This is a genomic window from Halobaculum saliterrae, from assembly GCF_009831625.1.
GTDB lineage: Archaea > Halobacteriota > Halobacteria > Halobacteriales > Haloferacaceae > Halobaculum > Halobaculum saliterrae.
The window spans coordinates 108,586-220,343 of record NZ_WUUS01000007.1 but is presented as its reverse complement, the minus strand read 5'-3'; the positions used below and the strand labels follow the sequence as shown (position 1 = coordinate 220,343).

At 70.1% G+C, this 111,758-nt stretch carries 113 protein-coding genes, 1 tRNA gene and 1 pseudogene (2 of these 115 only partly in view); 61 read left to right on the top strand and 54 right to left on the bottom strand.

The features are described 5' to 3' along the window. From GRX01_RS12545 to GRX01_RS12535, 3 genes are all read left to right on the top strand, one after another. A protein-coding gene (locus GRX01_RS12545) for an NAD(P)H-hydrate dehydratase (protein ID WP_159667900.1) crosses the window boundary here: on the top strand, positions 1-1,165 show its 3' portion. 281 nt of this gene lie to the left of the window's left edge; the window shows 1,165 of its 1,446 coding nt (coding positions 282-1,446); its start codon lies beyond the left edge, outside the window; its stop codon occupies positions 1,163-1,165. Between the two features lies 1 nt (position 1,166). Further along, the gene (gene moaC, locus GRX01_RS12540) at positions 1,167-1,706 is read left to right on the top strand and encodes a cyclic pyranopterin monophosphate synthase MoaC (protein WP_159667897.1); all 540 of its coding nucleotides are present in this window, start codon (positions 1,167-1,169) and stop codon (positions 1,704-1,706) included. Positions 1,707-1,781: 75 nt separating this feature from the next. Then, entirely contained in the window at positions 1,782-2,507 is a 726-nt protein-coding gene (locus tag GRX01_RS12535; protein WP_159667894.1) for a ribosome assembly factor SBDS, read from the top strand. Positions 2,508-2,546: 39 nt separating this feature from the next. On the opposite strand, the gene GRX01_RS12530 is transcribed toward GRX01_RS12535, so the two are convergent. Further along, a complete protein-coding gene (locus GRX01_RS12530) occupies positions 2,547-2,888 on the bottom strand; it encodes an FUN14 domain-containing protein (RefSeq protein ID WP_159667891.1) in 342 nt (113 codons plus the stop codon). Between the two features lie 76 nt (positions 2,889-2,964). On the opposite strand from GRX01_RS12530, the gene GRX01_RS12525 reads away from it, so the two are divergent. The 4 genes from GRX01_RS12525 (at position 2,965) to GRX01_RS12515 (ending at position 5,690) form a co-directional block, all read left to right on the top strand. Further along, positions 2,965-3,201: a hypothetical protein gene (locus tag GRX01_RS12525; protein ID WP_159667888.1), complete on the top strand. Its 237-nt coding sequence runs from the start codon at positions 2,965-2,967 to the stop codon at positions 3,199-3,201. Positions 3,202-3,229: 28 nt separating this feature from the next. Continuing rightward, positions 3,230-4,534, top strand: a complete 1,305-nt coding sequence (gene hflX, locus GRX01_RS12520; protein ID WP_321168087.1) for a GTPase HflX — start codon at positions 3,230-3,232, stop codon at positions 4,532-4,534. A 104-nt stretch (positions 4,535-4,638) separates the two neighbouring features. Then, entirely contained in the window at positions 4,639-4,779 is a 141-nt protein-coding gene (locus tag GRX01_RS18895) for a hypothetical protein (RefSeq protein ID WP_201289592.1), read from the top strand. Positions 4,780-4,874: 95 nt separating this feature from the next. Next, on the top strand, positions 4,875-5,690 hold the full coding sequence (locus GRX01_RS12515) for an inositol monophosphatase family protein (RefSeq protein WP_159667886.1): 816 nt from the start codon (positions 4,875-4,877) through the stop codon (positions 5,688-5,690). 64 nt (positions 5,691-5,754) lie between these two features. Here the strand turns inward: GRX01_RS12515 and GRX01_RS12510 are convergent, their stop codons facing one another. The 3 genes from GRX01_RS12510 to GRX01_RS12500 form a co-directional block, all read right to left on the bottom strand. Then, a complete protein-coding gene (locus GRX01_RS12510; protein ID WP_159667883.1) occupies positions 5,755-6,090 on the bottom strand; it encodes a thioredoxin family protein in 336 nt (111 codons plus the stop codon). A 240-nt stretch (positions 6,091-6,330) separates the two neighbouring features. Beyond that, positions 6,331-6,996 (bottom strand): 2,5-diamino-6-(ribosylamino)-4(3H)-pyrimidinone 5'-phosphate reductase, encoded by a 666-nt coding sequence (locus tag GRX01_RS12505; protein ID WP_321168078.1) that lies wholly within the window; start codon positions 6,994-6,996, stop codon positions 6,331-6,333. Between the two features lie 27 nt (positions 6,997-7,023). Next, positions 7,024-7,356 (bottom strand): uS10/mL48 family ribosomal protein, encoded by a 333-nt coding sequence (locus GRX01_RS12500; RefSeq protein ID WP_159667880.1) that lies wholly within the window; start codon positions 7,354-7,356, stop codon positions 7,024-7,026. 255 nt (positions 7,357-7,611) lie between these two features. On the opposite strand from GRX01_RS12500, the gene GRX01_RS12495 reads away from it, so the two are divergent. Beyond that, positions 7,612-8,073 (top strand): bis(5'-nucleosyl)-tetraphosphatase, encoded by a 462-nt coding sequence (locus GRX01_RS12495; RefSeq protein WP_159667877.1) that lies wholly within the window; start codon positions 7,612-7,614, stop codon positions 8,071-8,073. Positions 8,074-8,135: 62 nt separating this feature from the next. Then, positions 8,136-9,122 (top strand): DUF5787 family protein, encoded by a 987-nt coding sequence (locus GRX01_RS12490; RefSeq protein WP_159667874.1) that lies wholly within the window; start codon positions 8,136-8,138, stop codon positions 9,120-9,122. Positions 9,123-9,194: 72 nt separating this feature from the next. Here GRX01_RS12490 and GRX01_RS12485 read toward each other — a convergent pair whose 3' ends face one another. Next, positions 9,195-9,710 (bottom strand): DUF5797 family protein, encoded by a 516-nt coding sequence (locus GRX01_RS12485; RefSeq protein ID WP_159667871.1) that lies wholly within the window; start codon positions 9,708-9,710, stop codon positions 9,195-9,197. A 110-nt stretch (positions 9,711-9,820) separates the two neighbouring features. Here GRX01_RS12485 and GRX01_RS12480 point away from each other — a divergent pair, with 110 nt between their 5' ends. From GRX01_RS12480 to GRX01_RS12465, 4 genes are all read left to right on the top strand, one after another. Next, complete coding sequence (locus tag GRX01_RS12480) at positions 9,821-10,597, top strand: enoyl-CoA hydratase/isomerase family protein (protein WP_321168077.1); 777 nt, start codon at positions 9,821-9,823, stop codon at positions 10,595-10,597. A 790-nt stretch (positions 10,598-11,387) separates the two neighbouring features. Further along, entirely contained in the window at positions 11,388-11,756 is a 369-nt protein-coding gene (locus tag GRX01_RS12475; protein WP_159667865.1) for a hypothetical protein, read from the top strand. 543 nt (positions 11,757-12,299) lie between these two features. Next, positions 12,300-12,554, top strand: a complete 255-nt coding sequence (locus tag GRX01_RS12470; RefSeq protein WP_159667862.1) for a DUF5789 family protein — start codon at positions 12,300-12,302, stop codon at positions 12,552-12,554. 129 nt (positions 12,555-12,683) lie between these two features. Then, entirely contained in the window at positions 12,684-13,010 is a 327-nt protein-coding gene (locus GRX01_RS12465) for a transcription factor S (RefSeq protein WP_159667859.1), read from the top strand. Positions 13,011-13,087: 77 nt separating this feature from the next. Here GRX01_RS12465 and GRX01_RS12460 read toward each other — a convergent pair whose 3' ends face one another. Continuing rightward, entirely contained in the window at positions 13,088-13,678 is a 591-nt protein-coding gene (locus GRX01_RS12460) for a tRNA (cytidine(56)-2'-O)-methyltransferase (protein ID WP_159667856.1), read from the bottom strand. 193 nt (positions 13,679-13,871) lie between these two features. Between GRX01_RS12460 and GRX01_RS12455 the strand changes: the two genes are divergently transcribed. Then, positions 13,872-14,804 carry an SDR family NAD(P)-dependent oxidoreductase gene (locus GRX01_RS12455; RefSeq protein ID WP_159667853.1) on the top strand — a complete coding sequence of 311 codons (933 nt, stop codon included), beginning with the start codon at positions 13,872-13,874 and terminating at the stop codon, positions 14,802-14,804. Between the two features lie 90 nt (positions 14,805-14,894). Next, entirely contained in the window at positions 14,895-15,830 is a 936-nt protein-coding gene (locus tag GRX01_RS12450) for an NAD-dependent epimerase/dehydratase family protein (RefSeq protein ID WP_159667850.1), read from the top strand. Positions 15,831-16,042: 212 nt separating this feature from the next. On the opposite strand, the gene GRX01_RS12445 is transcribed toward GRX01_RS12450, so the two are convergent. Further along, entirely contained in the window at positions 16,043-16,408 is a 366-nt protein-coding gene (locus tag GRX01_RS12445) for a BsuPI-related putative proteinase inhibitor (protein ID WP_159667848.1), read from the bottom strand. Between the two features lie 55 nt (positions 16,409-16,463). Then, positions 16,464-17,666 (bottom strand): S8 family peptidase, encoded by a 1,203-nt coding sequence (locus tag GRX01_RS12440; RefSeq protein ID WP_159667846.1) that lies wholly within the window; start codon positions 17,664-17,666, stop codon positions 16,464-16,466. 200 nt (positions 17,667-17,866) lie between these two features. Between GRX01_RS12440 and GRX01_RS12435 the strand changes: the two genes are divergently transcribed. The 3 genes from GRX01_RS12435 (at position 17,867) to GRX01_RS12425 (ending at position 21,196) form a co-directional block, all read left to right on the top strand. Next, the gene (locus GRX01_RS12435; RefSeq protein WP_321168076.1) at positions 17,867-18,727 is read left to right on the top strand and encodes a DUF2797 domain-containing protein; all 861 of its coding nucleotides are present in this window, start codon (positions 17,867-17,869) and stop codon (positions 18,725-18,727) included. A gap of 118 nt (positions 18,728-18,845) precedes the next feature. Continuing rightward, positions 18,846-20,429, top strand: coding sequence for a methyl-accepting chemotaxis protein (locus GRX01_RS12430; protein WP_159667840.1), 1,584 nt, complete (start codon positions 18,846-18,848; stop codon positions 20,427-20,429). Then, complete coding sequence (locus GRX01_RS12425) at positions 20,426-21,196, top strand: bacteriorhodopsin (RefSeq protein WP_159667837.1); 771 nt, start codon at positions 20,426-20,428, stop codon at positions 21,194-21,196. The genes GRX01_RS12430 and GRX01_RS12425 overlap by 4 nt, the downstream gene beginning before the upstream one ends. Before the next feature lie 67 nt (positions 21,197-21,263). On the opposite strand, the gene GRX01_RS12420 is transcribed toward GRX01_RS12425, so the two are convergent. The 3 genes from GRX01_RS12420 to GRX01_RS12410 form a co-directional block, all read right to left on the bottom strand. Further along, positions 21,264-23,003 carry a DNA mismatch repair protein gene (locus GRX01_RS12420; protein ID WP_159667834.1) on the bottom strand — a complete coding sequence of 580 codons (1,740 nt, stop codon included), beginning with the start codon at positions 23,001-23,003 and terminating at the stop codon, positions 21,264-21,266. Between the two features lie 58 nt (positions 23,004-23,061). Beyond that, positions 23,062-23,370, bottom strand: coding sequence for a UPF0058 family protein (locus GRX01_RS12415; protein ID WP_159667831.1), 309 nt, complete (start codon positions 23,368-23,370; stop codon positions 23,062-23,064). Positions 23,371-23,536: 166 nt separating this feature from the next. Further along, on the bottom strand, positions 23,537-23,941 hold the full coding sequence (locus tag GRX01_RS12410; RefSeq protein WP_159667828.1) for a CopG family transcriptional regulator: 405 nt from the start codon (positions 23,939-23,941) through the stop codon (positions 23,537-23,539). A 192-nt stretch (positions 23,942-24,133) separates the two neighbouring features. Between GRX01_RS12410 and GRX01_RS12405 the strand changes: the two genes are divergently transcribed. The 5 genes from GRX01_RS12405 (at position 24,134) to GRX01_RS12385 (ending at position 28,878) form a co-directional block, all read left to right on the top strand. Continuing rightward, on the top strand, positions 24,134-25,522 hold the full coding sequence (locus tag GRX01_RS12405) for an MFS transporter (RefSeq protein ID WP_321168075.1): 1,389 nt from the start codon (positions 24,134-24,136) through the stop codon (positions 25,520-25,522). 99 nt (positions 25,523-25,621) lie between these two features. After that, positions 25,622-25,912 (top strand): ribonuclease P protein component 4, encoded by a 291-nt coding sequence (locus GRX01_RS12400; protein ID WP_159667825.1) that lies wholly within the window; start codon positions 25,622-25,624, stop codon positions 25,910-25,912. A 102-nt stretch (positions 25,913-26,014) separates the two neighbouring features. Continuing rightward, the gene (locus tag GRX01_RS12395) at positions 26,015-26,263 is read left to right on the top strand and encodes a YhbY family RNA-binding protein (protein WP_159667822.1); all 249 of its coding nucleotides are present in this window, start codon (positions 26,015-26,017) and stop codon (positions 26,261-26,263) included. Next, positions 26,260-27,210 (top strand): mechanosensitive ion channel family protein, encoded by a 951-nt coding sequence (locus GRX01_RS12390; RefSeq protein ID WP_159667819.1) that lies wholly within the window; start codon positions 26,260-26,262, stop codon positions 27,208-27,210. Before GRX01_RS12395 ends, GRX01_RS12390 begins: the two co-directional genes overlap by 4 nt. A 144-nt stretch (positions 27,211-27,354) precedes the next feature. Further along, positions 27,355-28,878 carry an amidase gene (locus tag GRX01_RS12385; RefSeq protein ID WP_159667816.1) on the top strand — a complete coding sequence of 508 codons (1,524 nt, stop codon included), beginning with the start codon at positions 27,355-27,357 and terminating at the stop codon, positions 28,876-28,878. Between the two features lie 3 nt (positions 28,879-28,881). Here the strand turns inward: GRX01_RS12385 and GRX01_RS12380 are convergent, their stop codons facing one another. After that, positions 28,882-30,075: an acyl-CoA dehydrogenase family protein gene (locus tag GRX01_RS12380; RefSeq protein ID WP_159667813.1), complete on the bottom strand. Its 1,194-nt coding sequence runs from the start codon at positions 30,073-30,075 to the stop codon at positions 28,882-28,884. A 221-nt stretch (positions 30,076-30,296) separates the two neighbouring features. Between GRX01_RS12380 and GRX01_RS12375 the strand changes: the two genes are divergently transcribed. Then, positions 30,297-31,376, top strand: a complete 1,080-nt coding sequence (locus GRX01_RS12375; protein ID WP_159667810.1) for a phytoene/squalene synthase family protein — start codon at positions 30,297-30,299, stop codon at positions 31,374-31,376. A 107-nt stretch (positions 31,377-31,483) separates the two neighbouring features. Beyond that, entirely contained in the window at positions 31,484-32,044 is a 561-nt protein-coding gene (locus GRX01_RS12370; RefSeq protein WP_159667807.1) for a thioredoxin family protein, read from the top strand. A 42-nt stretch (positions 32,045-32,086) separates the two neighbouring features. Here the strand turns inward: GRX01_RS12370 and GRX01_RS12365 are convergent, their stop codons facing one another. The 4 genes from GRX01_RS12365 to GRX01_RS12350 all read right to left on the bottom strand — a co-directional run bounded on the left by GRX01_RS12365 (position 32,087) and on the right by GRX01_RS12350 (position 33,960). Next, a complete protein-coding gene (locus GRX01_RS12365) occupies positions 32,087-32,566 on the bottom strand; it encodes an RNA-binding protein (protein ID WP_159667804.1) in 480 nt (159 codons plus the stop codon). Between the two features lie 185 nt (positions 32,567-32,751). Continuing rightward, entirely contained in the window at positions 32,752-32,958 is a 207-nt protein-coding gene (locus GRX01_RS12360) for a DUF1918 domain-containing protein (protein WP_159667801.1), read from the bottom strand. A 42-nt stretch (positions 32,959-33,000) separates the two neighbouring features. Then, complete coding sequence (locus GRX01_RS12355; protein WP_159667798.1) at positions 33,001-33,414, bottom strand: hypothetical protein; 414 nt, start codon at positions 33,412-33,414, stop codon at positions 33,001-33,003. 120 nt (positions 33,415-33,534) lie between these two features. Next, entirely contained in the window at positions 33,535-33,960 is a 426-nt protein-coding gene (locus tag GRX01_RS12350) for an EamA family transporter (protein WP_159667795.1), read from the bottom strand. A 139-nt stretch (positions 33,961-34,099) separates the two neighbouring features. Between GRX01_RS12350 and GRX01_RS12345 the strand changes: the two genes are divergently transcribed. Beyond that, complete coding sequence (locus GRX01_RS12345; RefSeq protein WP_159667792.1) at positions 34,100-34,591, top strand: Lrp/AsnC family transcriptional regulator; 492 nt, start codon at positions 34,100-34,102, stop codon at positions 34,589-34,591. Further along, on the top strand, positions 34,588-35,856 hold the full coding sequence (locus GRX01_RS12340; RefSeq protein ID WP_159667789.1) for a pyridoxal phosphate-dependent aminotransferase: 1,269 nt from the start codon (positions 34,588-34,590) through the stop codon (positions 35,854-35,856). Before GRX01_RS12345 ends, GRX01_RS12340 begins: the two co-directional genes overlap by 4 nt. A gap of 108 nt (positions 35,857-35,964) precedes the next feature. Here GRX01_RS12340 and GRX01_RS12335 read toward each other — a convergent pair whose 3' ends face one another. Both GRX01_RS12335 and guaB read right to left on the bottom strand, forming a co-directional pair. Then, positions 35,965-36,621: a response regulator transcription factor gene (locus GRX01_RS12335; protein WP_159667786.1), complete on the bottom strand. Its 657-nt coding sequence runs from the start codon at positions 36,619-36,621 to the stop codon at positions 35,965-35,967. 448 nt (positions 36,622-37,069) lie between these two features. Continuing rightward, positions 37,070-38,563, bottom strand: a complete 1,494-nt coding sequence (guaB, locus tag GRX01_RS12330; protein ID WP_159667783.1) for an IMP dehydrogenase — start codon at positions 38,561-38,563, stop codon at positions 37,070-37,072. A gap of 695 nt (positions 38,564-39,258) precedes the next feature. On the opposite strand from guaB, the gene GRX01_RS12325 reads away from it, so the two are divergent. The 4 genes and pseudogenes from GRX01_RS12325 (at position 39,259) to GRX01_RS19625 (ending at position 41,950) form a co-directional block, all read left to right on the top strand. Next, a complete protein-coding gene (locus tag GRX01_RS12325; protein ID WP_321168074.1) occupies positions 39,259-40,299 on the top strand; it encodes a DUF5794 domain-containing protein in 1,041 nt (346 codons plus the stop codon). Between the two features lie 79 nt (positions 40,300-40,378). Next, positions 40,379-40,603, top strand: coding sequence for a DUF5795 family protein (locus tag GRX01_RS12320; RefSeq protein WP_159667780.1), 225 nt, complete (start codon positions 40,379-40,381; stop codon positions 40,601-40,603). Positions 40,604-40,696: 93 nt separating this feature from the next. After that, positions 40,697-40,874 (top strand) — tRNA-Trp (locus GRX01_RS12315). 357 nt (positions 40,875-41,231) lie between these two features. Further along, positions 41,232-41,950 (top strand): annotated as a pseudogene (locus GRX01_RS19625) (DUF2270 domain-containing protein). Between the two features lie 64 nt (positions 41,951-42,014). On the opposite strand, the gene GRX01_RS12305 reads toward GRX01_RS19625, so the two are convergent. From GRX01_RS12305 to GRX01_RS12290, 4 genes are all read right to left on the bottom strand, one after another. After that, positions 42,015-44,318: an AAA family ATPase gene (locus GRX01_RS12305; protein WP_159667777.1), complete on the bottom strand. Its 2,304-nt coding sequence runs from the start codon at positions 44,316-44,318 to the stop codon at positions 42,015-42,017. 170 nt (positions 44,319-44,488) lie between these two features. Further along, entirely contained in the window at positions 44,489-44,908 is a 420-nt protein-coding gene (locus GRX01_RS12300) for a universal stress protein (protein ID WP_159667774.1), read from the bottom strand. 141 nt (positions 44,909-45,049) lie between these two features. Beyond that, positions 45,050-45,727 carry a DUF7500 family protein gene (locus tag GRX01_RS12295; RefSeq protein WP_159667771.1) on the bottom strand — a complete coding sequence of 226 codons (678 nt, stop codon included), beginning with the start codon at positions 45,725-45,727 and terminating at the stop codon, positions 45,050-45,052. A 78-nt stretch (positions 45,728-45,805) separates the two neighbouring features. Then, on the bottom strand, positions 45,806-46,009 hold the full coding sequence (locus GRX01_RS12290; RefSeq protein ID WP_159667768.1) for a hypothetical protein: 204 nt from the start codon (positions 46,007-46,009) through the stop codon (positions 45,806-45,808). Between the two features lie 219 nt (positions 46,010-46,228). Here GRX01_RS12290 and ileS point away from each other — a divergent pair, with 219 nt between their 5' ends. From ileS to arsB, 6 genes are all read left to right on the top strand, one after another. Next, entirely contained in the window at positions 46,229-49,402 is a 3,174-nt protein-coding gene (ileS, locus tag GRX01_RS12285) for an isoleucine--tRNA ligase (RefSeq protein ID WP_159667765.1), read from the top strand. A 435-nt stretch (positions 49,403-49,837) separates the two neighbouring features. Beyond that, entirely contained in the window at positions 49,838-50,242 is a 405-nt protein-coding gene (locus tag GRX01_RS12280; RefSeq protein ID WP_159667763.1) for an ArsR/SmtB family transcription factor, read from the top strand. Further along, complete coding sequence (locus GRX01_RS12275) at positions 50,239-50,703, top strand: low molecular weight phosphatase family protein (RefSeq protein ID WP_159667760.1); 465 nt, start codon at positions 50,239-50,241, stop codon at positions 50,701-50,703. Before GRX01_RS12280 ends, GRX01_RS12275 begins: the two co-directional genes overlap by 4 nt. Before the next feature lie 356 nt (positions 50,704-51,059). Beyond that, a complete protein-coding gene (locus GRX01_RS12270) occupies positions 51,060-51,344 on the top strand; it encodes a hypothetical protein (RefSeq protein ID WP_159667757.1) in 285 nt (94 codons plus the stop codon). A gap of 177 nt (positions 51,345-51,521) precedes the next feature. Then, the gene (locus GRX01_RS12265; RefSeq protein WP_159667754.1) at positions 51,522-51,920 is read left to right on the top strand and encodes an ArsR/SmtB family transcription factor; all 399 of its coding nucleotides are present in this window, start codon (positions 51,522-51,524) and stop codon (positions 51,918-51,920) included. Further along, positions 51,913-53,073 carry an ACR3 family arsenite efflux transporter gene (arsB, locus tag GRX01_RS12260; protein ID WP_159667751.1) on the top strand — a complete coding sequence of 387 codons (1,161 nt, stop codon included), beginning with the start codon at positions 51,913-51,915 and terminating at the stop codon, positions 53,071-53,073. Before GRX01_RS12265 ends, arsB begins: the two co-directional genes overlap by 8 nt. A gap of 128 nt (positions 53,074-53,201) precedes the next feature. On the opposite strand, the gene GRX01_RS12255 is transcribed toward arsB, so the two are convergent. The 5 genes from GRX01_RS12255 to GRX01_RS12235 form a co-directional block, all read right to left on the bottom strand. Then, a complete protein-coding gene (locus GRX01_RS12255; protein WP_159667748.1) occupies positions 53,202-53,642 on the bottom strand; it encodes an acyl-CoA thioesterase in 441 nt (146 codons plus the stop codon). Positions 53,643-53,811: 169 nt separating this feature from the next. After that, a complete protein-coding gene (locus GRX01_RS12250; RefSeq protein WP_233741015.1) occupies positions 53,812-55,053 on the bottom strand; it encodes an anaerobic glycerol-3-phosphate dehydrogenase subunit C in 1,242 nt (413 codons plus the stop codon). Between the two features lie 185 nt (positions 55,054-55,238). Then, the gene (gene glpB / locus GRX01_RS12245; RefSeq protein WP_321168071.1) at positions 55,239-56,558 is read right to left on the bottom strand and encodes a glycerol-3-phosphate dehydrogenase subunit GlpB; all 1,320 of its coding nucleotides are present in this window, start codon (positions 56,556-56,558) and stop codon (positions 55,239-55,241) included. Continuing rightward, positions 56,548-58,347, bottom strand: coding sequence for an anaerobic glycerol-3-phosphate dehydrogenase subunit GlpA (gene glpA, locus GRX01_RS12240; protein ID WP_159667742.1), 1,800 nt, complete (start codon positions 58,345-58,347; stop codon positions 56,548-56,550). The genes glpB and glpA overlap by 11 nt, the downstream gene beginning before the upstream one ends. 102 nt (positions 58,348-58,449) lie before the next feature. Continuing rightward, positions 58,450-59,628 carry a Cdc6/Cdc18 family protein gene (locus GRX01_RS12235; protein WP_159667739.1) on the bottom strand — a complete coding sequence of 393 codons (1,179 nt, stop codon included), beginning with the start codon at positions 59,626-59,628 and terminating at the stop codon, positions 58,450-58,452. Positions 59,629-59,907: 279 nt separating this feature from the next. Here GRX01_RS12235 and glpK point away from each other — a divergent pair, with 279 nt between their 5' ends. The 3 genes from glpK (at position 59,908) to GRX01_RS12220 (ending at position 63,319) form a co-directional block, all read left to right on the top strand. Further along, positions 59,908-61,440 carry a glycerol kinase GlpK gene (gene glpK, locus GRX01_RS12230; RefSeq protein ID WP_159667736.1) on the top strand — a complete coding sequence of 511 codons (1,533 nt, stop codon included), beginning with the start codon at positions 59,908-59,910 and terminating at the stop codon, positions 61,438-61,440. Between the two features lie 3 nt (positions 61,441-61,443). Then, on the top strand, positions 61,444-62,520 hold the full coding sequence (locus tag GRX01_RS12225) for a hypothetical protein (protein ID WP_159667733.1): 1,077 nt from the start codon (positions 61,444-61,446) through the stop codon (positions 62,518-62,520). An 88-nt stretch (positions 62,521-62,608) separates the two neighbouring features. Next, positions 62,609-63,319 carry a competence/damage-inducible protein A gene (locus tag GRX01_RS12220; protein WP_159667730.1) on the top strand — a complete coding sequence of 237 codons (711 nt, stop codon included), beginning with the start codon at positions 62,609-62,611 and terminating at the stop codon, positions 63,317-63,319. A 57-nt stretch (positions 63,320-63,376) separates the two neighbouring features. Here the strand turns inward: GRX01_RS12220 and GRX01_RS19390 are convergent, their stop codons facing one another. From GRX01_RS19390 to GRX01_RS12210, 3 genes are all read right to left on the bottom strand, one after another. Further along, positions 63,377-63,505 carry a hypothetical protein gene (locus tag GRX01_RS19390; RefSeq protein WP_267903207.1) on the bottom strand — a complete coding sequence of 43 codons (129 nt, stop codon included), beginning with the start codon at positions 63,503-63,505 and terminating at the stop codon, positions 63,377-63,379. Positions 63,506-63,580: 75 nt separating this feature from the next. After that, positions 63,581-64,405: a 5'/3'-nucleotidase SurE gene (gene surE / locus GRX01_RS12215; protein WP_159667727.1), complete on the bottom strand. Its 825-nt coding sequence runs from the start codon at positions 64,403-64,405 to the stop codon at positions 63,581-63,583. Between the two features lie 39 nt (positions 64,406-64,444). Beyond that, complete coding sequence (locus tag GRX01_RS12210; RefSeq protein WP_159667724.1) at positions 64,445-64,819, bottom strand: PRC-barrel domain-containing protein; 375 nt, start codon at positions 64,817-64,819, stop codon at positions 64,445-64,447. A 175-nt stretch (positions 64,820-64,994) separates the two neighbouring features. On the opposite strand from GRX01_RS12210, the gene GRX01_RS12205 reads away from it, so the two are divergent. Both GRX01_RS12205 and GRX01_RS12200 read left to right on the top strand, forming a co-directional pair. After that, complete coding sequence (locus tag GRX01_RS12205; protein WP_159667721.1) at positions 64,995-65,333, top strand: DUF5798 family protein; 339 nt, start codon at positions 64,995-64,997, stop codon at positions 65,331-65,333. A 198-nt stretch (positions 65,334-65,531) separates the two neighbouring features. After that, positions 65,532-66,512 (top strand): PLP-dependent cysteine synthase family protein, encoded by a 981-nt coding sequence (locus GRX01_RS12200; RefSeq protein WP_159668025.1) that lies wholly within the window; start codon positions 65,532-65,534, stop codon positions 66,510-66,512. Between the two features lie 9 nt (positions 66,513-66,521). On the opposite strand, the gene GRX01_RS12195 is transcribed toward GRX01_RS12200, so the two are convergent. The 3 genes from GRX01_RS12195 to GRX01_RS12185 form a co-directional block, all read right to left on the bottom strand. Further along, positions 66,522-66,944: a DUF4112 domain-containing protein gene (locus GRX01_RS12195; protein WP_159667718.1), complete on the bottom strand. Its 423-nt coding sequence runs from the start codon at positions 66,942-66,944 to the stop codon at positions 66,522-66,524. Then, a complete protein-coding gene (locus GRX01_RS12190; RefSeq protein ID WP_159667715.1) occupies positions 66,944-67,222 on the bottom strand; it encodes a UPF0058 family protein in 279 nt (92 codons plus the stop codon). The genes GRX01_RS12195 and GRX01_RS12190 overlap by 1 nt, the downstream gene beginning before the upstream one ends. A 135-nt stretch (positions 67,223-67,357) precedes the next feature. Continuing rightward, complete coding sequence (locus GRX01_RS12185; RefSeq protein WP_159667712.1) at positions 67,358-67,573, bottom strand: ribbon-helix-helix domain-containing protein; 216 nt, start codon at positions 67,571-67,573, stop codon at positions 67,358-67,360. Positions 67,574-67,791: 218 nt separating this feature from the next. Here GRX01_RS12185 and GRX01_RS12180 point away from each other — a divergent pair, with 218 nt between their 5' ends. The 4 genes from GRX01_RS12180 to GRX01_RS12165 all read left to right on the top strand — a co-directional run bounded on the left by GRX01_RS12180 (position 67,792) and on the right by GRX01_RS12165 (position 73,075). Next, complete coding sequence (locus GRX01_RS12180; protein ID WP_159667709.1) at positions 67,792-68,394, top strand: sulfite oxidase-like oxidoreductase; 603 nt, start codon at positions 67,792-67,794, stop codon at positions 68,392-68,394. Between the two features lie 253 nt (positions 68,395-68,647). Continuing rightward, positions 68,648-70,000: an isochorismate synthase gene (locus GRX01_RS12175; RefSeq protein ID WP_159667706.1), complete on the top strand. Its 1,353-nt coding sequence runs from the start codon at positions 68,648-68,650 to the stop codon at positions 69,998-70,000. 62 nt (positions 70,001-70,062) lie between these two features. Further along, positions 70,063-71,241 carry a M24 family metallopeptidase gene (locus GRX01_RS12170; protein ID WP_159667704.1) on the top strand — a complete coding sequence of 393 codons (1,179 nt, stop codon included), beginning with the start codon at positions 70,063-70,065 and terminating at the stop codon, positions 71,239-71,241. Positions 71,242-71,365: 124 nt separating this feature from the next. Then, positions 71,366-73,075 (top strand): rhomboid family intramembrane serine protease, encoded by a 1,710-nt coding sequence (locus GRX01_RS12165; RefSeq protein WP_321168070.1) that lies wholly within the window; start codon positions 71,366-71,368, stop codon positions 73,073-73,075. 82 nt (positions 73,076-73,157) lie between these two features. Here the strand turns inward: GRX01_RS12165 and GRX01_RS12160 are convergent, their stop codons facing one another. Together GRX01_RS12160 and GRX01_RS12155 are read right to left on the bottom strand one after the other, a co-directional pair. Then, positions 73,158-73,823 (bottom strand): METTL5 family protein, encoded by a 666-nt coding sequence (locus GRX01_RS12160; RefSeq protein WP_321168069.1) that lies wholly within the window; start codon positions 73,821-73,823, stop codon positions 73,158-73,160. Between the two features lie 3 nt (positions 73,824-73,826). Continuing rightward, on the bottom strand, positions 73,827-74,243 hold the full coding sequence (locus GRX01_RS12155) for a TIM barrel protein (RefSeq protein ID WP_159667701.1): 417 nt from the start codon (positions 74,241-74,243) through the stop codon (positions 73,827-73,829). A 273-nt stretch (positions 74,244-74,516) separates the two neighbouring features. On the opposite strand from GRX01_RS12155, the gene GRX01_RS12150 reads away from it, so the two are divergent. Next, entirely contained in the window at positions 74,517-75,473 is a 957-nt protein-coding gene (locus GRX01_RS12150; RefSeq protein ID WP_159667698.1) for a transcription initiation factor IIB, read from the top strand. Positions 75,474-75,725: 252 nt separating this feature from the next. On the opposite strand, the gene GRX01_RS12145 is transcribed toward GRX01_RS12150, so the two are convergent. Beyond that, positions 75,726-77,390, bottom strand: a complete 1,665-nt coding sequence (locus GRX01_RS12145; RefSeq protein WP_159667695.1) for a flippase activity-associated protein Agl23 — start codon at positions 77,388-77,390, stop codon at positions 75,726-75,728. A gap of 183 nt (positions 77,391-77,573) precedes the next feature. Here GRX01_RS12145 and GRX01_RS12140 point away from each other — a divergent pair, with 183 nt between their 5' ends. From GRX01_RS12140 to GRX01_RS12130, 3 genes are all read left to right on the top strand, one after another. Beyond that, on the top strand, positions 77,574-77,900 hold the full coding sequence (locus GRX01_RS12140; RefSeq protein WP_159667692.1) for a hypothetical protein: 327 nt from the start codon (positions 77,574-77,576) through the stop codon (positions 77,898-77,900). 84 nt (positions 77,901-77,984) lie between these two features. Next, positions 77,985-78,431, top strand: a complete 447-nt coding sequence (locus GRX01_RS12135) for a universal stress protein (protein WP_159667690.1) — start codon at positions 77,985-77,987, stop codon at positions 78,429-78,431. A 128-nt stretch (positions 78,432-78,559) separates the two neighbouring features. Beyond that, positions 78,560-79,843, top strand: coding sequence for an amidohydrolase (locus GRX01_RS12130; RefSeq protein ID WP_159667687.1), 1,284 nt, complete (start codon positions 78,560-78,562; stop codon positions 79,841-79,843). Positions 79,844-80,160: 317 nt separating this feature from the next. Here the strand turns inward: GRX01_RS12130 and GRX01_RS12125 are convergent, their stop codons facing one another. The 8 genes from GRX01_RS12125 to GRX01_RS12090 form a co-directional block, all read right to left on the bottom strand. Continuing rightward, entirely contained in the window at positions 80,161-81,531 is a 1,371-nt protein-coding gene (locus tag GRX01_RS12125; RefSeq protein WP_159667684.1) for a geranylgeranyl reductase family protein, read from the bottom strand. A 90-nt stretch (positions 81,532-81,621) separates the two neighbouring features. After that, a complete protein-coding gene (locus GRX01_RS12120) occupies positions 81,622-82,086 on the bottom strand; it encodes a hypothetical protein (RefSeq protein ID WP_159667681.1) in 465 nt (154 codons plus the stop codon). 77 nt (positions 82,087-82,163) lie between these two features. Continuing rightward, on the bottom strand, positions 82,164-83,276 hold the full coding sequence (locus GRX01_RS12115) for an ABC transporter permease (RefSeq protein WP_321168068.1): 1,113 nt from the start codon (positions 83,274-83,276) through the stop codon (positions 82,164-82,166). After that, entirely contained in the window at positions 83,273-84,541 is a 1,269-nt protein-coding gene (locus tag GRX01_RS12110; protein WP_159667678.1) for an ABC transporter permease, read from the bottom strand. The genes GRX01_RS12115 and GRX01_RS12110 overlap by 4 nt, the downstream gene beginning before the upstream one ends. Further along, positions 84,534-86,168 carry an ABC transporter ATP-binding protein gene (locus tag GRX01_RS12105; protein ID WP_159667675.1) on the bottom strand — a complete coding sequence of 545 codons (1,635 nt, stop codon included), beginning with the start codon at positions 86,166-86,168 and terminating at the stop codon, positions 84,534-84,536. Before GRX01_RS12105 ends, GRX01_RS12110 begins: the two co-directional genes overlap by 8 nt. Before the next feature lie 175 nt (positions 86,169-86,343). After that, entirely contained in the window at positions 86,344-87,498 is a 1,155-nt protein-coding gene (locus tag GRX01_RS12100; RefSeq protein WP_159667670.1) for a BMP family lipoprotein, read from the bottom strand. A 59-nt stretch (positions 87,499-87,557) separates the two neighbouring features. Next, positions 87,558-88,919, bottom strand: a complete 1,362-nt coding sequence (locus GRX01_RS12095) for a phosphomannomutase (RefSeq protein ID WP_159667667.1) — start codon at positions 88,917-88,919, stop codon at positions 87,558-87,560. Between the two features lie 248 nt (positions 88,920-89,167). Next, a complete protein-coding gene (locus tag GRX01_RS12090) occupies positions 89,168-90,073 on the bottom strand; it encodes a DMT family transporter (RefSeq protein WP_321168067.1) in 906 nt (301 codons plus the stop codon). A gap of 221 nt (positions 90,074-90,294) precedes the next feature. Here GRX01_RS12090 and GRX01_RS12085 point away from each other — a divergent pair, with 221 nt between their 5' ends. Further along, the gene (locus GRX01_RS12085; RefSeq protein WP_159667664.1) at positions 90,295-90,603 is read left to right on the top strand and encodes an acylphosphatase; all 309 of its coding nucleotides are present in this window, start codon (positions 90,295-90,297) and stop codon (positions 90,601-90,603) included. A 31-nt stretch (positions 90,604-90,634) separates the two neighbouring features. Here GRX01_RS12085 and GRX01_RS12080 read toward each other — a convergent pair whose 3' ends face one another. The 4 genes from GRX01_RS12080 to GRX01_RS12065 form a co-directional block, all read right to left on the bottom strand. Then, positions 90,635-93,178, bottom strand: coding sequence for an efflux RND transporter permease subunit (locus tag GRX01_RS12080; RefSeq protein WP_159667660.1), 2,544 nt, complete (start codon positions 93,176-93,178; stop codon positions 90,635-90,637). Further along, positions 93,175-94,728 (bottom strand): COG1361 S-layer family protein, encoded by a 1,554-nt coding sequence (locus tag GRX01_RS12075; RefSeq protein ID WP_159667657.1) that lies wholly within the window; start codon positions 94,726-94,728, stop codon positions 93,175-93,177. Before GRX01_RS12075 ends, GRX01_RS12080 begins: the two co-directional genes overlap by 4 nt. Before the next feature lie 86 nt (positions 94,729-94,814). Further along, on the bottom strand, positions 94,815-95,534 hold the full coding sequence (locus tag GRX01_RS12070) for a DICT sensory domain-containing protein (RefSeq protein WP_159667654.1): 720 nt from the start codon (positions 95,532-95,534) through the stop codon (positions 94,815-94,817). Between the two features lie 96 nt (positions 95,535-95,630). Further along, positions 95,631-96,071 (bottom strand): hypothetical protein, encoded by a 441-nt coding sequence (locus GRX01_RS12065; protein WP_159667651.1) that lies wholly within the window; start codon positions 96,069-96,071, stop codon positions 95,631-95,633. Positions 96,072-96,322: 251 nt separating this feature from the next. Between GRX01_RS12065 and GRX01_RS12060 the strand changes: the two genes are divergently transcribed. The 3 genes from GRX01_RS12060 to GRX01_RS12050 all read left to right on the top strand — a co-directional run bounded on the left by GRX01_RS12060 (position 96,323) and on the right by GRX01_RS12050 (position 99,125). After that, positions 96,323-96,775, top strand: coding sequence for a DoxX family protein (locus GRX01_RS12060; RefSeq protein ID WP_159667648.1), 453 nt, complete (start codon positions 96,323-96,325; stop codon positions 96,773-96,775). A 137-nt stretch (positions 96,776-96,912) separates the two neighbouring features. After that, positions 96,913-97,983 (top strand): ATP-NAD kinase family protein, encoded by a 1,071-nt coding sequence (locus tag GRX01_RS12055; protein WP_159667645.1) that lies wholly within the window; start codon positions 96,913-96,915, stop codon positions 97,981-97,983. Between the two features lie 110 nt (positions 97,984-98,093). Then, positions 98,094-99,125: a phosphate signaling complex PhoU family protein gene (locus tag GRX01_RS12050; RefSeq protein ID WP_159667642.1), complete on the top strand. Its 1,032-nt coding sequence runs from the start codon at positions 98,094-98,096 to the stop codon at positions 99,123-99,125. A 195-nt stretch (positions 99,126-99,320) separates the two neighbouring features. On the opposite strand, the gene GRX01_RS12045 is transcribed toward GRX01_RS12050, so the two are convergent. Then, complete coding sequence (locus GRX01_RS12045; RefSeq protein ID WP_394351384.1) at positions 99,321-99,728, bottom strand: DUF7528 family protein; 408 nt, start codon at positions 99,726-99,728, stop codon at positions 99,321-99,323. Between the two features lie 292 nt (positions 99,729-100,020). Continuing rightward, complete coding sequence (locus tag GRX01_RS12040; protein WP_159667639.1) at positions 100,021-101,205, bottom strand: LEA type 2 family protein; 1,185 nt, start codon at positions 101,203-101,205, stop codon at positions 100,021-100,023. A 133-nt stretch (positions 101,206-101,338) separates the two neighbouring features. Between GRX01_RS12040 and GRX01_RS12035 the strand changes: the two genes are divergently transcribed. The 4 genes from GRX01_RS12035 (at position 101,339) to GRX01_RS12020 (ending at position 103,269) form a co-directional block, all read left to right on the top strand. Continuing rightward, positions 101,339-101,524 carry a DUF7525 family protein gene (locus GRX01_RS12035; RefSeq protein WP_159667636.1) on the top strand — a complete coding sequence of 62 codons (186 nt, stop codon included), beginning with the start codon at positions 101,339-101,341 and terminating at the stop codon, positions 101,522-101,524. Between the two features lie 88 nt (positions 101,525-101,612). Beyond that, positions 101,613-101,837 carry a DUF7123 family protein gene (locus tag GRX01_RS12030; RefSeq protein WP_159667633.1) on the top strand — a complete coding sequence of 75 codons (225 nt, stop codon included), beginning with the start codon at positions 101,613-101,615 and terminating at the stop codon, positions 101,835-101,837. 179 nt (positions 101,838-102,016) lie between these two features. Beyond that, the gene (locus GRX01_RS12025) at positions 102,017-102,445 is read left to right on the top strand and encodes a CoxG family protein (protein WP_159667630.1); all 429 of its coding nucleotides are present in this window, start codon (positions 102,017-102,019) and stop codon (positions 102,443-102,445) included. Then, complete coding sequence (locus GRX01_RS12020) at positions 102,442-103,269, top strand: carbon-nitrogen family hydrolase (protein ID WP_159667627.1); 828 nt, start codon at positions 102,442-102,444, stop codon at positions 103,267-103,269. Before GRX01_RS12025 ends, GRX01_RS12020 begins: the two co-directional genes overlap by 4 nt. Before the next feature lie 46 nt (positions 103,270-103,315). Here the strand turns inward: GRX01_RS12020 and GRX01_RS12015 are convergent, their stop codons facing one another. The 3 genes from GRX01_RS12015 to GRX01_RS12005 form a co-directional block, all read right to left on the bottom strand. After that, a complete protein-coding gene (locus GRX01_RS12015) occupies positions 103,316-103,579 on the bottom strand; it encodes a hypothetical protein (protein WP_159667624.1) in 264 nt (87 codons plus the stop codon). A gap of 285 nt (positions 103,580-103,864) precedes the next feature. After that, a complete protein-coding gene (locus GRX01_RS19505; RefSeq protein WP_201289591.1) occupies positions 103,865-105,007 on the bottom strand; it encodes a Gfo/Idh/MocA family oxidoreductase in 1,143 nt (380 codons plus the stop codon). Positions 105,008-105,603: 596 nt separating this feature from the next. After that, positions 105,604-107,133, bottom strand: coding sequence for an aldehyde dehydrogenase family protein (locus tag GRX01_RS12005; protein ID WP_159667620.1), 1,530 nt, complete (start codon positions 107,131-107,133; stop codon positions 105,604-105,606). A gap of 180 nt (positions 107,134-107,313) precedes the next feature. On the opposite strand from GRX01_RS12005, the gene GRX01_RS12000 reads away from it, so the two are divergent. Then, positions 107,314-107,754: a DUF4112 domain-containing protein gene (locus GRX01_RS12000; protein WP_159667617.1), complete on the top strand. Its 441-nt coding sequence runs from the start codon at positions 107,314-107,316 to the stop codon at positions 107,752-107,754. A 57-nt stretch (positions 107,755-107,811) separates the two neighbouring features. Here the strand turns inward: GRX01_RS12000 and GRX01_RS11995 are convergent, their stop codons facing one another. Then, the gene (locus GRX01_RS11995; protein WP_159667614.1) at positions 107,812-108,642 is read right to left on the bottom strand and encodes an RIO1 family regulatory kinase/ATPase domain-containing protein; all 831 of its coding nucleotides are present in this window, start codon (positions 108,640-108,642) and stop codon (positions 107,812-107,814) included. Positions 108,643-108,757: 115 nt separating this feature from the next. On the opposite strand from GRX01_RS11995, the gene GRX01_RS11990 reads away from it, so the two are divergent. After that, complete coding sequence (locus tag GRX01_RS11990) at positions 108,758-109,900, top strand: acyl-CoA dehydrogenase family protein (RefSeq protein WP_159667612.1); 1,143 nt, start codon at positions 108,758-108,760, stop codon at positions 109,898-109,900. 119 nt (positions 109,901-110,019) lie between these two features. Next, positions 110,020-111,758 carry the 5' portion of a sensor histidine kinase gene (locus tag GRX01_RS11985; RefSeq protein ID WP_159667609.1) on the top strand. The gene runs 502 nt beyond the window's last position, so the window shows 1,739 of its 2,241 coding nt (coding positions 1-1,739); the start codon lies at positions 110,020-110,022; its stop codon lies beyond the right edge, outside the window.

Below are 111,758 nucleotides of genomic sequence, written 5' to 3'. Positions count from 1 at the left end.
CGTCGCGAGCGACCTGCCTACCCGAAGCGTCGCCGACTCCCGCGGATTCGACCTCGGCGAGATCGCCCCGGACCTCGTCGTCGATGCGATGCTCGGAACCGGCGTGACCGGCGCGCTTCGCGAGCCGGAGGCGACCGTCACACGCCGGCTCAACGCCGCCGACGTGCCGGTGCTCTCGGTCGACGTGCCGTCCGGCGTCGACGCCGACACCGGGGAGGCCACGGGGGTGGCCGTCGACGCCGACGCCGTCGTCACCTTCCACGACGACAAGCCGGGACTCACGGGTCTCGACGCCGACGTGACGGTCGCGGACATCGGCATCCCCGACGCCGCCGAGACGTTCGTCGGCCCGGGCGACCTGCTGGCGCTTGGCCGCGACGCCGACTCCCACAAGGGCGACAACGGCGAGGTGCTCGTCGTCGGCGGGGGACCATACACCGGCGCGCCCGCGCTGGCCGCCCGCGCCGCGCTCCGCGCCGGCGCCGACCTCGTCCGAGTCGCCTGCCCCGAGCCCGTCGCCCGCGAGATCCAGGGGTACGGTCCCGACCTCATCGTTCGCGCGTTCGACGGCGACCACCTCTCCCCGCGGCACGTCGACGACCTGCTCGACCGCGCGGCCGACCAAGACACGGTGGTCTTCGGTCCCGGACTCGGCAGCGACGACGCGACGCTCGACGCCGTCGTCGAGTTCCTCGCCGGCTACGACGGCCGCGCGGTCGTCGACGCCGACGCGCTGCAGGTCGTCCCCGAGGTCGACACCGACGCCGAACTGATCTGTACGCCCCATCAGGGCGAACTACGGAAGATGGGTGGCGAGACCGCCCGTGACTGGCGCGAACGCGCCGACCTCGTCACGGAGTTCGCGGGGGATATGGGCCACACGCTCCTCGTGAAGGGCCGCTACGACGTGATCAGCGACGGGACGGACACCCGGGTCGGGCGGACCGGCAACCCGGGGATGACCGTCGGCGGCACCGGCGACGTGCTTGCCGGGATGACGGGCGCGCTCGCCGCGCAGATCCAGTCGCCGCTGCGGGCGGCCGCGCTCGCGGCGTGGGCGAACGGTCGCGCCGGCGACTCGGCCGCCGACGAGTTCGGCGACGGCCTCGCGGCGTCGGATCTCCCGGACCGGATCCCACAAGCCCTCCGCGACGAAGGGGTGTGACATGAGCGACGACGACGCCCATGACGACCGCGACGAGGACGACGCCCATGACGACCACGACGCGGACGACGATCTCACCCACACCGACGACGCCGGCGACGTACAGATGGTGAACGTCGGCGACAAGCCCGACTCCTCCCGCCGGGCAGTGGCGCGCGGCACGATCCACCTCACCGAGTCGACCGTCGAGGCCGTCCGCGGCAACGGGGTGAAGAAGGGCGACGTGCTCGCGACCGCCCGGGTCGGCGCGGTGCAGGCGGTGAAACACACCTGGGAGACGATCCCGATGTGTCATCAGATCCCGATCACGAACGTCGACACCGACTTCTCGGTGTTCGACGACCGCATCGACCTGGAGGTCGCCGTCGAGACGACCGGGAAGACGGGCTGCGAGATGGAGGCGTTGGAGGGCGTCACGACCGGCCTGAACGTCGTCTGGGACATGGTGAAGGCCGCCGAGAAGGACGCGACGGGCGGGTATCCGAGCACCCGGATCACGGACGTGGAGGTCGTGACGAAGGAGAAGACCGTGCTGGAGTGATCTGACGACGGGGATCGCGCCGGGCCGGTTGCGTCCGCCGGATACCTTTTAATCACGGCCGCGGAACCACCACCCATGATATCACTCGACGAAGCCGTCACCGCCCGGCTGGAATCCCACGGTACGCGCTTCGAGGTGCTCATCGACCCGGACGCCGCCCTGGAGATCAAGCGCGGCGAGTTCGACGGCGAGTTGGAGGACGTGATCGCCGCCGAGGACGTGTTCGAGAACGCCTCCCGCGGCGACCGACCGCCCGAGGAGGACGTCGAGGAGGTCTTCGGCACGACCGATCCGCTGGAGATCATTCCCGAGGTCGTCGAGCGCGGGGAGATCCAGATCACCGCCGAACAGCGCAAGGAGATGCTGGAGCAGAAGCACAAACAGCTCGTCAACCGGATCACGCGCAACGCGGTGAACCCACAGATGGACGACGCGCCCCATCCGCCCGAGCGGATCGAGCGGGCACTCGAGGAGGCTGGGTTCACCGTCGACCCGATGGAGCCGGTGGAGAACCAGATCGACGAGGCGCTGGAGGCGCTACGGCCCGTCATTCCGATCCGGTTCGACGAGGTGACGGTCGCGGTCCAGCTCCCGGCCGACTACGCCGGCTCCGGGCAGGCGAAGGTACGCGAGTTCGGCGATCTGGAGCGCGAGGAGTGGCAGAACGACGGCTCGTGGGTCGGCGTCGTCACGTTCCCCGCGGGACTCCAGAACGACTTCTACGACCTCGCGAACGAGGTGTCCAGCGGGGAGGCGGAGACGCGCGTCGTGAAGGAGCAAGACGAGATCAGCCGCCGATAGCGGCTCGGTGCGACGGGGGACGGACCGACCCCGAGACGGTTACCCCCGCTTGAATCCGACGAAGAAGCCGCCGGTGAACCCGGCGGACACCGACAGCGTCGAGAGGATCGTCTCGACCCACGTCGGGGGCGTCTCGGCGGTCGCGGCCGACCCGAGCGACTCGAACGTCCCGCCAAGCTTGCTCCAGTTCACCGTCAACACCTCCCGCGACTCGAGGAACTTGAACAGCGCGAGCTCCAGCCCGACGATCACCGCGATCAGCTTCGCGACCTTCTTCGCCGCGAACCCGATGATCCCCCCGATGACCGCCCCCGTCCCGAGTTCGAACCCGAGCTGTCGGGGGTCGATATCCAACTGTACGAGCAGTTCCGGTACTGGCATACCGCCGTGTGGGCCGTCACCGGTTAAGTCGTTTGTGGGCCGGACAGCTACACGCTCGCGATCAACTCATCACCCGATGACACGACAGCCACGCCGGCGGCGACACGGCGGCCACGCCGGCACCGACAGTCACGGCGACGCCGAGACCGGAGAGCGCGGCGGACCCGGATCGGTCGCGGTGGCGATCGCACGACGCGATCGGTGGTCGCCGGACGGAACCGGCGCGGAATTGAAGTCCTCCGACCGCGTACTCGCGCGTATGCACACTCAGCCGCACCGTCCGAACCGCGAGGTGGGGGACAGCCATCCCTGACCGCCACACCGGGGAGGCGCCGACGGCGATCGTCGCGAAGCGCGTCGACCGCGGACGCGCCGACCTGACCGAGATCACCGACCTCGCGGCCGCGGCGGGGTACGAGGTGGCCGGATCGCTGACGCAGACCCGGGATCAGGACGCCGCCTACCACTTCGGGGAAGGAAAGGCGGACGAGCTCGCGCGCCTCGTCGCGCGCGAGGACGCGGACGTGGTCATCATCGACAACGAGGTCGGCCCGTACCAGACGTTCAACATCGGGTCGAAGCTCCCCGAGGGGGCCGAGGTGATCGACCGCTTCACGCTCATCCTCGACATCTTCGGTCAGCGCGCGCAGACGCGCAAGGCACAGCTCCAGGTCGAGCTCGCGGAGCTGCGCTACGAGCTCCCGCGCGCCGAGGTGAAGGCGAGCCTCGCGAAGCGCGACGAGCGCCCCGGGTTCATGGGACTGGGCGAGTACGACGAGTCGCGCGAGCGCGACATCAAGGCCCAGATCAGTCGGATCAGGGACGAGCTCGACTCCATCGCGGAGACCGAGGAGAAGCGTCGCGAGCAGCGCCGCGAGTCCGGCTTCGATCTGGTCGCGCTGGCGGGGTACACCAACGCGGGCAAGTCGACGCTGCTTCGCCGCCTCGCCGACGACCTCGACGTCGACGAGAACGCGGAGCGGCACCCGGACATCGACTCGACGGCGGAGTCACGGAACCAGCTGTTCACGACGCTCGGGACGACGACCCGCCGCGCGAACACGGGCAAGCGCGACGTGCTGCTCACCGACACGGTCGGGTTCATCTCCGACCTGCCCCACTGGCTGGTGGAGTCGTTCGAGTCGACCCTGCAGTCGGTGTATCACGCGGACCTCGTGCTCCTCGTCGTCGACGCCAGCGAGCCCGTCGAGGAGATGCGTGAGAAGCTCGTCACCTCCCACGACACGCTGTACGAGCGCAACGAGGCGCCCATCGTCACCGTGTTCAACAAGGTCGACCGCCTCGACGACGCCGAACTCCGTCGCAAGCGCGAGGCGCTGTCCGCGTTGGCGCCGACCCCCGTGTGTGTCTCGGGACTGACCGGGGACAGGGTCGAGGAACTGCGCGAGCGGGTCGAGGCGGAGCTCCCCGACTGGAAACGCGAGCGGCTGCTGCTCCCCCTGTCCGACGACGCGATGAGCCTCGTCTCGTGGGTGCACGACAACGGGCACGTCGAGCGCGAGGAGTACGACGCCACACAGGTCGACCTGGAGTTCGAAGCCCCGCCGTCCGTCGTCGAACAAGTTCGTTCGCGTGCGGCCGACCTCGACCGGGAAGGACCGCCGGAGTCGGTCGAGTCCCCGTAGTCGTTGCTGGAGGTGAACACACGCACGGAGTCCCGTTTTTCGGCTCTTTCAGCGCCGTTAGCCCGCGGATACCTAACACGCTCCCGTCCGACGCCGCTCCCGAGATGCGCCAGCACACGTTCCACGTCGTCTGTCACGACTGCCCCACCGAACACCTGAGCGACACCGAGCGCGACGCGGCCCGTCTCGCCGCCGACCACGAGAACGCCGCGGGTCACGACGTGGCGGTCGGCCGCGTGGACTGATCGCGGGTCGCCGGACCGACCGCGGCGGTCGTGGACGGTCGCCCAACCGGTCGCCGGATCGACCGAGGCTTGTACCCGGAGCCCGACCGACACGTATGACCGATCAGCCGTCCCCGCCGGCCGGGACCGACGGACGAGTCGAGACCGCCGTCGCCGCGGCGGAACGCGGCGGAAGCGTCGCCTTCGACGCGTTTCGCTCGCCGCTCGAGGTGGAGACGAAGGCGGACGGGCCGATGGACGCCGTCACCGCCGTCGACCGTGCGGTCCAGAAGCGCGTCATCGAGTACGTCGGCGAGGCGTACCCCGACGACGCGGTCGTCGGCGAGGAGGACGACGCGCTGAAGTCCGTGCCGGAGACGGGACTCGCCTGGGTCGTCGACCCCATCGACGGGACTGTCAACTACGCGAAGGGGAACCGCGTCTGGATGACGAGCGTCGCCGTCTGTCGCGACGGGGAACCCGTCGCGGCGGCGAACTACGCCCCGGCGACCGGCGACCTGTACGTCGCCGGCGACGACGCAGCACGCCGGAACGACGACCCCGTGACGGTGAGCGATACCGACGACCCGAAGGCGTTCCTCGTCAACCCCGTGTTCGGCGTGTCCCGGTCCCACCGACGGAGCCTGACGGACGCAGTCGACACAGTCCTCGCGGAGTTCGGCGATCTGCGACGCTTCGGCTGCGCGCAGGCGGCGCTGTCGGGCGTCGCGACCGGCGAGCTCGACGCCGTCGTCTCGACGGTCGAGCTCAACCCATGGGACACCGCCGCCGGCGTCCACCTGATACGGCGGGCGGGCGGCCGCGCGACCGACGTGAACGGCGATCGCTGGCGCCCGGGATCGCAGGGGCTGATCGCCTCGAACGGCGAGGCCCACGACGCGCTCGTCGACGCGTTCGAGCCGACGAAGTGATCGAGGCGCCGGAGAATGCAGTCGGGTGCGAGCCGGTGGCTTCGATCCGCGTCCTCGGGGTCGCCTACTGCAGTCGGTCGATGACCTGCAGGAGCGAGTCCTTCTCCTGCACGCCGACGAGGCGCTCGGCCTCCTCGCCGTCGGCGTAGAACTGCAGCGCGGGAATGCCGCGTACCCCCGCGTCGGCGGCGAGCCCCTGGAACTCGTCCACGTCGACCTTGAGCACGGTCAGCCCGTCGACCTCGGCCGCGAGCTCCTCGACCGTCGGCTCCAGCATCTTACACGGGCCACACCAGTCGGCGTGGTAGTCGACGAGCACGAGCCCCTCGCCCGTCAGCTCCGCGAACTGGTCCTCGCTCTCGACGTGAACGGGTTCTCCGGCGGCAGTCTTGCTGCTCATACCGTTCGATTGGCGAGTTGGCGTGTTAACCGTTCCACTCGAATGTCGACGTCGCGCACGACCGCGAACCCGCGGGACGTGCCCCCGAGACCGTCCCTCGTCATCGCGAACGCCGTCGCTGTCGAGGAGAGCGAACAGGCGACTCGGGGCACGGTCGCGTCCGTCGGTGAGTCGCGCACCCGCCGAGCGACGGACGGTGAGGGGTCAGCGCATGCGACGGGGTGGCCCCGTCACCGTATTTCAAGTCTCGTACGAGAGCAACACGCCGTCGTCGACGCGCGCGACGTCGACCAGATCCAGCCGCGGGAAGTCCTCGACGAACCCCTCGCCGTCAGCGAGCGTCGGCGCGTCGCGGCCGCCGATCACGAGCGAGCCGACGTAGAGGGTGAGTTCGTCGACCAGGTCCTCGTCGAACAGCGAGGCGATCACCTCGCCGCCGCCCTCCACCATGACTCGCTCGATCCCCTCGCGTTCGAGCGCGTCGAGGGCCGTCCGGAGGTCGACGCGGCCGTCGTCGCCGCCTGCGACGATGACCTCCGCGCCGGCGTCGCGGAGGTCGGCCAGCCGGTCGCGGTCGGCCTCGTCGCTCACGAGCAGGTACGTCGTCGCCTCGTCGTCGAGGACCCGGGCGTCCGTCGGGGTCCGAGCCCGGGAGTCGACGACGACGCGGGTGGGGTTCCCGGAACGGCCGTCCCGAAGGCGCTGGACCCGGCGGTCCTCCTCATCGAGCGTGAGGTGCGGGTCGTCCGCGAGGACGGTGCCGACGCCGACGAGCACGGCGTCGGCGGCCGCGCGGATCCGGTCGACGCGGTCGAAGTCGTCCGCGCCGCTGATTCTAACCTGTTCGCGGCGGCGCGAGGAGAGCTTCCCGTCGACGGAGACGGCGGCGTTGACGTGGACGTACACGGGAGCGAGGATCCGTCGTCAGTCGCCTCAGTTCTGTCGGTGGCCGAGCGGCTTCTTCTGTTCGAGCTCGATCTCGACGTGGACGGAGTCGGGGAAGTCCATGTGACCGACCTCGCGGGCGATGTGGTCGTTCCCGTGGATCTCGAGGCGGCGCGCGAACACCTCGAACGTCCAGTCGTCGAGCTCGTCGCCGGAGGAGAGACCCTCGTACAGCGGCACGCGGATGCGTTCGGAGGGTTCCGTATGTGGGCCCTTGCACTCGGCGCCCTTTCGTTCCAGCATCTCGCGGAGCCCGTTGACGGTGTCGTCGAGCGCGGCTCGGTCCCCGCTTTGGAACCGGAGCTTGGTTACGAAGGTCATGAGTTGGGGTCTACCCACTCCGTCTCGCCGGAGCGGCAAAAGCGCATCTACCCGCGGAGCGGCACGCGTGGGGATCACACGGATCCGGCTGAGCCGCCCTGTGGCCGTCTGGACGCGAGCATGGGGACGAACGTTCAAACGCGGGCGACCGAAGTCGGCTTCGCCGTTGCTGGGCGCCGCACAGGCGTCGTTCCGGTCGATGGGGCGGTCTCCGCTCCGACATACTCTTGAACCGGGGTGGCTTACCTTTCGCCAATGCCGGTCGAAGCGACTAGCGCTGGAGCCATCCTCTTCCGCGACACCCGCGGCTGCAGGGAGTACTTGCTCCTGAAGAGCCGACCCGGGGACTGGGAGTTTCCCAAGGGCGGGGTCGAAGGGGAGGAGGAGCTCCAGCAGACGGCGATCAGGGAAGTGACCGAGGAGGCGGGGGTCGAGGACTTCCGCCTCATCGACGGCTTCCGCGAGGAGTACGACTACGTGTTCGAGGCGGGCGGCGACACCATCCACAAGACGGTGCACCTGTTCATCGCCCACTCGTTCGAGGCCTCCGCGGAGCTGTCGACCGAACACCGCGACCTGCAGTGGCGCGACTACGAGCAGGCGCTCAACACGATCACGCAGGACGGTCCCCGCGAGATCCTCGAGCAGGCCCACGACTATCTGGACGAGCTCGAGGCGACCGAGGCCGACGGCTACCTCCTCGGACCCGAGAGCTGACCGCACGGCGGCCCACCGGGGACACCGAAACCGGTTAGTTCGCGTCCGCGCCACCTGCGGGTATGTTTCGGGGCGCCGGCGACAGCGAGTTCGCCTTCGAGCTGCTCGTCAGCCGGTGGGCCGAACTCGCCTGGCACCCCGCCGAGGGCGACCGGTCCGTCGTCGTCGCGCGGCAGCTCGGCACTCGCGAGCGTCGCTGGGACACCGTCGTGCTGGAGGTCGACCCCGTCGCGCTGGCGGCGCGACGCGCGTTCGGCGACCGGACCCTCGATTCGGACCTCCTGCGAGTCGTCCGCGGGGCGCCCCGGGAGTACGCGTGGTACCGCGACGCCCTCGACGATCCGGGGTTCCCGTGGCGCTACGTGCGCGAGGCCGTCCACCGCGCGGCCGGCCGCGACCTGATCGAGAAGCGACGCGGGACGAACGGCCGGATCGAGTTCCGGCGCCTGCGCGAGTACCCCGAGTGGGTCGAGCGGGTGATCGCGATCGAGAACAAGCCGGATCTGGACGCCAGCGCCGCGGCCGCCCTGTCGGATCAGCTCCGCCACGACGTGGAGTCGGGCCTCGCCGACGAGGTGTGGGTCGCCACCTCCGCGACCGGCGACCGGGTGTCGCCGGCGCTGTTGGAGGACATCCCCGTGGAGGTCGGCGTCCTCGAGTTCGACTTCTCGGACGGCGTCCACGCCGACGCGGGGGAGGTCGTCTGGCATCCCACCGCGCTCGACGCCGACGGCGACTCACGAACCCGGTTGCTGTTGGCCGAGCGCGCCTACGGCAAGGGCTGGCGCTCGTTCCGAGAGACGATGCGGCCCGACTGCCGACACTTCGAGTTGCGCCGGGAGGGGCGCGCGCTCGTCCCGCACTGCGCCGCGAAAGGACGGGTGCCGACGGCCGCCGAGTGCAAGGGCGGCTGTCCGGAGTTCTCCCCGGAGCCGCCGCAGTGGCGGACGAAGGGGTGGCCGATCGACGGCGGTCCGGGGAAGGGGATCCGGGAGTTGTTGGAACGGCGCCGGGAGCGGGAGCACGAGCGAGCGGGGAGGGCCGGGTGAGAGGTCGATGCCCGTGTGGCGGTGAGAGGTCGACGCGCCGAGCTGCGGCCGGTCGACGATCGGCGAGTCGCGTCAGGCGTCGGCGGCCACGACGACCTCGACCTCCTCGCGCGGCACGGCCAACCTGAACGTCGGCACCGTCCGGTAGATCACCTCGACGACGTTCTTGCGGCGGAGGCTCTGGAGCGCGCGGCGCACGTCGCCGGCCTCGGGGTCGACGCCGTACTCCTCGCGGACCTTGTTCAGCACGGAGACGACCGACTCCGAGCGCTCGTCGTGGTCGGCGACGACGCGGAACACCTGCTCGTGGAGTTCGGGGACCGTGATCCGCTCGGGCACCGCGTTCGGGTCGTCCTCGTCGTCGACGACGCCGGGTTCGGCGCCGGTGAGGTCGGCGGCCTCGGCGGTCGCGCGGATGAGGCTGTTGTCGTCCCGGTAGTAGTAGTCCGTCAGGTGGGCCTCCAGATAGCTGTGCACGTCGCTGCCGCTGTCCATCCCCCACCGGTCACCGAGTTCGCTGTTCTTCGTCGGCTGGAGCCGCACCACGTCGGCGAGCCGCTCCAGTTCCTCGTCGGTGAGGTCGCTCATCGCCGAGGAGTTCCCAGCGGGAGTATTTGGGCCTCCCGGTTGCGGCGCACGCGACCCCGCGAGGTGCCGCCGGGGAAACGATTAGGTCGCGACGCCGCGACGCGACTGGCGTGCCCGAATCAGACACCGTCATCCTCGACATCGACGACGAGATCGCGACGATCACGATCGACCGTCCGGACAAACTCAACGCCCTGAACGTCGAGACGTTGGAGGCGCTTCGGTCCGCCGTCGCGGAGGCGGAGGACGCCGACGTGCGCGCGCTCGTGCTCACCGGCGCGGGCGATGAGGCGTTCATCGCCGGCGCCGACATCAGCTACATGAAGGACCTCGGCACGCCCGAGGCGCAGGCGTACGCGGAACTGGGTCACGACATCGCGCGCTCGCTGGAGACGTTCCCCGCGCCCACCATCGCCGCGGTCAACGGCTACGCCTTCGGCGGCGGCTGCGAGCTCGCGCTCGCGTGTGACCTCCGCGTCGCCGCCGAGAACGCCGTCTTCGGCCAGACCGAGATCGACCTCGGGATCGTCCCCGGCTGGGGCGGTACCCAGCGGCTCCCCCGACTCGTCAACGACGAGGTCGCCCGGCGGCTGATCCTCTTCGGCGACCGCATCGACGCGACCGACGCCCACGAGTACGGCATGGTGGGAGAGGTCGTCGCTCACGACCAACTGGAGTCGCGGATCGCCGACCTGACCGCGGATCTCGCGGCCCAGCCGAAGTTCGCCGTCGCGGCGGCCAAGGAGGCGATCAACCAGTCCTACGAGACCGGGCTGGGTGCGGGGTTGGAGTACGAGCAGCGCGTCTTCTCGGGACTGTTCGGAACGCCGGAGCAGCGCGAGGGGATGGACGCGTTCGTGAACAAGCGGGACCCCGACTTCGAGTAGGTCGCGACGGCGGAGCGGAACAGTTGACACCGTGGGAGTTCGATCGATCCGACGGTTCTTCGACCGAAACAGCCGGTAGGTGGGTCTGACCATCCACCTTTTGCTGCGCTCGGAGCCTTCGGCTCCTCGCTTGCAAAATGTGGATCAAAAGCACCGCGTCACCCCCTCAGCGTGGCTTCGCCGCGCTTCGAGGGTTCCTTGGCCCGCTCGCTCGCTGCGCTCGCTCGCGGTGGATAGACTCCCCGTTCTTAGCGAAACTACTCACCATCCGTACGGCTACCGAGTAACCGAGACACCGTCGCCGGAACGGATAGTACCCAGTTCAGCGTCGGATATTTGTGATCCCCAAACGGGGGTCGCCACCGAAGCATGTGATCCGATCCCCCGCTCAGTCTGGCCCAAACAGAATACGGTGTTGACTCCGTGGGTGGGCTCGTGAGAGTTCGGATCGGACGATCCTCGCCGTGGTGGTCCGGGTACTCTCGACTCGAGTCGCAACTCCTGTGATCGGTACTACGATCGCTGTGCTGGGCTGTGTAGCGGTCCCGAAGGACATCATGAAGACACGGGAACCTATCAGAGAACAGTGACGCCGTCGACCAGGTTCTCCCTGAGCACGGAACGGAACAGATGGGGTGGAAAGGATGATACGCTCACACTGGGAACTACAGATGTCAGATATCACTAAAGTACAACGCGAGATCGGGGATATGTCCCCGGAGATATCGCCGAGACACGCCATGCTGTACCGTGCTTGAACGCAAGGAGCGGCGATCAGGGGAGACGACTGGTGTACGAACTCAAGCCCGAACTTCCGCCGACATCGTGGAGCATCACCGAACAGACCGATTCACGGATCGAGTACAAGCGGTTGGCCGAGTACGGGGCGGAGACCAAGCCTGTCCGAGTTTCCGGCAGGCGAGCCTGTCCCGGCAGGCCAGTCGATCCGATATGGGTACTCAGGCTGAAGACGGGGATGGATGAGTTCTCGACTACCGATCGATTCGACACCGCCGGCTGTCGCGAGGACGCCAATGAGCGGTTATGGGAGGCGATGGAGAGGATCAACCGAGTGCTTGATCGTTCCGACGACGGATACGTCAGCCACAGGCGCATGATGGATGCCCTCGATAGCCGTCCGTCGGTTCGTCTCAAGTGACCCGGTCGATGACGGATCGGTGTCCGTGACAACGACACTGGATTGTATACCTCCGTCGAGGTCGACCGCCGTTCGAGGGTCGTATGGGCCGTATCCGAGTCTCGCTGGAAACTCGCCTCACTGTCGGCGATGGCGTGGGCAAGAGACCCCCCACCGCATCCCCGTTCGAGGACCTAGTCGCCGCGGTCGACGACGGACACGTTCCCGCTTCCCGAAGCGACGAGGTTATCGGGCGGTTCGCTGCTCAATGCATCCTACAGCAGGACGCGTTCGGGCAGCAGCGGATGAAGACTCCCCCGTATTCATCACGTTCTCTATGCCATGGAGTTGGTAGGTTCGGATCGTGCTGGTACGTCGCTCTCCCGTGTTGAGCGATACGTGAGTCCCCTGTCCGTAGCGACGGTACCGACCGATCGAGTAGCCGGCGCACCGTTCCCTCGAACGGGTGAGATCAGTCGAATCTCCAGCGAGCGCCGACCGATTACAGAACGACCGGGATCCGACACCACAGTGATATCCACCGACGACGTAGTAACGGCGTACATGACGACAGTCAGACTGTCGCGGGTGGAGTCGCTGTTCGAGGAACTGACCTACCCCGTCGCCCGGGATCACGCGGCGGAGCGGTTCTCCGACGTGACGCTCCGGTTCTCGGACGGCGACGGGAACCTCGGCGAGTACGTCGCCGAGTGCCCCAGCGAGACGTTCGACTCGCCCGAGGACCTGTACGCCGACCTCAACAACGTCCTCCCGGTCGAAGCCGTCGGTGAGCCCGGACAGTCCGAGGGGGACGGCTGACCGGACGGGAGCGCTCGCCGTCCGATCGGGTCGGCGTCGCCGGTCGCCGTTCGGCCGGCGATAGTCGCGTCCGAGGCCCTTCCGGGGAGACCCCGGGGCTTAAGTATGAAGACGGCGGACCACGGAGACATGCAATTCTGCGACGAGTGCGGATCGATGATGAAGGCGGACGGCGACACGTGGGTGTGCGGCTCGTGCGGGTACGAGGAGCTCCGGGACGAGGCGACCGAGGCGGCGATGACGACGACCCAGGGACAGGAGGGTAGCACCGTCGTCGACGTCTCCGAGATGGACCAGTCCGAGATCGGGCCGACGGTCGAACAGAAGTGTCCCGAGTGCGACGAGGTGCAGACCGTGCGCTACGAGATGAAGCAGATACGTTCGGCCGACGAATCCGAGACGCGCTTCTTCACGTGCACCGAGTGCGACCACAAGTGGCGCGAGGACGACCACTGAATCGGCGGTCGCGGCGGCGATAACGGTTCTGCGGACTCGCGTTCCTCTCACGGTTCCCGACCCTGTCTCTCCCGAACCTACGTCTCGGTTTCCCGGTCCTCGTCGCCGTCCCCGACGCGCTCCGCGTCGGCCGCCTCGGGGTCGACCACACGCTTCCCGGTCTCCTGCGGAACCACCACCTGCTCGGCGTTCGCCCACTCCCGATCCAGCTCCTCGCCCTCGAAGAGTCGGTCGAGGAAGACGGCGAGGCCGGCGACCTCCGAGTGGGGCTGGTTCGTCACCCCGACGTTGTAGTCGGCCTCGTCGTAGAAGTCGAACGGGACCTTCTCGCCGCCGACCACGACGAGGAGGGGCGTCCCATCGTCGACGGAGTCCGCGCGGATCTCAGCCTCGACGTCCTGTACCCGCTCGCCGTACATCGTGAGGTGGACGACCGTTCCCGCCCAGTCGCGCGTGAGCGCGCGCTGGTCGTCGCGCAACTCGACGGCGAAGGGCCCGCCGAAACGGTCCGTGATGTCGCGGATCGTCTCGGCGGACTGTCCGGCGTTGTCCGGGAGGATCACGCGATCGGCCCCGAGCGCACGCGCCGTGAGCCCCACGTGGGTCGTCATCCGGTCGTCCCGGCCGGGGCGGTGGCCGTACCGGAGGACGACGACGTCGTCGTTCATACGTGGGGAACGACGCGCCCGCGTAAGGGCGGTTCGCTTTCGCATGCGAGGGCGAGCGCAGCGAGCCCTCGGAACAGGTGCGCCGAGCTTGTGGGCGAGCCGCAGAGAGGGCCCGTAACGCCGAGCGCAGCGAGCCCTCCGACCCGTCACCGCCGCCGATGGCGCTTTCCGACCCGAGCCACTTCTGACGCACATGCGCAACTACCCCGAGGACATCGCCGGCGTCGGCGACGAACGACTGGTCGGGAGGACGGCGCTGGTGACCGGGTCGACCAGCGGGATCGGAAAGGAGGCGGCCCTCTCGCTGGGACGGCTCGGGGCGCACGTGATCGTTCACGGCCGCGACGGGGAGGCCGGGTCGGCGGTGGTCGACGAGATCGAGGCCGGCGTCAACGAGGGCACCGCCGAGTTCGTCGCCGCCGACTTCGCCGAGCTCGAGGAGGTGAGCGCACTTGCGGACGCGACGCGACACGCCGCGGGCGACGACGGGCTCGACCTCCTACTCAACAACGCGGGCGGCTACTTCCGCGACGCGCGACTCACCGACCTCGGCGTCGAGTACACGTTCCACGTGAACCACCTCGCGCCGTACCAGCTCACCGCCGAGCTGCTCGACGATCTGACCGACGACGCCCGGGTTGTCACCACCTCCTCCGAGGCGCACCGCGGGGACCGGATCGACCTCGACGCGGTCGAGTCGGTCGATGACTTCTCCTCGTGGGGCGCCTACCAGCGCTCGAAGCTGGCGAACGCGCAGTTCGCCGCCGAGCTCGCCCGCCGCCTCCGCGCCTCCGACCGCGAGGTCACCTCGAACAGCTTCCACCCCGGCGCGATCCCCGGATCGGGATTCCTCCGGGACCTCCCGGGGCCGCTCTCGCGGGTCGCCCGCGCGCTCGGTCGGCTCCCCTTCGCGACGACGCCCGCGGAGGGCGCCGCGACGGCGGTGTACCTCGCGGTCGCCGACGACGTCGCGGACGCGACGGGGCGGTACTTCGCCGACTGTCGCGAGAAGAAGCCCTCCACGGAGGCGCAGGACCCGCGCGCACAGCGCCGCCTGTGGGAACGCAGCGCCGAGTTGCTCGGGATCGACGAGCCGCTGGCAGCCCTTGCGGCCGACGAGATCTGACCGGCCGCACGGGGGATCGAACCGTCCGCCCGACCGCGGTCGGGACCTCGGACCGCAAGACCTTTTCAGCGCGCTCACCCCGAGAACGTCATGGACTTGACCGGAACCGCCGCGCTCGTCACCGGCGGCGGCGGCCTGATCGGCTCGCACCTCGCGGGACACCTCCAGTCCGAGTACGGCGCCGACGTGCGCGTCGCCGACGACTTCTCGAAGGGCGATCGCGATCGGATCCCCGACGGCGTCGACGTGATCGAGGCCGACCTGACCGACGAGGCGGAGACGCGCGGGGCGGTGACGGCCGACCTCGACGTCGTGTTCCACCTCGCGGCGTACACGGACACGAACTTCGACGACGACCGCCGGCTGTTCGAGGAGAACGCCGAGATGACGTACAACGTCCTGGAGGCGATGGAGGCCGCCGGGGTCTCGAACCTCGCGTTCACCTCCTCCTCGACCGTCTACGGCGAGGCCCCCCGCCCCACCCCGGAGGACTACGCCCCGCTGGAGCCGATCAGCATCTACGGCTCCTCGAAGCTGGCCGACGAGGCGCTCATCTCGACGTACGCGAAGAGCTACGGGTTCACCGCGTGGGTGTACCGCTTCGCGAACATCGTCGGCCCGTACCAGCGCGGCAACGTCGTCCCCGACTTCATCCAGAAGCTGCAGGCCGACCCCGACGAACTGGAGATCCTCGGCGACGGCCGCCAGGAGAAGTCGTACCTCCACGTCACCGACTGCGTCGACGCGATGTGCCACGTCGTCGAGCACGGCGAGCGCGACCTCAACACGTACAACCTCGGCTCGCGCACCACGACATCGGTCAACCGCATCGCCGACATCGTCGCCGAGGAGATGGGCCTCGACCCCGAGTACAGCTACACCGGCGGCGACCGCGGCTGGACCGGCGACGTGCCCAAGATGCGCCTCTCCGTCGAGAAGCTCGCCGCGCTCGGCTGGGAGCCGCCCGCCTCCAGCGACGACGCCGTCCGCGCCGCGACGCGGGACCTGCTCGAAGAGCTGCGTTGAGGGCTCGATATCGAGCATGAACTATTTACTCGTTAGTGGAAAAACTATTTCTTGTCGGAGGTCGTAGACGTTAGTATGAACCAGTACCGCCAGACAGCCTACGCAGACGCAGCCGACTCGATCCGCCGGATCAACGACCGCGACGTCTCGCTGGGTCGGCCCGCCGGCAACAACTGAGGACGCACGAGCCGCGCTCGAACGGACCCCTCGCGTTATGCGCCGTCCGGCACGACCACGGTCATCGACGCGTCGGCGTCGGCGCCTGTCGACGCCAGCGACCCGGTTACCTCGTACTCCCCCGGCGGCGGCGACGCCCAGTTCCCCTCGTAGTTCACCGCCTCTCCGGGTTCGAGCGTCTCGCTCCCGAGCGCCATCGCGAACGCCCTCCCCCCGCTCCAGCGCCAGACCTCGTCGCCGTCGCCGTCGCCGGCGGCGTCGACCGCGACGAACTCGGCTCGTTGGCCGTCCGGGAACGACAGGTCGACGTCCCCGTCCCCGACGTTCTCGACCGTCAGTGTGAGGGTCAGTCCGTCCTCGGACGGCGCGACAGTCAGCGTCGCGTCGAGCGTTTCTGCCATGCCTTCGAGTCAGTATGCCGCGAAAAGAAACCACGGGTCGTCGCCGGACCGCCCGTCAGTCGTCGCCGGAGTCGTAGCCCAGCGCCGTGGCGGCGTCGAGCAGCCCGCTTCCCTGCTCGTTGTCGGCGAGCCCGACGTCCTCGGCCGTACTCTTGAGCCGAGATCGGGCCTCCTCGTTGGTGTAGCCGTTCGCCATGAGGTGTGTGGCCGCGCCCGAGACGTGCGGACAGGCCATCGACGTGCCCGAGAAGGTGTCGTAGCCGCCCGGGATCGTGGAGTAGATGTCGGTCCCGGGAGCGATCAGCTCGACCTCCGAACCCGTCGAGGAGAAGTCCGAGAGCGTGTCGTCGCTCGCGGAGGAGGCCACCGCGATGCACTCGCTGTAGGCGGCGGGGTAGCCCACGCAGTCCGTACAGGGTCCGTCGTTACCCGCCGCGGCGACGAGGAGCACACCCCTGTCGTGGGCGTACGTGCAGGCGTCCTTCACGGTCTGGGAGCCGGAGGAGGCACCGAGACTGAGCGAGCCGACGTCCCACCCCTGGTCGGCGGTGTACTCGATGCCGGCGGCGATGTCGGAGAAGCTCCCGGAGCCGCGCTTGTCGAGGACCTTCACCGCGTGGAGCGTCGCCTCCGTGGAGACGCCGACGACGCCCTCGTCGTTGTCGTCGGCGTCCGCGATGCCCGCACAGTGTGTGCCGTGGTCGTTGTCGTCGTCCCAGGCGACGTTGCAGTCCCCGCCCTTGCATTTCACGAACGCCTTCCCCTCCCCGAGGTTCGCCTGCAGGTCCGGGTGGTCGGAGTCGATACCGGTGTCGATGATCGCCACGTCCGCCCCGGCGCCGGTGTCGCCGTTGGCGTGGGCCGTCTCGGCGTCGACCCGATCGACTCCCCACGGGAGCGTCTGACTCGTCGAACCGCCGTCGTCGCCGCCACCGGGGCCGCCGTCGTGGCCGTCGCGGTGGTGGATCGCGTGCATCGTTCCGTTGGCCTCGACGTAGCGGACGTCCGGACGCTGGCGTAGCCCCGCGATCGCGTTCTCGCTCACGCGGATCGTGAGCGCGTCGAACGCGAACTCGCGGACCACCGCCGCCGCCTCCGCCCGTGCCGCCCGCAGTCCGCTCGGGGCCGAGTACCCCACGTTGACCTCGACGGTTTCCGGGCCACCGGCGCTCGCCACTCCGACGAGTCCAGTGCCCGCGACCGCCGCGCCGACCCCCCTCAGTACGTCACGTCTGAACTTGCAGCCGTCCCGTTCCATGCCACATGTACACGGTACGCATACCTATAAAATTCTATCTTATAGATATTGGTATTATGTGATAAAGCAGATATAGAATCGCGTCCGGTATCGGACGGCGGATCGGGAACTGGGGGCCGATCGACGGTCGGGAATGGAGGTCAGAGTGTGGTTCGGGGACGATGGACACCGATTTATCGCCCGGCCGGCTACGTCGCCTCGTGCAGATCGTGGGCTACGAGACGCCGGCGGGCGCGCTGTTCGTCAGCGACGGCGCCCCGGATCCGGACGCCCCGCCCGGAGCCGCGACCGGCGAGGTCGACCGAGTCGCCCTGGACGCCGGAACGGAGCTGTCGTGGCGCCTCGGCGATCGACGCTGTGCGGGCACGGTCCACGACGGGGGACACGTCGCCTGCGGGAACGAGACCGCGCCGTACTGTGAGGACCACCGGTCGACGTGGGTGTGCGCGCGGTGTACCGGGGCGTGTCTCAAGGACGAGATGGACTGTTTCGACGACCACGCGATCTACGTCGCCGCGTTCGCCCCGGACACGTTCAAAGTGGGCGTGACGAGGGACTGGCGACTCGACACCCGCCTCCGCGAGCAGGGGGCCGACCGAGCGGTCCACCTGCGGACCGTCGAGAACGGCCGGATCGCCCGCGAGATCGAGGCCGGGATCGCCGCGCACGGGCTGGAGCGCGTCGACGGTGATCGGACGGGCGACAGCGCCGCGGCCGCCGGGAACGGCTCGCCGGACACCGACGGCCTCCCCGATCGCGTCCGCGTGCCGACGAAGGTCGACGGCCTCGGGGCGACCGTCGACGAGGACGCCTGGTCGACGCTGCTCGCCGGCGTCGACTACGAGGCGTCGTTCGCGTTCGACTACGGCCTCGACCTCGTCGGGCGGCCGGTCGCCGAGACGCTCGCCTCGGGCACCGTCGTCGGCACCAAGGGGCGGGTCCTCGTGCTGGAGAACGGCGGCACGACGTACGCCGTCGACGTTCGCGACCTCGTCGGGTACGAGGTCGTCGAGGGCGAGGGCGAGCCCGCACGCCAGTCGAGCCTGGGCTCGTTCGGATAGCGACGGCGATCGACGCTCCGGAACGCGGCGCCGCCCACGCGCCGTTCCCGGTATAGACTTCACATTCGATATTTTGCGGGCCGCCTTGATATGCCATCAGTCCGAGCACGCGGATAGAATGGTACAACTACTCCGACGAAGTTTCGCGGCGAAGCTCCTGGTCGGGTTCGCGCTCACGACGGGCGCGACCGTCGGCTACGGGCTCGTGACGCGGAACGTCGTGGGGACGATACTGATGGCGACCGCGGGACAGGTGGTGTTGGGAGCGTATCTGGGCACCAACACCGTCGTCTCCATGCGGACGCTGGAGGAACAGACCGAAGCGATCGCGGACGGCGACCTCGACGTGGAGGTCCGGACGTCCCGGATCGACGAACTCGGCCGCGTGTACAGCTCCGTCGACCGGATGCGTCGCTCGCTGGCCGACCGGATCGAGGAGGCCGACGAGGCGCGGGCGGAGGCGGAGGCCGCGGAGTCGCGCGCCCAGTCGCTCGCCGAGGACTACCAGCGGACGGCGACCGACTACGCCGGGACGATGCGCGCGGTCGCGGACGGCGACCTACGCCGTCGGGTCGACGTCGACCACGAGCACGAGGCGATGGAGACGGTCGGGACGGCGTTCAACGACGCCGTCGACGAGCTGGAGGCCGCCCTCGCACGCGTCGACACGTTCGCCGGCGACGTGGCCGACGGGGCCGCCGACGTCCGCGCGGCCGCCGAACAGATCGACGACCGGACGGACGACGTGCTCGCGGCGACCGACGACATCGACGCCGCGACCGACGAGCAGCGCGCGACCGCCCGGACGGGCGCCGAGGAGACGGCCGACCTCTCGGCGACCGCCGAGGAGGTGGCGGCGACGACCGAGTCGCTCGTCGAGACGACCGACGAGGCGGCGGACGCCTCCGAGGAGGCCCGCACGGCCGCCGGCGACGCCATCGAGACGATGGGCGACGTGGACGAGACGATGAGCGAGGCGGTCGACCGGATCGAGACGCTCGACGACGCGACCGCCGAGATCACGGAGGCGGCCGAGCTCATCCGCGACATCGCCGAGCAGACGAACATGCTCGCGTTGAACGCGAGCATCGAGGCCGCCCGCGCCGGCAGCGACGCCGGCAACGCCGGCGACGGCTTCGCGGTCGTCGCCGAGGAGGTCAAGGGGCTCGCCGAGGACACCGGTGACCGAGCCGACGCGATCGCGGAGATGATCGACGAGGTGCGCACCGAGACCGAGCGCGCGGTCGAGGCGATCCGACGGACCAGCGAGCAGGTGAGCGACGGCTCGACGACCGTGGCCGAGGCCGTCGACCGCCTCGACGACATCGCGGAGGCCGTCGACGACCTCGATCAGGGCGTCCGCGAGATCAGCGACGCGACCGGCGAGCAGGCGTCGGCCGCCGCGGGCGTCTCCGAGACGATCGACGACCTCGCCGAGAACAGCGACCGAACGGCCGACCGCGCGGCCGAGGCGGACGCCGCCGCCAGCGAGCAGTCGGCCGCCGTCGACGCGGTCGTCGAGGAGTCGGAGACGTTCCGAGCGCGCTCGGACGACCTGCTCGACGTGCTCTCGGAGTTCGAGGTCCGGGAGTCGGCCGCCGAGGAGACGCCGACGGCCTCCGGGTCCGGCGGCCGGGGCGGGGCCGGCAGACCGGCGATGAGCGACGGCGGCGACGCCGTCCACGGAGGTGAGCACCGATGATCGGCGATCTCCTCTCGCCGTCGCTCGGCGGCGTCGACTCCGTCGTCTACGGCGTCGGCACGCTCGGAATGCTGGTCGGCGTCGTCGTCGTGACGTGGCTGCTGCGCGACGGCGATCTCGACGCCGAGGCCGGGAAGTTCCGGTACCTGATGATCATCCCGGCGTTCGCGGGGCTGTCGTACGCCGGCATGACCCTCGGTATCGGCGTGATCTCGATCAACGGCTACGAGGTCGAGGGGGTGCGCTATCTCGACTGGCTCGTCACGACGCCCGTGCTCGTCGGCTACGCCGGCCACGTCGTCGACGTCGACCGCTCGGTCGTCCTCGGCGCCGTCGGCCTCGACGCGACGATGATCCTGACGGGCTTCGTCGCGACGACCACCGCGGGGACGCTCCGGTGGGGGGCGTTCACCGTCTCCACGCTGGCGTTCCTGCTCATGCTGTACGTGCTGTTCGTCCAGTACCCGCGGCGGGCGAGGGCGACGTCGCCCGAGCGGAAGCGGCTGTTCCTCCGCCTCCGCAATCAGGTCGGCGTCCTCTGGCTGCTGTACCCCGTCATCTGGCTGGCGAGCCCCGTCGGATTCGGGCTCGTCTCCACGCTCGGCACGGCCATGCTCGTGACGTTCATGGACGTGGCAGCGAAGGTGCCGTACACGTGGGTCGTCCACGAGCATCGCGGGATCTTCCGGCACGAGCGGGACGCGGTCGCCGTCGACCGCGACGCTGACGACTCCGGCCGCGACTCCCCCGTCGCGACCGCGGACTGACGCGATCGGTCCGAGGGGCTCGCACAGACCGGCAGTCCGCGCTCGAACGCCTCCGAGCGCGACCGAACTACTCCTCGCCGTGCGCCCACTCCGCGTCCGAGAGCGTCCGCTGGACGGCCTCCTCGCCGACGGCGGACGCGAGCTCCTCGAACCCCTGACGGACCGCGCGGTCGCCGGCGTTGGCGACGAGCCGCGAGACGATGAACTCCGGCGTCGACTTGCCGACGACGCCGAACCGTGGCTGGTAGTCGACGAGCAGGTCCAGATCGTTCGTCAGGCCCTCGGCGAAGATGCCGTCGACGCGTGCGGCGTCGGGCAGCGGCGAGAGGTCCTCCGCGAGGTGGGTGACGTAGACGCCGACCGCGCCGCGGTCGACCGTGAGCTCCACGAGTCCGTTGAGCAGGTCCGCCGCGCGGCCGGGCTCGGTGATCGCCTCGAACTCGTCGACGAGCATCAGGGTCCGACCCTCGCTCACCAGCGGCGGGACGACCGACTTCAGCGTCGACTCCAGCACGCCGGCGTTGAACGAGGCGTGCCGGCGGTGGAACACGACGGTGTCGAACCGGCCGACATCGGCGGCGTCGGCGGGGACGGGCAGTCCCATCGAGGCGAGGACCACGACCTGACAGACCGTCTCCAACAGCGTCGTCTTCCCCCCGGAGTTCGCGCCCGTCAGGACGGCGACGCGGTTCCCGTGGGGGGCCTCGATATCGAGGTCGTGGTCGCCGACGGCGTAGGTGACCGGCTGGACGTCGCCCGAGAGGAACAGGTTGCGGGCGTTCGTGATCGCGACGCCGTCGCCCCCGAGGACGGGTCGGGCGAGGTCGTGGGCGACGGCGAACCGCGCCAGCGAGAGCAGGAACGCGATGGTGCCGACGGCCGAGGCGACGGCGTCGACGTCGGCGCCGCCGGCCTCGACGTCCGCCTCCAGCTCCGCGCGCACCTCGGCGGCGCGCTCGTCGGCCTCGCTCTCCAGTTCGTCCGCGAGCGTGCGCAGCGTCGCGCCGACGAAGTCCGCGCCGTCGACGGCGCCCTCGGGTCCGGCGGACTCGACGCGACCGCGCGTGAGGCCCGTCTCCTCGGCGACGTACTCGACGACCGCGGAGCGGAACGCGTCGGCGTCGCGGGCGCCGCGCTCGCGCACCGTCTCGACGACGTCGAACGCCGAGTCCGCGAGGTCGCGGGCGGCCGTCGCGCGCTCGCGCAGTCGGTCGAGCCTCTCGTCGGCGCCGGCGGCGACGCCGTCCTCGGTGAGCGCGGCCAGCGCGTCGGCCGCCTCCCGGAGCCCCTCCTCGTCGACGCCGTCGAGCGCGGCGAAGGTCCCCCCGCGAAGCCCCGCCTCCCGGAGCGCGAGCGCGCACTCGACGGCCGCGCGGTCGGTTCCCCCCGCCTCGTCGTACTCGGCGAACGCCGACAGCACCGCCTCGCGGTCGGCCTCGCTCAGGTCGGCCCACGCGTCGCGGGCCTCAAGGACGTCGTCGAGGCGCTCCTCGCGCCGTTCGTCGCTCGTGAGCGGCGTGAGCACGCGGACGCGGTCGGCGGCGTGTTCGGTGACGGCGTAGCTCGCGGCGATGTCGAGCAGGTCGTCGTACACCTCGCGGGCGTCGCGCGTCCCGAAGAGGTCCATCGCCTCCTTGCCGTTGGCCCGGCGGAGCACGCGGGTCGCGCGACCGCGGGGAACGCCGGCGTCGACGAGCGCGCGTACGTCCGCGGCCTCGATGGCGGCGATCGCGGCTTCCTCGCCGAGAGACCCCCGGAGCGTCTCCGCAGTCTTCGGCCCGACGCCCCAGTACTGTTCCAGTCGCATACGGGCCCGTGTGGACGGAGGGGTGTAGACGGTACCGGTCGCGACCCGTCGGGACCGCTCACTCGGGCGACGACCCCGGCGGCGACTCCTCGATCGCCCGCGTCGACGCCTCCGAGGGGGCGGCGTTCGGCACCCCACCGGACTCCTCGGCCCCGTCGTCGCTCCCGCCTGTCGTCGCCGCGAGCGCCGTCGCGAGCGCGAGCACCGCGGCCTCGTGGTCCTCGCGGTCGGCCCGCATCGACATCGGCGTGACCCCGAGCGACTCGTAGGCTTGGAGAGCGTCGTCCGGAAGCTCGCCGCGCGTGGAGAGGTAGCCGGCCGCTATCCGGAGGAGCGCGTGGAGATGGACGAGCTCGTTCTTCCGCATCCGTGGGGTACACGCCGCGGCGGGGACTAACGGTGTTCCCGAACACGTTCGACCGGGCCCACGAACGGGTCGCCGCCGTCGAGGCTGACGGATCGCGGACGAACCGGGAGCACAACGCCGAGTGGGCGGCAGCCGGACGGAACGGAACAGGACGGAACGGGGCGGATCAGACGCCGGAGGTCGAGCCGTTCTCGGCGCGATCGCGGTAGACGCGGAGCAGTTCCTCGAGGATCATCCCCGAGCGGTCGGTCGTCTCGTAGTTCTCGTCGATGAACTGCTCGGCCTCGTCGAAGTCGTTGCGCAGGCCGAGTTGGCGGACGGTGATGACCGCGTTGAGGAAGTCGCGACCGCCGTCGGCGCCGATGAGCACGGGCTCCTCCTGGAGGTCGAGTTCGTCGCGGATCTCGCCGTAGTTGAACGTCTCCGGCTCCCAGTCGTCGCTGACGAGCGCGAGCACGTACTCCGCGGAGAAGCGGTAGAACTCGGACTTGCTCTCGAAGACGCCGTCGTCGACGAGCGTGTCGATCTCGTCGACGACCTCGTCCGGGTACCGAACGGTGTCTTTGGCCATTCCGAGTTCCTCCTTCGTGAGAGGCTTATGGCGAACCGTATAGAGTCTTTTGGTTACTTGACAGACTCGATCGGGAAAACGGGCCGTAGAAGCCCCATGCCAACCGAATACTGGGTTTGATACGCAGAGTCGACATTCAATACCCCGGGTCGAACCGTACGGTTCACCTGTCCGTTCGTCGAAGGCCGCGGCGTGCACCGACCGTCGCTCGATGCCGTCCGCGGCTTCGACCGCGCCGTCTACGTCGTCGCGTTGGGGCAGCTGATCAACGTCTTCGGCGGCGGGCTCGTCTACCCGTTCGCGACGGTTCACTTCCACCTGCAGGTCGGGATCGCGCTGTCGGTCGTCGGGCTCGGGCTCGGCGCCAAGAGCGTGACGACGGCCGCGGGGACGGCCGCGGGCGGACTCCTCGCCGACGTGGTCGGCCGCAAGCCCGTGATGGTCGCGTCGATGGCGCTGTCGGCGGTCGCGCTCGCGGCGTTCGCGTTCGTCCCCGAGATCGCCGGCGTCGTGCCCGGGTCGGTTCAGGCCGCGACCGGGGTCTCCGCGCTCGGTGTCGCGTTCGTCGGCGTCTGCGTCGCCTCGGGGTTCGTCCGCGGGCTGTACACGCCCGCGAGTCACGCGATGACGGCGGACCTCACCGACGCGTCCGAGCGCGACCGCGGGTACGCCCTCCTGAAGGTCGCGAACAACGTCGGCTTCGGCGCCGGCTTCGTCGTCGGCGGCGCCCTCTACTCGGTCGCCTCGGTCGCCGTCTTCGTCGCCGACGGCGCCACCTCCGCGGTCGTCGCGCTGGTGATCCTCCTGTTCGTGCCGCGCAGCGCGGGCGGGGACGACGACGCGGAGCGGCCGGCCGCCTCGGGCGGTGAAGCCGCCCCGAACGCCGGCGCGCTCGCGGCTTGGTGGCGGGCGGCGACCCGGCCTCGGGTGCTCGCGTTGGCCGGCGTCAACGTCGGCTTCGCGGTGATGTACGCGCAGATGCAGACGACCGTTCCCGTCGTCGCCAAGGAGGGCTTGGGACTCACGGCCGCACAGCTCGGCACGCTGTACGTCGTGAACCCGGCCACCATCGTGCTCCTGCAGATCCCGCTGGTCGACGCCGTCGGGGGCTGGCGCCGCACCCGGGGGCTCGCCGTCTCGGCGTGCTTCTGGGCCGTCGCGATGCTCGCGGCGTGGGGGGCGGATCTCCTCCCCGCGCCCGACGGCGCCGGGATCGCCGCGCCGGCGGTGCTGCTGGGCGTCGCGCTCGTCGGCGGCCACCTCTTCCTCCGGACGGTCGGGGAGGTGCTCCACTCCCCGCTGGCGTCCGCGCTGATGTCTGACCTCGGGAGCGCGGCCGAGCGCGGGACGCAACTGTCGATGCTCGAGGTCGCCAAGCGCCTCGGCATCGGGTTCGGCTCGTTCGCGGGCGGACTGTTCTTCGATCTCGGCCTGTCCGGCCTGCTGTGGCCGACGCTCGTCGCGGTGTGCGGGCTCGTCGTCGTGGCGTTGCTGTGGCTCGAACGGTCGCTCGATCCGGTCGAGAACGGCGCTCGCGGCGACGCGACGGAGGGCGGGGCCGAGCCCGCGAGCGACGGTTGACGGCTGGCCCGCCAGCGTTCCCCGGGGGGCGCCCCGTCCGCGGGAACACACCCGAAACCGCTATCCGCGGGCGTCGTCGACGATCCGCTACGGTTCCCGATGAACGACGCATCGATCGCCGAGGAGCGGATCGACCGCCTCGCGGAGTTCGCTCGCCGGCTGGCCCGTGCGGGCGACGACGAGCGGGCGCGCGAGGCCGTCAGGCTCGCCCGACGGATCGCGGAGCGACACCGCTGCGGACTCCCCCGGCGGTTCGACCGCTTCACCTGCGACGCGTGCGACGCGTACCTCCTTCCCGGTCGCACCGCACGGGTCAGGTTGCAGGAGGGGAGTCACGTGGTGGTCCGCTGTGACTGCGGCGCCACCGAGCGGTATCCGTACCGGGAGTGACCCCCACCCGGAGACGGCGAACGCGGCTGCGACGCGCTGGGAGCGCCGATTTCTGGGCTGCGAACGGGAACCTTCAAACCGCGTCCACGGCTAGCGAGCCGTATGACTGACCAAGATCTGCGAAAGCAGGCCCACGACCTCGACGTGACCGTCTGGGTCGGCAAGAAGGGCGTCTCGGCGGTCGTCGACGAGCTCGACGACCAGCTGACGGAGCGCGACCTCGTGAAGGTGAAGTTCCATCGCTCGGCACAGGCGGGGACCGACGTGGACGAACTCGCCGCCGACCTGTCGGAGCGGGTGTCGGCCGACCTGATCGAGACGCGCGGACACACGGCCGTGCTGCATCGATGACGCCGGGGAGCGCGTCCCTCGTCGCGAGGCCCGTCCTCCAGACCGGCGGCGAGACGGGGAACCCCGCGACGTTCGTCGCCGACCTCCTGGAGGGGCTCGGCGTGCCCCCGACGTTCGCCGACCCCGCGGGCGCCGCGATCACGTTCCTCGTCGTGCTGGCGGCGTTCGTGGTGGGCGGACGGGCGCTCGTCGTTCCGCTCGTGAGCCGCCTCCTCGACGCGCAGGGCCTCGAAACGCACGCGAAGCGGCCGCTGAAGAAGTTGACCACCGTGATCGTGGTCTTCGTCGGTATCGCCGTCGCCTTCGGGTTCGCCGGCTACGGGGACTTCCTCCAGTCGCTGGCGACGATCGCCGCCGCGGCGACGCTCGCGATCGGCTTCGCGATGCAGGACGTGATCAAGAACTTCGTCGCGGGCATCTTCATCTTCACCGACAAGCCGTTCCGCATCGGCGACTGGATCGAGTGGGACGACCACTCCGGCGTCGTCGAGGACATCTCCTTCCGGGTCACCCGCGTGCGGACCTTCGACAACGAGCTGTTGACGGTCCCGAACTCCCAGCTCACTGACGACGTCATCAAGAACCCCGTGGCGAAGGAGACCCTGCGCCTGCAGTTCCTCTTCGGCATCGGCTACGGGGACGACATCGAGCACGCCACCGAGATCATCGTCGAGGAGGCCGAGCGCCACCCCGGGATCCTCGGCGACCCGGCGCCGTCAGTACGCCTGACGGAGCTCGCCGACAGCTACGTCGGCCTCAAGAGCCGCATCTGGATCGACAACCCCTCGCGCGCGGACTTCGTGAAGATCCGCGGCGAGTACGTGACGAACGTGAAGCGGCGCTTCGACGAGGAGGGGATCGAGATCCCGTTCCCGCAGCGGGACCTCTCGGGCAACGTGGAACTCAACACCCCCGCGGAAGGCGGCGCGGCCCTCGGCGACGACTGACGGCGACGGAGGCGGAGGCGCTCGGTCCCGCGCGGCTCGGTCCGTCGTCCGGAACGCGACAGCCGACAGATTCAGGGCGCTCGTTCGCGTGCTGACGTGTGACATGCGTCCGATGACCACAGCCACCGCTCCCGCCGAGAGCCGATGACGACAGCGACGCCGGACTCGTTCGATCTCCTCGAGGCGACGGTCGCCGACGTGCACGCCGCGATGGAGGCGGGCGAGGTGACCGCGGAGGCGCTCGTCGACCGCTACCTCGACCGGATCGACCGCTACGACGACGAACTGAACGCCGTTCTGACGCTGAACTCCGACGCCCGCGAGCGGGCCCGCGACCTCGACCGGCAGTACGAGGCGGATGGCCCCGTCGGCCCGCTCCACGGCGTGCCGACACTGGTGAAGGACAACCACGACACCGTCGACATGCCGACGACGGCCGGCTCCGTCGCGCTCGCGGACTCTCGGCCACCGCGCGATGCGGCCGTCGTCGAGCGGCTCCGGGACGCCGGGGCGGTGATCCTCGGCAAGACGAACCTTCAGGAGCTGTCGTTCGGCGTCGACACGATCAGTTCGCTCGGCGGCGAGACGCGCAACGCCTACAGCCGCTCGCACAGACCGTCCGGCTCCAGCGGCGGCACGGCGGTCGCGGTCGCCGCGAATCTGGCGACGCTCGGCACTGGGTCGGACACCTGCTCGTCGGTCCGGTCGCCACCGGCGTTCAACGCCTGCGTCGGCGTCCGTCCGACGCGTGGGCTGGTCAGCCGGACCGGAATCGTCCCGCTGAGCCTGACGCAGGACACCGCCGGACCGATCACCCGGACCGTCGGCGACGCCGCCCGGATGCTGGAGGCGATGGCGGGCTACGACCCCGCCGACCCGGTCACGGCTCGCGGGGCCGACGCCGTCCCCGACGGCGGCTACGTCGCCCACCTCGACCCCGACGGGCTCGCCGACGCGCGGATCGGCGTCGCGCGGCAGTTCTTCGGGCCCCGAGAGGACCCGGACGACGGGGTCGGGACCCGGACGGCCGACGCGGCGGCCGTGACCGCGGTCGTCGACGACGCGATCGCGACGTTCGAGTCGGCGGGCGCGACGGTCGTCGATCCCGTCGAGGTCGTCGACCTCGGGAAGCTGGAGAGCGCGCGGGTCCTGACGTACGAGTGGGCCCGCGACCTCGCCCGGTACCTCGCCGAGATCGGTGACGCGACGCCGCACGACTCGCTCGCGGACGTGGTCGAGACGGGGTCGATCGTCGACCCGATCGCCGACCGAATCGAGGAGTCGGGCGCGCTCGACGTCGATCCCGCCGCGGTCGGCGGCGATCCGGACTACCTGCGCCGGCTTCGCCGACGGGAGGAGGTGCGCGAGGAGACGCTCGCGACGATGGTTGAGAACGACCTCGACGCGCTGCTGTACCCCCCGTCGCGCGTCCCGCCGGTCGAGATTCCGGCCCATCAGCCGTTCGAGGAACTGAACTGCGAGCTGTCGGCGCACACCGGTCTGCCGTCGATCGTCGTGCCCGCCGGCACCACCGACGAGGGGCTGCCGGTCGGCGTCGAACTGCTGGGTCGGGCGTTCGCCGAGCCCCGGCTGTTCGAACTCGCGTCCGGGTTCGAGCGTTCCGCGGACCCCCGCAGTCCGCCCGCGGGGCTCGGACCGCTCGAGTGAGCGTTACTCGTCGAGGACCTGTTGTGCGATCGTGTTGCGCAGGATCTCGCTGGTCCCCTCGTAGATCTCGTTGAGCTTCGCGTCGCGGTAGTAGCGCTCGACGGGGAAGTCCTTCGTGTAGCCGTAGCCGCCGTGGATCTGGATCGCCTCATTGGCGACCTCGCGGCTGATCTCGCTGGCGTACAGCTTCGCCTGCGCGGCCTCCTTGATGAACGGCTCGCCCTTGATCTTCAGGTCGGCGGCCTTGTGCATCAGCAGCTCCGCGGCCTGCAGCTTCGTGTCCATGTCGGCGATCTTGTGTTGTATCGCCTGGAACTGCGAGATGGGGCCGCCGAACTGGTCGCGCTCGGTGGCGTACTCCGCGGCCTCCTCGAGGGCGGCGCGGGCGATCCCGACGCCGCGGGCGGCGATGGTGATCCGGCCGCCGTTGAGCGTCTTCAGCGCCTGCACGAAGCCGTCGCCCTCCTCGCCGAGTAGGCGGTCCTCGGGGAGGTACATGTCGTCGAACCGGAGCTCCGCCGTGGGACAGCCCTTGTCGCCGAGCTTGTGTTCGGTTCCCTCGACGATGAAGCCGTCGTCCTCCTCGGGGCGCACGACGAACGAGGAGATCCCCTTGTTGCCGGCGTCCGGATCGGTCTTGGCGAACAGCGTGACCGTGTCGGCGACCGAGCCGTTCGAGATCCACAGCTTCCCGCCGTCGACGACGTAGCCGTCGCCGTCCTTCTCCGCGGCTGCGCCGCTCCGTTCCGAGGCGCTTCGCGCCTCGCTCTTCTCGGCCGTGGTCTCCATCGCCGGCACGTCGGAGCCGGCGCCCGCCTCCGAGAGCGCGAACGCGCCGATGTCCTCGCCCTCCGCGAGCGGCGTGAGGTACTCCTGTTTCTGCTCCTCGTCGCCGAAGGCGTACAGCATGTTGCCCGCCAGCGAGATGTGTGCGGCGACGACGGTGCCGAGGCCGCCCGAGCCGCGGGCGATCTCCGAGAGCCCGAGCGCGTAGCTGTGGTAGTCGAGGTCGGCGCCGCCGTACTCCTCGGGGAACGGCATCCCCATCAGGCCGAGCTCGGCCATCTGGTCGACGATGTCGCGGGGGAACTCGTCCTCCTCGTCGATCTCGGCGGCCCGCGGCACGATCTCCTCGTCGACGAACTCCGCGACCATGTCGCGGATCTGTCGTTGTTCGGTGGTCAGCCCGAAGTCCATGGTCGTTCCTGTGAGTTGTGCGGCTTCAATCTTTGCGGTCTCGCCGGCGGCGACGTGATCGAGGGCCGGTTCGACGAACGGGTCGGAGGCCGGAGCGAGGGCGGGAGCGGTGACACGATCGACGGAATCGGCGACGTGATTCGGGGGCGCAAGCGTGACAGCCTCGCGACAAACACCACACAGTACTTTTTAACCCTCCTACCATAGGCCACTCCAACTGAATGCCCGACGCCGAACGCCCCGACGCGACACATCCCGGCGCCGACCTCGCGTGGTGCCACGAGGCCGTGCAGGGAGTGTCGCGCACCTTTGCGTTGACTGTCGACACCCTCGACGAGCCGATGTCGTCGTACATCTGTCTCGGCTATCTCGTCTGTCGGATCGCCGACACCGTCGAGGACGCCGATCACATCGCCCCCGACGAACAGGCGGCCCTCCTTCGGGAGTTCGACGCCGCGCTCGACCCCGACGACGACACCGACGCGGGCGAGTTCCGCGCCTCCGTCGATCGCCATCTCCCGCCGGCCGACGAGCGGTCGGCCGACTGGGAGGTCGTCGCGGAGGTGGAGCGCGTGTTCGCCACTTTCGAGGGGCTTCCGCCGGAGGTCCGCCGCGCGGTCGTCCCGCCCGCCCGCGAGATGGCCACCGGGATGGCCGACTTCGTCGAGCGATACGCCGACGAGGGCGGCCTCCGCATCGAGACCCGCGGCGAACTGGAGGAGTACTGCTACTACGTCGCCGGCACCGTGGGAACCCTCATCACGAACCTCGTCACGACGCTGGGTACCGTCGACGACGAGCGGACGGAGCGCCTGTACGAGGTCGCCGAGGAGTTCGGCCTCCTCTTGCAGCTCGTCAACGTCGCGAAGGACGTCCACGACGACTACACCGAGGAGAACAACGTCTACCTCCCCGCCGAGTGGCTCGCGGAGGAGGGCGTCCCCCAGGAGGAGGTCATCGCGCCGGAGCACCGCGAGGACACCGCGACCGTCGTCTCCCGGACCGCCGGCTACGCCCGCGGCTTCCTCGACGGCGCACAGACGTACCTCGAACACGTCCCGCTGGTCGAGGGCAACACGCTCGCGGCGTGGACCATCCCGTACCTGCTGGCGGTGGGGACGCTCCGGGAACTGTCCGAGCACCCCGAACGCGCCGTCACCGGCGAGGGCGTGAAGGTGAGCCGCGAGGAGGTGTTCGCGGTCGTGACGGCGGCCCACGAGCACGGCCGCGACGCGCTGCCGCGCCTGCGGGAGTCGATCGCCGCACAGCCGTTCCACACGGCGCCGTCGGCGGCGGATTGACGGGCGCCTCGACCCGCGCTACGTCGTCGGTGCGGTCGACAGTCGCCGGGCGGGGTGGGGAGGCCGGCCGAACCGTTTTCTCTCACGCGGTCCGACCCTCGTTCGCCATGGTCCAGACCGACTCCGACTCAGACCTCGCCATCGGCGACGCCGCGCCCGACTTCGAACTCCCCGGCGTCGACGACGACACTCACACCCTCGCCGACTTCGCCGACTACGGCGCCGTGTTGGTGGTGTTCACCTGCAACCACTGCCCGTACGCACAGGCGAAGTTCGACCTTCTGAACCGCATCGCCGCCGAGCACGACGACTGCGCGGTCGTCGGGATCAACCCCAACGACGACGGCGAGTACCCCGAGGACTCCGTCGAGCGGATGCGGGAGTACGTCGACTCGGGCGAGATCGCCTACGACGCGTACCTCCGCGACGAGACCGCGGAGGTGGCCGAGGCGTACGGCGCGGTCTGCACGCCGGATCCGTTCCTCCTCCGCAACGAGGGCGACGGCGAGTTCACGATCGCGTACCACGGCCGCCTCGACGACGCGCTCAATCCCGACGACGAGGCGACCGAGTACTACATGGAGGACGCGATCGACACCGTGCTCGCCGGCGAGGACGTGGCGGTCGAACCGGGCCCGAGCCGCGGCTGTTCGATCAAGTGGCCCTGAGCGCGCGAGCGGGCGGCGATCCGACTCCTCCGGCGTGACCTATCAGGCCGCCTCGCCGCCGGACCCGCCGGAATCGTCGGCCTCGCCCGCCTCCTCGGCCAACTCCGCGAACGTCTCGCGGGCGTTCTCGACGGCCTTCTCGTGTTTGGCGGGGTACGCCTCCACCTTCGCACGGAGGGTGATCCCCTGCCCGAGTTCGGCGCGACCCTTGAACGCGGCCTGCTTGTCGAGGCGGAGGAACAGCGAGTTGTTGTCGTCGACCCGCTCGTCGATCTCGGCGAGCACGCGGTCCCACTCCGCCAGGTCGGACAGCTTCGAGAGCACGTGGCGAACGTCGTCGGCGCGCTCGACGCGCGCCGAGAGCACGACGATGTGGTCGCCGTGGTGGCCGGCGTTGACGACGCGCTCGATCTCGAACTCCTCGGGGAGGAACGTCCGCAACGCGCCCGTGACGCGCTTCTCGTCCTCCGTGGCGTAGCAGAAGGCCCGCAGATCGACGTAGTGGAAGGGAACGGAGCTCATACTCCCGGTAGGCGGGTCGGGGTGAAAAGCGTTGGACTCCCATCGGAGGTGCCGTGGACCGAACCGGGACGTCTTCCGTTCCCCTCCTGGCGCGAACCGGTCTCCCCTGATCGTCGGGGCACCGGCGTCGCTGTCGAGCGGGAACTCCCACGGCGTCGGCGAAGCGCGACCGCAGAAGGCGTCGGTTACTCCTCGTCGTCGTCCGCGTCGCCGTCGGCCGCCTCCAGCGCGTCGGCGGGGACGCCCTGCTCCTGGCCCTCCTCGAAGCTGATCGTGTAGGTCGCGTCGCCGAACATCGTCTCCATCACCTGCGTCACGGTGCCGGTCTCGCCGTCGAACTCGCTGTGCTCGTCGTGCAGCACGACGTTGTCGTCCTTCTCGAAGTCGGTCATGTCTCGAACATCGACACGACCGTACAAAAGGCCGCTGAAAGGCTACGCGACCGCGACCCGTACGACCGCCAGTGCGACGCCGTACGCGACGACCGCGACGGCGACCAGCCCGCTCACGACGGCCGTCGCCGTCCCCGCAGCCGCCACCCATTCGAGCCAGTCACGGATGCCGAGCGACTCCAGCGTCGTCGGGGCGAACGCGGCGACGGTCGCGTCGGCACCCGCGGCGGCCGCCTGAGCGGCGACCGCGACGACGACTGCGGCGACGACGACCACGACAGCAACGCCGACCGCCTCGACCGGCCATGTGTCGCCTCCGGCCTCCCCCGTTCCTCGGCGTGTACCGGGCGGTGGATCGGGAACGCGGGCGGCGGCCCGTCGACACTGCACCGACCGTCGACGGGTTCGCTCGCCCTTCCCGTCCTCCCTCCCCGGGTTCCGTCCCGACTCGGACATTCGGGGGCGTCTGTGTCGCTATCGGCGATAAACGTTCGCGGCCACGACGGGGACGGCGACGGAAGTGGAGGCGAACGCGGCGTCGACGCGGACGGGTTCGTCGGACCCGCGCCGACGGGGTCACTCCCCGGCGACGAGGACGACGGCGACCATGGCGAAGCCGACGCCGAGGAGCTTTCGGGCGGTGACGGGTTCGTCGAGGAGCACGACGCCGACCGCAGAGGAGAGGACGAAGAACATGGCGAAGATGGGGGCGACGATCGACACGCGGCCGACCGCGAGCGCGCGGTAGTACGCGAGGATGCCGACCGCGAGGCACGCGCCCGCCGCGAGCACGTACCGCATCCGTGGGTCCGCGAGGTGCTCGACGATCCCGTCCCCGGTGAGGCCGATGACCGCGAGGGTCGCGACGACCAACACGGAGTTGGCGACGAACGCGGCGACCGTGCTCGGGATCGCACCCTCCCCGGCGGTCGCCAGCCGCATCAGCGGCGCGACGAACGAGTACGCCGCCAGCGCCAGCACCGACCAGGCGATGTAGTTCATGGCTGTCCGTGAGTGACTCTCGGCTTTGAGAGGTTCGAATCCGGACGGAGGCGTTCGACCTTCGGCGCGGATCGTGTGCCGTGTTCGCTGATATCGCGCCGGGCGAAACCGCTTTGCCCGGGCGAACGAGTCGAGACGTATGGACGAGGCTACCCGATCCCTGATCGACGCGCTCGTTGCGGACGCCCGCGAGTCCACCGCCGACCTCGCCCGCCAGACCGGTCTGGACGAGGCGGCCGTCGAGGAGCGGCTCGGCGAGTTGGAGGAGTCGGGGGCTCTACGCGGCTACACGGCGATCGTCGACTGGGACGCCACCGACGAGGAACGCGTCAGCGCCGTCGTCGAGGTGAACGTCGAGCTGGACCGCGAGACCGACTACGACGACGTGGCTCGCCGGATCGCCGAGTCGCCGGCGGTCGACTCGCTGCGGCTGATGTCGGGCGATTACGACTTCGCGGTCAACGTCTCCGGTTCGTCGATGGGCGACGTGTCGCGGTTCGTCTCAGAGGAGGTGGCGCCGCTGCCGGCGGTGACGAAGACGGTCACCCACTACGTGATGGAGACGTTCAAGGAGCGAGGAGTCCGCTTCGTCGATCACGACGACGACGACCGGCTCTCCGTGACGCCATGAGCGGCAACGAGAACGGGAACGAAACCGGGAACGACGACCGACCTGCGACCGACGGCGGCACGGCCGAGGGGTCCCCGCCGACGGGGGAGGAGGAGGGCGGGGAGGAGTCCGCACGGTTCGCGCCCGCCGACCGCGTCGAGTCGGTGCCGCCGTCCGGGATCCGCGAGTTCTTCGAGGTCGCGGAGAACCGCGACGACGTGATCTCGCTGGGCGTCGGCGAGCCGGACTTCACCGCGCCGTGGCCCGCGCGCTCGGCGGCGATCGACTCGCTGGAGCGCGGCCGCACCAGCTACACCGCCAACCGAGGGATGCCGGCCCTCCGACGCGCGATCAGCGGGCGCGTCACCCGGTACGACCAGTCGTACGACCCGGACTCGGAGGTCCTCGTCACGACCGGCGCCTCCGAGGCGGTCGATCTGGCGTTCCGGGCGTTCGTGAACCCCGGGGACACCGTGGCGCTCCCGACCCCGACGTACGTCTCCTACGAGCCGGGCGTTCGCTTCGCCGGCGGGGAGCCGCTTCCGGTTCACACCCGCCACGAGGACGACTGGGCGCTCACGCCCGAGGCGCTGCGCGAGGCGGGCGCCGACGAGGCGGACGTGCTGGTGTTGTGTTACCCGAACAACCCGACCGGCGCGACGATGGACGCCGACGAGATGGACGCCGTCGCCGCGTTCTGTCGCGAGCACGACCTGCTCGTCGTCGCCGACGAGATCTACGCCGCGCTCACCTACGAGGGCGACCACCAGTCGGTCGCGACGCGGCCGGGGATGCGCGAGCGCACGGTCGTCATCAACGGCTTCTCGAAGGCGTACGCGATGACGGGCCTCCGGCTGGGGTACGCGATGGGCCCGGAGGCGGCGATCGACGCGATGACGAAGGTCCACCAGTACGCGATGCTGTCGGCGCCGACGACCGCACAGCACGCCGCGCTGGCGGCCATCGAGCGATGCGACGACGAGGTCGAGCGGATGCGCCGGGAGTACGACCGGCGGCGACGCTACGTCGTCTCGCGACTGCGCGAGCTCGGCATCGAGGTGTCGGAGCCCGGCGGCGCGTTCTACGCGTTCCCGCGGGTCGCGGAGCTGGCACCCGACGGGGACGCCCGCGCGTTCGCGACCGAACTGCTGGAGGCGGAAGGCGTGGCCGCCGTCCCGGGCACCGCCTTCGGCGCCGGCGGCGAGGGCCACATCCGGATCTCGTACGCGACCGGACTGGACGACCTCAAGGAGGCGATGGCGCGGATCGAACGGTTCCTCTCGTAGTCGATCCGGGTCACGGAGCCGCCGAGAGAACTGCAGTCGTTTGCCCTCGCCGTCGCGACTGCGCGCGGTCGTGCGCGGTCGCGCGCTGTCGTGACGGCCCGGCGTCGTTCAGAGGTCCTCGAACTCGTCGTCGAAGCCCTCGTCGAACAGGTCGTCGTCCGCGTCGTCGCCGTCGGCGTCGAGGTCGCGGAACGCCCGCTCGAAGTCCCCGTCGCCGAAGCCGGAGACGTCCTCGTCGAGGCCCTCCCGGAGCTCGCGCGCGCGCTCCTCGAGCGACTCGTACTCGTCGGACTCCTCGAGCGCGGCGCGCCCCTTCTCCGCCTCCAGGACGGCCATCTTCGAGGAGACCGCGAAGAACTCCTGTACCCGCGAGTCGTACGTGGAGCGGGAGTACAGCCCCTCGACGGTCTCCAGCAGCGACTCACGGGTGACCGGCTTGACGAGGTAGTCGTCGAACCCCATCTCGATGATGTCGAAGTCCGGCTCGACGGCGGTGACCATCGCGACGCGGGCGTCGATGCCGCGGGCGCGCACCTCGTCGAGCACCTCGTCGCCCGAGAGGCCGGGCATCCGCCGGTCGAGGAGGATCACGTCGACGCCGTCGCCGAGCTCCTCGAGGGCCTCCTCCCCGCCGTACGCGGTCCGGACCTCGTAGTCACCGCCGAGCCACGCCGCGTACAGGTCGGCGAGGTCGGGTTCGTCCTCGACCACGAGGACGACCGGCCGCTCGCCGGCCGACTCCGCGGCGTCCGTGTCCTCACTCATGCTGTTGCATTCCCCCTGCCTGTCCGTCGTTGACCGACGAACCGACAACAAGTTTCCCCTTGCCGCATGCCGGTCGGGTCACTCCGCGTCGAGCGAACGTCCGAGCGTACCGACGCCGTCCGGCCATCGATTGGTGTTGTCACCGCCGGGTACTTAACCGTATGCGATGCGGGACATTCGATCGGAAAACGGGTGTGGGTCGGGCGACGGTCTCGCGTCGAGCCCGCTGTGGTGCCTCAGTCCGCGGTGGCCACCAGCCACCGACGGATCCTACGTCGACCGCCGTCGAAAGGCTACCGGCCGAGGAACCCGAGACCCGCCGACCGCCTATCGAACCGCGGTCACGGAGTTCAGCGGCGTTCGAGCCGCCCCGGTTCGAGTCGGGGACCCCGTCCGGCGAGACCCGACCGTTGGCGACGCGCCGTTCGTGCCCTCGGAAGCGTCACCCTCACTCGGGGCTGTAGTTCGGTGCCTCGTCGGTGATCGTGACGTCGTGCGGGTGGCCCTCGGTCTGGCCGGCCTGGGAGACGCGGACGAACTCAGCGCGCTGCTTGAACCCGGGGATGGTCTCGGCGCCGACGTAGCCCATTCCCGAGCGCATGCCGCCGACGAGCTGGTGGAGCTCCCCCGAGAGCGGTCCCTTGTACGGGGTCGCGGCCTCGACGCCCTCGGGGACGAACTCCTCGTCCTCCTCGGCGTCCTTGAGGTAGCGTTCGCCGCCGCCCTCCGACATCGCGCCGACCGAGCCCATGCCGCGGTACTGCTTGTATCGCTTGCCGTTCATCGTGATGACGCGGCCGGGCGCCTCGTCGGTGCCCGCGAAGTACGAGCCGAGCATGACGGCGTCGGCGCCGGCGGCGATCGCCTTGATGGCGTCGCCGGAGTAGCGGATCCCCCCGTCGGCGATGACGGGCACGTCCTCGCTCGCGGCCACGTCCGCCACCTGTGCGACGGCGGTGATCTGGGGCATGCCCGCCCCGCTCACGACGCGCGTGGTACAGATCGAGCCCGGGCCGATCCCGACCTTCAACCCGTCCGCGAAGTCGACGGCGGCCTCGGCGGCCTCCCGGGTGCCGACGTTGCCGACGACCACGTCGGCGTCGACCTCGGCCTTGATGGCCTCCGCGGAGTCGAGGACGTTGAGGTTGTGTGCGTGCGCGCAGTCGATGAACAGCACGTCCGCGCCCGCCTCGTCGGCGGCGACGGCGCGCTCCTCCTCGAACGGGCCGACGGCGACGCCGACGCGGAGCGAGCCGTCCTCGGCGCGGGCGGCGTCGGTGTGCTCGCGGCGCGCGAGCACGCCCTGCATCGTCACGAGGCCGACGAGGCGGTCGTCGCCGTCGACGACGGGGACGCGCTCTATCTTGTGGTCGTACATGAGTTCGAGCGCCTCGCGGGCGTCGACGGTCTCGGGGGCGGTGATGACCTCGTCGGTCATCGCCTCCGACACCGCGTCGGACTCGCCGACCTCCAGATACGGGCGGATGTCGGTGCCGGAGATGATGCCGAGCACGGCGTCGTCCTCGTCGACGACGGGCGCGCCGGAGACCCCCTCGCGTTCCATCATCGCGTCGACCTCGCGGACGGTCTGGTCCGGCGAGGCGGTGACGACGTTCTCGCGTCGGATCACGAGCTCGTCGGCGCGCTTGACGCGCTCGACCTCCGCGACCATCTCCTCAACGTCCATGTTGCGATGGAGCACGCCGAGGCCGCCCTCGCGGGCCATCGCGATCGCCAGCTCGGACTCGGTGACGGTGTCCATCGCCGCCGAGAGCACCGGGATCGTCAACTCGACGTTGGACGAGACGCGCGTGGAGACGTCGGCCTCGTCGGGCTCGACCCGGCTCTCCTTGGGGCGCAACAGGACGTCGTCGAACGTCAGCGCTTCCGGTACCTCGAGCTTCCCTGAGAACGGAGTTCCGTCGGATCCGTCGTTCGCCATATCAACGGTGTTCGGGGACACCGCAAAAGCGTTGCGAGAATCGGGGCGCTTGGACAGTGAGTAACACACGGACGTGTACAGATTCGTGGTGGTTTCCGCGCGCCAAGGCGGTCGTGGTACACCGGGGTGCACACTGACGGGCCCGTGCACCGAAGTGTGCGTTGTCGAGGATCGGAAGCGACGACACACCCGACGGTGAGACCGTGCCCGAGCGTCCGCGCGGAACGTCAACCGAGAGAACGAGATCCGCGCCAGTGGGGACGGCGCCAGCGAGGTCGACGCGGCGGGAGGGAGGACGGCCGGATCGGGACCGGAACGGGGAAGCAATACTTGCTCGATCCGTGGTCGGATATCGATGGTATGACGGAGTAAATCGAATTGTCTCGTAGAACCGTAGCACCGATATTTAAAAATCGCCGAGGATTCGCTCGTACCGTGTGGGCACGTCCCACGCAACGATTAAGTCTCACCTGCGATACAGTGGGAGTATGGACTTCGAGTCCCGCACTGCAACGGGTATCGTCGGCCGAGTGAGCGACAACGCTGCACTCCCGACATTTATTCCGTTCAAACGCGGGCTCGACTGGTGCACCGGAGAACGCCTCCCGCGTTGCTCCGCCCGAGCGTCCGTCGACTCCGGTTCGTCACCAGACTCCCGTCCGGTCTCGGGTTATGCCGGGCCGTCTCGCTGAGCCGTGAGCAGCTCAGCACACCCGATCGCGCTCCGCCTGGAGCGGCGCGTCGGCGGCGCGACCCGACTGCTCGCGACCGTCATGGGACTGCCGCTGGTCGACGGCATCTTCCCGGCGCTCGTCATCGCGGGCGCGCTCACGATGCCGTTCGGCATCATCGAGACCGGCCTCCTCATCTTCGGCGGCTCTGCGACCGTGGCCGTCGTGCTCGCCGAGATGGAGGGAACGCCCCGTGAGAAGGCCGTCTCCGTCCTCCTGCTCGGCGTCGTGCTCGTCCCGGTGGCGATGGCGGAGGCGGCGCTGGCGGAGACGATCCAGAGCCTGCTGAACACCGACGTGTTCCACCGCTTCGCCGGGCTCGTGATCCTCGCGGTGGCGGCCAAGACCGCCAGCGCCGAGATCGGCGAGTACCTCCCCAGTCCCGGGGCGATCATCGGCCTCGGCCTGATCGCGTCGTTCCAGCCGGCGGGCGCGGAGTTGGCGGTCACGCTCAACCCCGACCTGCTCGCTCGTGCCGGAGCGGCCGCGGGCGTCGGCGTCGCGTTCGCCCTCTCGGTCGCGGTGGCCGGTGACCGCCTGCGGGGCCGCGTCGACATCGATCGGTTCCGCTTCGGCTCGTCGGTGGCCCTCGGGATCCTCTCGCTGTCGGTATTGGGGCTGCTCCCGACGGAGCAGCCGGTCGCGCTCGGCGTGCTCGTCGTCACGGCGCTGTTCGCGTACGACCCGAACGCCGATGCCGCGGCCGACTCGGCGGAGACCGAGGGTCCGGGGCCGGACGACGCCGGATACGGCGCCTCGGACTCGGGGGCCGACACGCCGGCCAGCGCCGTGACCACCGATGGCGGCGACGAGGTGGACGGCGGCGCGGTCGCCGCGACGGACGCGGCCGCCGCCGACGAACCAGCCTCCGGCGTCGCCTTCGGGAGTTCGCCGACGGCGCCGACGGCGGGGATCGATCCCGTCGACTCCGCCGAGGCCGGTGAGACGACGGACGATACGGACGACGACTCCGACGGCGAGCCCTCCCGCGAACCCTGGCTGTGAGCGGGCGTCGCGTCGTCGCCCCGACGCCGCACCCCGCCGGACCGGGGAGTTTTACCCGATCCGGTGCCGACCACGGGCCATGAGCAACCGCGTCGTCGAGGGGCGAATGGTGACCCCCGAGCGACTCGCCGAACTGGTCGAGGGAGATTCCGTGATGGACGCCGAGCCGATCGAGGACGCCGACCGCGACTGCCCCGACTGCGGCGGCGACGTGCTCTCGGTGGGGTACATGCCGAGCGTCACCGAGTTCGTGACGGCATACAAGTGCCAGGAGTGCTCGTGGGGCGAGACCGACCGCGAGTGAGCGGGGGACGACCGGTCGGTCCGGGAGCGATCCGGGAGGGGCGAGATCCGATCGAAATCCCTTTACGGCGCTCCGGGATAGTGATGGGTGCACGGGGTCGTGGCCAAGCCCGGTATGGCGACTGACTCCAGAGGCAACGCGCCCGGTGACGAACTCCAGACTGATATACCGAGCGTCCGACTGATCATCGGACGCGACGACGACCCTCTGGAGTACCGAGGTGCCGACCGGAGATATCAGTCGATCGGGGGTTCAAATCCCTCCGACCCCATTCCATTCAACTTCATAGCGGCGCGATATTCGGTAGAACGTTCTATACCGTCGATTCTCTTCGACGGGGATGATTCTCGGTGAGCACATCGCGTACACCGCCGTCGACCGAGTACCACGCACCCGACGACTCCCTCGACTTCGAGGTGCTCGCCGGAAGCGGCGCGACGAGCGGGAGGCCCACCGACTCGTGAGGCGGACTCATCGAGTCCATGAGTCGGGACAGCTACCGCGTGGCGATTTCGGGCGGATCAGTGGCCCAGTTCGCCCCCGTTCGCGGTCAGTGTAGTGCTCGATCGGTTTCAGCGCACATACCATCACTGTCGCCGCTTATGGAACGCGGACCCGACTCCTCGGTATGGCTGACCCGAGGGGCGACGAGTTCGACCCGACGACGCCGGACCGGCGGGAGATCGGCCGCGAGATGGTCGACGACAACTCGGGGCTCGGTTCGGTCATGGCCCACGCGTATCGCGGAGAGATCGACCGAGTGGGCACCTGGCGCCAGCGCCTCGACCAGACAACGACGTGGGCGGTCACCGTGTTGGCCGCGATCCTGACGTGGGCGTTCTCGAGCGACGGGAACCCCCACTACATCTTGCTGGTCGGGGTCGTCGTCGTCACCATCTTTCTGGGTGTCGAGGCGCGACGCTACCGGGACTACGACCTCTTTCGCTCGCGCGTCCGTCTCCTCCAGCAGAACCTGTTCGCGAACGTCCTCGATCCGTCCGAGGGCGTCGGAGTCACGAGTGGCGGGTGGAACTGAACAGCGATTATCGGAGGCCGACCCTGAAGGTCTCGTTCCTCGAGGCGCTCGCGAACCGGCTGAAGCGCGTGTATCTCGGGTTGCTCGGCGTGTTACTCGTCAAATGGCTCTTCAGGATCTCGGCGTTCTCGTCGGGACAAGGCTGGCTTACGACCGCCGGGATCGGCCGTGTCCCCGGCGTCGCCGTGGTCGCAGTCGTCGGCGTGTTCTACATCGCTCTGCTGAGTGTCGCCTTCTGGCCCCGGGAGCGTCATGCGAAGGGCGAGTTTCGGGAGGGCGAGCCGGACGAGTGGAAGGAGACGGACGGATGAACCGGTTTCCGTAGGTCGCGCTCGTCCTGACCCGACGGGCCGGTCGCTGCGTCGCCTCCCGCCGTCACTCGCGTGACGACTGTGGGGTGACTCGTTCCAGCGCGGCCTCCAGATCCGCCATCGTCACCGACAGCGCGTCGGCGTGGTCGTTCGCCTCGTCGCCGAACTCGTCGGCGACTCGTTCGACCGCCCGCATCGTCGCCTCCCGGACGACGGCAGTGAGTTCCGCCCCCGAGTACCCCTCGGTGTGGTCGGCCACGTCGTCCAGATCCACGTCCTCGGAAAGCGGCGTGCGCTCGGTGTGGACCGCGAGGATCTTCCGGCGCCCCTCCACGTCCGGCAGCGGTACCTCGACGTGGCTCTCCAGCCTACCGGGGCGCACGAGCGCGTCGTCGAGCGCCTCCCGACGGTTCGTCGCCGCGATGACCGCGAGGTTCGGGTTGCTGCTGGCGCGGTCCAGCTCGGTGAGCAACTGCGAGACCACGCGCTCGCCCACGCCGGAGGAGTCACCCATGCCGCCGCGGTCCGTCGCGATGGCGTCGATCTCGTCGAAGAAGACGATGCTGGGCGCCGCCTGTCGGGCACGCTCGAACACCTCCCGGACTGCCTTCTCGGACTCGCCGACGTAGCGGTCGAGCAGCTCCGGGCCGGCGACCTCGATGAAGTTCACCTCCGACTCACCGGCGATGGCACGCGCGAGCAGCGTCTTCCCGGTTCCGGGCGGCCCGTACAGCAGCACCCCCGTCGGCGGATCCGCGCCCGCGGCGTCGAACAGCGGCGCGTACGTGAGCGGCCACGTCACCGCGCGTTCGAGGGTCTTCTTGGCCTCCGTCAGCCCGCCCACGTCGTCGAAGGTGGTGTCCGGCTGCTCGGCGACGTACTCGCGCATCGCGGACGGCTCGACCGCCGCCAGCGCCGACTCGAAGTCCGCGCGGGTCACCTCCACCGTCGCGAGGTCGACCTCGCTGTCGTCGCGGCGGGCGCGGCGCAGCGCCGTCAGCGCGGCCTCGGTAGTCAGCGAGTCGATGTCGGCGCCGACGAAGCCGTACGTCCGGGCGGCGAGGCGGTCGACGTCCACGTCGTCGGCGAGGGGCATCCGACGGGTGTGCACCTCCAGGATCTCCCGGCGACCCGCCTCCCCGGGGACGCCGATCTCGATCTCGCGGTCGAAGCGGCCGCCGCGGCGGAGCGCGGGATCGATCGAGTCCACCCGGTTGGTCGCGCCGATGACGATCACGTCCTCGCGGGCGTCGAGCCCGTCCATCAGCGAGAGGAGCTGGCCGACGATCCGGTTCTCCATGTCGCCGCCGTCGTCCCGTTGCCCGGCGATCGAGTCGATCTCGTCGAAGAAGACGATGCTGGGCGCCGACTCGTTCGCCTCCGCGAATATCTCGCGGAGCTTCTCCTCGCTCTCGCCCTTGTACTTCGACGTGATCTCCGGACCGGACACCGAGATGAAGGTCGCGTCGACCTCGTTGGCGACGGCCTTCGCGATCAGCGTCTTCCCGGTACCGGGCGGGCCGTGCAGGAGGACGCCCTTCGGCGGGTCGATGCCGAGGCGGGCGAACACCTCCGGCTCCGACAGCGGGAGCTCGATCGTCTCGCGTACCAGATCGAGTTCCTCGTCGAGGCCGCCGATGTCCTCGTAGGTGATGCCGCCGGCCGGCGGCGTCGACGCCGCGGGACCGGCGGCGTCGCCAGTACCGGACCGCGAGGTGCCGTCGGCCCCCCGCTCGCCGGGCCGTCCGTCCCCCTCGCCCGCTCGACGGTCGCGCGTCGGGAGGTCGACCGACGCACCCGTCCCCGACGAGGAGGCGTTCACGCCGCTCCCGTCGTCGCCCGCGACGGTCGTCCCCGCGGAGTCGCGCCGTTCGACGGCGACGCGGGTCCCGTCGTGGATCCGCACCGGCCCCTCCGGCCGGGTCGACTCGACGACGAACACGTTGCCGCCGAGGTGCGGGATGCGGACCTGCTCGCCGGCGCTGACCGGGCGGCCGTCCAGGTCGCGCTTCGCAGCGCGCGCGAGCGTGTCGTCGTCGATGTCGACGCCGTCGAGCGCGGCGGGCGCGGTCAGCGTGACGGCGTCCGCCTCGCCGACGCGTTCCTTGTGCACGCGGACCTGTTCGCCGATCTTGGCGCCGGCGTTGGCGCGCGTCTCGCCGTCGACGAGGACCTCGCCGTCCCCGGCGTCGGTCCCCGCGGGCCACACCTTCGCGGCGGTCTCGCGATCGCCGGCGATGACGACCGTCTCCCCGGACAACACCCCGAGATCGCTCATCGTCGCGTCGGACAGGCGCGCGATTCCGCGCCCGGCGTCGCGCTTGGCCGCGCCGCGGACCGTCAGCGCGAGCCCCTCGTCGTCGCTCATGACACCGGCTTCGGAGGGCGGGGGCTTACGGCTTTCCACGTCCGCTCCCTCGAGCGTTCACGACCGCGAGGCGCACCCGGAGCAGTCACGGTCCACGTTCAACGGTCCACGTCCGCTGCACCCCGAGCAGTCGCGTCGCCGGCGTGACCGACGGCTCCCCGGACGGCCCGTCAGTGGACGACGGTCACCGGAACCGGCGAGTTCTGGACGATACTCCTCGCGACGTTGCCGACGAACAGTCGCTCGGCCACCCCGCCCGTGTGGGCGCCGATCACGAGCAGGTCGACCCCCTCAGCCAGCCTGACGATCTCCTTGGCGGCGTTTCCCCAACCGACCTCCGTCTCGACCGTCGCGTCGTACTCCGCCGCGATCTCCTCGGCCCGGGAGAAGAGGTCGTCCGCGGCGTCCTCGGCCGCCTGCTCGGCGTCCTCTTGGAGGGCCATGCCCGCCGCCGCGCCCATCATCCCGGACGGCTCGCCCACGACGTGGAGGACGACGATCTCCGCCTCCGGATGGGCCTCGAGCGCGTGTCGGAGCGCTCGCTCGGCCGTCTCGGACTCGTCCATCGGGACGAGGACGCGTTCTATCATACGTCCACGACAGTCGCTTGTCGCATAAGCTTCGGGGCGGTCGAGACGTGACGGAACCGAGCGTGCGGTGCGGACGGCTGTCCGGGTCGGGAGCCGACCGCGGGCCCCCGGGTCGGCGGCGACGGCTCGAACCGAGACGAGCTACCGGACGTCGAGGTCCGACGAGGCAAGCAGCGCGGCGATCGTCTCCTCGGCCGGTTCGTCGGGGTTGACGCGGCGGGCGTACCACCGCAGCGCCGTCGCGAGCGTGTCCGTCGGGTCGCCCGAGGCGACCCGCAGGGTGTCCGTCTCGCCGCCCGCGGCGACCGCGAGCGCGAACCCGTGCGACGCCGAGAGCGCGTCCAGCTCCGCGACGACGGCGTCCAGCGGGTCGCCGTCGGCGTCGCGGCTCGCGGACGCGACCGAGGCGGCCCGCGTGGAGTCGGCCGCGTCCGCCCATCCGTCCGTGCCGGTCACGTCAGGGGCGGGGCCGGCGTCCTCCGGCGGATCGGTGGCGCCCGCCCCGTCGTCTCCGGTCACGCCGTCGCGGTCGCCGCCGGCCCCGCGTGACCCGCCGGGGACGTCGTCGCGGGGGTCGGCCTGATCCTCCCCGCCGGTGGAGATGACGTATCGCCCGTCGTCCGTCTCGTCGACGCCGTCGCGTCCGCGGATGTCGAGCTCGTCGGGGTCCATCACGCCCTCCCGACCGACCGGCGGCCCCTCGTCGTCCCCGGCGTCCTCGTCGGGCGACTCCGGCCCGTCGACGCGGACGACGTCCCGAACCGGCCCCTCCTCGTCGGGAGCGTCGTCCTCCGGGTCCGGATCGTCTGCGTCGCTCATTGACGGGGGTATCCGATCCGGCGATAAGAACGCTCTCCCGTGGTTCTCACGGATGAGATCGCGGGGCGGAAAGCGTGGTCACTCGAAGACGCGGCGGAGGACCGTCGTCACGACGGCGAAGGTGGCACCGATGGTCGCCCCGCTGGGGGCGACGCTCGCGACGGATCGGCCGTCCGCGATGCCGACGGCGATGTACACGAACGCGGGAACCGTCATCAAGAGCACAAACGAGAGCGTGGGGCGCTCGGCGAGCAACTCGTTGACCGCGTCGATGGAGGACACGACACGGTGGTCGTCGGCCGCCGTGAAGAGCGTTACCACGGTCGGAGGCCGTGTCGTATCCCGGTTACCGTACTTCGATGTCCCACCTCGCTCACTCCGTTCGCAGGTCGCGTCGTTCCCCGTTCACGTCCGGGTCCCGCTCCGCTCAGCTCCCCATGCCTCGGCAACGGACGCCACAGGACCACCGACTTGATAACCTCGCGCCGGTTCACACCGAGCATGGACGACAGCGACATCTCGGACCAGTACACGCCGGAGGCGGTGGAGGCCGCCGTCTCCGAGCGCTGGGACGAGACGAACGCCTACGAGGCGACGAAGGAGGCACACGCCGACGATCCCTCGTTCTTCTTCGTTGACGGCCCGCCGTACACCACCGGGCAGATGCACCTGGGGACGGCCTGGAACAAGACCCTCAAGGACACCGTCATCCGGTACACGCGGATGCAGGGGCACGACGTGACCGACCGCCCCGGCTACGACATGCACGGGCTCCCCATCGAGACGAAGGTGGAGCAGGAGCTCGGCTTCGAGACCAAGCGCGACATCGAGGAGTTCGGCATGGAGAACTTCATCGAGGAGTGCCGGGAGTTCGCCGTCCGCAACCGCGAGAACATGGACGAGGACTTCCAGTCCATCGGCGCCTGGATGGACTGGGACGACCCGTACCAGACCGTCGAGCCGGAGTACATGGAGTCGGCGTGGTGGGCGCTCCAGCAGGTCCACGAGCGCGGCCTCGTCGAGCAGGGCAAACGCTCCATCTCGCAGTGCCCACGGTGTGAAACCGCCATCGCCAACAACGAGGTCGAGTACGACGAGATCGAGTCCCCCTCGATCTACGTGAAGTTCCCCCTCCGCGACCGCGACGGTCACCTCGTGATCTGGACGACGACCCCGTGGACCATCCCCGCGAACACCTTCATCGCCGTCGGCGCCGACCTCACCTATCAGGAGGTCGAGGCCACGAAGGGCGGGGAGACGGAGACGCTGTTCCTCGCCGAATCCACCGTCGAGGACGCCCTCTCGCGCGGCCGCTACGACGACTACGAGGTCGTCGCCGAGCACTCGGGCGAGGAACTGGTCGGCTGGGAGTACGACCACCCGCTCGCAGAGGAGGTTCCCGAGCACCCGAGCTTCGAGGGCGCCGGCGAGGTGTACACCGCCGAGTACGTCGAGGCCGACCGCACCGGGCTCGTTCACTCCGCGCCCGGCCACGGACAGGAGGACTTCGAGCGCGGCGAGGAACTGGGGCTGGAGCCGTTCTGCCCCGTCGGCGGCGACGGCGTCTACACCGAGGCGGGCGGCAAGTACGCGGGCGAGTTCGTCCGCGACGCCAACGACGACATCATCGCGGACCTCGACGGGAAGGGCCTGCTGCTGGCGTCGGAAACCCACGAACACAGCTACGGTCACTGCTGGCGGTGTGACACGCCCATCGTCTTCCTCGCGACCGACCAGTGGTTCATCCGGATCACCGAGATCAAGGACGAACTCCTCGACAACATCGACGACGCCGAGTGGCATCCACACTCCGCCCGCGAGGGCCGCTTCCGTAACTTCGTCGAGGAGGCGCCCGACTGGAACGTCTCTCGGCAGCGTTACTGGGGGATCCCGCTCCCGATCTGGGTGCCCGAGGACGCCGAGACGTACGACGCCGAGGACCTGATCGTGATCGGCACGCGCGAGGAACTCGCGGAGCGCGTCGACCAGGAGATCGATCCCGCGAGCATCGACCTCCACCGGCCGTCGGTCGACGACCTGACGATCACCGAGGGCGGGACCACCTACGAACGCGTGCCGGACGTGTTCGACGTGTGGTTCGACTCCTCGGTCGCGAGCCTCGGCACCATCGGCTACCCGAGCGACGAGGAGGACTTCGAGGAGCTGTGGCCCGCGGACCTCATCATCGAGGCGCACGACCAGACCCGCGGGTGGTTCTGGTCGCAGCTCGGGATGGGCACCGCCGCCCTCGGCGAGTCGCCGTACGACGAAGTGCTGATGCACGGCTTCACGACGATGGGCGACGGCTCGAAGATGTCCAAGTCGAAGGGCAACATCGTCGAACCCGAGGAGGCCATCGACGCCGCCGGTCGCGACCCGCTGCGGTGTTACCTCCTCAGCCACGAGCAGCAGGAGAAGAACCTCGCGTTCGAGTGGGACGGCCTCCACGAGATGCAGTCGACGCTCAACATCCTCTGGAACGTGTTCCGCTTCCCGCTGCCGTACATGGAGCTGGACGGCTACGATCCGGCCGACCCCGACGTGCACGGTGCCGATCTGGAGGTCGTCGACGAGTGGGTGCTCTCCCGCCTGCAGACCGTCAAGGCGGAGATGGACGACGCGTGGGACGACTACGAGGTCGACGACGCGCTCAACGCGCTGCTCGACTTCGTCACGGGCGACGTGTCGCGCTTCTACGTGAAGGCGATCCGCGAGCGGATGTGGGAGGACGAGGACAGCGCCTCCAAGCGGGCCGCCTACGACACGATGGCGACCGTGCTCGGGGAGGTCACGCGGCTGCTCGCCCCGTACGCGCCGTACCTCACCGAGCGGATGTACCAGCACCTCGACGGCGAGGCGACGACGGTCCACCAGCTCGCGTATCCCGGGGTCGACGACGACCTCCGCGACGAACAGCTGGAGACGGACATGGCCGTCCTCCGCGACGTGGAGGAGGCGGCCGCGAACGCACGCCAGCGCGCCGAGCGGAAGCTCCGCTGGCCCGTCACGCGCGTCGTCGTCGAGAGCGACGACGGGGCGACCCGCGAGTCTGTGTCGAACCTTCGGAGCCTGCTCGCCGAGCGCGTCAACAGCCGGTCGGTCGAGGTGGTCGACTCCTACGGCGAACTCGTCGAGGTCGCCGAGCCGGAGATGTCGAAACTCGGCCCCGCCTTCGGCGGCGACGCGCAGGAGGTCATGGCCGCCATCCGGGGCTCGACCCGTACCGATCTGGAGGCCAGCGGCCGCCTCGCGGTGGAGGTCGACGGCGAGGTGTACGAACTGGACGACGACATGGTCACCTTCCACTCGCAGGCGCCCGAGGGCGTCGTCAGCGCCGAGTTCGACTCCGGAACGGTCTACGTCGACACGGAGCTCACCGAGGACGTCGAGTCCGAGGGGTACGCCCGCGACGTGGTCCGCCGGATCCAGGAGATGCGCAAGGAACTGGATCTGGCGGTGGACGAGCGCATCCGCGTCTCGCTGGACGTGGCCGACGACCGCGTCGCCGGCTTCGTCGACGACCACCGCGAGTACGTCGCCGAGGAGACGCGCGCGGACGCGTTCGTCGACGACGAGGACGCGGACTTCGACCTCGTCGAGGAGTGGACCGTCGAGGGGGTCGCCGTCACCATCGGCGTCGCGCGCGTCGAGGCGGAGCCGCCCGCCGACGACTGAGGCGAGCGGACGGGGCGGCCCGGGCGGTCGGCGGATCGGCACGGGACCGCTCGGCGACGAGCACCACGAGGTCGCTGGAGGGAACCGAACGCGGTCGAACGGAGTGAGACCGTGACAGCGATCGAGGGGGAAGCGAGCGTAACCGATGGTGGTCCCGAACACGCGAACGGGGCGGCGAACGCGACGTGCACGAGCGGAGGCGGCCACCGACTCACTGATCCGGTGACCGCCGGGCCGCACGTCGAGAGCGAACTGGAACGGAACCGTCTCGTGCCGCTCGGACGGCACCACCCGCCACGGCGGCGTCCGTACTTTTCGGTCCACTCACCTGAACGTCCCTGATGGTTCTCGACGGTCTGGAACGCCTCCGGGCCTCTCGTCGCGTCACGCCGACTGGACCGACACACTCATTTGAATGGTTTTGCAATCGTTTGTATGGCAACGACGGAGCGGCTCGAACGGCTCATCGCCGACGAGGTGGGCGAGTGCTGTGCGGCGGACGTGAACGACAGGCTGGCGGCCCTCCACGAACTGGAGGCGACCGCCCGCGTCGACGAGGCGGACGAGGGGCGCGACCTCGACGCGCTCTCCGCCCTCGGGAGCGGCACGCGCTACCGGCTGGCGCGCCTGCTCACGGCCGCCGACGGCGAGTTGTGCGTCTGCGAGCTGGAGCCGCTGGTGGACGTGAGCGAGTCGGCCGTGAGTCACGCGCTCTCGACGCTGACGGACGCGGGCCTGCTCGCACGCCGAAAGGAGGGGAAGTGGCGGTACTACGACAGCACCGACCGCGCGGAGGCGCTGTTGGCCGCGCTGGATTCGACTCGGGAGGTGGACGAATGAGCGAAGACGACCCGGTCAAACTCGCGTTCGTCTGCGTCCAGAACGCCGGTCGCTCGCAGATGTCGTACGCCTTCGCCGAGCGCGAGGTCGAACGTCGCGGGCTGGAGGGCCGCGTCGAGCTCCTCACCGGCGGCACCCACCCCGCGGATCACGTTCACGAGGAGGTCGTCGACACGATGGCCGAGGTCGGGCTCGACGTGTCCGGGCGGACGCCGCGGGAGGTGACTGACGCGGAACTCAATGAATACGACTACGTCGCCACCATGGGCTGTTCGACGATCTCGCTTTCGGACTCCGTGGAGGCGCGCGATTGGGCGCTCGCCGACCCCGACGGGAAGTCGCCCGAGGAGGTGGCGGCGATCCGCGACGAGATCGAGTCGAAGGTGGTCGCGCTGTTCGACGAGGCGTTGGGGGAGTACGAGGGCGACGCGTCGGCGAACACGACCGGGGCGGACGAGTAACCCGCATCGACCCGTCCGCCGCGGGCTACTCGCCGTGACTGCCCGCCGCAGGGTCAACGGTGCCGGAGGAGTGACGTGTCCCGCCGTCCTTCGCTCGATACGTCGTCGAACGGGCCACCGACCGCATCGGCGAGATCGGACCGGACCCACGCCGATCAACGGTAAACGAGCCGAGCACACCGCTCGCCCGACAGGGAAGCCAATTTTGGTATCCATCAACCAAAAGACGACGCTCTCTGACCGGCATCCTCCGTTAAAGTCCATTATATATCGATGGAGGCCGGCAAAAACGGGATCTGTCCGATCCGGGTTCGGAACCCTTAATTTACTGTCTGTTCAATTAGCCGGTAGAGAACATGACCGGACTCACCGAGAACCTTGGGAAGCCGTTCGACGTGCTGTTCGCGATCACGTCGAACGAGACGGTTGCGGACGACGAGACGGTTGAGGACGGACTCTACGCCGACACGCGGCCGAAGGGTGGTGTCCACTCGATCACGAGTACGCAGTCCGGTGAGAGTACCTACGCCGCGTACGACGCGGCCGACTCCCGAGCGGATGCGCCGCGGGAAGCGGAGCCCTCCGACCGTTCGGACTCCCGGACTCGTTCCACCCGTCGACCGGTCGTGACGGACGACTGACTCCGGTCACGATCCGGTTCGATAGGTTGGCAATCGAACGGAACGTGTGTTCCGCCCAGCCGTCCGGAACAGCTATCGTATTTTCACGCGACGGTAGCCGCTTGCCGGACCGACATCCGTCCCGGTTCCAGATCCGTAGCGAAATAACTAATTGAATGTGTTTTCAATCGTCATTCGATGGCACAAGCCACTGAACGACTCCGCCGGTACCTCGACGACGAACTCGGGGAGTGTCGCAGCGAGGACGTCGAGCGCCGGCTCGACGAACTCGGGACGCTCGAGGCCGCACTCGAGGACTCGCAGGTCGAGACCGAACTGGACGTCCTCTCGGCGCTGGCGAACGAGACGCGGTACAGCCTCGTGCGCGTTCTGGTTGCCGCGCGTGAGGAACTGTGCGTCTGTGAACTGAACGCGATCGTCGACGTGAGCGAGAGCGGCCTCAGTCACGCCCTCTCGGCGCTCGTCGACGCCGGGCTCGTCGAGGGGCGCAAGGACGGCCGGTGGAAGAAGTACCGCGCGACCAACCGCGCCGTCGCGCTGGTGACGGTTCTCGACGGGAGCGTTCGCGATGAGTAACGCCGACGCCCACGAACACGGCCCGGACTGTGGCTGCGAGGCCTGCGGCGACCCGCGGTCGATGGACTTCCTCGACAAGTATCTCACCGTCTGGATCTTCGGGGCGATGGCGATCGGTGTCGGCCTCGGGTTTGTCGCGCCGTCGGTGACGGGACCGATACAGGACCTCCATCTCGTCGAGATCGGGCTGATCGCGATGATGTATCCGCCGTTGGCGAAGGCGGACTACTCGCGGCTGCGGACCGTCTTCAGCAACTGGCGCGTGCTCAGCCTGAGCCTCGTGCAGAACTGGCTCATCGGCCCGACGCTGATGTTCGGGCTCGCGGTCGTCTTCTTCGGCGGCGTCGTCCCCGGCTTGCCGGCGCGCCCCGAGTACTTCTTGGGACTCGTGTTCATCGGGATGGCCCGGTGTATCGCGATGGTGCTCGTGTGGAACGAACTCGCGGACGGATCGACAGAGTATGTCACCGGGCTGGTCGCGTTCAACAGCCTGTTCCAGATCGTCACCTACGGGCTGTACGTCTGGTTCTTCGCGCTCGTCCTCCCGCCCGTACTCGGGATGGAGTCGCTCGTCGCCGGCATCACGACGTTCGACATCACGCCCATGCAGGTGGTCGAGGCGATCGTCGTGTTCCTCGGGATCCCCTTCGCCGCGGGATTCCTGAGCCGCTACATCGGAACTCGCGTCAAGAGCGAGGCGTGGTACGAGGACGAGTTCGTCCCGCGGGTCGACCCGCTGACGCTCGTCGCGCTGCTGTTCACGGTGATCGTGATGTTCGCGACGCAGGGCGGCGCGATCGTCTCCTCCCCCGTCGACGTACTCCTGATCGCGGTGCCGCTCACGATCTACTTCGTCGTGATGTTCCTCGTCAGCTTCGGGATGGGCCGCGGCGTGGGCGCGGACTACTCGACGACGACGGCCATCGGGTTCACCGCCGCCTCGAACAACTTCGAGCTCGCGATCGCCGTCGCCGTCGCCGTCTTCGGCGTCGGCTCAGGCGTCGCGTTCGCGACGGTCGTCGGCCCGCTCATCGAGGTGCCGGTGCTGCTCGCGCTGGTCAACGTCGCGCTGTACTTCCAGCGCCGCTTCGACTGGACGGGTCGCGACGACGGGCGAGGAACGACCCGAGCCGAATCGCTGACCGACGACTGAGCCCCTCGTCCCGACGACGACAGGTTGTTCGACGGTCCCGCCCCGGCGGTCAAGTCGTCAGGTCCCGCCCCGCCGTCGACGAGCACGCGCACGTCGGCGGTCAACCCGTCGGGCCTCGCGGCAGTCGATCACTCCTGTTCGCCGGCGAGCGCCTCCTCGCGAAGTTCGCGACCGCGGTCGGACTCGACGGCGATGTCCGACACCTCGGTCGGGCGCATGTCGTCGTCGACGGCGACGAACACGAAGTACGACTCCGTCGTCTGTTCTCGCTCGCCCGTCCGGGGATCCTCGCGGTAGGCGCGCAGGCGCACCCGGATCGACGTACGGCCGGTCGCGTACGCGTACGACTCGATGACGCAGATGTCCCCTCTGGGGACCGGTCGCTCGAAGTCCAGCCGGTTGATCCGCGCGGTGACGCACGTCTCGCCGGCGTGGCGCATCGCCGACATCGCGCCGACCTCGTCCATCCACTTGGCGACGTTCCCCCCGTGGGCGGTACCGTAGTTGTTCACGTCGTCGGGCTGGACGCGCTCGCGGTTCTCGATGTACGTGCCGCTGATCGTCGCCATGTATGAGGCTCACGACCGAGATGGGTATGCCTGTTCCCCGGTTCACGCTCCGGTTCCGATTCCGGCGTCGACGCGCCCGGCCCGTTCGCCGTCTCGAGCCGGGATCCGACGGCGGTCAGAACCGGCAACGGTCGGACCCGACGGCGGTCGGACCCGACTCGCTGGTCCCTCACACCGTCACGTCGGTGTCGACCAACGCCGCCTCCAGCACCTGCAGCGGGTGGTCGATCTCGTAGCCGGTGCCGTGCTCCATCTGCATCGAGCAGGTCGGACACTCGGTCATGCCCGTCTCGCCCTCCGCGTGCTCCATGTGTTCGAACATCTCCTCGCCGATCTCCATCGAGTAGTCGTACTTCTCCTCCTTCCAGCCGTACGTCCCCGAGATACCCGAGCAGGAGTCCCCCACGTCCTCCACGTCGACGCCGTCGAGGTGGCGAAACAGCTCCACTGCCTGTCGATCGAGCCCCTGGTTGCGGGAGTGACACGGCGCGTGGTACGCGAAGTCGGGGATGTCGTGGTCCTCGGCGTCGACCTCGCTCAGCGGGTCGATGACGTTCTCGTTGATCAGGAGGTACTCCAGCGCGTCGTAGGTGTTGGCCGCGACCGTCTCGGTGCCCTCGAAGTCGAACAGCTCGGGGTACTCCTGTCGGAGCGCCATCGAGCAGGACGTGCAGGAGGCGACCACGTCGTATCCCTGCTCGATGGCGTCGCCGAGGTTCTCGACGTTGACGGCGGCCGAGCGACGGGCGTCGTCGAGCATCCCGTTGGCGAACATCGGCGTGCCCGAACAGCGCTGGTCGGGGACGAGGATCTCGTAGCCGAACGCCTCGTACACCCGAACGAGCGCCTTCGCGACCTCGACGGTGTTGTAGTTTGCGTAGTCGCCGTGGAAGTACGCGATCCGGTTGTCCTCGCTTTCCACCTTCGGGCCGCCCCGTTCCTTCCACCAGCTCCGGAACGTCTGGTCGGCGAACTCGGGAAAGTCGCGCTCGGCGGTGATGCCCAGCACCTTCTCGTTCACCTTCTGGACCAGCGAGTTCCCCATGATCGCGTTCGTGAGCCGCGGCACCTTCGAGCCGACCGCCGCGAGCGTGCCGTAGTTCGCGAGGATACGGTTACGGAGGTACTCCCGCGAGAGCTTGTCCATCTGGTTGTCGACGTACTCCCCTCGAGCGGTGTTGTGCATCTGCGACAGCGGCACGTCCGAGGGACAGGCGCCGTCACAGCGCATGCAGTTGGAACAGCCGGTGATCGAGTCGTCGATCTCGGTGTCCTCCTTGCGCTTGAGGCGCCACTGCTCGGGCCCCTGGAACTTCGGTCCCGGGAAGTCGTCGTCCACCTCCGCGACCGGGCAGGAGGTGTCACAGGAGGTGCACTTGTAACAGGAGTCGGCGCCCGGCCGGAGGTCCATCTCCGAGCCCTCGAACACGTCGACCGGTTCGAAGTCGCCCTCGGTCCCCGCCGGCGACTCGGCCACTGTGCCGCCGTCCGTGGCGGCGTCCTCGGGGGTCTCCGCACCGCCGTCGACAGCCGCGGGTGGTTCCGTCTCGTCGCCGCCGTCACAGCCGCAGTCAGCGTGTGTGTCGTGTGTGTCGCTCATGTCTCCTCCGCCGCGGTTCGGCCCGCGACAAGCCCCGTGGCGAGCGAGACGCCGCTCGCCGACTGCTCCCGCGCCACGTCCGCGCCGCCGACGACGCCGCCGGCCGCCCGCAGGTTCTCGTACTCCGGTTCGCCGTCGCTCCCGAGCGGTCGCATCGTCCCGTCCGGTTCGACCCCGAAGCGCGCGAACGCGTGGTCCGCGAACGCCCCCTCGGCCGACCAGTCCGTCCGGTCGTCGGGCTGTGGGACGTGACAGCCGAACACCGCCTCGGTCGCGCGCTCCCGCGTCGAGTCGAGCCCCTTCCCGACGAGCCCGCCCGTCGCGAGCACGTACTGCTCGGCCACGTAGGGGATCCTCGCGCCGTTGCGATCGATGAGGACGCGGTCGATCCGCTCGTCGTCCGCGCCCTCGGTCGACTCGAAGTCGACGACCGGCGTCCCCGTCGTCATCGAGACGCCCGCCTCGTCGAGCGCGTCGAACAGGCGATCCGCAAGCCGGATCCCCGGGAGGCTCGGCGGTCCCGTCGGCACCTCGAACACCTCCGCGTCGAGGCGCTCGGAGAGGTCCGCGCGCACCTCCTCGACGCGTTCGTCGCCCAGCATCGCCGGGACCCCCACGCGCTCGGCGTCGCCGAGGTGCGGACGGATCCGGTCCGCGAGTCGCTGCCGGGTCGTCCGTCCCTCGCCCGCGTCCTCGTCCCGCTCCAGCGCGTGCGCGAGCCGGGTAACGGTCGCATCCGCGCGGTGCTCGCCGGGAAACGCGACCGTCGCGCCCGCGACGTCGAACGGAACGCCCGCGGCCGAGAGGCGCTCGGCCGCGAGGGGGGCGTCGTACTCGGTGTCGGCCTCGAAGCCCACGAGGAGCGTCGGGCGCTCGTCGCTGACGACGCCGGGCGCCATGCTCCGCGGGTACCGAGCGGTCGGCTTCGCGCGCCCGGAGGTGGTCGCGACGAGCGCATTACGATCGGTGTGACCGCCCCGGTACAGGTCGCCGACGGCGTCGTCGAACAGCGCCAGCCCCTCGCGGAGCGCGTCCGCGCCGGCGACGCGGTACGGGTGGTGCTCGGGCAGGTCCTCGATCCCCGCGAACGGGTCGACCAACGGCCCCGACGCGGAGGCTCCGCCGTAGCCATCGGGATCGGCGTCGCCGTCCGGGTCCGGGTACCCCAGTGCGTCGATCAGGCCGCTCGCCTGCCGGAGCGTGCTCTCGTTCGCGGATATCAGGTGGACGTGCGCGCCCTCGTGTGCGGCCGACAGCGCCGCCGTCGCGCCGGCGAGACCGCCGCCGATCACGACCACGTCCGACTCAATCGCCACCCGCGTCACCCCCGTCGGGAGTCCGGTCGGCCGCGCGGCCGCCGTCCGTGGAGACGCCGGCGTCGGCGGCGGTCCCGTCCGTCGCGCCACCCGCCCCGTCGCTGTCGGCCCGCTCCGTCCCCCCGCCGCGCTCCCCGGCGTCGAACGCCGAGAAGTCCTCCGGAACGGGGCCCCCGCGGTTGAACGTCGTCGCGTGCAGCAGGTGGTTGAGCATCGCCTGCGAGAGCTGTTCGCCCCACAGCGCGTGGCGCTGGCCCTTCCAGCGCTCCTGCCACAGCTCGTCGAGGGCCGCGTCGACGGTCGGCCGGTCGAAATCGCCGCCCGCGTGGAGTTCGTTGGCCATCCGGTGGGCACAGAAGCCGCCCTGACAGTTGCCCATGGAGGCGCGGGTTCGCAGGCGGACGGCGTTGAGGTCCGATCCGGACTGGTCGATCGCGTCCCGGAGTTCGGCGCGGGTGACCGCCTCGCACTGGCAGACGACGGGGTTCGCCTCGCCGGTCTTCAGCACCTCGTCGGCCCGGCTGCCGAGCCGCTGGACGCTCCGGCGGCCGATCGGCGAGCGAAGGCCGAACTCGTCCATGTAGTCGCGCAGGACCGAGAAGTCCTCGCTGCCGGGGAGCGGCTCCTCGGCGGTCGTACACGCCGCGTCGACGCCGAGGAGATCGCAGACGTGGTCGGATATCTGCTCGGCCATCAGCCGGTAGGTGGTGAACTTCCCGCCGACGATGGAGGTCATCCCCGGGAGGTCGTCGCGCTCGTCGTGGTCGAGCAGGAAGAAGTCCCGCGTGATGTCGGTCGGGTCCTCGGTGCCGGTCCCCGGCGGCTCGTACAGCGGGCGAACGCCCCAGTACGAGCGGATGGTCCGGGCGCCGTCGAGCATCGGCACGAGCTTCGACAGCTCCTCGATCATGAGGTCCACCTCCCACGCCTCCTCGGGGTAGTCCTCCGGGTCCTCGACCTCCTCGTCGGTGGTACCGAGGATGCAGGTCGTCTCGTGGGGAACGACGATGTCCGCGTCGCCCTTCGGCTTGCAGCGGTTGATCACCGTGTCGACCTCGCGGACGTTCATCACGGTCATCACGCCCTTGCTCGGGCGGACCTCCACGTCGACGCCGGCCATGTCGCCGATACGGCCCGCCCACGCGCCCGTCGCGTTGACGACGTGGTCCGCGTAGATCTCCTCGGTGCCGCCCTCGCGGCCGTGGACCCGCCTGCCCGCTCCCGATTCATGGGTCACCTCGCAGCCGACGACCTCCCCGTCCTCGACGAGCACGTCGGTGACCGGGGAGTGCGTCTCGATGCGCGCGCCGTGGGCATCCGCGTCGGCGGCGTTGGCGACACAGAGGCGGAACGGGTCGACCGCCCCGTCGGGCACCCGGATCGCCTTGTCGATGTCGCCCGCGAGGAACGGCTCCACCTCGCGCGCCTCCTCGGCGGTGAGCACCTCCGCGGGAATGCCGCACTCGCGACACCCCTCCAGCTTCTCCTGAAAGTACTCCTCGGTGTCCTCGGGGCGTTTCACGAACAGCCCGCCGGTCAGCTCGACGCAGTGGCTCGCGATGTCGCGCAACACCCGGTTCTCCTCGATGCACTCGCGGGCGCTGGCCTGGTCCGAGACCGCGTACCGGCCACCGCTGTGGAGGAGGCCGTGCATCCGCCCCGTCGTCCCGTGCGTGAGGTTGCCCTGCTCGACGAGCGTCACGTCGACCCCCCGGGTGGCGAGATCGCGCGCCACGCCGCAGCCGGTCGACCCGCCGCCGATCACGAGCACCTCCGTCCGTTCGCTCATAGTATGACTCCGTGTGTCACACACACGGACCCGCCGGACATTATGCTATCGATTACCCCCTAGTGATCGTAGATAACAGACAAGCGGAATTTTCGGGCGCCGTCAGACGGAGACCTCGTCCACGCGGCGGCCGACGAGCCGGCGGAACGCCAGCGTCGGGAACCGTGGGTCCACGCGGCTCGGGGGACGTCCGGGCCCGTCGGCGTCGTCGACGCGAACGCGTTCGACGATCCCGGCCTCCGCGAGCTCGTAGAGGAACCGCTCCACCGTCGACCCCGTCAGGTCGATCCGGTCGGCGATCCGGGCGGCACAGTCCCCCACCGGTGCGCGCTCGGCCGGGTCGAGGTCGACCAGGCACACCAGCGTCCGCACCCGGTTCGTCGGGAGCGCGAGCACCCGCCCGAGCGGGACACACGGCCACGGAACCGCCGCCATGCCCGACTCGACGGCCTCGTCGTCGAGCGTCGCGTCGCCGTCCGCGGACGCCGCCTCGACCGCCCCGAGGAGCCCCGAGAGGGCGACCCCGGCGTCGCCCTCGGCCCACTCCGCGAGGCGTCGGACCGCGCCGTGCGCGAGCGCGCCCTGTCCGAGGCCGGCGTCGGCGCGGGACGCGACCAGATCGGTGAGCGTCGCGCGCGAGTACGGCTCCACCTCGATGGCCGCCGCGTCGTCGGGCACTCCCACCTCCTCCGGGTCGGCGCGGCCGACGGCGAGCCACGCGAAGGTCCCCTCGACGGCCTCGAGGCGCTCGGCCACCGTCGGCACGTCCACGGTCTCCGGCTCGCCCACGTGGTCGGCGACGACCACGACCGGGCCCGCGCCGCGTACGCGCCGCTCCAGGCGCTCGTGGAGTTCGTCGGTGCCGACGCCGCGTCGCGGGACGGAGTCGGTCGTCAGCGCGTTCAACACCGCGTGGAGGAACTCGAACGCCGAGTCGGCCGTTCGGAGGTCCACCCGAACGAACGAGACGCCGGGCGCGCTCGCCCCGCGGGTGGTCGTGTACAGCGCGTCGCCCGTCGAGGGCAGGGTCTCCGCGAGCCGGTCGACGAGCGAGAGGGTCACGGCGGACTTGCCGGCCCCGCCGGGCCCGTACAGGTATCCGTTCGGCGGCGCCCGACCGTCGAACACCGGATCGAGGTGATCGAGCAGGCGCTCGATCAGGGATCCCCGCCCGATCGGTTCCTCGGGGTGCCACACCGGGCTCAACGCCTCCTCGTCCAGCACGAGGCGCCGTCGGTCACCGGTTCGTTGGCGGCGTGCGATTCGGGTCTCGATGTCCATGGGTCGTGCGTGTCGGACGACGGGGTCGTCGGTCCGATACTGTCGGTGCGCCACCTACGGGGGCGGGGGTTTTACTCGACCCGGTTTCCGGGCGGCCGCCTCGGGGTCGATCCCGCGACGGTACGTCCGCCAGTGCCGGGTCGGCGGCGGTCGACGAGTGTGGTCGGCACATTGTTTACTGTCAGTCCCCCCTTCGTCAGTAACGTTTATAATAGTTCACTATGTTGGTTGGTCGCAAGGGATCTCGTGGGAGCGAGACCCGGAACGGAGGACACACCAATGGCAGACACGTACGTCGGCGCTATCGATCAGGGAACGACCGGGACGCGATTCATGGTGTTCGACCACTCCGGACAGGTCGTCGCCAACGCGTACGAGAAACACGAGCAGATCTATCCGGAGCCGGGATGGGTGGAACACGACCCGACGGAGATCTGGGAGAACACGGAGTCGGTCGTCACGGACGGGCTCGCCGACGCGGGGCTGGAGGCGAGCCAGCTGGCCGCGATCGGCATCACGAACCAGCGCGAGACGACCGTGGTATGGGACGCCGACAGCGGCCGTCCCGTCCACAACGCGCTCGTCTGGCAGGACCGTCGCACCACCGACCGCGTCGAGGAACTGCAGGACGAGGACAAGGTCGAGTGGATCCGGGAGAAGACCGGCCTCGAGGCGGACGCGTACTTCTCGGCGACGAAGACCGAGTGGATCCTCGACAACGCCGAGCCGCTGAAGCTGCAGTCGTCCCGCGGCGACGACCTGCGCGACCGCGCGGAGGCCGGCGAGCTGCTGATGGGGACCATCGACAGCTGGCTGATCTACAACCTCACCGGCAACCACATCACGGACGTCTCGAACGCCTCGCGGACGATGCTGTACGACATCCGCGAGCTGGAGTGGGACGACGAGCTGCTCGACGAGTTCGGCGTCCCAGAGTCGATGGTGCCGGAGGTCCGGCCGTCGTCCGACGAGTCGTACTACGGGTACACGGACCCCGACGGCTTCCTCGGCGCCGAGGTCCCGGTCGCGGGCGCGCTCGGCGACCAGCAGGCCGCGATGTTCGGGCAGACGTGCTTCGACGAGGGCGACGCGAAGAACACCTACGGCACGGGGTCGTTCTACCTGATGAACACCGGAACGGACGCCGTCGAGTCCGACCACGGCCTGCTCACGACCATCGGCTTCCAGCTGTCCGGCGAGCCCGTGCAGTACGCGCTGGAGGGGTCGATCTTCGTCACCGGCGCCGCCATCGAGTGGCTGGAGGACGTCGACCTCATCAACAACGCCGCACAGACGGCGGAGCTGGCCCGATCGGTCGACTCCACCGACGGCGTCTACATGGTCCCGGCGTTCACGGGACTGGGTGCCCCCCACTGGGACGGTCGCGCGCGCGGCACCATCGTCGGGATGACGCGCGGGACGCGAAAGGAACACGTCGTCCGGGCGACGCTCGAGTCGATCGCCTACCAGACCCGCGACGTGGCCGAGGCGATGGAGGCGGACTCCGGCGTCGAGACCACCACGCTGCGCGTCGACGGCGGCGCGGTGAAGAACGACTTCCTGTGTCAGCTCCAGTCGGACATCATCCAGACGGAGATCGCCCGACCGGAGGTCGACGAGACGACCGCCCTCGGCTCCGCCTACGCCGCCGGCCTCGCGGTCGGCTACTGGGACACCGTCGACGAGCTGCGCGAGAACTGGCAGGTCGACCGAGAGTTCACCCCCGAGCGCGAGGCGGAGGAGGTGGACGCGATGTACGACCGCTGGGGCGACGCGATCGAACGCTCGCTGGACTGGGCCACGGAGGAGTGACAGATGTACGACCTACTGCTGCAGGTGCCGCTGCTCGGGATGGAGTGGGAGACGTTCCTGCTGCTGTTCATCACCGCGCTCGCGGGCGGCGCGTTCGGCGCCGCGCTCGGCGCGCTGCCGGCGTTCATCTTCACCGGGTTCGTCGTCTTCCTCGGGGAGGGGCTGGCGATCCTCCAGCGTGAGCTGGGGACGCTTCCGGGGGTCAACGCCGGCGAACTCGCCGCCGGCGTCACCGGCGTGATCGGGTTCGGCGCGGTCACCGGCCCGCACATCGCCTTCGCCGGCGGCGTCGCCGCCTCGGCGTACGCGGGCAAGAAGTACCCAGAGATGGAGCCGGAGGGATGGGACTACCACTTCGGGAAGAACATCCTCTACGCGTTCGGCACGAAGCCGGACATCCTGGCGGTCGGCGCCGTCTTCGGCGTCCTCGGGATGCTCATCAACCGGGTCGGCGTCGCGGTCGGCACGCCGACCGACACGATCGCGCTGTCGGTCGTGCTCACCGCGGTGATCGCGCGGGTCGCCTTCGGCTACCCGCTCGTCGGGCGTCCCGCCGGGAAGGGGATCCTCGACATGTCGCCGTTCGAGCGCGAGGAGCCCCGCGCCGCCGCCGACGGGGGCGAGGTCCCGATGGAACACGAGGGGCGCCTCGCCACCGAGCCGTGGCTCCCCCACCAGTATAAGTGGGCGGGCGTCGCGACGATCGGGCTCGTCGGCGGCATCCTCGGCGGGTACATCTGGATCCGGACGGGAAGCATCTTCCTCGGGTACGCCATCTCGGCGATGAGCCTGCTGTTCCTCCAGCTCGGCGTCGAGAAGATCCCGGTGACCCACCACATCACGCTCATCGGCGCCGTCGGCGCGGTCGTCGTCGATCCGATAGCCGGGAGCGTCGTCGCGCTGCTGGCCGCGGGCGCCTTCGGCGTCGTCAGCGGCCTGCTGGGCGAGGTGACCCAGCGGATCATGTACTCGCACTCGGGGACCCACGTCGACCCGCCGGCGATGGCGATCGCCATCGCGATGCTGGTCGTCGCGGTGCTGGCGTTCCTCGGGGTGCTCCCCAACGCCGGGTACCTCTGACGTCGAGGCAGATCCCGGTCGGCCCCGTCGAACTCTCCTCCCTACTGCGCCACGGCACTTATCAGACCGAGCCACCACCCGTACATCCATGCAGGTCGCACTCGTCACCGTCGGCGACGAACTCCTCGCGGGCGACACGGTGAACACCAACGCCTCGTGGCTCGCCGGCCGGCTGACGGCCCGGGGGGTCGCCGTCGAACGCGTGACGACGGTCCCGGACCGCGTCGACGACATCGCGGGCGTCGTCCGCGAGTACCGCGACGCCTACGACGCCGTGCTCGTCACCGGCGGCGTCGGCCCCACCCACGACGACGTGACGATGGACGGCGTCGCCGCCGCCGTCGGCGTGGACCTGGCGGCCAACGACGAGGCGCTGGCGTACCTCACCGAGCAGGGAGGGTACGCGGCAGACGACCTCACCGAGGGGACCACACACCTCCCGGCCGGCGCCCGAGTCATTCACAACGAGGTCGGCGTCGCTCCGGGCTGTGTGATCGAGTCGGTGTACGTGTTCCCGGGCGTGCCCCCGGAGATGCAGGCGATGTTCGAGTCCGTCGCCGACGAGTTCGCCGGCGACGAGCCCCACACCGCGACCGTCGAGACGAGCGAGCCCGAGTCGCGCCTGCTCGACCGCCTCGCCGAGGTCCGACAGCGCTACGACGTGGCCGTGGGGTCGTATCCGGGGGAGAACGTCCGCGTGAAGTTCACGAGCACCGACGAGACGCTCGTTCGGGAGGCGGCCGACTGGTTCCGCGAGCGGGTCGAGGTGTCGGAGTCGACCCCGACGACCGAGGACTGAGCGCGGGGCCGGGCGCGCGTTGGCGCTCGGCGGAACGCGGCGTCGCCTGGGGGCCGCTCAGCGATAGAGGTACGCGAGCCAGACGACGACGACGACGATGCTGACTATCAGGACGACCGACGCGGTGAGCGTCGTGGGAAGCGCGACCTCGGAGCCGGACTCGGCGGCGAGCGGCAGCGGATTCATGCGCGGGAGTGGGACCGAACGCCGTATAAACGTGTATATCCCGGGCAGCCAGCGGCACCTGACGGCGAGGGGAGATCAGTCCTCGACCGACGGCGCGGTCGCCCCCGGGTCGTAGCCGTCGACGAGCCCGTCGAGCCCCTCGTGGTGGCGCGTCGTGTGCGGCGCCGTCAGCGGCGACACCGAGACACGGCCCTCGACGACCGCGCGGCGGTCGGTGCCGACCGGGTCGGGAATGTCGCCCGTCTCCATCCGGTCCCACGTTCGGTCGATCAGGTCGACGTGGTCGCCGTCGCGCTCGGCGGTCATGTCGTACAGGGTCGAGGGCCGCGTGACCTCCATCCGGGTCGCGCGTCCCTCCGGGACCCACGGCGCGTTCACGTTCAGGTAGTCCGCCTCGTCGAACACGCCCGCGTCGGGGGCGCGCTCGACGAGGTAGCGCGTGGCCTCGGCCGCCCCCCGGTAGTCGTCGATATCGGAGGCCTTCCGCCGCCAGTCGTCGCCGCTGCCGCCGGGGACGTACAGCGAGACGGCCATCGCGGGCACGCCGAAGAACGCCGACTCGACGGCCGCCGAGACGGTTCCCGAGCGTCCGAGCACGTACGCGCCGATGTTGGCGCCCTTGTTGCAGCCGGCGACTACCATGTCGGCACCCGGGCACAGCGACTCCAGCCCGGCGACCGCGCAGTCGGCGGGCGTGCCGGCGATGGCGTAGCCGAGCTCGTGGTCGTGTACCTCGACGCGTCGCGAGAGCGTCCGGCCGACGGCCGACTGGTCGTCCGCGGGCGCGACGCCCACGACCTCGCCGATCTCCGAGAGGGCGTCGTACAGGGCGCGAAAGCCGGGGCTCTCGATGCCGTCGTCGTTCGTCAGGAGGATCTGCGGGTCGTCGCTGGCGCTCATTGTGGTCGGGTCGGTCGGCGTCGGCAAAAGCACGCCGCCTCAGACGATGGGGTCGTCGGCCTCCGCGTGCCCGTCCTCGGCGGCGCGGCCGTCGCGGGATCCGGGGTCGGCGTCGCCGGCGCCGGATCCGTCGTCGCGGCCCCCGGGAAGCGGGAGCGCCGCCTCGCGCGCGGCGCTCCGGAGAACGATCACGTCGCCGACGCCCCGAACGAGCCTGAACGGAACGCGCACGCCGGCGGCGCCGGCGGGCAGCCCGCCGACGGTCCCCTCGGCGACGTCCGACAGCGCGAGCGCGACCGGCGCGTCCGCCTCCAGATCGACGAGCACGTCGGCCACGCGGCCGACGCGCGCGCCGTCCGCCGTGAACACCTCCTTGCTCGCGAGGTCCGTCACGGGCGTGGTGTCGGATACCATGACGGTCCGTCCTTCGTACCCGGTCACTTAACGTCTTCTGGGAACCGGGAGGGGTCCTCGTCGCTCGAACCGGGCGTCGCCGCAGGCGAAGCCGTGTGTGGCGTCCGTGCAAGGGAGCGGCGAAAGCCGGGCCACGGACCGCAACGCACAGGGGCGGCGCGCGACACTCGTCGGTATGGGACTCGGAAGCACGGCCAAGAAGCTCCAGACGGTCGCCGACATCGCCGAGAAGCTGTACGCGAAGGTCAACGAGATCCGCGAGCGCGTGGAGGCGATGCAGGGCGCGGTTCAGAGCACCGAGGAACGCGTCGAGTCGCTCGAGGGCGACCTCGCCGAGCAGCGCGCCATCGTCGAGGCGCTGGCCGAGGCGGAGGGAATCGACGTCGACGCCGTTCTCGACGACCTCGACGCACCCGACGGCGACGAGGCCGACGCCGGCGGGGAGAGCGGGGCGGGTGACGACGCCGGCACCGACGGCGACGACGACCCGGCGGACGCAGGGAGCGACGACTGAAGGGGTCGTCGGGCTCCGTTCCGTCGACGGAGGGCGAATGTCCCGCCGAGCGACGGCCGACGACGGATGAACGATGGTCCCGCCGAGCGACGGCCGACGACGGACGAACGACGAGTGACGAACGACGACCTGCGCGAGGCCGGCGGCGGTCACGTCGGGATAGAAAGATACGTGTTCGTCGGCAATCGTTGCCAGCGTATGACCACCCACCGCGAACCCCTCGACTCCGTCTTGGAGACGGTCGGCGAGACGCCGCTCGTACGGGTGCACGCCGCGCCCGACGAGGTGCCGGTGTACGCGAAGTTGGAGTCGTTCAATCCCGGGGCGTCGGTGAAGGACCGGATCGGGGCGTACATGCTCGAACGGATGCTCGAGGAGGGAACCATCTCCCCGGGCGGCACCGTCATCGAGCCGACGGCGGGCAACACGGGGATCGGGTTCGCCGTCGCCGCCGGGCAACTCGACGTGAACGCGGTGTTCGTCGTCCCCGAGCGCTTCAGCGTCGAAAAGCAACAGCTCATGCGTGCGCTCGGCGCCGAGGTCGTCAACACCCCGTCCGAGGACGGGATGGGCCGAGCCATCGAACGCGCACACGAACTCGCCGAGGAACTCGACGACGCGGTCGTGCCCCAGCAGTTCTCGAACCCCCTCAACGCCGAGGCCCACTACGCGACGACCGGCCCGGAGGTGTTCGACGCGCTCGACGGCGAGGTCGGCGCCGTCGTCGCCGGCATGGGCACCGGCGGGACGCTGATGGGGATGGCCGACTACGCCCGCGAGCGGGGGTCGGACGCGCGGATCGTCGGGGTCCAGCCGGAGGGATCGACGTACGGCGACCTGTTCGGCGAGGACGCCGAGGAGGGCGAGTACAAGACCGAGGGGATCGGCACCCACGACGTGAGCACCAACCAGCTGGTCGATCCCGAGAAGATCGATGACCTGAAGACGATCTCCGACCGCGCGGTCCACGAGGAGATGGCACGGCTGGCCAGCGAGGAGGGGCAGTTGGTCGCCTCCAGCGCGGCCGCGAACTCGCTGGCGGCGATCGAGGTCGCCGAGGAGATCCGCGACGGCGACGTGGACGCGCCCCACGACACGGTCGTCACGGTGTTCTGTGACTCCAGCGAGCGATACCTCTCGAAGGGCGTCTACCGGGACTTCGAGGAGTGGACGGGCTGAGCGGAGGAGTCAGTCACGCCGTGCCAGGTCCCGTTCGAGGAGTCGGACGTTGCGACGGTTGAGCTTCACCACCGCGTCGAGGACGTCGCCGACGATCGGGACGGAGCCCACGAGCAGGTCGAGTCCGACGTACAGCAGCATCCGCGCGAGCGTCCGCTTGCGGGCGCCGAGGCGGAAGGCCTCCCAGACGACGGGGAGCGCGAGCAGCGCTGCCAAGGTGTCGCCGAGGACGGGAACGACGCCCGCAAGCGCGTCGACGCCGACGCGGTAGCCGACGACGGGGAGACGGACCGCGTCGTCGAGGAGGTGCGCCACGCGCCTGGCGCGCCCGAGGCGCCGGGCGTCCGCGGGCGTCGCCGTCAGCGACTCCGCCGACCGGTCCGCGAGCGAGCGATCCCCGCCATCCGACCCGACGACGCCGATGGACGCCATCAGAGCTTGGACTCGGCGTCGTCGGCGAGCTCCTTCATGCGCTTGCCGACGCGGCCGGCGTTGGAGAACTCGTCCTCCGACATCGCCGACGCGAGCGCGTTGCCGAGCACGAAGACGGCGTGTTTGTGCTCGCTCTTGGACTTGTGGACGTGGGAGGGGTCGACGCTCAGCTCGTGGTACGGCTCGAACAGCGTCTCGTCGACCTCCTCGCGCTCGGAGAAGTGCTCCATGATCGTCACCATCTGTTCGTGGAGTTCGAGGAGTTCGTCCTTGTGCATGGCCGTCGATTGGCTGTTGTGTGAGTTAAGCGTTGTTCGTGGGGTCGTCGCACGCCATGGGCGCCGAGCACGACGGACGCCGACACCCGGTGAACGGCTCCGTCCGCACGGTTCCGGCGCCGGCGGCGGCCCGCCTTAGAACACGTACTCGTCCTCGTGTCCCATCATCCCGTCGTCCTCGAAGTCCGGATCCGTCTCGTTGTCCTGCGGACCGCTCGTCTTGTACGCCTTCATCCCGGTTGAGATCAGCTCCTCGATCGCCTCCTCTCGGTTGACGAACTCCCCCTGTTCGACCATCTGGGCGATCTGCATCTCGAGGTGCTCCGGGACCGTGATCTCGACTTTCGGCATCTACGCGGGGCTTGACGGACGCAGTATTTAAAACCAGCGGGGGATGCTTACGACTGTGGAAACCGATATTCGGGGAATATCCTTGAATAGTTCCGTCTCAAGAAAAGGAACTTTGTCTAACGCGACATCCCGCCGGGCGGTTTCGCGCGCGAACACGACGAACCGTGGGGCCCGTCCGGAGCCGACAGCCTCAGGTGCGCGCGCCGGGTGTTGCGTGTATGAGCAGCGAGGTCGCCGACCACACGGACCTCTACGAGGAGTTCTCCGACGAGCGACTCCCGCCCGGCCAGCGGAAGACCGACCGGTTCCCGGTGCTCTCGAAGTCGGGGACGCCCGACTGGCACCGCGACGACTGGCGCTTCGAGGTGTGGGGCGCCGTCGACGAGGAGCTGACGTACACGTACGACGAGTTCCGCGATCTGCCCGCCGAGACGCAGCGGCAGGACTTCCACTGCGTCACCGGCTGGTCGAAGTTCGACTGCGAGTTCGCCGGCGTCACCTTCCCGCAGCTGGCCGAGCTCGCGGGCGTCCGCGACGACGCGGAGTGGGTCATGTTCCACGCGCTCGACGGCTACACCACTGACCTGCCGCTGTCGGAGTGCGACCGCGAGGAGGTCATGTTCGTCTACGACTACGACGGGGAACGGTTGCCCGACGACCACGGCGGACCGCTGCGCGTCGTCACACCGCACAAGTACGCGTACAAGGGCGCCAAGTGGGTGACCGGCGTGGAGTTCCTCACCGAGGCCGAGCGGGGGTACTGGGAGAAGCGGGGGTACTCCGACACCGCGAACCCGTGGGAGGAGGAGCGGTACAGCTAGAGCGAGGCCGAGTGAGCGGAGCGAACGAGGCCTCGGAAGGACGGCGGCGAGGTCCCGTGCCGAGCCGCCCACGAACACAGCGAGGCCGAGGCACGAACGAGGTGAGTGCCTCGACAACCGGCGGAGGGTCCTCGGTCGGATCGCCCCCGAGAATAGCGAGGCCGAGCGAGCGTCTCGAGAAGCCCCCGTCGGTGCGGCCAGCGGGGCCTCCAGAACCAACGGCGTAAAGGACGCCCCGTCCCTATCGCGGGTAATGAACCCGCCGGACGGCGAGGCCGGTGCCGCGCTCGTGCCCGACGCGGACGCGGCGCTGGTGAGCCGGAGCTGCGAGGTGTCGGACGTCTCCTTCGGGTCGTTCCTCGCGGCCGGGGACCGCCACCGGATCCACTGGGCCGCGCCCGACGGCCTCGAGGTGGTCGGCGGCGGCGCGGCCGCGCGCCTCACGGCGGACGGCCCGGATCGCTTCGAGACGCTGCGGCGCGACGCCGAGACGCTGTTCTCGTCGGTCGACCATGACGGCCACGCGGCGACGCGTCCCCGCGTCTTCGGCGGCCTCGCGTTCGGTCCCGACCACGACCCGTCGGGCGTCTGGGAGGGCTTCCCCGCGGCCGCGTTCACCCTCCCGGCCGTCCAGCTCACCCGCGTCGACGACGGGACGTACCTCACCGTGACGCGGTACGGGCCCGACGTGAGCGCCGAGGGGGTGTCGGACGCGCTCTCGGCCGTCCGGGACCGCCTCGACGACCTGCCGATGATGCGCGCCCGCAGCGAGAAGCCGGGCGTCGTCGGTACGGAGTGGCTCGTCGACCGCGAGGAGTGGACCGCACAGGTGGCGAGCGTGATCGACCGCATCCGCGCCGGCGACCTCCGGAAGGCGGTGCTGGCGACGGCACTTCGCGTCGACCTCGGCGCCGAGGTCGATATCCCCGACACGTTGGGTCGCCTGCGGCGCACCTACCCCGAGTGCTACCGGTTCCTCGTCCAGCCGACCGGCGGGAAGGGCTTCTTCGGGCCGCCGCCCGAACGGCTCGTTCGCCGCGAGGGCGAGGTCGTCGAGACGGAGGCGCTGGCGGGGTCGATGCCCCGCGGCGACACGCCCGAGACGGACGCCGAGCACGCCCGTTCGCTCCTCGAATCCGACAAGCTCCAGCACGAGCAGCGCCTCGTCGTCGACACGATCTGCGAACAGCTGGACGCGTTCGGCACGGTCGGCGAGGGTGAGCAGGGCGTCCGCAAGCTCACGAACATCCAACACCTCCAGACGCCCATCAACGCCGTCCTCGACGGCGATACACACGTGCTCGAGCTCGTCGAGGCGCTGCATCCGACGCCCGCGGTCGGCGGCCTGCCGCTCGATGCGGCGCTGGAGACCATCCGCGAGACGGAGACGTGGGACCGCGGGTGGTACGCCTCGCCCGTCGGCTGGTTCGACGCCGCCGGCGACGGCGAGTTCGCGGTCGGCATCCGCTCGGGCGTGGCCGGCGGCCGGGAGGCGACGCTGTTCGCCGGCAACGGCATCGTCGGCGACTCGGACCCCGACGCCGAGTGGGACGAGCTCCAGCCGAAGGTGCGACCGATCATGGACGAGTTGGAGCGCGACGCGTGACGGCTCCCGGCGCCGACGGCCGCCTGCCAAACGACTAACAGCCGTCGCCGCGAGCCGCCGGCATGAGCGACGCAGGCGAGGTCGAGGGAGTCGACGCGGCGGTCGTCGCGGAGAAGGTGGCCGCCGCGCGGGAGGCGGTCGCCGCCAGCGACGAGGCGGACGCGTGGCTCTCCGTCGGCCGCGAGACGGACGTGAGCCCGGAGCCCTGCTTCCCGTACCTGCTCGGCTTCGACGTGGTGTGGCCGACGGCGGTCGTCGTCGGGCCCGAGTCGTCGGCGGTCGTGCTCGGTCGCCACGACGCCCCCACCGCCCGCGATCTGGGCGTTCACGAGGTCCGGGCGTACAACGAGTCGATCGCCGAGCCGCTGCGGGAGGTGCTGGACGGCATGGGCGCCGAGCGCGTCGCGCTCAACTTCGACCGCGACGACGTGGTCGCGGACGGGCTCTCGCACGGCCTCTTCCTCCAGCTTCGGGAGTACCTCCCCGACCGCGAGTTCACGAGCGCGAGCGACCTGATCCGGCGGCTCCGGGGCGTGAAATCCGAGACGGAGTACGAGCGCGTTCGCGCGGCCGCCACCGAGACAGAGGAACTGCTTCAGACCGCGACGGCGACGTGGACCCCGGAGACGACCGAGCGGGAGTTCGCCGACTTCCTCCACGAGCGGATGACCGACCGCGGACTGGACTCCGCGTGGGCGTGGGACTACTGTCCGACCGTCCACATGGGCGACCGCGAGGTCGGCCACACGCTCCCCGCCGATCACACCGTCGACGAGGGCGAACTGCTGCACGTCGACTTCGGGGTCAGGCGCGACGGCTACGCGTCCGACATCCAGCGGCTCTGGGTCCGCGGCGAGGCCAGCGAGGGGCTCCGCGAGGCGTTCCGTGACGTGCGGGCGGCCATCGACGCCGGCCACGACGTGCTCGGAGCGGGTGCCGTCGGTCACGAGGTCGACACAGCCGCGCGCGAGGAACTCACCTCGCGGGGGTGGCCGGCGTTCGACCACGCCTTCGGCCATCAGGTCGGACGCGCGGCTCACGACGGCGGCACCCTGCTGGGCCCCGAATGGGAGCGCTACGGCGAGGCCCCGCGCCACGAGGTGCGGCCGGGCGAGGTGTACACGATGGAGTTGGGCGTCGCGACCGAGTGGGGGTACGTAGGGCAGGAGGAGATGGTTCGGGTCACCGATTCGGGCACCGAGTGGGTCGTGCCGCCGCAGACGGAGTTGCGGACGCTGTGAGCCGGTCCCGGAGGACGGTCCCGCCGCCGGCACGACATCGTCCTCATCCGGACGGCCACGGCCGGTCGCGTCGCGACACGGTCCGCGGCGGCACGGTCAAGTACGACCCGGCCACAGCGTCGGTGTGAACCTCACGCCCGACCTCGCGTTCGCCTCCCGCGCGGCGGTCGTGCTCGCGGCGGTCCTCGCGGTCCTCGCGACCGTCGCGCTGGACCGGCTCGCGGGCGCGAACCGCGGTTCGCCCGTCCGCCACCGATTGGTCCTCGGCGTCCCGTGGGGGACGCTCACGGTGGCGGCGCTGGTGCTCGCGGTGTACCTGTTCGTGCAGGGCGGCTGGGACCACTGGTACGACCCGGTCGTGATCCCGTTCCGGGCGTGGTCGTACCTCGCGCCGCTGGGCGTCGCCGTCTCCGGGTTCGCCCACGCGGGTCCCGGACACCTCCTCGGCAACCTCCTCGGAACGCTCGCGGTCGCGCCGCTGGTCGAGTACGCCGTCGGCCACTTCCCGCGCCGGCGCGGCAGTTCCTCGTTCGGGTCGCTCCGCGACACCCCCTACGTCCGCGCGTTCCTCCTGTTCCCCGCCGCGACGGTCGCCGTCGGCCTCGTCTCGGGCGCGTTTGCGCTCGGCCCGGTGATCGGCTTCTCGGGCGTCGTCTTCGCGTTCGTCGGCGCCGCGCTGGTGTACCGCCCGCTGGGAACGGTCGTCGCGCTCTCGGCGTCCGGACTGCTCTCGACGACCTACCGCGCGCTGTCCTCGCCAGTCGTCGAGGCCAGCGGCCGATCGGCGTACATCACGCCGTGGTGGGCCGACATCGCCATCCAGGGCCACGCGCTCGGGCTGCTCGTCGGCGCGCTCGCGGCGGCGTGGCTCGCGGCCGCCCGCGGCGACGACCTCCCGCGGCCGCGACGGCTCGCGCTGGGGGCACTGCTCGTGGGCGTGGAGCAGTCGCTGTGGGCGGTGTACTGGTACCGTGGGGGCGAGACGTACGTCCTATTCCGCGGGATCGGCCTCGCGGCGGTGGCGCTCGCGGCGGTGCTCGTTGCGGCGCTGGCGGTGGACCGGGACGCGCCGGCGGCCGACAGCGTCCGCGAGGCGCTGCGGAACCTCACCCCGCGACGCGGCTCGGTCGCGGTCCTGCTCGTCGTCCTCGCGGCGCTGTCGGGGCCGGCGGTGGCGGTGAACCTCGTCGCCGTCGGCGACGAGCCGCTCCCCGGCGACCCTGTCGAGGTGCGGGAGTACAGCGTCACCTACGCCGAGAACGTCGAGAACGGGATGGTGTCGGTGATCGACGTGGAGGCGTTCGGCGAGTCGACCAGCGTCACCACCTCCGGCGTCGTCGTCCGAAATCCCGACCGGAGTGTGTGGACGACCGCCGTCTCGAAGGGACGGCTCGCGTTCGCGGGTCGCCAGCGGGTCGTGCTCGGAGGGGTCGGCTGGCGCGAGACGGTCACCGTCAACCGCCGGGGCTGGACGGCCGTCGGCGGCGACGGCGCCGCCTACCGGGTGACGCTCAGGCACGGAAACGAGACGACCCTCGCGTTCCTGTCGAACGCGTCGACCGCGGAGCCGCGGATCGAGGGGCGAAACGTCTCGGTCGTCCCGACGGAGTCCGGCTTCGAACTGCTCGTCGAGCGCGGGAACAGCACCGTACGCGCGCCGGTCCCCGGCGAGAACGAGACGGTCGAGGCCGACGGGCTGACGTTCGTGCGCGACGGCCGGGCCGTGTTCGCGCTGGCGGGCGAGGTGACGGGGAACGTCTCCGCCGGGAACGCGACGGCGCCGACGCGGGTTCGGGTGGCAACCAGAGAGCAGTACGGCGGTCGAAACGGCTGATCCGCGCGCGACGGAGGACGATCGGCTCCCTCGCGTCGCCGACGCGATCGTGGTCGGCGAGCGATCGTGATCGGTGGGCGAGTCAGTCGGCGCCGCCGTTGTCGCTGTCGCGGTCCCACTCGATCCGGTAGACCTCCGCGTCCACGTCGGCGGACTCGCTCGTCTGGTGGTCGAACGTCCGGTCGAGCGTGAGCGTCGCGGCGAAGGCGTCGGTCACCTCGCCGCCGGCGTCGGCGGCGAACGACTCGACGAACTCGCGGCTGCCGGCGTTGTGAACGGAGTACGAGACGTCCGCGAGGTCGGCCACCGTCTCCAGGAACGCGCGGTCGGCGTGTTCGTTCCCGGTCTGGGCGCCGAACGGCGGGTTCATGATCACGGTGATCGGTCTCTCAGCGGAGAGCCGACCGCGCGCGAGCGGCGGCCGCGTCGCGTCCGCACACACCCAGTGGACCTCGGTGCGGGCGCCGACCCTCCGCTCGTTCTCGCGGGCGACCGCGAGCGCGCCGGCGTCGAGCTCGACGCCGACGACGCGGGCGGCGCCGCGGAGGGCCGCCCCGAGCGCGAACATGCCGGTGCCGGCGCCGAGGTCGACGACGGTTCGGTCGGCCACGTCGCCGCGGAGGTCCGCGAGGTGGACGACGTGGGCGGCCACGTCCGCCGGCGTGGGGTACTGTTCGAGGCTGGCGGTCGGGTCGGCGAAGCCGGCGACGACGGCCAGCTCGCCCTCCAGCCCGCGACGGCTGGCCACGCCTCAGGCGTCGTCGCCGGCTCGTCCGCCGGCCACGTCGCCCTCGACCGTCAGCGAGACCCCCTCGCGGTCGGCGCGCTCGGCCAGCGCGTCCAGCGCGGGACGGACCTTCGCGGGGTCGACGACCGACCCGGGCTCGACGACGAGTTCGCCGGCGCCGAGTTGGCTCGCCGCCCGCAGCAGCGAGCGAAGCCGATCGGCCTCCCGTTGCGTCTCGATGGAACAGTCCGCGGCGAACTCGGCCTCGACGCGGAGGCCCGCGGGGACGTACCCCTCCTCGGCCAGCGCCGCGCGGAGGTCGCGGAGGTCGCCGGGGGCCGTCGAGGGCAGGGCGTCGGCGTCGATGGTGACCGGCTCGACGTCGACCGGTTCGGCCGTCGCGACGGCCTGTCGGACGTGCGTGGACGACTGGGTGCTCATACACGATCAGTACATCTGGTAATACAAAAGCGTTTGCGTATGCTCTATAGTTATCTCTGTCGGCTCCGGGCGAGCGGGGGTCCCGATCGCCGCCGGCGACCGGCGGCCCCAGACGGTGTCGTCTCGACCCGTCGATCTGGGGGTGACATACCTATCGGTTCGTCATCCACCGCTGAAACCCCCAATGCACCCGTATACGGCGTGTCTTCGGGACGAATCCACCGATCGATCTCGGCCAAAGGCTTAAATACGAGCCGCGACAGAAGACTTATAATGGAAGGTCCGAGCCGACAGCGACAGCGTGAAGCGGAGGAGTCGGAGACGCAGTCGGACGAGGAGCTCACGTGTCCGGAGTGCTCCAGCGACGACGTCGTGATGGACGCGGACCAGGGGGAGTTGGTCTGTGACGACTGCGGACTCGTTCTGGACGAGCGCCAGATCGACCGGGGGCCGGAGTGGCGGGCGTTCAACCACTCCGAGCGACAGTCGAAGTCCCGCGTCGGCGCCCCGGTGACCGAGACGATGCACGACAAGGGGCTCACGACCACCATCGACTGGAAGGACAAGGACGCCTACGGGCGTTCCCTGAGCTCCGAGAAGCGCTCCCAGATGCACCGCCTCCGCAAGTGGCAGGAGCGCATCCGCACCAAGGACGCCGGCGAGCGCAACCTCCAGTTCGCCCTCTCGGAGATCGACCGCATGGCCTCCGCGCTCGGCGTTCCCCGGTCGGTCCGCGAGGTCGCCTCCGTCATCTACCGCCGCGCGCTCAAGGAGGACCTCATCCGCGGCCGCTCCATCGAAGGCGTCGCCACCGCGGCGCTGTACGCCGCCTGCCGGCAGGAGGGTATCCCTCGCTCGCTCGACGAGGTCGCGGAGGTCTCGCGCGTCGAGCAGAAGGAGATCGGTCGGACCTATCGCTACATCTCTCAGGAACTGGGCCTCGAACTGAAGCCGGTCGACCCCAAGCAGTTCGTTCCGCGCTTCGCCTCCGCGCTCGGCCTCAGCGAGGAGACGCAGGCGAAGGCGACGGAGATCATCGACGTGTCCGCAGAGCAGGGACTGCTGTCCGGGAAGTCGCCCACAGGCTTCGCCGCCGCCGCCATCTACGCGGCCTCGCTGTTGTGCAACGAGAAGAAGACCCAACGCGAGGTCGCCGACGTGGCGCAGGTCACCGAGGTCACCATCCGCAACCGCTATCAGGAGCAGATCGAGGCGATGGGCTTCCGCTGACCGGCGGCGAGGACCTGACGAGCCCGACCCGACGACGCCGGGCGTGAACGTTTTTCTCGGAAACCGGGACCACACCCGTCCGTGACCTGACTCTCACCGCGCGACGGTCAGCGGGTGCGAGGTCGACGAACCGGGGCCTCCGCGCGAACGGCGGGAGCCGTGCGCGCGTGCGGTCATCCGTCGCGTGTACTGACTGCCGAGGCGACTTCCGCTCGGCGGCGACCGCCTGTCAGCCACTACCCAGCGTTCCGATCACTGCTCGACGAACACGACGACCTGTCGGTTCCACAGCCCCAGACGGACGTCGTACTGCCGATAGCCGTCGCCGAGGTTCGTGTTCACCGTGACGCGGCGGTCGGGCGTCGTGACCACGACGGGGGGTGCGTCCGCGCCGAACCCGGCGGCAGTGCGCACGCTCGTGGTCTCGGCGTCGATCCGTTCGAAGTACCACTGGAGCGGGAGCCGCGCCCCCCACGCGTCGCGGTCCGCGGGGTCGACCGGTGGAAGCGCGTACTCACGGTCGGTGTACAGCCGGTCGCCGACGTACGCCACGTCCGCACCGTCCGAGCCGTCGCCGTCGGCGATCGCCGCGCCGGCGGCCGCGAGCATCGGCTCGATATCGTCGGACGGCTGGGCGAACTGCGCGAACTCGGATCCCGGTTCGGGGCTCGCGTACACGCCCGCGGCAGTCGCGCCGTAGCCGACGAGGCCCGCGGAGGCGACGAGCAGCGCCGCGACGAGCCACGCGGGGTCGCTCGCCCGGCCACACGACCGGAGCCCACGCGCGACCCACGCGAGTCCGACGGCGCCGGGAAGCGCGAGCAGCGGGACCACGTGGACCGCCGTCCACGGCTCCACACCCATCGAGGCGATCGGGAACGCGAGCAGTCCGAACCCGGCGGCGTACGCGCCGAAGCCGATCACGCCGCGCGCGTCGTCGCTGTAGCGGTCCCGGAGGAACCCGACGAGCCCGAACGCCAGCGCGGGCCACGCGGTCGCGACGAGGGTCCGGGCGTAGCCGGCGACCGCCGGGAGGAACGAGTTGCCGTCGGCCGGCGGCGCCAGCCGCGCGGCGAACCGGAGCGAGACGAACCGCTCCGGCGCCTCGACGAACGCGAACGCGACGGCCGCGGGCAGGGTGGCGGGGTTCCACAGCCCGGGGTCGGTGCCGCCGCCGCGCGGGGCGAACACCAACAGCGCGACCCCGAGGAACACGAACAGCGCGCGGGCGAGGATCGTCGACTCGGCACGGAGCCACGCGACGCCGGCCGCGAGGCGCGCGTGCGCCGCCGCCGGCGCCCCCTCGACGCGCGCCTCGTCGAGCACGAGCGCGCCGGCGACGAGCCACAGCGGGAGGTAGACGACCGCGAACCCGGAGGAGCCGAGCGCGAGCGCGAGCGCCGCCGCCGCCAGATAGATCGGCCATCGAGCGCCAGTCGTTCGGTGGCGGACGGCTCCCCCGACGACGACGAGACCGAACGCCGCCGCGAGCACGTCGCCGCGAAGGAACCGCGAGTAGTAGACGAGAAGCGGCGATCCCGCAAGCAGCGCCGCCAGCGCGACCGTCTCGTCGTCGCGAAGCGGGCCCCGGAACAGGAGCGCGGCCGCGGGGAGCGACCCGCCGACGAGCGCGACGGCCGAGCGAGCGGCCGCGTCGGAGGTACCGAGGAGGGCGATCGCCCAGCGAGTCGCGAGGTACACGACCGGACCGCCGGCAGCCGGCCGGTACGAGTACACGCCCGTATCGAGGTAGCGGAGCGTCCAGTAGCCGACGCGCCCCTCGCTCCAGTGGAACGGTCGACCCCCGAGGAACGCGAGGCGGGCGACGAGCGCCAGTGCGACGACGGCCGCGACCGCGAGGACGGTCCGGTCGAGCCCGCTCGACCGCATCGCGCCGGTGCCGTCGCCGTCGGACATACCCGGGCGTGTCCCCGCCGCGGTAGTATGTCTTCGGGTTTCTCCCGGTCCGAGGCCGCCGAGTCGACCCGCGGTCCCGGGGTCCGACGGGACGGTCGCCGCGAGGAAACGGTCGCCCCGTCGATGCGACGGTCGCCCCGTCGATGCGACACGCTCATTCCGTACGACCGCCGACCGACGGGTATGTCGCTGGTCGCATCCCTGCCGGGTCGCCCGCTCGCCGACGGCGAGATCGCCTCGTTGAACCGCGCCGACTCGATCGAACTCGCCGTCGCCGTCGAGAGCGACACCGACTCCGAGGCCGCCGAGGCCAACGCCGCCGACGCCGGCGCCGAGGGGTTGCTCGTCGCGACCGACTCGTGGGTGAAGGGGATCGACTTCCTCGGGGGTGCCTGGGATGTCGTCGAGTCGGTCGACATCGAGGACGACGAGGACCGCTACGACGCCCTCCGGGCGTGTGAGGACGCCGTCCGCGCGAACCGTTCGGACGCCTCGATCGACGCCGAGTGACCGCGGATCGGGAGCGGATGTCGTCGCGCCCGCCGACCTGTCCGGCCGCCGACTTTATCGACTGGCGACCGTAGATGGAGCCGTATGTACGACGAGATCCTAGTGCCGACGGACGGGAGTCCCGCCGCCGCCGCGGCCGTTGAGCACGCCGTGACGCTCGCCGACCGCTTCGACGCGAGACTACACGCGCTGTACGTCGTCGACGCGACCGCGTACTCGGCGATCGAGGCCGGGACCGACATCGTCGCCGAGGCGCTCGAGACCGAGGGTGAGGACGCCGTCGACCGTATCGCGGAGGCCGCCGACGACGCCGAGTTGCCCGTGGTCGAGTCGGTCGTCTCGGGCACGGCCTACCGCTCGATCCTCGAGTACGCCGACGACAACGACATCGACATGATCGTGATGGGGACCCACGGACGGCGTGGGCTCGACCGGTATCTCCTCGGGTCGGTGACCGAGCGGGTCGTCCGCTCGGCGAACCAACCCGTGTTGACGGTCCGAGAGCGGTCGGACGAGAACGGAGGGGAGTGATCGCGGCGGCGATGGCCGGAGTCGACCGTGAGCGCGCGGTGTGGGGTCGGATCGATCGGACACGCGGTCGAGCCGGTCGACCGTTCCGCGAGACACGGGTTTAAGCCCGACGCCCCGGACACCCGAGTATGAGCCAGACCGTCGCTCACGAGGACCTGTCGGCGTTTCGCCGCGACCTCCACCGTCACCCCGAGCCGGCGTGGTGCGAGTTCTACACCACCGCCCGGATCGTCGACGAGCTGGAGTCCCGGGATCTCACCGCCATCCACTACGGCCCCGAGATCCTCGGAAGCGAGCGGATGAACGTCCCCGACGACGACGAGCTCGACGAGTGGTTCGAGCGCGCCCGCGACGCCGGCGCGCGCGAGGACGTGCTCGCCGAGATCGAGGGCGGCTACACCGGCGCCGTCGCCGTGCTCGAACGCGGCGAGGGCCCGGTGATCGGCGTCCGCGTCGACATCGACGCGCTCCCGATCCTCGAGTCCGACGACGGCGACGACCACGCGCCCGCCGGGGAGGGGTTCCGCTCCGAGCACGAGGGGTACATGCACGCCTGCGGGCACGATGCCCACGCGACGTTCGGGCTGGGGCTGATCGACGAGATACTCGCCTCGGAGTTCGAAGGCACGCTGAAGGTGTTCTTCCAGCCCGGCGAGGAGCAGATCGTCGGCGGCAAGCCGATGGCCGACTCCGAGTTGATCGACGACGTTGAGTACTTCCTGGCGGCCCACGTCGGCCTCGACCACCCGACCGGGGAGGTCATCTGCGGCATCGACGGCTTCCTTGCCGTCTCACACTTCCTCGCGGAGTTCGAGGGCGAGCCGTCCCACGCGGGCGGCCATCCCGAACAGGGACGCAACACGGTGCAGGCCGCCGCGGCGGCCATCCAGAACCTCTACGGGATCTCCCGTCACGCCGACGGGCCGACCCGCGTGAACGCGGGGATCGTCGGCGGCGGCACCGCGACGAACATCATTCCGGAGGAGTCGTTCGTCGAGGGCGAGGTCCGCGGCGGCACCACCGAGCTGATGGAGTACATGGACGAGCGGGCGGAGACCGTGATCGAGTCGGCCGCCGACATGCACGAGGTCGACGTGGACATCGAGACCCTGGGACGGGCCCCCTCGGCGACCAGCGATCAGGAGCTCGCCGGACCGATCGCCGAGATCGCCGACGACGTCGACGGCGTGACGAACGTGATCGAGCGCGACGAGCTCGGCGGCAGCGAGGACGCGACGTACATGATGCAGGCGGTGCAGGACAACGGCGGCTACGCGAGCTACGTCGGCGTCGGAACCGACCACCCCGGCGGGCACCACACGAGCACCTTCGACGTGGAGGAGGAGTCGCTGGACATCGGGGTCGACTTCCTCACCGCCGCGGTGCTCGAGATCGCCGACCGACGTCCCTGAGGCGGGCCCTCACGCCGGGACGCTCGGATACGGATCCCGTCGCGGTCCCAACGTTCGGCCCGAGCGAGCGGCCTTTTGATCGCCATCAGAATCGCAGAGCGATCCTGATCAGCAGTCGGATTCGAAGGATCCGACCGCGTCACCAGACGCCTGCGGCGTCTGGTTAGCAGCAGGAACGCTTCGCGTTCCTCCAGCATCGACGGGGGTTGGCGGGGGTCGAGCGCGCCGAAGTTCTCGTGATCGGGGCGTACGAGAACACGGAAGACGAGCGGACCGAGTCTTTCGGAGGCGCGCGAGGTCCCGCGAAAGGTGGTCGGTTAGTACTTCGGCTCCGCGCCGGTCACGTCGTACACCTGCTCCATCAGCCGGTCTCGCTCGTCGCGCCACGGCTCGAACCCGCCGGGTCGCGTCGGGTAGCGGCCGTAGTGGTCCATCAGGTCGTCCGCGGCGCGTTTCGTCTTGTAGAACTCCCAGATCTGGCCCCAGTGGCCGTAGCTGTCCTTGATCACCTCGGCGACGAGCCGCGGTTTCACCGACGCGCTCCCGGAGTACAGCGCCTCCGCGAGGCTCTCGCCCGGTAGCGACGCGAGCAGGCCCATCAACTCGTCCACGTCGACGGCCGTCGAGAGGATGTTGTACACGTCGAGGGCGGCGTATCGGGAGCCGAAGTGGCCCATCACGCGCTCGTTGTAGTGCCACAGCGCCTCCTCGCTCACGTCGCCGGCGTCGATGGCCTCGACCGCCTGCTCGGCGGCGTACTTCCCGGCGTAGGCGGCGCCCGCGATGCCGCCGCCGGTGGTGGGGTTGACGTGGCCGGCGGCGTCGCCGGCGGCGATGAACCCCGGCGCGACCGCCGAGTCGTACGGGCGGCGGGTGGGCAGGGCTGCCCCGAGTTTGTCGGTCACTTCCGCGCCCTCGAACTCCGGACGGTTCCGGAGGTCCTGCTTCAGGTCGTCGACGAGCTTCATCGGCTCCTCGTTCATCTGGAAGCCGAGACCGGCGTTGATCTCGGTGTCCGTGCGCGGGAAGTACCAGAGGTAGCCCGCCGCGCGCTTCGTCGGCTTGAACACGAGCGCGTCGTCGTAGTCGACGGGTTCAGGCACCTCGACGACCTCGCGGTACGCCGAGCAGAACTGCGAGAACGACACGTTCGTGTCGAACGTCGCGTCCGCGAGGTCGGCCTTGTCCTGCAGGATCGACAGCGCACCCGCGGCGTCGATGGTCACCTCGGCGTCGTACTCGACGACCTCGCCCTTCCGCTTGGCGCGGACGCCCGTCACGCGGCCGTCGTCCGTCTGGGTCACGTCCTGAACGACGGTGTCGTAGTGGAACTCGACGCCGCGGCGCTCGGCGCCCGCGATGACGTTCCGGCCGTACTCCCAGCGGTCGATGACAGCGAGCTCGCCCGGGATCGGGATCTCGAGCACCGTGTCGTGGCTCGGGATCTCGAAGCGCCCGTGGTCCACGCCGGTGTTGGTGAACGCCGACTCAAGTTCCGGCTTCGGGATCGACTCCGGGAACTCGTCGGCGCCCTTGAGCGCGTCGCCGCAGGCGATGTGGCCCGCCTCCTCCTCGTCCTTCCGCTCGACGATGACGACGTCGAGGCCCGCCTCGGCGGCCGTGGCGGCGGCGTAACAGCCCGCCGTCCCCGCGCCGACCACGACGATGTCGGGCTCGTGGGTGGTCATTGTCCCACTTCGGTCGTGGGTCGTGAAAAAGCCAGTCGTTCGACGCGCGGGACGCCCGTTCGTGGCCGGAGCTCGTCAGTCCGCGGCCGGTCAGTGCGATCCCCCGTCGGCGACGCCCGTCTCAGCGCGTTCGGAGCCGCCCTCGGCGGCTGCGCCCACGACGGAGTCGGTCCCCCCGTCGTCCGCGACGCCCTCGACGACCGCCTCCACGTCGTCGCTGACACGGTCGCTCACGCGACTCGACAGCGCCTCCACCGGGAGGTCGACCCCCTCCTCGACGGCGCGGCTCTGGACGCGGAGGAACGCGGCCGTCCGACCGACGCGACGGAGAAGCAGCCCCACCGCGACCCCGGCGACCAGCGGGACCGGGGAGACGGCAGAGAGCACGCCCGTCAGACTCGACGGTCGCGAGAGCGAGACGCCCGACAGCGCCGCGACCGCGTCGCCAAGTCCGAGGAACAGCCCGGCGGCGACGACGGCCAGCCCGACCAACGAGGCCCCGAACGCCAGAACGTGATAGTACGCAGACCACTTGAGCGCGGTTGAGACGTTCACGACCGACAACAAAGCTGTCCTCGTTCTGAAACTGCCGGATGGACAGCGCGGTTCGGTCGCGAAATAAACCGACGACGCTACTCCTCGCCGGACTCGTAGTGCTCCCCGGCCGCCTCGGGCAGCCGCGTCCGGCCGAACAACGCGAGCACGACGATGACCGACACGTACGGGATGGTCCGCACGAGCGGGCGCGGGATCGCGAGCACGTTCTGTCCCTGTAGCGACAGCTGAAGCGCGTCCAGCCCCGCGAACAGCAGCGTCGAGAGCATCGCGCCGATCGGGTTGTAGTTGCCGAGCAGGTACGTCACGATGGCGATGAACCCCTTCCCGTTGACCATCGTCGGGCCGTTGCCGACGAACTGGCCGAGCGACAGCGACAGCGCCGCGCCGCCGACCCCCGCGAGCACGCCCGAGAGGATCACCGCCGCGTAGCGCACCCGGGAGACGTCGACGCCTGCCGTGTCGAGCGCTCTCGGGTTCTCGCCGGAGGCGCGCACCCAGCGTCCGAAGAAGGTGCGGTTGAGCGTCCACCATGACGCCGCGACGGCGACGAACATCAGGTACACCACCGGCGACGCCTCGAACAGCGCACCGAGGAAGGGGATCCCCGCGAGCGCCTCCAGTCCGGCGACGACCGTCGTCGAGACGACCGGGATCCCCGTGTTCGCGAGGAGTTGATCGATGCCGGGGAACGTCGCGCCCGCGCTCGCGTTCGTCGACCCGAACACGACCGTGGAGGCGAACGGGGCGAGTCCGAGCGCGATGAGCCAGATCGCCAGTCCGGCGATGATCTGGTCGGCGCGGAACTCGATGCAGACGATCGCGAACAGCAGGGCGAGCAGCGACGAGGCGAGCACGCCCCCGAGGAGGCCCAGCCACACCGATCCGGTGATCGAGGTGACGTACACGCCGCCGAACGCCGAGACGATGAGCAGCCCCTCCAGCCCGATGTTGATGACGCCGGACTTCTCGGCGAAGATGCCGCCCAACGCGGCGAAGGCGATGGGCACCGACAGCCGAAGGGCGGCCGCGAGCGTCGACTTCTGGAACAGCAGCGCGAGGACGGCGAGCAACACGTCGGCGTGGCCGGCGAGCGCGATCCCGACGGCCGCGAGCAGCGCGACCCCCACGCTCGCCGCCGCGATCCGCGTGCGCGTTCCCAGCCCGTCGACGGCGTCGACGACGCTCACGCCTCCTCACCCCCGTCGGTCGCGACGGCGTCGCGACTCCCCCCGAACCGGTCCCGCACGTCGACGCGCTGGCCGATCATCCGGAAGAACTCCGGCATCGCCACGAACAGGACGATGAGCCCGCGGAGGACGCCCACGAGCTGCGGCGGCACGTCCGTCCCCACGTCGACGACGATGGATCCGGACTTCAGCACGCCGAACAGCAGCGCCGCCGCGATGGCGCCGACCGGGTTGTTGCCGGCGAGGATGGAGACGGTGATGCCGTCGAAGCCGTAGTCCGGCACGCCGGTCTGGAAGTTCCCCGCGATCGTCAGGACGTACACCGCGCCGCCGATCCCGGCGAGCGCACCCGACAGCGCCATCGAGGTGACGACCGTCCGCGCGGCGTTGACGCCGCCGTACTCGGCGGCCTCCGGCTGGATGCCGCTCGTTCGCACGTCGTAGCCGAACGAGGTCCCGCGCAGCAGGTACGCGATCCCGACGGCGACGGCGATCGCCAGCGCCAGCGCCAACAGCGAGGCGTCGGTGCGCCCGGGGAACAGCGGCTGCGGGAACAGCGCGTACTCGGGCAGCGTCCGCGTCTGGTTGGCGAAGCTGTCGGGGGCCTTGAACGGCCCCGAGGCGAGATACAGCGCGAACGAGGTGGCGACGAAGTTGAGCATGATCGTCGTGATCACCTCGTTGGCGTCGGCGTACGCCTTCAGCGCGCCCGGGATGGCGCCCCAGATCCCCCCGACGAACGCGCCGACTGCGAGTCCCAACGGGACGAGGACGAGCGTGCCGACGAGCCCCGACACGGCGCCGGAGAACCCGTACACCACGAGCGCGCTGGCGAGCGCGCCGAACACGAGCTGGCCCTGCCCGCCGATGTTGAACACGCCGGCCTTGAACGCCACCGCGACGGCGATCCCGGTGAACACGAGGACTGTGGTCTCCGAGATCGTCGTGGCGAACTGTCCGTTGAGCGGGTTCGCGAGGAAGTCGCCGAACGCGCCGAGGAACAGGCTGTCGTACACCACGAACGGGTCGTAACAGAAGCCGACACCGAACACCGAGTACGCCGCCGACCCACACGAGGTCATCCGTCCCGCCACGAGGATGAGGAGGAAGCCGATCGCCACCGAGAGCAGCAGCGCCGACCCCGAGATGAACAGCCGCTCGGTCGCGCTCGCGGCGACGAGGCGGTCGAGCGCGTCGAACAGCCGGTCGCGAGGGAGTCGAGCGGGGACCGAGTCGTCCGATCCACCCCCGTCGGCGTCAGTCATCCGCCACCTCCGCGTCCGCGTCGTCTCGCGAACGAGGTCCGGCGTCGGCGACACGCTCGGCGCGCGGGACGTCCTCGGGGCGCTCGCCGGCCATCATGAGCCCGAGCTGCTCCTCGGTCACCTCGTCGGGATCGACCACGTCGACGATCCGGCCGCGGTACATCACCGCGAGGCGGTCGGAGAGCCCGCGGACCTCGTCGAGCTTCGAGGAGACCAGAAGCACCGCCCGGCCCTCGTCGCGGAGGTCGACGAGCCGGTCGTGGATGAACTCCGTCGACCCGATGTCGACCCCGCGGGTCGGGTGCGACGCGACGATGCACGACGGCTCCCGCGAGAACTCGCGACCGACGATGAACTTCTGCTGGTTGCCCCCCGACAGCGACTTCGCCTCGGCGTCGGCGTCCGGGGGGCGGACGTCGTACTCCTCGATGATCTCGCTCGCGTGCCCCTCGGCACGGTCCCAGTCGAGGCGGCCGCGCTCGGCGAACGGAGCGTCGTGTTGGGAACCGAGCACGCCGTTCTCCGTGAGATCGAAGTCCATCACGAGCCCGCGGTCCTGGCGGTCCTCGGGGATGTACGCCATGCCCGCGCGGGTCCGCTCCCGGCGAGAGGCGTGCGTCACGTCGCGCCCCGCGAGTTCGACGCGACCCTCCTCGAGGGAGTGGAGTCCGGTGACGACCTCCACGAGCTCCGACTGTCCGTTGCCGTCGACGCCGGCGATGCCGAACACCTCGCCCTCGCGGACGGAGAAGGAGACGTCGTCGACGGCCACCACGTCGCGGTCGTCGACGGCGGTGACGCCCTCGACCGAGAGCGCCGTCTCGCCCGGGGTCGCGGGGGGCGTCTCCGTCTCCAGCATCACCTCGCGGCCGACCATCAGCTCCGCGAGCTCCTCGCGGGTCGTGTCGGCCGTCCCGACGGTTCCGACGTTGCGCCCGTCGCGAAGGACCGTCACCTCGTCGGCCGCCTCCAGCGCCTCGCCCAGCTTGTGCGTGATGAAGATGACCGTCTTCCCCGCGTCGGTCAGCTCCTCGAGCACATCGAACAGGTCCTCGACCTCCTGCGGGGTGAGCACCGCCGTCGGCTCGTCGAGGATGAGCACCTCCGCGCCGCGATACAGCGCCTTCAGGATCTCGACGCGCTGTTGGACGCCGACGCCGATGTCCTCGATGCGGGCGTCCGGCTCCACGTCGAAGCCGTACCGCTCCGACAGCTCCAGTACGGCCTCCCGGGAGGCGTCGCGGTCGACGGCGAGGCCGCCCCACTTGCGCGGCTCGTTGCCCAGCGTGATGTTCTCGGCGACGGTCATCGGGTCGACAAGCATGAAGTGCTGGTGGATCATCCCGACGCCGGCGTCGATCGCGTCGCCGGGGGAGTCGAACCGTCGCGGCGCGTCGGCGACCGCGCCGTCGTCGTCGTACGTCAGGCCGTCCCCGTCGACGTACACGTCACCCTCGGTCGGCTCGTACAGCCCGTAGAGGACGTTCATCAGGGTGGTCTTGCCCGCGCCGTTCTCGCCGAGGAGGGCGTGGACCGTCCCCCGCTCGACCGAGAGCGTGACGTCGTCGTTTGCGACGACGCCGGGGAAGCGCTTCGTTATCGAGTCGAGGCGGACGGCCTCCGTCATGTCACCGAGCGTTTCGGCGGGGACGGGATAAACGGCGCGTTTCGTCGGAACGACCGTTCAGGAATTCGGACAGTCGGACGATGTACCACACGGTATCGGTGGAATACGAGAGATCGATTCGAGTCCGGTCCACGACGATCGCCCCGTTCTCACGCAGCGAGCGTGAGGGAGAGGGTTACTCGGGGCTGTCGGGGACGGAGATCTCGCCGTCGACGATGGCCTCGCGCGACGACTGGACCTCCGAGGCCACCTCGTCGGGGATCTGGTCGCCGAGTTCGGTGCCGTAGACGATGTCGACGCCGTCCTCGGCCAGACCGAGGCTGGTCGCCGTGCCGCCCTCGAAGTTTCCGTTGACGGTCGTCTCCGCGGCGTTGTAGACGGCGGTGTCGACGCGCTTGACCATCGACGCGAGGATCACGTCCTGGTAATCGGTCGTCACCGACTGGTCGCGGTCGACGCCGATGGCGAACTTGCCCTCGTCGCGGGCGGCCTGGAAGACCCCCACGCCGGTGTTCCCAGCCGCGTGGTAGATGATGTCGGCGCCGGAGCTGTACATCGACAGCGCGGCCTCCTGGCCGGCGGAGGGCTCCGAGAAGCTGCCGGTGTACGTGGTCTGGACGTCGACGTCCTCGTTGGCGGCCTTGACGCCGGCGGTGAAGCCGGCCTCGAACTTCGCGATGAGCGAGGACTCGACGCCGCCGACGAAGCCGACGTTCGTGGAGTCGCCCGAGGTGGAGGAGTCGCCCGCGGAGAACGACCGGCTCGTGAGCAGGCCGGCGAGCTGGCCGACGAGGTACGAGCCCTCGTGTTCCTTGAACGTGTACGAGCGGACGTTGTCGGCGTCGACGACGCTGTCGACGATCATGAAGTCCTGGTCTGGGTAGTCGGGCGCGGTCTGTGAGAGCGCGTCCGCCTGCAGGAAGCCGATGCACGACACGAGGTCGTAGTCGGGGTCGGTCGACTGCGCGTACTGGGTCTGGTAGGTGCTGAACTGCGACACGGAGTCGGGCTCGGACTCGTCGTACGAGAGGTCGAACTCGTCGGCGGCCTGCTGGATCCCCGTCTGGGCCTGGTCGTTGAACGAGCCGTCGCCGAGCCCGCCGGTCGCGTACACCATCCCGATGTTCGTCGTCTCCGAGCCGGACGCCTCCGTCTCCGTCTCGGTCTCGTCGGACCCGTCCGAGCCGTCGGAGCCGTCGGAGCCGCCGCCGTTCGAGTCCCCGTCGGAACCGCCCGACTCGGGGCCGCCCGAACAGCCGGCGAGCCCGACGAGGCTCGCCGCGCCGACGCCTTTCACGAACTTCCGCCTGTCGAACCGGTCAGTGTCCATACGTGCGATCCCGACGGAAGAGGGGTTAAAATCGTCGCATCGCCCCGGCGAGCGTCGGCTCAGCTGACAGCTTCGACGGCCGACTCGACGACGCCGGCGACCTCCTCGACGAACGGGTCCACGTCGTCGTGTTCCGCGTAGACGCGGACGTACGGCTCCGTGCCGGACGGGCGAACGAGCGTCCACGAGGCGTCGGGGAACGTGAGCCGGACGCCGTACTCCGGGTCCACCTCGGCGTCGGGGAACGCCGCCGGCAGCGTCTCCGCGAGCCGGTCCATCGCGGCGGCCTTGTCGTCGTCGGGGCAGGCGACGCTGACCTTCCGGTACGGTCGTTCGGTGACGGGCGCTCGCAGCCCCTCCAGCCCCTCCTCGGCGACGAGCCGAGTCACCACCGCCGCGCTGGCGACGGCGTCGATCCAGTCTCCGAAGTCGGTGTGGACGTGCTTCCACGGCTCGGCCGCGAAGGCCACGTCGCCGCCGGACTCGCGAACGGACGCGATGCCGTCGTGGAGGTATCCCAGCGCGACGCGCTCGACGCGCCCGCCCGCCGACTCGACGCGCTCGTCGATGCGGCCCGAGGCGTTCGGCGTCGTCACGACGACCGGGTCCGCGGCGTCGCTCGCCCGGACGTACCGCTCGGCGAGGATCGCGAGCACCGTGTCCTCGTGGACGACCTCGCCGTCGCCGTCGACGACGACGATCCGGTCGCCGTCGCCGTCGTGGCCGATGCCGAACTCCGCGCCCCCGTCGCGGACGAACTCCCGGAGGTCCGTCAGCGACTCGGGCGTCGGCTTCGACTCGCGTCCAGGGAAGTGGCCGTCGACGGTGGCGTTGAGCGTCACCACGTCGGCGCCCAGTTCCCGCAGCACCTGCGGGGTCGCGACCGCGGACATCCCGTTGCCGCAGTCGACGGCGACGCGGACGCCCTCGGGGTCGGCACCGAACCCGCGGGCGTACTCGACGACCGCCGAGCGGTACGCGTCGAGCACGTCCCCGTCGACGCCGTCTCCCCATTCGTCCCAGTCGGTCGGGTCGACGCCGTCGGCAACGCGCCCCTCGATTGCCGTCTCCGCGGCCTCGCCGTACTCGACGCCGTCGACGAACGCCTTGACGCCGTTGTCGGTCGGCGGGTTGTGCGAGGCGGTGAGCATGACGCCGCGGCGCCCTCGCGAGGCGAACGCCAGCGCCGGGGTCGGCACCTGACCGATCCGGCGAACCGTTGCGCCCGCCGACGCGAGGCCCGCCTCGGCGGCGGCCGCCAACGCGGGGCCGGTGACGCGCCCGTCCCGTCCGACGACGAACTCCCGGTCGCCGGCCTCACGGGCGTGATCGCCGAGCGCCCGCGCCACGTCGAGGACGAGCTCCGGCGTGACGCGCTCGGTGACGTCGCCGCGGATGCCGGCGGTTCCGAACAGGTCCATACCGGACCGTCCGTGGCTGTGCCCAAGACTCCCTCGGTCCCGAACCGGCCCCGAAGGGAGGCGACGGCGGTCGCCGGCGAGGGTTCAAATCCGATGCCGGGACCACACGTCCCGATGCGCTGACCGCGGCCCCGGCGCGGGAGCGGGTGTGCGACGGCACGCGCCGGGGAACCGACACGTGGCGACGCCGTCGTCTGTCAGCCCACGTCGAGCCGCCGGCGTCGAGATGGCTCGCACGCCGCCGCCGGTCAGATCCCGTCGGCGGCGGTGCTCACCAGCCAGATCCCCGCCGCCATCGTCGCACCCCCGACGACGAACCAGGGCCCGATCGCCTCCCCGAGCAGCGCGGCGCCGAGCGCCGCGCCGACGAGTGGCTGGGCGAAGAAGAACGCCGCGACGGTGCCCGCGGACACCGTCTCCAGCCCCTTGTACCAGAGGTACCACGCCGCAGCCGTCGAGCCGAGGCCGAGGTACGCGACGGCGAGCAGCGCGCCCGGCGACGCCATCGCCGCGAGCGGCGGCGACCGCACCGCCAGCTCCGCGGCCGACAGTACCGCCAGCACGGGCAGGGATGCGAGACAGGAGTACGTCGCCGCCGTGAGCGCCGAGTACTTGCGGACGAGCGGCACTCCCCAAACGGTGTAGCCGGCCCACGCGAGGCTCGCGAGGACGAGCGCGCCCACTCCGGCCGCGCTCGCGCCGCCGAGACGCGTCAGGTCGTACTGCCCGGCGAGCACGAGGAGCGTGCCGGCGGCGGCGAGCGCCATCCCCCCGGCCGACCGCCGGGTCACCTCCTCCCCGAGCACCGCCGCGCCGAGGACGACCGTGAAGACGGGGGTCAGCACCGTCAACAGCGAGCCCTGGCTGGCGTTCGTCAACTCCGTGCCGAGGAACTGGCTGGCGATAGTGACGGCCACCCACCCGCCGAGGACGGCGAACCCCCGGTAGTCCGCCCGGTCGACCGTGACGCCACGGGCATGGACGACCGCGTACAGCGCGACGGCGCCGACGACGACGCGGAGGAACCCGAGCGTGAGCGGCGGGATCAGGTCGAACCCCCACTTGCTCACGACGTACATCCCGCCCCAGATGGCCGACGCCGCGAGCGGCGCGAGCGCGGCCACGTACCGGCGGCCTCCGACCGGGTCGCTCACGATCCGATCCGGGTGACGGGATCGGTTCGAAGTCGGATCCGTGGAGACATCTCGTCGGGAGCGTGTCGCCGTGGGGTTGAATGGTTCGCGGTTCCGGCACGTCGTGGCGGTCGTCACGGGAGCGCCTCCGCCAGCGCGGTTCCGACGTGCTCGCGTCCCGACCCACGGACGGCCGGCGAACGGCCGCCGGCTTTTCGACCCTCGGTCGCCCACCGACGGGTATGAGCGACGACACGGGAACGACCGGCGACGCGACGGACCGGGTCCGCGCACACGTGTTCGTGTCCGGGCGAGTACAGGGAGTGTTCTATCGGGCGAACACTCGCGACGCCGCGCGCGAACGGGGCGTCGACGGCTGGGTTCGCAACCTCGACGACGGGCGCGTCGAGGCGGTGTTCGAGGGATCCCGCGACGCCGTCGAGGAACTGGTCGAGTGGTGCCACACCGGAAGCCCGAGCGCGCTCGTCGAGGACGTCGCGGTCGAGCACGGCGAACCGGACGGGGAGGAGGGGTTCACGATCCGTCGATAGCGGCCGGGCCGGAGCGCCGACCGCGATGCCCTCAGTCGGCGGCCGTCGGCTCCGGTCCCTCGTCGCCGTCGAGGAACGACACCGAGAGCCCGGAGCCCGTGTCGACCGGGCGGTCGGGGTCGTGACCCCTGAGCCCGTCCCAGACCACCAGCGCCGACGGGAGCACCAGCATCGACGTGAGGAACGAGTAGAGGATCGACAGCGCCGTGAGCGTCCCGAACTGTCCGAGGATGCTCAACACCGAGAACACGAGGACGCCGATGCCCGTCGTCGTCGTGAGCATGCTCCCGAGGAGGGCGCCCCCGGTTCCCCGGACGGTCCGCTCCAGCGCGGTGACGAGGTCGTGTTCGCCGCGCTCGTCGATGAACCGGTGGACGACGTGAACGGAGTAGTCGATCCCCAGCCCGATCGTCAGCGAGAGGATCGTCGCCGTGAACGCGTTGAACGCGATGCCGGCGAGCCGCATCGTCGCCGCCACGAGCGCGACCGAGACGACGATCGGGACGGTGTTGACGAGGCCGAGCGACGGCAGGCCCTCGATCACGCCGTAGATGACGACCAGGAACACCACCGTGAGCGACAGCGCCACGGCGAGGCTCTGGACGGCGGAGACGAAGATCAGGTCCGACACGGCGGCGAACACCACGGTGCTGCCGGTCGCGACCGCGACGCCGCTCGTGTCCCGATAGCGGTCGGCGACCGCGCGTCCGTCGGCCGTCACCGCCGACTGGTCGGCGTCGGCCTCCGTCGAGTACACCACCTGCGTGCTCCGTCGGTCCTCGGAGAGGTACTGCAGCGCCCGATCGCGCGAGGACGACGACAGCAGGTAGTCGTAGATCTCCCCGAGGTTGTCGTCGGGGATACCGTTCGCGTTCCGGTCGTTGCGGTTCACGAGCCGGCGGAACTCGGGGTCCGACGCGGCGCGCTGCCGGATCACCGTCACGATGCTCTGTGACTCCGCACGCCGGCCCTCCGAGACGAACGTGCTCGGCGGATCCTTCCCCATCCGATGGATCTCCTCGAGCCTCGTCGAGTCCTCCATGTCGCCCTCGACGTAGATCGTGACCGACCCGCCCTGGCTCGCGGTGAACTTCTCCTCGAGGAAGTTGAGCGTCGCGACGGCCGAGTAGTCGCTGGGAGCGAACGGCTCGGGGAGTTCCTGCAGGTAGTCGGGCGTCTCTTCCGGCGGCAGGAAGTCCTCCTGCGAGAACGACGTGGAGATCCCCGCCGCGTAGCCGCCCGAGACCGCCGTGAGGACGACCACGAGCGCGAGGAACACCCGCGGCGCGCGCTCGCCGACGGAGACGCCGACGCGGAGCACGCTCGCGAGTCCGCTCCCCTCGGCGCCGAGCGGCGTCTGGGAGAACGTCGGGATGGGAATGGCGTCGCGACGTTGGTCGATGAGCACCTTCGCGGCCGGGAGGAAGATCCCGAACAGGAGGAAGGTGAACAGGATGCCCGCGGCCGCGACCAGACCGAACTCCCGGATCGGCGTGAGGTCGGACGTGAGGTTCGCGAGGAAGCCGATGACCGTCGTCCCCGTCACGATGAAGAACGCCACGAGGAGCTGCCGGACCGCCAGGTCCATCGCGTCAACGACGCCGTGGCCGTCCTCCCGGTCCTCACGGTACCGGTTCACCGCGTGGATGCCGAAGTCGATCCCGACCGCGAGCAGCAGCGGCGGCACCGAGATCATCATCTGGCTGAACGGGATCCCGACGAGCCCGAGGAACCCGAACGTCCACACGACCGCCAACAGCAGCGCGAACGACCCCAACAGGAGGTCGATGAGGTCGCGGTAGGCGACGATCAGAAAGCCGATGATCAGCAGGACCGCCGCGGGGGTGACGATGAGCAGCGAGTCGGTGATCACCGACGAGAACTCGGCGGAGATGATCCCGGACCCGAAGACCGTGATGTCGCCGCCGACGGTGTCGACGACGCGCTGGCTCCGGAGCTGGATGTCGGTCAGCGGGCTGGAGCCGCTCTGCCCGGCGGCCGCGCCGCCGCTTCCCGCGCCGGGTATCTCGTGGGTCACGACGCCGATCGTGGCCGACGCCGACGCCGACTTCGCGTTGAAGTCGTCGGACACGCCGCCGGTGAACGCCTGATTGTCCGCGTTCTCGCGGACCGCCCGATCGATCTCCGTGGGGGTCGACCGTTCGAGCGTACGGATCTGCGCCTCGGTCGTGGTCGCGTTCGGGTCGATCGTCCGCGCGATCGTCGCCGCCGGGGACGACACCCCGACCACGCGCAGGCCGTCCGTCTCCTGAAGCCGGTCTTGCGCCTCGAGCATCCGCAACAGCGCGGGCTTCGAGAGGACGTTCCGGTCCCGCTGGACGAGCTGTGTCGAGCCGGTGTCGTCGGCGAACGACGGCCCGAAGTCCCGCTGGATGTCCGACAGCGCCTCCTCGGCGGGGATCCCCGAGGTGAACTGCTCCGTGCCGGCGGCCGTCGAGACGTTCGCCAGTCCGCCGGCGAACACCAGCGTGAGCAGCAGGAACGCCGCGACGATCCGCCCGGGACGCTCCGTGATCTCCGTGGCGACCGCGGCGGTGATCCCCTCGTCGCTCATCTGTTGCGCCGGAGGTAGACGGCGACGCCGATCCCGAGGACCACGACGACCGCCGCGATCCCGATTGCGCCGACCGGCAGGCCGTCCCCGCTCGGCTCGGCCGCCTCGACCGGCACCCTGTACGTGTCCGAGAGCAGGGTGTCACCGTCGTCGGTCTCGTATCGGAAGTCGACGCTCGCGGGGTACGTCTTGCCGGCGGTCGCGGTGCCGGCCATGGAGAGGTCGAACGTCACCTCCCTCGTCTCGCCGGGCTCGATCGCGTCGATGAACCCCTCGTCGTCCCCGGACGACAGCGGCGCGTCGAGGAACAGCTTCGCCGACACGTCGCGAATCGTCTCCTCGAGGTTGTTCGTCACCTCGAGGCTGAACGTCCCGCCGCTCCCGACCTCGACCGTCCCGTTGACGGCACTCACGTCGAACTCGTCGCGCGACTCGGCGATCGAGACCGGCGCGTCGATCGAGTCGCCGGTCCGCTGGGTTCCCTCGTCGTCTCGGTACTGGACGCGCAGCGTGAACTGGCGGGGTCCCGCCTCGGCGGCGTCCGACACCTCGATGTCGAACGCGAACTCGGCGGAGTCGCCCGGTTCGAGCGTTCCGACGGCGACCTCCGACTCCAGCGGCGAGACGTTCGGGTTCGTCGTCTCGAACAGGACGACCGCGTTCGTCACGGTCTGCTCGCCGGTGTTGGTCACGGTGCCGGTTACCTGTCCCTCCTCGCCGACCCGGAGGGTGCTTGCGAGGTCGTCGACCCCGAACGCCTGTTCGGGCAGCGGAACCACGCCGAACGAGAGCGAACGCGAGGTGGCCGACGCGCCGCCCTCGGCCTCGTACTCGACGGTCGCGTCGACGGCGTACTCACGCGTCTCGGCCGACTCGACGAGCGACGCGTCGACCTCGACGGTCCGGGTCTCGTTCGGGCCGAGCGTGCCGACGAACCGACGCGCGCTCGCGGAGCGACCGAAGGTGAGGTCGTCGTTGCCCGACTGGAGCGCGAGCACCGCGTTCCGGGCCGACTCCCCGCCGACGTTGCGAACCGTCACCGCGACGGTGCCCGACCCGCCGACCGGGGCGGCCGACTCGACGTCCTCGAGCTGGAACCGAGCGCGTTCCTGCACGCGGACCGTCGCGTACACCGTCGTCGTGAGCACCTCGTCCTCGTCGTCCTCGTCGCGGTACTTGACGGTGATCGGGACCCGGTGTTCCCCGCCGGGAATGTCGGCCGCGACGTCGATCTGTACCGTCACCGATCGGGTGGCGCTGTCGCTCATTCGGCCGAGTTCCCTGGTGGCCGAGAGCACGTCGATCCCGTCGATATCCCCGACCGTGGCGTTCACGTCGAGCGCCGGCTCGACGTCGTCGTCGCGGTCGGCGGCGTCGTTCGTGAGTTCGACGGTGAGTTCCTGGGTCGTCCCGGGCTGGAGCACCGGCTCCGACACGTCCGTCTCGAACCGGGGGTCCTCGTCGGCGGTGGCGACCCCGACGAACCCCGCGCCGACCGCGGAGAGGATCAGTAGTGCTGCGATCACAAGCGTCTGTGGGCGGCGTGACATCGGTCTTGTCTGAACGTTCAGTCAGGGACGCATATAATCTGTGTGAAACCGGACCGCGTCCGGGAGTCGCCGATCGCGACGGAACGCTACGCGGGGATCGCGTACGCCTCCTGGAGGTGGTCGATCACCGTCGCGACGGTGGTCGGCTCGTAGGTCCAGAACCCGTAGAATCGGCGGTCGTCGGGCTCGCCGCGCTCCTCGGCGAGGAGCAGACAGGCGTCGGCGGGGTCGCCGCCCCCGTCGAACGCGACGAACCACGAGCGCCGGATCTCGTCGGTGTCCTCCTGATGTATCGACACGCCCTCGATATCGGGCGCGTCGTCGCTCGGGGCACAGTAGGCGTGGACGTCGATGTCCTCGGTCGCGAGGTCCTCGTAGACGCCCTTCTGCGCGCGGATCGCCTCGACGCGTTGGAACCCGGCGTGGAGCTCACCCGACCCCACGCGCCACGCGCGGTCCTCCATCTCCCGGGTCGCCGCCATCATCCGTGGGATGTCGTAGGAGGTGAACGTCGTCCCGTCGAGGTGTTCGAGGATCGGTGCGAACGCGGACTCCTCGCCCGGCCCGACCGCGACGTCACCCTCGAGGTGCCGGAGGTCGACGGCTGCGAGCACTTCGTCGTCGTGTTCGTCCGAGAGCACGACGTATCCCGAGAGACCGCTGTCGGTGGTGCCCTCCTCGATCCGGACGGCCTGGGAGGCGAAGTACTCGCGAAGTTCCGCGACCGCGTCGTCGTTCGGCGGATCGAACACCGTCAGGCGCTTCTCCCGACCCTTGACGGCGTCGATAACCCCACGGAGTGACATCTGGTCTCGGGTGTGATACATCGGGCACCGATAAAAGCCTATCACCGACGTGCACCCACATCGACACACCAATCGTCCGACACGACCGAGCGCTCGTCACGCCGACGCGACGCCGAACTCGGCCAGCGAGTCGATCACTACGTGCGCCTCGACGACGGCCCGCTCCTCGGTCATCGGGTCGTCGACGGCCGCCAGCGTCTCCTCCGCGTCCGCGAGCATCCGCGCCTCCAACTCGGTCTGATCGGGCTCGTCGCGGGTGTCGTTCAACAGCGCCTCGAAGTCCTCGCGCAGGTCGAAGGACGCCCGTGCGACGTTACACCGCGAGAGCGGGTTCATGCCGAGGTCGACGACGAGGTCCGTGACCGTCTCCCAGTCGGACTCACAGAAGTGGATCGACACCTCACCGACGATGTCCCGCCAAGCGATCGGGTCGGAGTGTTTCATCAACTGAACCGCTCGCGGCGGGATGTCGATCCGAGCGGCCGTTTCCGGGGAATCACACAGGCAACACGGCTGCTCGGTTCGCCCCGTGTACATGGGTGACTGGTGGGGCCGGACGGGGAAACCTCCGTCGCCACCGGCGGTCGGGTCGCGACCGTCGCGGCTCCTCGATCCATTGATAGAATTCTGACTATATAGGAACGCCACGGTCGCTGGACCGAGGGCGAGTTCGAGATACCTGCCCCTGAGAGTCTTCTACGGGTTCCAAGGTAACGGTAACGCGGGCGTAACCCGGTTACTTCTATGTCAGGGAAATAATAAGTCGGTGCGACGTGTACGGAGGAGTGATGCTCGATACGATCCTGCTTCAGGGTGCGTCAGACCTGTTCAACAGCGCCGGCTCCGCGGAGGTCTTCCTCCTCGCGCGGCTCCTGTTCGGCTTCGTCCTCGCGTTCATGGGACTGAATCACTTCATGATGACCGACGGCCTCGCGGGCTACTCGGAGGCGAAGGGGATCCCCGCGCCCCGGCTCGCGACGCTGTTCTCCGGCGGCCTGTTGATATTCGGCGGGCTGGGCGTCGCCACGGGCGCGTTCGTCACGCTCGCGGCCGGCGGGCTCGCGGTGTTCCTGCTGGTGTCGGCGGTCACGATCCACGACTTCTGGGTGGTGCCCGAGGACCAGCAGCAGGACGAGATGACCTCGTTCCTCAAGAACGCCGTCATGGCGGGCGCGTCCCTGGCGTTCCTCGCGCTCTCGTCGGCGCCGTGGCCGTACGCGCTGGACCTCTCGCTCCTGTAAGCGGTCCGCACAGCGTTCGTTCGTCCGCTCGTTCCCGAACCGACTCCGTTCTCCTTCGGCAGTGAACCGCCTCCCCGACAGCGACGCGATCCCGTCGAGCCGGCGGGCTTTTGTCGCCGGCGCGTCCTCCGATCGACATGCGAATCGGGTTCCTGCTCAACCCCGTCGCGGGGATGGGCGGCCGGGTCGGGCTGAAGGGCACCGACGGGAAGGTCGCCGAGGCCCGCGCCCGCGGCGCCGAGCCGCGGGCACCCGACCGTGCCCGCCGAGCGCTCGACGCCCTCGCCGAGCGCGCCCCCGACGCCGAACTGCTGGCGTGGGGTGATCCGATGGGGGCGACCGAGGCCCGCGAGGCCGGCTTCGCCCCGGAGGTGCTCGGCGAACCCGCGGACAGCGATGCGGGAAGCGACGCCGAGGACACCCGCCGCGCCGTCGACGCGTTCCGCGAGGCCGGCGTCGACCTCGTGTTGTTCGTCGGCGGCGACGGCACCGCCGCGGACGTGGCGGAGGCGCTGGAGGGGAGCGACGTCCCGATGCTCGGCGTTCCCGCGGGCGTGAAGGTGTACTCGTCGGTGTTCGCCGTCTCCCCGGAGGACGCCGCGTACGTGGCCACGACGTTCGAGCGCGCCGAGCGCCGCGAGGTGATGGACATCGACGAGGACGACTATCGCGAGGGGGAGGTCCACCCCGAACTGCGCGCCGTCGCGCACGTCCCCGTCGCCGAGCGGCTTCAGTCGGGCAAGCAGACCGGCGGCGGCACCGTCGAGTCGCTGGCGACCGGCGTCGCCGACGACGTTCGCGCGCGCCCGGAGACGACGTGGGTGCTCGGCCCCGGCTCGACCGTCGGCGAGGTGAAGGAGCAGTTGGGGTTCGAGGGGTCGCCCATCGGCGTCGACGTGTACCGGGACGGCGACGTGCTCGCGCTCGACGCCGCGGAGGCAGAGATCCTCGACTCGCTGGGCGAGGACAACGTCATCGTCGTCACCCCCATCGGCGGACAGGGGTTCGTCTTCGGCCGCGGCAACCCCCAGCTGTCGCCGGCGGTGATCCGCGAGTGCGATCTGGAGATCGTCGCCTCGCGGGACAAGCTCGACGACCTGCGGGTGTTGCGCGTCGACACCGACGACCCCGAACTCGACGAAGCGCTCCGGGGGTGGGTGAAGGTGCGGGTCGGGCGCTTCGAGCGCCGGATGATGAAGGTCGTGTGAGTCTCGTCGCCGGCCCGCACTTGAACCGGAGGGTCGATCCTTACATAATCGCCCAAGTATATAATGGACATAGGGTCAAGGTTAAGGTCGTATAGAGACTCGCCTCGCGTATGGAGACGCGGAAGGTCCAGCGGCTGGGCCCCTCGACGCTGGCGATGACGCTGCCGGCCGAGTGGGCGAAAGAACAGAACGTGGAGAAGGGCGACGAGGTGTCGCTCCGGATGGGCGGCAAGGGGACGCTGACGGTGCTGCCCGAGTCCGCGAGCACCGAGGACGCGGAGGCGACGCTGCACGCCGACAACCTCGACGCGGACGCGCTGGAGCGCGCGATCCTCGCGCAGTACGTGCTCGGGCGGCGCGTCATCAACATCACCACGAAGGAGGGCGCGCTCGGCTCGGACCACATCAACGCGGTGTACAAGGCCGAGACCCAGCTCATGGGGCTGGGCGTGATCGAGGAGACGCCGGAGAACATCGCCATTCGGTGTTCGGTGGACCCCGAGGACTTCACGCTCGACAACCTGCTGGAGCGTCTGGAGAACACCGGCTCGACGATGCGCGGGGAGGCGGTGAAGGCGCTCGCGCACGGCAACGCCGACCTCGCCCAGCGCGCGCTCAACCGCGAGCGGCAGGCGAACAAGATCTTCGTCCTCCTCCTGCGGCTCATCTTCACGGCCTACCAGAACCCGAACCTCGCGCGCGCCGTCGGGCTGGACTCCGGGTTCCCGCTCATCGGCTACCGCTCGATCGCGAAGAACCTCGAACTCATCGCGGACAACGCCGAGGACATCGCCGAGATCGCGATGGAGGCCGAGGGCAACACCCTCGACGTGGACGAGTCGACGATGCGGCGCATCCGCGACTTCACCGATCAGGTCGACGAGATCACCGAGATGGCCGTCGAGTCGGCGGTCAAGCGCGACTACGCGCTCACTATCGAGGTGAAGTACCTCTTCCAGGAGCTGAAGGACCGCGAGCAGGACATCCTCGCCGACCTCCCGGAGATGTCGAACGCACAGCTGCTGCAGGTGCGCGAGGTGCTCGTCAGCCTCCAGGAGACCGCCCAGTACGCGATGCGGATCGCGGAGGTGTCCGCGAACCTCGCGCTCAACGAGGAGAACGAGTTCGTGACGATCGAGTAGGGCGGGACGCGAGGCGGAGCCGAGCGTCTCGGGTACCGGCGGCGCGGTCTCCGTGCCGCGCCGCCGATAAAAGAGCGGGACCGACCACCGGGAGGTCCCGGAAAGCGAGCGGGGAGCGAGGTCGATCGCAGGAAGACCCCGGCGGAACGGCGACCCAGCGAGGTCCCCGACCGCGACGCGTTCGCGGTCGCGGCCCTACTCCTCCGCCTCGGCAACCGTCTCAGTCCCCCCGTCGTGCTCGGCCTTCTCTGCGCTGAGGGGGTTTCGACGCCGGATCCGACAGTCGAACGCCGGGTGTTCGGCGAAGTGCCGGATCAGCATGTGTCGCCGCGAGCCGGTGATCCCGGTTCGGCCCACGTCGTCGGCGTCGAACCGGTCCGGCAGCCGGTCGTACAGCCGGACGAGCGCGTCGAAGGAGTCGAACACCTTCGCGTTGCCCGCGGAGTCGGCGGCCTTGCGCGAGACGACGTAGCTCCCGTCGGTGCGAAACTCGCCGGCGGTGCGGAAGAACTCCCGACGCTCGGTCAACGCGTCCCCCAGCGACTCCAGCAGGTCGGCCGCGGCCTCGCGTGTCAGTTCGTGCGTCTGCCCGTCCACCTCCACGACGATGCCATCGCCGTCCGGGGAGGCGGTTACGTTACCGTCCGAGAACTCGATCAGGAGCGGATGGACTCCGGAACATACCCGGACGTGTCCGCCCGAGGACAAAGCCTTGTCGGCGCTGGCGAGTTCCGTGCGCGGCTTCGGACGAGGTCGTCGGCAGTCGTCGGTTAACGGTCGGCGGTCGACACTCGACAGTCCTCGATCGTCGGTTCCCACGCTCGAACACCGAACACACAGAGGAAACAGCGGGAACGGGATCGGAACCGGTCCGAGACGCGGCGAGCGACCCCGGTCAGAAGAGTCCGCCGTCGTCCGTCGTCGTTCCCGTGGGAGTGCTAGTCGGCGTCGCTGTCGGCGTTGCAGTCGGCGTCGCTGTCGGCGTTGACGACGGGGTCGGGGTCCCGGTCGGCGTGTCCGTCGGCGTTCCGTCGGTGGATCCGTCGGTGGATCCGTCACCGTCGCTCGAGCCGTTCGACCCGGTGTCCACTCCCGAGTCGGCGGGCTTCGTTCCGAACACGTCCGTCTCGATCGTCCGCTCGTAGCTATCGAGTTCGATCCGTTGTTCGCCGCCGCCGCCGTTGGAGAGGTCGATCACGAGGTAGAACGGCATCCGCAGGTCCGTCACTTGGTTTCGCCGGAGGTGCGACACCCACCACTCGTCGAGCGTCCCCGTTCGGATCACGGTCGTCGCCTCGACGGCCACCGTCTCGCCGGGACCGATGGTCGTGGTGCGGGCGGCCTCGCCGCTTCCCATCGTGATGTTGTTCATGTAGATGTCGTAGCCGATCTCCGAGACGACGATCGGGTACGCCTTCGGGTTGTGGAGGTGCAGCGTCATCCCGATCTCCGTCCGCTCCTCGTTCACGGTTCCCCACTCGGCCTCGGTGCGTTCGAGGATCAAGACCGGGTCAGAGACGACGGGGGAACTCGCGTTCAGCGGTTTCGGCTCGTCCGTGCGGAACGCCTCGATGACGGACGTGTTCACGTCGCGGGACACCTGCGTCGTGTAGCTCTGCCCCACGAGCGAGGAGGTCGCCGTGGCGTCGACCCGCAGGTCGGTGTGCTCTCCGTTTCGGACGTGGGTCACCCACCAGGCGGGGATCCTCGAGTTGTCCAGTTCCGTCGTGAACGGGACCGAGGTGTTGCCGGTGCCGACCGAGACGCCCTCCTTGGTCCCGCTGGCCATCGACACGTCGTTCATCGAGACCCCGTAGTCGATCGTCGTCCCGCCCAGACTGACGCCGATCGGGTTGGGGTTGTTCACCTGTAGGTCGCTCTCGATCGTCGTGGTCTCGTTGGTCACCTCGCCGAAGCGATTCTCGACGCCGACGACCGACGGCGCCCCGACGACGCCGAGGGCGAACGCCCCTCCCACCGATCCGCCGAGAACGAGGAGCGCGACGAGCAGGGTTCTGACGGTCGAGAGGCCGCGGTCTGTTCCCCCAGGTGTCGGAGCGCGTTCCGACGGTGCTGTCATCACTGCCGCCGTACCGCTCCCCGAACATATACGATCCGACCGAGGGCGACGAGCGAGGACCGGACGACGGACGCGGAGCCCACGGCTGCCCCGCATCCGCAAGCGTTAGGTACGCCGCGTCGGAGCGACGCGTATGGAAACCGAGACTCTCGAAAGCGACAAGGCGATCGGCGTCTCGCTCGTGTTCGGCGCGTTCGCCGTGGTGGGCGCGGGGTTCATGCTCGCGGGCGCCTCCCAGATCGTGATGGCCTGGGGGTTCGCGCTGGCGCTGACCGCGGCGATACTGGCGGTCGTCGCGCTGCAGGCGTTCGACATCTGACACGGGGCGTCACGTCGTCGGTCGAGGCCGTCGGGTGAGTGTGAGGGAAGCGTTAAGAACGCTCGCACCCAACACTGAGACAGCACAAATGACGGAGTACACCGACGAGGAGAAGCGCATCCTCGCGTACCTGCGCGACAGCGTCTCCCGGGGGGAGGAGTACTTCCGAGCGAAGAACATCGCGGAGGCCATCGGCCTCTCCGCCAAGCAGGTCGGCACCCGCCTCCCGACGCTCGCGGAGAAGTCCGAGGAGGTCGACATCGAGAAGTGGGGCCGCGCCCGCTCGACCACCTGGCGCGTCGAGGTTCCGTAGCCGCCGCCCGATGTCCGCCGACACACCGTCCGCGTACGTCGGTCGCCGCGACGGCCGATCGATCCAGCCCGGACGAACAGGGAGCGGATCGTCGTGACCGTCGACGCGACCCGCCCCGGTCGACCGGGGGCTCGGGCGAACCACCCCGTTTTTTCGCCCCCCGCACGTACGTCGGTTCGATGACCGTGCGTGTACGCCGGGAGTTCGTCTTCGAGGCCGACCCGGAGGACGTCTGGGCGTTCATCTCCGATCCGGCCAAGCGTGCCGGGGCGATCAGCGTCGTCGACGAGTACGAGGTCGACGAGGAGGGGACCGCGACGTGGCACGTCCGCCTGCCGATCCCGGTGATCCGATCGAGCATCGCCGTCGAGACGGAGGAGGTGCGCAAGGACCCGCCCGAGTACGTCAAGTTCGTCGGGAAGTCCCGGGCGTTCCGCGTGACGGGCGAGCACACGGTCTCCGAGACCGAGGACGGTCGCGCCCGCCTCGTCAACGAGTTCGTCGTCGACGGCCGCCTCCCCGGGGTCGAGTCGTTCTTCGAGCGGAAGTTCGGCGACGAGCTGGACAACCTGGAACGCGCCCTGGAGCGCGATCTGGGGCTCGCATGAGGCTCGCGCTCGCACAGATCGAGGTCCGCGCGGCCGACCGCGACGGCAACCTCGACCGAGCGCTGGCGGCGATCGCCGACGCCGCCGACCGCGGCGCGGACCTGGTCGCGCTTCCGGAGCTGTGGAACGTCGGCTACTTCGCGTTCGAGGCGTACGAACGCGGCGCCGAGCCCCTCTCGGGACCGACCCTGACCCGGCTCGCCGAGGCCGCCACCGACCACGACGTCGCCCTGCTCGCCGGCTCGATCGTCGAGGACCTCGCCGAGAGCGCCGCCGCCGGCGAGGACGTGCCCGCGGACGGCGGCCTCGCGAACACCGCCGTCCTGTTCGACTCGGACGGCGACCGGCGCGCGGTGTACCGGAAACACCACCTGTTCGGCTACGAGTCCGCGGAGACGCGACTGCTCACGCCCGGCGAGGCGCTGCCGGTCGTCGACCTGTCGGGCGTTCGCATCGGCGTGACGACGTGTTACGACCTTCGGTTCCCCGAACAGTTCCGGGCGCTCGCGGACGGCGGCGACGGCGAGACCGGCGTCGACCTCGTGCTCGTCCCCAGCGCGTGGCCGTATCCGCGGGTCGAACACTGGCGGACGCTCTCGCGTGCGCGGGCCATCGAGAACCTCGCGTACGTCGCGACCGTGAACGGCTCGGGGAGCTTCGAGGACGCCGAGTTGCTCGGCCGGTCGACCGTGTACGACCCGTGGGGGACGACGCTGGCGTCGGCAGGCGACGAGCCGGCGCTCGTCTCGGCCGATATCGAGCCCGATCGCGTCGAACGCGTGCGCGAGGAGTTCCCGGCGCTTCGCGACAGGCGCGACTACTGACTCGGAGAGCGACGGGGATCGAGGGCGGTCGAACCGTGGAGCCCGGCTACTCGACGTGGTGAACGAACACGGTGTACTCGTCGTCGAGGAACTGACAGAGGCGCTCGCGGACGTCCGGCTCCACGTCGACGTGCGCCAGTGGAACCTCCTCGACCCGGAGAAGTTTCCCCCCGCCGTGGATGTCGGCGTCGGCATCGGCGTCGATCGAGTCGCCCGGCGCCCCGAGCCGGCGGTGGTCGACGATACGGCGCGGCTGTGACAGCAGGCCCTCGGCGCCGCCGACCAGCGCCTCGGCCCTGAGGCGAGCCATATCGAACGCTTTCCGTGCGCGGACATAACCGTTTCCGTCGATCCGATCCTCGCCGCCCGGTGCCGGAGCATTTATCCCGGTGAGTGGGATAGAAACCGATGCCGGCGAACCGACGCTTTTCTCGTCGTAAGCTGGCACACCCAAGATCCGCGCCGCCGCACCGACGCGACTGCGCGCGCCCGACCCGCGGTCAGGGGTCCACCGCGACGGACGCGCGCACCACCGCCTCCCCACCCCCACCTTCGTTCGCCGCGACGTATCACCCCGCCCAGCGGGATTGCCGTGCTATAGTTCGACCCGTCCCCCCGTCCGCGCCGATTCCTGCGCCGCCGCGAGCGCCCGCATGTCCACGAGCCCGTCGCTCCCGTCGGGCTCGATGTCCCCGCCGGTCGCCACCGCGTGCGCGAAGTAGTCGAACTCCTCCACCGTCTCGTCTGCGCCGGCGTCCGCGAGTTCCACGGTCCCCTCGCTCGTCTCCACGGTCACCTCGCGGTCCGCCCCGGGCTGGAACGCCGACCGGACCGCGATCCGCCCGTCGCTCCCGAGCAGCTCCAGCGACGTGTTCGGGTGGCCCGAGAACGACGCCGAGAAGTTCCCGACCCAGCCGCCGCCGTCGACCGGGCCCGCCCCGTCGATGTCGTCCGCGTCGCCGTCGCCGGCACCGCTGGCGGCGCCGAACTCGACCCGGAAGTCGACGTGTTGATCGACCCCGTCGAACGCGGGGTCCGGCGACCGGGTCGTCGCCGAGACCGCGACCGGGTCGTCCCCGGCGAGGAACCGCGCGGTGTTGAGCGGGTACACGCCCACGTCGTACAGCGCGCCGCCGCCCGCGAGGCGGCCGTCGAGGCGCCACTGGTCCGGGCCGGCGTCGCCGCCCAGCACCGGGAACGTGAAGTCGCCGGACGCCCGCTGGAGGTCGCCGATGCCGCCGGCGGCGACGAACTCCCGCAGGCGCCGCATCACGGGGTCGGTCTGCATCCGGTAGGCGGTCATCAGCCGGACGCCCGCGTCGTCGCAGGCGGCGACGAGCCGCTCGGCGCGCTCGACGGTCGCCTCGAGCGGCTTCTCGCAGATGACGTGCTTCCCATGGCCGGCGGCCGTCTCGACGTGGGGCAGGTGGAGCCGGTTCGGGGTGGCGACGTAGACGGCGTCGTACTCGTCGCTCGCGACGCCGGCGTCGTACTCGTCGTAGCCGATCGCGGTCACGTCGAACTCGTCGGCGAGGCGGGCGCGCTTCTCCGGGTCGCCGCTGACGACGACCGTCGGCGCCGCGTACTCGCCGCGCTCCATCGCCGGGATCGAGACCGAGCGCGCGTAGTTGCCGCAGCCGACCGTCGCGATCCGGGTCGTCGCGTCGGCGTCGCCGCCCGCGCCGCCGTCGTCCGTCCAATCGCGCCGCGTCGTCTCGGAGAACGTCGACTCGAACACAGACACACCGTCCGGGCGCGCCGGCTAAACCGCACCGGTCGCCCGAGAATCGCATCCGATAATCTCGACGGTGCGTTCAAGTACTGGACGCGCGCCGTTCGAACTACCGCGGAACCGAACCCCGCCCGAACGCACTCCCCAGCGTGTTCGGGCGTACCGGCCGTTTCGGTCGGTTCGTTCGGCTTCGCGGCCCGGGGACAGCCGTCCCCAGCGAACCGGGACCGCCCGCGCGACGGCACGTTTGCCCATCCGCGCGGGCCGGCCGGAGCAACTCCCGCTCCCACTCCCGCTCCGGCCCCGCGGTCCCGGCACCGCGCAGAGGTGCGGTCCGACGGCGGCGAGAGGCGCGACGCACCGTACATCACCCACAGTCCGGCACGGACGCACGCGACGCACCATGCACCACCCGCGTCGCGCCCGTCGCCTCACCGCACCAGTCGTCGCCGCGCCGACGGGAGCGGTTCTCACGACGCCCAGCAGCTGCAGCAGGACCGGAACGGCGGCCGCGGGGCTCGCCTGTTCGACGGTCACGCCGGATACGATCGCAGTGGCGACGACTGGGGCCGTCGGGGGTCGACAGCCGGTCGGGAGGGTCCTCAGTCGTCCTTGGTCTTGATGTCGGCGGAGAGGCCCTGTGCCATCTCGATCTCCTTGGAGTTGTTGAGCGTCCACGCGGTACGCTCGGTCACCGCCTCGATGACCTCACGCGCCGACGGGTAGCCGTTGCCCGACTTCTTCACGCCCCCGAACGGCAGCTGGACCTCCGCGCCGATGCACGGGAGGTTGCCGTACGCGAGGCCCACGTCCGCGTTGTCGCGGAAGTAGTTGATCTGGCGGTAGTCCTCCGAGATGATCGCCCCGGCGAGCCCGTAGTCCGTGTCGTTGTGGATCTCCACCGCATCCTCGATGTCGCCCGAATATTTCAACAGCGCCACGTGCGGGCCGAACACCTCCTCGTGGGTACACCGCAGGTCTTCTTTGGCGTCGGCCTCGTACACGAACGGCCCGACCCAGTGGCCCTCCTCGTGGCCGTCGGGGATCTCCTCGTCGTCGAGCTCCTCGCGGTCGACGAGCACGTTCACGCCCTCGTCCTTCGCGAGTTGGTTGTACTCCGAGACCTTCTGCTTGTGCTCTTCCTCGATGAGCGGGCCCATGAACGTGTCCTCGTCCAGCGGGTCTCCCACTGCGACGTTCTTCGCGTTCTCGACGAAGCGCTCCTTGAACTCGTCGTACACGTCCTCGTGGACGACCAGCCGCTCGCTCGACACGCAGCGCTGGCCGGTGGTCTTGAAGCTGGACATGACCGCCGAGTGGACGGCCACGTCCAGATCCGCCTTCTCGGTGATCACGATGTTGTTCTTCCCACCCATCTCGCAGGCCGCGAGCTTGCCGGGTTCGCCCCCGACCTTGCTGGCGATCTTGTGGCCGACCTCCGCGCTGCCCGTGAACAGCACCGTGTCGACGCGGTCGTCCTCGACGACGGCGTTGCCCGCGTCGCCGAAGCCCTGGACCATGTTGAACACGCCGTCGGGAACGCCCGAGTCCTCGAACATCTCCGCGAGGATCTGCGCGCACCACGGCGTCTGTTCGGCGGGCTTGAACACCACCGTGTTGCCCTCGACGAGCGCGACGGCCATGTGCCAGAACGGGATGGCGACCGGGAAGTTCCACGGCGTGATGCAGCCCACGACGCCCCGGGGCTTGCGGCGCATGTACGCGTCCTTGCTGGGGATCTCGGAGGGAACCACGTCGCCCTTAGGGTGGCGAGCGTCGCCGGCGGCCCACTCGACCATGTGCCACGCCTCGGTTACGTCCGCCTTCCCCTCGGAGATCTCCTTCCCACACTCCTTGGTGACGATCTCGCCAAGCTCGTCGTGGCGTTCCTTGAGCTCGTGGTAGATGTCCCAGAGGTACTCCGCGCGGTCGATGTGGGAGAGCTCCTTCCACTCCTCGAATGCCTCGTCGGCGGCGGCGACCGCGCGGTCGACGTCGGCCTCGGTGCCGCGACGGAACTCGCCGAGCTCCTCGCCGTTGGCGGGGTTCCGGCTGGTGAACGTCTCCTCGCCCGTGCCGTCGGTCCACTCGCCGTCGATGTAGTGCTGATAGACGCCGTCGTCTCGACTCATGGGCAAAACTTGCGTCACCGGCGTCATATAGATGCGGGAAGTTCGTCGCCCGCCGAGTGTGATCGTGCCCCCGGAACCGGATTCGCGGGAGGGACTCCCCTCGGCGTCGTCGGCGCCGCGGATTCCCGCCGGCCAGCCACCGCCGCAAGAGCCTTTCCTCGTGGTCGCCTCCGCACGACCATGACAGACGCCGAGTCGCTCACGATGGACCTGCCCGAATCGGTCGACGAGCCGGCGCTGCGACGCGTGAAGACCGTCGCCCGGCTCATGGACGAGGCGGTCCGGATCCCCGGGACGAACACGTGGATCGGTCTCGACCCGGTGCTCGGTGTGGTCCCCGGCGCCGGCGACGCGGTCGCCGTCGGCGTCTCGCTGTACATCGTCGCCGAGGCGGCGTACCTCGGCGTCCCGCTGACGACGGTCGTCCGGATGCTCGCGAACGTGACCGCCGACGCGGTGCTCGGATCGATCCCGGTCGTCGGGCCGGTGTTCGACACGTTCCTCAAGGCGAACACGTGGAACGTCTCCTCCCTCGAGGAGTTCGTCGCAGACGCCGACGACGAGCGGGGCGCCGCCGACGGTGGCGACGGTCCGGTCGCCATCGAGATCACGGAGGAGTGATCCGAGAGCCGCCGTAACGGGCGACGGTCTCGCGCCCGTCCCGCGGGTCACCCGAAGTCACGACTCGCTCCGCTCCCCTTCCGCCGTCGCGCGCTTCTCGATCTCGCCTTTGAGCCCCGGCCCGTCGAAGTCGTGGTCCGGGCGGATGGCGACGAAGTCGAGGTACTCGCGAGCGGCCAGCACCTCCGCTCGGGGGTACGCCGACAGCGCCGCCGCGACCGCGTCTGAGGCGCCGATGAGCGGCTCCAGCGCCGCCAGCCCGCACGCGAGGTCGTACTCCCGTGCGTCCAGCTCGCCCGGCTCCCGGACGCTCGTCGCGTCGATGAAGTAGAGGTCGCCGTCGAGGATGAGCACGTTCTCCGCGCGGAGGTCGCCGTGGGCGAGCCCGTTGTCGTGGAGTCGCCTGAGCGATCGAAACAGCTCCGGGGCCAGTTCGCGTTCGGCGTCGACGTCGAGTTCATCGAGCGGCCGAAAGGCCGGGAGGTACTCGACGACGAGCACGCCCAGCCCGTCGACCTCCAGCGCCTCGACCGGCTCGGGCGCGTTGACGCCGATGGCGCGCATCCGCTCGGTCGCCTCCAGCTCGTGACGGGCCATCTCCGCGGGCGTGCCGAAGTGCTCGAAGAACCCCTCCGTGCCCGAGGAGAACGCGCCGAGGTTGCGCCCGGCGGTGAACAGCGCGTGGACGACGGAGTTCTGGCGGCTCACCACCTTCACGAAGTACGGCTCCCCGCCGGCGTGGAGGATGAACGGGGTCGACAGCCAGTTGTCGGCCTCGAGGAACTCGACGCGCGCCGTCCCGTCGCCGTAGCGGACGGCGAGTTCGCGCGCGACCGTCTCCAGGCGTCCCCACTCGACGGTTCCACGGAGGAGGCGCTGGAGGTCCATGCGGTGGTTCGTAGTCCGCGAGCGGGGATAAATCGTTGCGGCGCTCGGCCCGCGGATATTGCGCCGACCGAAAGCCATCGAAACAGGTATTTCGGGGGGCGCCCGTGGTTCGATCATGAACTTCGATCTACCCGCGGAACACCGGATGATCCGGGACCAAGTCCGGGAGTTCTGCGAGGAGGAGATCGCCCCCATCGCCCAGGAGATCGAGGAGGAGCACCGGTTCCCCGAGGAGGTCTTCGAACAGCTCGGGGAGCTCGACATGATGGGCGTCCCCGTCTCCGAGGAGTACGGCGGCCTCGGCGGCGACCAGCTGATGTACGCGCTCGTCACCGAGGAGCTGGGCCGCGTCTCCGGCGGTATCGGGCTCTCGTACGCGGCACACGTCTCGCTGGGGTCGAAGCCGATCGAGCTGTTCGGCACCGACGAGCAGAAGGAGGAGTGGCTCCGGCCGCTCGCGGGGGGCGAGGGGATGGGCGCGTGGGCGCTCACCGAGCCCGGCTCGGGCTCCGACGCCTCGGACATGGACACGACGGCGGAACGGGACGGCGACGAGTGGGTGCTGAACGGCACGAAGCAGTTCATCACGAACGCCAACGTCGCCAACAGCGTGCTCGTGAAGGCCGTCACCGACCCCGACGCGGGCTACGACGGTATCTCGACGTTCATCGTCGATCCCGAGAACGACGACGGCTTCGAGGTGACGACCGTCTGGGACAAGATGGGGCTCAACTCCTCGCCGACCTGCGAGATCCAACTGGACGACGTGCGGATCCCCGAGGACCGACTGCTCGGCGAGGAGGGCGAGGGGTGGACCCAGACGATGAAGACGCTGGAGGGCGGACGCATCTCCATCGCCGCGCTGTCGACGGGGCTCGCGCAGGGCGCCTACGAGGCCGCCAAGGAGTACTCCGGCGAGCGCGAGCAGTTCGGCGAGCCGATCTCGTCGTTCGACGCCGTCCGCGACATGGTCGTCGACATGCACCGCAAGACCGAGCGCGCGCGGCTGCTCACCCACAAGGCCGCGACGAGGTACGACGACGGCGAGGACGTGACGCGCGCGTCGGCGCTCGCGAAGCTCGACGCCAGCGAGGCCGCCCGGGAGGTCGCCGAGGACGCCGTGCAGGTCCACGGCGGCTACGGTTACACCACCGACTTCCCGCCCCAGCGGTTCTACCGCGACGCGAAGCTGATGGAGATCGGCGAGGGGACCAGCGAGATCCAGCACCTCATCATCGGACGCCAGCTCGGGCTGTAGCCGGCGGTCCCGATCGCGGCCGGGCGGCGCCACCGTGCCGACCCTCGGATAATCCGTTCTGATAATTCCGGGGGCGCCTTTATCTACCGACCCGGACCACCCGGAGACACCTGTCGTCAATGGTCCACGTGTCAGACGTCTTCCTCGCCGCCGCTGCCGGCTCCGCGCTGTTGGCAACCGGCGCGGGTGTGCTCGCGTACGTGCGAACTCGCGAGCGAACGGACCACGCCGGCGCCGCGATCGCGGCGACGCTGTTTCTCGTCGCCGCCTGGTCGGCCGCGCTGGGTCTCCAGTGGGCGGCCGGAACGACGGCCACGGCCGGGACGTTGCTCCGGGTGAAGTGGCTCGTCTCGCTGCCGATCGTGAGCACCTCCCTGTTGTTCGCGTTCACGTACGCCGGCCACGGCGAGTGGCTGACTACGCCGAGGACAGCCGCACTCACCGCCGAGCCCGCGGTCATCGGCGCGCTGGTCGTCGTGAACCCGAACGGCGTGTTCCTCGCCGGGATCGAGCCACGGAGCGCCTTGGGGGCGGTCGTGCTCGTCGGCGAGCCCGGGCCGGCCCTCGTCGCACACGTCGTCTACAGCGTGCTCGCCGGGGCGGTGTTCGTCTCGGTCCTGGGTCTGGCGGCCCTGCGCTCGTCGGGGACGTATCGGGCTCAGGCGGCCGTGTTGTGCGTCGGAACCGCGGTCCCGGTCACCACCCTCTCGCTGTTCGCCCTGGGGCCGTCGTGGCTGCCGCCCGTCGACCTCACGCCGCTGAGCTTCGGGGCGGTGAGCCTCGCGCTGTTGATCGCGATGACCCGGTACGACCTGTTCGACGTCGCAGCCGTCGCCCACGAGACGGTGTTCGCCGGGCTCGACGACGCGATCGTCGTCGTCGACGAGGACGACCGGGTGCTCGAGGCGAACCCGGCCGCGCGGGAGACGTTCGCCCTCGGCGACGACTGGGTCGGCGACGACGCCGCGAGCGTGCTGCCGGGCGCCGTCGTCGAGTCCGGGCTGCTCGACGACGACGGCGACGACGGGGCCGAGGTCGTCCTCGACGACACGGACCCCGACATCGCGGGCGACGGGGGGTACGGGGAGCCGGTTCCGGATCCGACGTACTTCGAGGCGACCTGCGAGTCGCTCGGACGGGAGGGGCTCCGGCTGCTCGTGTTCCGTGACGTGACCGAGCGACGGGGGATCCGGAGACGGTATCGAGCGTACGTCGAGCACTCCGAGGACATCGTCGCCGTCGCCGACGCCGACGGCGTGCTCGAGTACATCAGTCCCGCCGTCGAGACCGTCCTCGGGTACGACACGGAGACGCTCGAAGGGGAGGTGCTCACGGACTACATCCACCCCGACGACCGGCGGTCGGTCGCGAGGCCGTTCGCCGAGAGCCTTGGTCGGCCCGGCGAGCGCGTTCGCCTCTCCTTCCGCGCGGAGCACCGTGACGGCGGCTGGCGCGTGCTCGACGGCGTCGGGGTGAACCGCTTCGACGACCCGCACATCGGCGGCTACCTGCTGAACCTCCGGGACGAGACCCGCAGGGACCGGTACGAGCAGCGGCTGCGAGTGCTGACCCGCGTCCTCCGACACGACCTCCGCAACGAGCTCAACGTCGTGCACGGCTACGCGGACGTGATCGCGGCCGAGGACGGCGACACCGCCGAGCACGCCGAGCGCATCCAACGGTCGGCCGAACGACTCGCGTCGCTGGGGAGTCGAGTCCGCGGGGTCGACCAGACGCTTCGCCGGACGGAACACGGCGGCCGTCCGATCGACGTGACGCGCGTCGTCGGGAACGTGGCCGACCGCGCCCGCGACCGGTTCCCGGAGATGACGGTGACCGTGGAGGCCGACGAGGCGGT

Bases quoted from the DNA above. Each gene is read 5' to 3' on its own strand.
- GRX01_RS12205 (WP_159667721.1), top strand. From the start codon at position 64,995: ATGGGACTCGGAAGCACGGCCAAGAAGCTCCAGACGGTCGCCGACATC.
- GRX01_RS12510 (WP_159667883.1), bottom strand. From the start codon at position 6,090: ATGAGCAGCAAGACTGCCGCCGGAGAACCCGTTCACGTCGAGAGCGAG.
- GRX01_RS12200 (WP_159668025.1), top strand. From the start codon at position 65,532: ATGACCACCCACCGCGAACCCCTCGACTCCGTCTTGGAGACGGTCGGC.
- GRX01_RS12020 (WP_159667627.1), top strand. From the start codon at position 102,442: ATGAGGCTCGCGCTCGCACAGATCGAGGTCCGCGCGGCCGACCGCGAC.
- GRX01_RS12060 (WP_159667648.1), top strand. From the start codon at position 96,323: ATGCTCGATACGATCCTGCTTCAGGGTGCGTCAGACCTGTTCAACAGC.
- GRX01_RS12175 (WP_159667706.1), top strand. From the start codon at position 68,648: ATGAACCCGCCGGACGGCGAGGCCGGTGCCGCGCTCGTGCCCGACGCG.
- GRX01_RS11995 (WP_159667614.1), bottom strand. From the start codon at position 108,642: ATGGACCTCCAGCGCCTCCTCCGTGGAACCGTCGAGTGGGGACGCCTG.
- GRX01_RS12025 (WP_159667630.1), top strand. From the start codon at position 102,017: ATGACCGTGCGTGTACGCCGGGAGTTCGTCTTCGAGGCCGACCCGGAG.
- GRX01_RS12360 (WP_159667801.1), bottom strand. From the start codon at position 32,958: ATGACCGACTTCGAGAAGGACGACAACGTCGTGCTGCACGACGAGCAC.
- GRX01_RS12345 (WP_159667792.1), top strand. From the start codon at position 34,100: ATGGACGAGGCTACCCGATCCCTGATCGACGCGCTCGTTGCGGACGCC.
- arsB (WP_159667751.1), top strand. From the start codon at position 51,913: ATGAGTAACGCCGACGCCCACGAACACGGCCCGGACTGTGGCTGCGAG.
- GRX01_RS12235 (WP_159667739.1), bottom strand. From the start codon at position 59,628: ATGGACATCGAGACCCGAATCGCACGCCGCCAACGAACCGGTGACCGA.
- GRX01_RS12425 (WP_159667837.1), top strand. From the start codon at position 20,426: ATGATCGGCGATCTCCTCTCGCCGTCGCTCGGCGGCGTCGACTCCGTC.
- GRX01_RS12320 (WP_159667780.1), top strand. From the start codon at position 40,379: ATGAGCAACCGCGTCGTCGAGGGGCGAATGGTGACCCCCGAGCGACTC.
- GRX01_RS12465 (WP_159667859.1), top strand. From the start codon at position 12,684: ATGCAATTCTGCGACGAGTGCGGATCGATGATGAAGGCGGACGGCGAC.
- GRX01_RS12390 (WP_159667819.1), top strand. From the start codon at position 26,260: ATGACGCCGGGGAGCGCGTCCCTCGTCGCGAGGCCCGTCCTCCAGACC.
- GRX01_RS12500 (WP_159667880.1), bottom strand. From the start codon at position 7,356: ATGACCTTCGTAACCAAGCTCCGGTTCCAAAGCGGGGACCGAGCCGCG.
- GRX01_RS12255 (WP_159667748.1), bottom strand. From the start codon at position 53,642: ATGGCGACGATCAGCGGCACGTACATCGAGAACCGCGAGCGCGTCCAG.
- surE (WP_159667727.1), bottom strand. From the start codon at position 64,405: ATGAGCGCCAGCGACGACCCGCAGATCCTCCTGACGAACGACGACGGC.
- GRX01_RS12065 (WP_159667651.1), bottom strand. From the start codon at position 96,071: ATGTACACGGGGCGAACCGAGCAGCCGTGTTGCCTGTGTGATTCCCCG.
- GRX01_RS12030 (WP_159667633.1), top strand. From the start codon at position 101,613: ATGACGGAGTACACCGACGAGGAGAAGCGCATCCTCGCGTACCTGCGC.
- GRX01_RS12145 (WP_159667695.1), bottom strand. From the start codon at position 77,390: ATGTCCGACGGCGACGGCACCGGCGCGATGCGGTCGAGCGGGCTCGAC.
- GRX01_RS12440 (WP_159667846.1), bottom strand. From the start codon at position 17,666: ATGGAACGGGACGGCTGCAAGTTCAGACGTGACGTACTGAGGGGGGTC.
- GRX01_RS12375 (WP_159667810.1), top strand. From the start codon at position 30,297: ATGCCCGACGCCGAACGCCCCGACGCGACACATCCCGGCGCCGACCTC.
- GRX01_RS12190 (WP_159667715.1), bottom strand. From the start codon at position 67,222: ATGCACAAGGACGAACTCCTCGAACTCCACGAACAGATGGTGACGATC.
- GRX01_RS12535 (WP_159667894.1), top strand. From the start codon at position 1,782: ATGATATCACTCGACGAAGCCGTCACCGCCCGGCTGGAATCCCACGGT.
- GRX01_RS12430 (WP_159667840.1), top strand. From the start codon at position 18,846: ATGGTACAACTACTCCGACGAAGTTTCGCGGCGAAGCTCCTGGTCGGG.
- GRX01_RS12055 (WP_159667645.1), top strand. From the start codon at position 96,913: ATGCGAATCGGGTTCCTGCTCAACCCCGTCGCGGGGATGGGCGGCCGG.
- GRX01_RS12460 (WP_159667856.1), bottom strand. From the start codon at position 13,678: ATGAACGACGACGTCGTCGTCCTCCGGTACGGCCACCGCCCCGGCCGG.
- GRX01_RS12270 (WP_159667757.1), top strand. From the start codon at position 51,060: ATGACCGGACTCACCGAGAACCTTGGGAAGCCGTTCGACGTGCTGTTC.
- GRX01_RS12365 (WP_159667804.1), bottom strand. From the start codon at position 32,566: ATGAGCTCCGTTCCCTTCCACTACGTCGATCTGCGGGCCTTCTGCTAC.
- GRX01_RS12485 (WP_159667871.1), bottom strand. From the start codon at position 9,710: ATGAGCGACCTCACCGACGAGGAACTGGAGCGGCTCGCCGACGTGGTG.
- GRX01_RS12085 (WP_159667664.1), top strand. From the start codon at position 90,295: ATGAGCGACGACACGGGAACGACCGGCGACGCGACGGACCGGGTCCGC.
- GRX01_RS12525 (WP_159667888.1), top strand. From the start codon at position 2,965: ATGACACGACAGCCACGCCGGCGGCGACACGGCGGCCACGCCGGCACC.
- GRX01_RS12140 (WP_159667692.1), top strand. From the start codon at position 77,574: ATGTCGCTGGTCGCATCCCTGCCGGGTCGCCCGCTCGCCGACGGCGAG.
- GRX01_RS12070 (WP_159667654.1), bottom strand. From the start codon at position 95,534: ATGTCACTCCGTGGGGTTATCGACGCCGTCAAGGGTCGGGAGAAGCGC.
- GRX01_RS12015 (WP_159667624.1), bottom strand. From the start codon at position 103,579: ATGGCTCGCCTCAGGGCCGAGGCGCTGGTCGGCGGCGCCGAGGGCCTG.
- GRX01_RS12210 (WP_159667724.1), bottom strand. From the start codon at position 64,819: ATGGTATCCGACACCACGCCCGTGACGGACCTCGCGAGCAAGGAGGTG.
- GRX01_RS12000 (WP_159667617.1), top strand. From the start codon at position 107,314: ATGACAGACGCCGAGTCGCTCACGATGGACCTGCCCGAATCGGTCGAC.
- GRX01_RS12250 (WP_233741015.1), bottom strand. From the start codon at position 55,053: ATGGACCTCCGGCCGGGCGCCGACTCCTGTTACAAGTGCACCTCCTGT.
- GRX01_RS12265 (WP_159667754.1), top strand. From the start codon at position 51,522: ATGGCACAAGCCACTGAACGACTCCGCCGGTACCTCGACGACGAACTC.
- GRX01_RS12225 (WP_159667733.1), top strand. From the start codon at position 61,444: ATGTACGACCTACTGCTGCAGGTGCCGCTGCTCGGGATGGAGTGGGAG.
- GRX01_RS12275 (WP_159667760.1), top strand. From the start codon at position 50,239: ATGAGCGAAGACGACCCGGTCAAACTCGCGTTCGTCTGCGTCCAGAAC.
- guaB (WP_159667783.1), bottom strand. From the start codon at position 38,563: ATGGCGAACGACGGATCCGACGGAACTCCGTTCTCAGGGAAGCTCGAG.
- GRX01_RS12155 (WP_159667701.1), bottom strand. From the start codon at position 74,243: ATGAGCACCCAGTCGTCCACGCACGTCCGACAGGCCGTCGCGACGGCC.
- GRX01_RS12300 (WP_159667774.1), bottom strand. From the start codon at position 44,908: ATGATAGAACGCGTCCTCGTCCCGATGGACGAGTCCGAGACGGCCGAG.
- GRX01_RS12470 (WP_159667862.1), top strand. From the start codon at position 12,300: ATGACGACAGTCAGACTGTCGCGGGTGGAGTCGCTGTTCGAGGAACTG.
- glpA (WP_159667742.1), bottom strand. From the start codon at position 58,347: ATGAGCGAACGGACGGAGGTGCTCGTGATCGGCGGCGGGTCGACCGGC.
- GRX01_RS11990 (WP_159667612.1), top strand. From the start codon at position 108,758: ATGAACTTCGATCTACCCGCGGAACACCGGATGATCCGGGACCAAGTC.
- GRX01_RS12410 (WP_159667828.1), bottom strand. From the start codon at position 23,941: ATGGCCAAAGACACCGTTCGGTACCCGGACGAGGTCGTCGACGAGATC.
- GRX01_RS12350 (WP_159667795.1), bottom strand. From the start codon at position 33,960: ATGAACTACATCGCCTGGTCGGTGCTGGCGCTGGCGGCGTACTCGTTC.
- GRX01_RS12380 (WP_159667813.1), bottom strand. From the start codon at position 30,075: ATGGACTTCGGGCTGACCACCGAACAACGACAGATCCGCGACATGGTC.
- GRX01_RS12280 (WP_159667763.1), top strand. From the start codon at position 49,838: ATGGCAACGACGGAGCGGCTCGAACGGCTCATCGCCGACGAGGTGGGC.
- GRX01_RS12130 (WP_159667687.1), top strand. From the start codon at position 78,560: ATGAGCCAGACCGTCGCTCACGAGGACCTGTCGGCGTTTCGCCGCGAC.
- GRX01_RS12100 (WP_159667670.1), bottom strand. From the start codon at position 87,498: ATGGACACTGACCGGTTCGACAGGCGGAAGTTCGTGAAAGGCGTCGGC.
- GRX01_RS12295 (WP_159667771.1), bottom strand. From the start codon at position 45,727: ATGAGCGACGCAGACGATCCGGACCCGGAGGACGACGCTCCCGACGAG.
- GRX01_RS18895 (WP_201289592.1), top strand. From the start codon at position 4,639: ATGCGCCAGCACACGTTCCACGTCGTCTGTCACGACTGCCCCACCGAA.
- GRX01_RS12035 (WP_159667636.1), top strand. From the start codon at position 101,339: ATGGAAACCGAGACTCTCGAAAGCGACAAGGCGATCGGCGTCTCGCTC.
- GRX01_RS12105 (WP_159667675.1), bottom strand. From the start codon at position 86,168: ATGACGGAGGCCGTCCGCCTCGACTCGATAACGAAGCGCTTCCCCGGC.
- GRX01_RS12075 (WP_159667657.1), bottom strand. From the start codon at position 94,728: ATGTCACGCCGCCCACAGACGCTTGTGATCGCAGCACTACTGATCCTC.
- GRX01_RS12005 (WP_159667620.1), bottom strand. From the start codon at position 107,133: ATGAGTCGAGACGACGGCGTCTATCAGCACTACATCGACGGCGAGTGG.
- GRX01_RS12530 (WP_159667891.1), bottom strand. From the start codon at position 2,888: ATGCCAGTACCGGAACTGCTCGTACAGTTGGATATCGACCCCCGACAG.
- GRX01_RS12185 (WP_159667712.1), bottom strand. From the start codon at position 67,573: ATGCCGAAAGTCGAGATCACGGTCCCGGAGCACCTCGAGATGCAGATC.
- GRX01_RS12170 (WP_159667704.1), top strand. From the start codon at position 70,063: ATGAGCGACGCAGGCGAGGTCGAGGGAGTCGACGCGGCGGTCGTCGCG.
- GRX01_RS12415 (WP_159667831.1), bottom strand. From the start codon at position 23,370: ATGCGGAAGAACGAGCTCGTCCATCTCCACGCGCTCCTCCGGATAGCG.
- GRX01_RS12385 (WP_159667816.1), top strand. From the start codon at position 27,355: ATGACGACAGCGACGCCGGACTCGTTCGATCTCCTCGAGGCGACGGTC.
- GRX01_RS12080 (WP_159667660.1), bottom strand. From the start codon at position 93,178: ATGAGCGACGAGGGGATCACCGCCGCGGTCGCCACGGAGATCACGGAG.
- GRX01_RS12305 (WP_159667777.1), bottom strand. From the start codon at position 44,318: ATGAGCGACGACGAGGGGCTCGCGCTGACGGTCCGCGGCGCGGCCAAG.
- GRX01_RS12340 (WP_159667789.1), top strand. From the start codon at position 34,588: ATGAGCGGCAACGAGAACGGGAACGAAACCGGGAACGACGACCGACCT.
- GRX01_RS12040 (WP_159667639.1), bottom strand. From the start codon at position 101,205: ATGACAGCACCGTCGGAACGCGCTCCGACACCTGGGGGAACAGACCGC.
- GRX01_RS12125 (WP_159667684.1), bottom strand. From the start codon at position 81,531: ATGACCACCCACGAGCCCGACATCGTCGTGGTCGGCGCGGGGACGGCG.
- GRX01_RS12220 (WP_159667730.1), top strand. From the start codon at position 62,609: ATGCAGGTCGCACTCGTCACCGTCGGCGACGAACTCCTCGCGGGCGAC.
- glpK (WP_159667736.1), top strand. From the start codon at position 59,908: ATGGCAGACACGTACGTCGGCGCTATCGATCAGGGAACGACCGGGACG.
- GRX01_RS12445 (WP_159667848.1), bottom strand. From the start codon at position 16,408: ATGGCAGAAACGCTCGACGCGACGCTGACTGTCGCGCCGTCCGAGGAC.
- GRX01_RS12455 (WP_159667853.1), top strand. From the start codon at position 13,872: ATGCGCAACTACCCCGAGGACATCGCCGGCGTCGGCGACGAACGACTG.
- GRX01_RS12515 (WP_159667886.1), top strand. From the start codon at position 4,875: ATGACCGATCAGCCGTCCCCGCCGGCCGGGACCGACGGACGAGTCGAG.
- GRX01_RS12495 (WP_159667877.1), top strand. From the start codon at position 7,612: ATGCCGGTCGAAGCGACTAGCGCTGGAGCCATCCTCTTCCGCGACACC.
- GRX01_RS12095 (WP_159667667.1), bottom strand. From the start codon at position 88,919: ATGGACCTGTTCGGAACCGCCGGCATCCGCGGCGACGTCACCGAGCGC.
- ileS (WP_159667765.1), top strand. From the start codon at position 46,229: ATGGACGACAGCGACATCTCGGACCAGTACACGCCGGAGGCGGTGGAG.
- GRX01_RS12370 (WP_159667807.1), top strand. From the start codon at position 31,484: ATGGTCCAGACCGACTCCGACTCAGACCTCGCCATCGGCGACGCCGCG.
- GRX01_RS12050 (WP_159667642.1), top strand. From the start codon at position 98,094: ATGGAGACGCGGAAGGTCCAGCGGCTGGGCCCCTCGACGCTGGCGATG.
- GRX01_RS12395 (WP_159667822.1), top strand. From the start codon at position 26,015: ATGACTGACCAAGATCTGCGAAAGCAGGCCCACGACCTCGACGTGACC.
- GRX01_RS12180 (WP_159667709.1), top strand. From the start codon at position 67,792: ATGAGCAGCGAGGTCGCCGACCACACGGACCTCTACGAGGAGTTCTCC.
- GRX01_RS12420 (WP_159667834.1), bottom strand. From the start codon at position 23,003: ATGCGACTGGAACAGTACTGGGGCGTCGGGCCGAAGACTGCGGAGACG.
- GRX01_RS12400 (WP_159667825.1), top strand. From the start codon at position 25,622: ATGAACGACGCATCGATCGCCGAGGAGCGGATCGACCGCCTCGCGGAG.
- GRX01_RS12150 (WP_159667698.1), top strand. From the start codon at position 74,517: ATGGAAGGTCCGAGCCGACAGCGACAGCGTGAAGCGGAGGAGTCGGAG.
- GRX01_RS12135 (WP_159667690.1), top strand. From the start codon at position 77,985: ATGTACGACGAGATCCTAGTGCCGACGGACGGGAGTCCCGCCGCCGCC.
- GRX01_RS12110 (WP_159667678.1), bottom strand. From the start codon at position 84,541: ATGACTGACGCCGACGGGGGTGGATCGGACGACTCGGTCCCCGCTCGA.
- GRX01_RS12195 (WP_159667718.1), bottom strand. From the start codon at position 66,944: ATGGCGTCCATCGGCGTCGTCGGGTCGGATGGCGGGGATCGCTCGCTC.
- GRX01_RS12450 (WP_159667850.1), top strand. From the start codon at position 14,895: ATGGACTTGACCGGAACCGCCGCGCTCGTCACCGGCGGCGGCGGCCTG.
- moaC (WP_159667897.1), top strand. From the start codon at position 1,167: ATGAGCGACGACGACGCCCATGACGACCGCGACGAGGACGACGCCCAT.
- GRX01_RS19390 (WP_267903207.1), bottom strand. From the start codon at position 63,505: ATGAATCCGCTGCCGCTCGCCGCCGAGTCCGGCTCCGAGGTCGCGCTT.
- GRX01_RS12490 (WP_159667874.1), top strand. From the start codon at position 8,136: ATGTTTCGGGGCGCCGGCGACAGCGAGTTCGCCTTCGAGCTGCTCGTC.
- GRX01_RS12335 (WP_159667786.1), bottom strand. From the start codon at position 36,621: ATGAGTGAGGACACGGACGCCGCGGAGTCGGCCGGCGAGCGGCCGGTC.
- GRX01_RS12355 (WP_159667798.1), bottom strand. From the start codon at position 33,414: ATGTCCGAGTCGGGACGGAACCCGGGGAGGGAGGACGGGAAGGGCGAG.